The sequence below is a fragment of the Paracoccus sp. SSK6 genome (assembly GCF_039770665.1).
Classification (GTDB): Bacteria; Pseudomonadota; Alphaproteobacteria; order Rhodobacterales; family Rhodobacteraceae; genus Paracoccus.
The window spans coordinates 110,898-224,915 of sequence record NZ_JBDPNJ010000003.1 but is presented as its reverse complement, the minus strand read 5'-3'; the positions used below and the strand labels follow the sequence as shown (position 1 = coordinate 224,915).

General features: G+C 67.3%; 101 protein-coding genes and 1 pseudogene (2 of these 102 running past the window's edge). 48 read left to right on the top strand and 54 right to left on the bottom strand.

Translation table 11 applies throughout. From position 1 onward, the window contains the following. Positions 1–175: the start of a CDP-alcohol phosphatidyltransferase family protein gene (locus AAIL68_RS04185; protein ID WP_347138274.1), read on the bottom strand. It extends 563 nt beyond the left edge of the window; 175 of the gene's 738 nt are visible here — the first part of the coding sequence; it begins with the start codon at positions 173–175; its stop codon lies off the left edge, out of view. A gap of 13 nt (positions 176–188) precedes the next feature. Here AAIL68_RS04185 and AAIL68_RS04180 point away from each other — a divergent pair, with 13 nt between their 5' ends. Together AAIL68_RS04180 and AAIL68_RS04175 are read left to right on the top strand one after the other, a co-directional pair. After that, positions 189–338, top strand: coding sequence for a hypothetical protein (locus AAIL68_RS04180; RefSeq protein ID WP_347138272.1), 150 nt, complete (start codon positions 189–191; stop codon positions 336–338). Positions 339–361: 23 nt separating this feature from the next. Continuing rightward, complete coding sequence (locus AAIL68_RS04175) at positions 362–910, top strand: cytochrome b (RefSeq protein WP_347138271.1); 549 nt, start codon at positions 362–364, stop codon at positions 908–910. A 284-nt stretch (positions 911–1,194) separates the two neighbouring features. On the opposite strand, the gene AAIL68_RS04170 is transcribed toward AAIL68_RS04175, so the two are convergent. Beyond that, the gene (locus AAIL68_RS04170) at positions 1,195–1,932 is read right to left on the bottom strand and encodes a DUF4336 domain-containing protein (RefSeq protein WP_347138269.1); all 738 of its coding nucleotides are present in this window, start codon (positions 1,930–1,932) and stop codon (positions 1,195–1,197) included. Continuing rightward, complete coding sequence (locus AAIL68_RS04165; RefSeq protein ID WP_347138268.1) at positions 1,929–2,909, bottom strand: SDR family oxidoreductase; 981 nt, start codon at positions 2,907–2,909, stop codon at positions 1,929–1,931. Before AAIL68_RS04165 ends, AAIL68_RS04170 begins: the two co-directional genes overlap by 4 nt. 255 nt (positions 2,910–3,164) lie before the next feature. On the opposite strand from AAIL68_RS04165, the gene AAIL68_RS04160 reads away from it, so the two are divergent. Further along, positions 3,165–3,842, top strand: coding sequence for a hypothetical protein (locus AAIL68_RS04160; protein WP_347138267.1), 678 nt, complete (start codon positions 3,165–3,167; stop codon positions 3,840–3,842). A gap of 349 nt (positions 3,843–4,191) precedes the next feature. Here the strand turns inward: AAIL68_RS04160 and AAIL68_RS04155 are convergent, their stop codons facing one another. Continuing rightward, a complete protein-coding gene (locus AAIL68_RS04155; protein ID WP_347138266.1) occupies positions 4,192–4,830 on the bottom strand; it encodes a response regulator transcription factor in 639 nt (212 codons plus the stop codon). Further along, a complete protein-coding gene (locus AAIL68_RS04150) occupies positions 4,827–6,194 on the bottom strand; it encodes a histidine kinase (protein WP_347138265.1) in 1,368 nt (455 codons plus the stop codon). Before AAIL68_RS04150 ends, AAIL68_RS04155 begins: the two co-directional genes overlap by 4 nt. Positions 6,195–6,397: 203 nt before the next feature. Here AAIL68_RS04150 and AAIL68_RS04145 point away from each other — a divergent pair, with 203 nt between their 5' ends. From AAIL68_RS04145 to AAIL68_RS04130, 4 genes are all read left to right on the top strand, one after another. Next, entirely contained in the window at positions 6,398–7,696 is a 1,299-nt protein-coding gene (locus tag AAIL68_RS04145) for a cation:proton antiporter (protein ID WP_347138264.1), read from the top strand. Between the two features lie 232 nt (positions 7,697–7,928). Next, entirely contained in the window at positions 7,929–9,194 is a 1,266-nt protein-coding gene (locus tag AAIL68_RS04140) for a DNA repair exonuclease (RefSeq protein ID WP_347138263.1), read from the top strand. Then, the gene (locus AAIL68_RS04135) at positions 9,194–12,595 is read left to right on the top strand and encodes an AAA family ATPase (protein ID WP_347138261.1); all 3,402 of its coding nucleotides are present in this window, start codon (positions 9,194–9,196) and stop codon (positions 12,593–12,595) included. The genes AAIL68_RS04140 and AAIL68_RS04135 overlap by 1 nt, the downstream gene beginning before the upstream one ends. Positions 12,596–12,606: 11 nt before the next feature. After that, positions 12,607–18,447: a DUF3320 domain-containing protein gene (locus AAIL68_RS04130; protein ID WP_347138260.1), complete on the top strand. Its 5,841-nt coding sequence runs from the start codon at positions 12,607–12,609 to the stop codon at positions 18,445–18,447. A 67-nt stretch (positions 18,448–18,514) separates the two neighbouring features. On the opposite strand, the gene AAIL68_RS04125 is transcribed toward AAIL68_RS04130, so the two are convergent. Further along, positions 18,515–18,727 (bottom strand): hypothetical protein, encoded by a 213-nt coding sequence (locus AAIL68_RS04125; RefSeq protein WP_347138259.1) that lies wholly within the window; start codon positions 18,725–18,727, stop codon positions 18,515–18,517. A gap of 51 nt (positions 18,728–18,778) precedes the next feature. Between AAIL68_RS04125 and AAIL68_RS04120 the strand changes: the two are divergent. From AAIL68_RS04120 to AAIL68_RS04110, 3 genes and pseudogenes are all read left to right on the top strand, one after another. Further along, a pseudogene (locus AAIL68_RS04120) lies at positions 18,779–19,147 on the top strand (FtsX-like permease family protein); the annotation flags it as partial. Between the two features lie 132 nt (positions 19,148–19,279). Beyond that, complete coding sequence (locus tag AAIL68_RS04115) at positions 19,280–20,338, top strand: type III polyketide synthase (protein ID WP_347138258.1); 1,059 nt, start codon at positions 19,280–19,282, stop codon at positions 20,336–20,338. Between the two features lies 1 nt (position 20,339). Beyond that, complete coding sequence (locus tag AAIL68_RS04110; protein WP_347138257.1) at positions 20,340–20,852, top strand: isoprenylcysteine carboxylmethyltransferase family protein; 513 nt, start codon at positions 20,340–20,342, stop codon at positions 20,850–20,852. Positions 20,853–21,066: 214 nt separating this feature from the next. Here the strand turns inward: AAIL68_RS04110 and AAIL68_RS04105 are convergent, their stop codons facing one another. Next, positions 21,067–21,225 carry a hypothetical protein gene (locus AAIL68_RS04105; protein WP_347138255.1) on the bottom strand — a complete coding sequence of 53 codons (159 nt, stop codon included), beginning with the start codon at positions 21,223–21,225 and terminating at the stop codon, positions 21,067–21,069. 282 nt (positions 21,226–21,507) lie between these two features. Here AAIL68_RS04105 and AAIL68_RS04100 point away from each other — a divergent pair, with 282 nt between their 5' ends. The 4 genes from AAIL68_RS04100 to AAIL68_RS04085 all read left to right on the top strand — a co-directional run bounded on the left by AAIL68_RS04100 (position 21,508) and on the right by AAIL68_RS04085 (position 27,584). After that, the gene (locus tag AAIL68_RS04100) at positions 21,508–24,588 is read left to right on the top strand and encodes a response regulator (RefSeq protein ID WP_347138254.1); all 3,081 of its coding nucleotides are present in this window, start codon (positions 21,508–21,510) and stop codon (positions 24,586–24,588) included. After that, entirely contained in the window at positions 24,585–25,445 is an 861-nt protein-coding gene (locus tag AAIL68_RS04095; RefSeq protein ID WP_347138253.1) for a CheR family methyltransferase, read from the top strand. Before AAIL68_RS04100 ends, AAIL68_RS04095 begins: the two co-directional genes overlap by 4 nt. Next, the gene (locus tag AAIL68_RS04090; protein ID WP_347138252.1) at positions 25,438–27,276 is read left to right on the top strand and encodes a response regulator; all 1,839 of its coding nucleotides are present in this window, start codon (positions 25,438–25,440) and stop codon (positions 27,274–27,276) included. Before AAIL68_RS04095 ends, AAIL68_RS04090 begins: the two co-directional genes overlap by 8 nt. Positions 27,277–27,461: 185 nt before the next feature. Next, complete coding sequence (locus tag AAIL68_RS04085; protein ID WP_347138250.1) at positions 27,462–27,584, top strand: hypothetical protein; 123 nt, start codon at positions 27,462–27,464, stop codon at positions 27,582–27,584. A 78-nt stretch (positions 27,585–27,662) separates the two neighbouring features. On the opposite strand, the gene AAIL68_RS04080 is transcribed toward AAIL68_RS04085, so the two are convergent. After that, positions 27,663–28,952, bottom strand: a complete 1,290-nt coding sequence (locus tag AAIL68_RS04080; protein WP_347138248.1) for a sorbosone dehydrogenase family protein — start codon at positions 28,950–28,952, stop codon at positions 27,663–27,665. A 225-nt stretch (positions 28,953–29,177) separates the two neighbouring features. On the opposite strand from AAIL68_RS04080, the gene AAIL68_RS04075 reads away from it, so the two are divergent. After that, complete coding sequence (locus AAIL68_RS04075; protein WP_347138247.1) at positions 29,178–29,480, top strand: cupin domain-containing protein; 303 nt, start codon at positions 29,178–29,180, stop codon at positions 29,478–29,480. A 512-nt stretch (positions 29,481–29,992) separates the two neighbouring features. Here the strand turns inward: AAIL68_RS04075 and AAIL68_RS04070 are convergent. The 7 genes from AAIL68_RS04070 to AAIL68_RS04040 all read right to left on the bottom strand — a co-directional run bounded on the left by AAIL68_RS04070 (position 29,993) and on the right by AAIL68_RS04040 (position 34,670). Next, positions 29,993–30,172, bottom strand: coding sequence for a hypothetical protein (locus tag AAIL68_RS04070; protein WP_347138246.1), 180 nt, complete (start codon positions 30,170–30,172; stop codon positions 29,993–29,995). Between the two features lie 436 nt (positions 30,173–30,608). Continuing rightward, positions 30,609–31,988, bottom strand: coding sequence for a hypotaurine--pyruvate aminotransferase Tpa (gene tpa / locus AAIL68_RS04065; RefSeq protein ID WP_347138245.1), 1,380 nt, complete (start codon positions 31,986–31,988; stop codon positions 30,609–30,611). 123 nt (positions 31,989–32,111) lie between these two features. Continuing rightward, entirely contained in the window at positions 32,112–32,750 is a 639-nt protein-coding gene (locus AAIL68_RS04060) for a phosphoribosyltransferase (RefSeq protein WP_347138244.1), read from the bottom strand. A 1-nt stretch (position 32,751) separates the two neighbouring features. Beyond that, positions 32,752–34,065, bottom strand: a complete 1,314-nt coding sequence (locus AAIL68_RS04055) for an erythromycin esterase family protein (RefSeq protein WP_347138243.1) — start codon at positions 34,063–34,065, stop codon at positions 32,752–32,754. Beyond that, complete coding sequence (locus AAIL68_RS04050; RefSeq protein ID WP_347138242.1) at positions 34,066–34,221, bottom strand: hypothetical protein; 156 nt, start codon at positions 34,219–34,221, stop codon at positions 34,066–34,068. It abuts the gene before it with no gap. 13 nt (positions 34,222–34,234) lie between these two features. Beyond that, positions 34,235–34,432 carry a hypothetical protein gene (locus AAIL68_RS04045; protein ID WP_347138241.1) on the bottom strand — a complete coding sequence of 66 codons (198 nt, stop codon included), beginning with the start codon at positions 34,430–34,432 and terminating at the stop codon, positions 34,235–34,237. Between the two features lie 4 nt (positions 34,433–34,436). Continuing rightward, positions 34,437–34,670, bottom strand: coding sequence for a hypothetical protein (locus AAIL68_RS04040; protein WP_347138240.1), 234 nt, complete (start codon positions 34,668–34,670; stop codon positions 34,437–34,439). Between the two features lie 109 nt (positions 34,671–34,779). On the opposite strand from AAIL68_RS04040, the gene AAIL68_RS04035 reads away from it, so the two are divergent. After that, entirely contained in the window at positions 34,780–35,703 is a 924-nt protein-coding gene (locus AAIL68_RS04035; RefSeq protein ID WP_347138239.1) for a phosphatase PAP2 family protein, read from the top strand. A 24-nt stretch (positions 35,704–35,727) separates the two neighbouring features. Here the strand turns inward: AAIL68_RS04035 and AAIL68_RS04030 are convergent, their stop codons facing one another. Continuing rightward, positions 35,728–35,994, bottom strand: coding sequence for a hypothetical protein (locus AAIL68_RS04030; RefSeq protein WP_347138238.1), 267 nt, complete (start codon positions 35,992–35,994; stop codon positions 35,728–35,730). A gap of 137 nt (positions 35,995–36,131) precedes the next feature. Here AAIL68_RS04030 and AAIL68_RS04025 point away from each other — a divergent pair, with 137 nt between their 5' ends. Genes AAIL68_RS04025 through AAIL68_RS04005 form a run of 5 tightly spaced genes read left to right on the top strand, consistent with a single transcriptional unit; the run spans position 36,132 to position 41,039 of the window. Then, complete coding sequence (locus AAIL68_RS04025) at positions 36,132–36,653, top strand: 2Fe-2S iron-sulfur cluster-binding protein (protein WP_347138237.1); 522 nt, start codon at positions 36,132–36,134, stop codon at positions 36,651–36,653. Further along, a complete protein-coding gene (locus tag AAIL68_RS04020) occupies positions 36,650–37,618 on the top strand; it encodes a xanthine dehydrogenase family protein subunit M (RefSeq protein ID WP_347138236.1) in 969 nt (322 codons plus the stop codon). The genes AAIL68_RS04025 and AAIL68_RS04020 overlap by 4 nt, the downstream gene beginning before the upstream one ends. Continuing rightward, positions 37,615–39,789: a xanthine dehydrogenase family protein molybdopterin-binding subunit gene (locus AAIL68_RS04015; protein ID WP_347138235.1), complete on the top strand. Its 2,175-nt coding sequence runs from the start codon at positions 37,615–37,617 to the stop codon at positions 39,787–39,789. Before AAIL68_RS04020 ends, AAIL68_RS04015 begins: the two co-directional genes overlap by 4 nt. A gap of 14 nt (positions 39,790–39,803) precedes the next feature. Then, on the top strand, positions 39,804–40,715 hold the full coding sequence (locus tag AAIL68_RS04010) for an XdhC family protein (RefSeq protein WP_347138234.1): 912 nt from the start codon (positions 39,804–39,806) through the stop codon (positions 40,713–40,715). A gap of 39 nt (positions 40,716–40,754) precedes the next feature. Beyond that, a complete protein-coding gene (locus AAIL68_RS04005; protein ID WP_347138233.1) occupies positions 40,755–41,039 on the top strand; it encodes a hypothetical protein in 285 nt (94 codons plus the stop codon). A 12-nt stretch (positions 41,040–41,051) separates the two neighbouring features. Here the strand turns inward: AAIL68_RS04005 and AAIL68_RS04000 are convergent, their stop codons facing one another. The 7 genes from AAIL68_RS04000 to AAIL68_RS03970 all read right to left on the bottom strand — a co-directional run bounded on the left by AAIL68_RS04000 (position 41,052) and on the right by AAIL68_RS03970 (position 48,298). Beyond that, complete coding sequence (locus AAIL68_RS04000; RefSeq protein ID WP_347138232.1) at positions 41,052–41,948, bottom strand: ParB/RepB/Spo0J family partition protein; 897 nt, start codon at positions 41,946–41,948, stop codon at positions 41,052–41,054. Continuing rightward, a complete protein-coding gene (locus tag AAIL68_RS03995) occupies positions 41,948–42,733 on the bottom strand; it encodes an AAA family ATPase (RefSeq protein ID WP_347138231.1) in 786 nt (261 codons plus the stop codon). The genes AAIL68_RS04000 and AAIL68_RS03995 overlap by 1 nt, the downstream gene beginning before the upstream one ends. Beyond that, complete coding sequence (rsmG, locus tag AAIL68_RS03990; protein WP_347138230.1) at positions 42,720–43,316, bottom strand: 16S rRNA (guanine(527)-N(7))-methyltransferase RsmG; 597 nt, start codon at positions 43,314–43,316, stop codon at positions 42,720–42,722. Before rsmG ends, AAIL68_RS03995 begins: the two co-directional genes overlap by 14 nt. Then, complete coding sequence (mnmG, locus tag AAIL68_RS03985; protein WP_347138228.1) at positions 43,313–45,169, bottom strand: tRNA uridine-5-carboxymethylaminomethyl(34) synthesis enzyme MnmG; 1,857 nt, start codon at positions 45,167–45,169, stop codon at positions 43,313–43,315. The genes rsmG and mnmG overlap by 4 nt, the downstream gene beginning before the upstream one ends. Before the next feature lie 9 nt (positions 45,170–45,178). Continuing rightward, complete coding sequence (gene mnmE, locus AAIL68_RS03980) at positions 45,179–46,444, bottom strand: tRNA uridine-5-carboxymethylaminomethyl(34) synthesis GTPase MnmE (RefSeq protein WP_347138226.1); 1,266 nt, start codon at positions 46,442–46,444, stop codon at positions 45,179–45,181. 10 nt (positions 46,445–46,454) lie between these two features. Then, positions 46,455–47,726, bottom strand: coding sequence for a transcription termination factor Rho (gene rho, locus AAIL68_RS03975; protein ID WP_347138225.1), 1,272 nt, complete (start codon positions 47,724–47,726; stop codon positions 46,455–46,457). A 128-nt stretch (positions 47,727–47,854) separates the two neighbouring features. Then, the gene (locus tag AAIL68_RS03970) at positions 47,855–48,298 is read right to left on the bottom strand and encodes a CopD family protein (protein WP_347138224.1); all 444 of its coding nucleotides are present in this window, start codon (positions 48,296–48,298) and stop codon (positions 47,855–47,857) included. 455 nt (positions 48,299–48,753) lie between these two features. On the opposite strand from AAIL68_RS03970, the gene AAIL68_RS03965 reads away from it, so the two are divergent. The 4 genes from AAIL68_RS03965 to AAIL68_RS03950 are packed head-to-tail and all read left to right on the top strand — an operon-like array spanning position 48,754 to position 51,833. Then, positions 48,754–49,605 (top strand): shikimate dehydrogenase, encoded by an 852-nt coding sequence (locus AAIL68_RS03965; protein ID WP_347138223.1) that lies wholly within the window; start codon positions 48,754–48,756, stop codon positions 49,603–49,605. Beyond that, on the top strand, positions 49,602–50,189 hold the full coding sequence (gene coaE, locus AAIL68_RS03960; RefSeq protein WP_347138222.1) for a dephospho-CoA kinase: 588 nt from the start codon (positions 49,602–49,604) through the stop codon (positions 50,187–50,189). Before AAIL68_RS03965 ends, coaE begins: the two co-directional genes overlap by 4 nt. Further along, positions 50,182–50,883 carry a DNA polymerase III subunit epsilon gene (gene dnaQ / locus AAIL68_RS03955; protein ID WP_347138221.1) on the top strand — a complete coding sequence of 234 codons (702 nt, stop codon included), beginning with the start codon at positions 50,182–50,184 and terminating at the stop codon, positions 50,881–50,883. The genes coaE and dnaQ overlap by 8 nt, the downstream gene beginning before the upstream one ends. Positions 50,884–50,942: 59 nt before the next feature. Next, positions 50,943–51,833: a YihY/virulence factor BrkB family protein gene (locus tag AAIL68_RS03950; protein WP_347138298.1), complete on the top strand. Its 891-nt coding sequence runs from the start codon at positions 50,943–50,945 to the stop codon at positions 51,831–51,833. Positions 51,834–51,867: 34 nt separating this feature from the next. Here the strand turns inward: AAIL68_RS03950 and AAIL68_RS03945 are convergent, their stop codons facing one another. Continuing rightward, positions 51,868–52,674: a response regulator gene (locus AAIL68_RS03945; protein ID WP_347138220.1), complete on the bottom strand. Its 807-nt coding sequence runs from the start codon at positions 52,672–52,674 to the stop codon at positions 51,868–51,870. 98 nt (positions 52,675–52,772) lie between these two features. Between AAIL68_RS03945 and AAIL68_RS03940 the strand changes: the two genes are divergently transcribed. The 7 genes from AAIL68_RS03940 to AAIL68_RS03910 are packed head-to-tail and all read left to right on the top strand — an operon-like array spanning position 52,773 to position 59,426. Then, positions 52,773–52,919, top strand: coding sequence for a NepR family anti-sigma factor (locus AAIL68_RS03940; RefSeq protein WP_207100806.1), 147 nt, complete (start codon positions 52,773–52,775; stop codon positions 52,917–52,919). Between the two features lie 42 nt (positions 52,920–52,961). After that, the gene (locus tag AAIL68_RS03935; protein WP_347138219.1) at positions 52,962–53,528 is read left to right on the top strand and encodes an RNA polymerase sigma factor; all 567 of its coding nucleotides are present in this window, start codon (positions 52,962–52,964) and stop codon (positions 53,526–53,528) included. 9 nt (positions 53,529–53,537) lie between these two features. Next, positions 53,538–55,322, top strand: a complete 1,785-nt coding sequence (locus AAIL68_RS03930; RefSeq protein ID WP_347138218.1) for a histidine kinase dimerization/phosphoacceptor domain -containing protein — start codon at positions 53,538–53,540, stop codon at positions 55,320–55,322. Positions 55,323–55,374: 52 nt separating this feature from the next. Next, positions 55,375–56,055, top strand: coding sequence for a paraquat-inducible protein A (locus tag AAIL68_RS03925; RefSeq protein ID WP_347138216.1), 681 nt, complete (start codon positions 55,375–55,377; stop codon positions 56,053–56,055). Further along, positions 56,052–56,735 carry a paraquat-inducible protein A gene (locus AAIL68_RS03920; protein WP_347138215.1) on the top strand — a complete coding sequence of 228 codons (684 nt, stop codon included), beginning with the start codon at positions 56,052–56,054 and terminating at the stop codon, positions 56,733–56,735. Before AAIL68_RS03925 ends, AAIL68_RS03920 begins: the two co-directional genes overlap by 4 nt. Positions 56,736–56,742: 7 nt before the next feature. After that, positions 56,743–58,782 (top strand): MlaD family protein, encoded by a 2,040-nt coding sequence (locus AAIL68_RS03915; protein WP_347138214.1) that lies wholly within the window; start codon positions 56,743–56,745, stop codon positions 58,780–58,782. 5 nt (positions 58,783–58,787) lie between these two features. Continuing rightward, positions 58,788–59,426: a PqiC family protein gene (locus AAIL68_RS03910; RefSeq protein WP_347138213.1), complete on the top strand. Its 639-nt coding sequence runs from the start codon at positions 58,788–58,790 to the stop codon at positions 59,424–59,426. A 128-nt stretch (positions 59,427–59,554) separates the two neighbouring features. Here the strand turns inward: AAIL68_RS03910 and AAIL68_RS03905 are convergent, their stop codons facing one another. From AAIL68_RS03905 to AAIL68_RS03890, 4 genes are all read right to left on the bottom strand, one after another. Continuing rightward, positions 59,555–60,016 carry a hypothetical protein gene (locus AAIL68_RS03905; RefSeq protein WP_347138212.1) on the bottom strand — a complete coding sequence of 154 codons (462 nt, stop codon included), beginning with the start codon at positions 60,014–60,016 and terminating at the stop codon, positions 59,555–59,557. Between the two features lie 155 nt (positions 60,017–60,171). Beyond that, positions 60,172–61,941 carry a hypothetical protein gene (locus AAIL68_RS03900; RefSeq protein ID WP_347138211.1) on the bottom strand — a complete coding sequence of 590 codons (1,770 nt, stop codon included), beginning with the start codon at positions 61,939–61,941 and terminating at the stop codon, positions 60,172–60,174. Next, a complete protein-coding gene (locus AAIL68_RS03895; RefSeq protein WP_347138209.1) occupies positions 61,938–62,144 on the bottom strand; it encodes a hypothetical protein in 207 nt (68 codons plus the stop codon). The genes AAIL68_RS03900 and AAIL68_RS03895 overlap by 4 nt, the downstream gene beginning before the upstream one ends. Next, positions 62,135–63,235 (bottom strand): phosphatase PAP2 family protein, encoded by a 1,101-nt coding sequence (locus AAIL68_RS03890; RefSeq protein ID WP_347138208.1) that lies wholly within the window; start codon positions 63,233–63,235, stop codon positions 62,135–62,137. Before AAIL68_RS03890 ends, AAIL68_RS03895 begins: the two co-directional genes overlap by 10 nt. A 121-nt stretch (positions 63,236–63,356) precedes the next feature. Between AAIL68_RS03890 and AAIL68_RS03885 the strand changes: the two genes are divergently transcribed. Continuing rightward, a complete protein-coding gene (locus AAIL68_RS03885; RefSeq protein WP_347138207.1) occupies positions 63,357–64,877 on the top strand; it encodes an SARP family transcriptional regulator in 1,521 nt (506 codons plus the stop codon). Here AAIL68_RS03885 and AAIL68_RS03880 read toward each other — a convergent pair. The 4 genes from AAIL68_RS03880 to AAIL68_RS03865 form a co-directional block, all read right to left on the bottom strand. Further along, positions 64,874–65,941 (bottom strand): endonuclease/exonuclease/phosphatase family protein, encoded by a 1,068-nt coding sequence (locus AAIL68_RS03880; protein WP_347138206.1) that lies wholly within the window; start codon positions 65,939–65,941, stop codon positions 64,874–64,876. The genes AAIL68_RS03885 and AAIL68_RS03880 overlap by 4 nt on opposite strands. Before the next feature lie 38 nt (positions 65,942–65,979). Continuing rightward, on the bottom strand, positions 65,980–66,759 hold the full coding sequence (locus tag AAIL68_RS03875; RefSeq protein WP_347138205.1) for a 3'(2'),5'-bisphosphate nucleotidase CysQ: 780 nt from the start codon (positions 66,757–66,759) through the stop codon (positions 65,980–65,982). Continuing rightward, the gene (locus AAIL68_RS03870) at positions 66,746–68,095 is read right to left on the bottom strand and encodes a TldD/PmbA family protein (protein ID WP_347138204.1); all 1,350 of its coding nucleotides are present in this window, start codon (positions 68,093–68,095) and stop codon (positions 66,746–66,748) included. Before AAIL68_RS03870 ends, AAIL68_RS03875 begins: the two co-directional genes overlap by 14 nt. A gap of 102 nt (positions 68,096–68,197) precedes the next feature. Beyond that, positions 68,198–69,790, bottom strand: a complete 1,593-nt coding sequence (locus tag AAIL68_RS03865) for a DUF2125 domain-containing protein (RefSeq protein ID WP_347138203.1) — start codon at positions 69,788–69,790, stop codon at positions 68,198–68,200. A 256-nt stretch (positions 69,791–70,046) separates the two neighbouring features. On the opposite strand from AAIL68_RS03865, the gene AAIL68_RS03860 reads away from it, so the two are divergent. The 3 genes from AAIL68_RS03860 to AAIL68_RS03850 are packed head-to-tail and all read left to right on the top strand — an operon-like array spanning position 70,047 to position 72,228. Beyond that, positions 70,047–70,808: an amino acid ABC transporter substrate-binding protein gene (locus AAIL68_RS03860; RefSeq protein ID WP_347138202.1), complete on the top strand. Its 762-nt coding sequence runs from the start codon at positions 70,047–70,049 to the stop codon at positions 70,806–70,808. Continuing rightward, positions 70,805–71,479 (top strand): amino acid ABC transporter permease, encoded by a 675-nt coding sequence (locus AAIL68_RS03855; protein ID WP_347138200.1) that lies wholly within the window; start codon positions 70,805–70,807, stop codon positions 71,477–71,479. The genes AAIL68_RS03860 and AAIL68_RS03855 overlap by 4 nt, the downstream gene beginning before the upstream one ends. Continuing rightward, positions 71,476–72,228, top strand: coding sequence for an amino acid ABC transporter ATP-binding protein (locus AAIL68_RS03850; protein ID WP_347138198.1), 753 nt, complete (start codon positions 71,476–71,478; stop codon positions 72,226–72,228). The genes AAIL68_RS03855 and AAIL68_RS03850 overlap by 4 nt, the downstream gene beginning before the upstream one ends. 188 nt (positions 72,229–72,416) lie before the next feature. Here the strand turns inward: AAIL68_RS03850 and AAIL68_RS03845 are convergent, their stop codons facing one another. After that, positions 72,417–72,848, bottom strand: a complete 432-nt coding sequence (locus AAIL68_RS03845; protein ID WP_347138196.1) for a hypothetical protein — start codon at positions 72,846–72,848, stop codon at positions 72,417–72,419. 156 nt (positions 72,849–73,004) lie between these two features. Here AAIL68_RS03845 and AAIL68_RS03840 point away from each other — a divergent pair, with 156 nt between their 5' ends. From AAIL68_RS03840 to AAIL68_RS03815, 6 genes are all read left to right on the top strand, one after another. Further along, complete coding sequence (locus AAIL68_RS03840; RefSeq protein WP_347138195.1) at positions 73,005–73,931, top strand: glucokinase; 927 nt, start codon at positions 73,005–73,007, stop codon at positions 73,929–73,931. A gap of 121 nt (positions 73,932–74,052) precedes the next feature. Beyond that, positions 74,053–75,909 carry an autotransporter assembly complex family protein gene (locus AAIL68_RS03835; RefSeq protein WP_347138193.1) on the top strand — a complete coding sequence of 619 codons (1,857 nt, stop codon included), beginning with the start codon at positions 74,053–74,055 and terminating at the stop codon, positions 75,907–75,909. After that, complete coding sequence (locus AAIL68_RS03830) at positions 75,909–80,423, top strand: translocation/assembly module TamB domain-containing protein (protein ID WP_347138192.1); 4,515 nt, start codon at positions 75,909–75,911, stop codon at positions 80,421–80,423. The genes AAIL68_RS03835 and AAIL68_RS03830 overlap by 1 nt, the downstream gene beginning before the upstream one ends. Before the next feature lie 160 nt (positions 80,424–80,583). Then, a complete protein-coding gene (locus AAIL68_RS03825) occupies positions 80,584–81,843 on the top strand; it encodes a CAP domain-containing protein (protein WP_347138191.1) in 1,260 nt (419 codons plus the stop codon). A 230-nt stretch (positions 81,844–82,073) separates the two neighbouring features. Next, complete coding sequence (locus AAIL68_RS03820; RefSeq protein ID WP_347138190.1) at positions 82,074–82,349, top strand: DUF2218 domain-containing protein; 276 nt, start codon at positions 82,074–82,076, stop codon at positions 82,347–82,349. Positions 82,350–82,353: 4 nt separating this feature from the next. Next, positions 82,354–82,842, top strand: a complete 489-nt coding sequence (locus AAIL68_RS03815) for a gluconokinase (RefSeq protein WP_347138189.1) — start codon at positions 82,354–82,356, stop codon at positions 82,840–82,842. A gap of 112 nt (positions 82,843–82,954) precedes the next feature. On the opposite strand, the gene cysN is transcribed toward AAIL68_RS03815, so the two are convergent. The 3 genes from cysN to AAIL68_RS03800 all read right to left on the bottom strand — a co-directional run bounded on the left by cysN (position 82,955) and on the right by AAIL68_RS03800 (position 87,181). Beyond that, positions 82,955–84,868 carry a sulfate adenylyltransferase subunit CysN gene (cysN, locus tag AAIL68_RS03810; protein ID WP_347138187.1) on the bottom strand — a complete coding sequence of 638 codons (1,914 nt, stop codon included), beginning with the start codon at positions 84,866–84,868 and terminating at the stop codon, positions 82,955–82,957. Further along, positions 84,868–85,797 (bottom strand): sulfate adenylyltransferase subunit CysD, encoded by a 930-nt coding sequence (gene cysD, locus AAIL68_RS03805; RefSeq protein WP_347138186.1) that lies wholly within the window; start codon positions 85,795–85,797, stop codon positions 84,868–84,870. The genes cysN and cysD overlap by 1 nt, the downstream gene beginning before the upstream one ends. 136 nt (positions 85,798–85,933) lie before the next feature. After that, positions 85,934–87,181: an Hsp70 family protein gene (locus AAIL68_RS03800; protein WP_347138185.1), complete on the bottom strand. Its 1,248-nt coding sequence runs from the start codon at positions 87,179–87,181 to the stop codon at positions 85,934–85,936. Between the two features lie 176 nt (positions 87,182–87,357). Here AAIL68_RS03800 and AAIL68_RS03795 point away from each other — a divergent pair, with 176 nt between their 5' ends. Both AAIL68_RS03795 and nhaA read left to right on the top strand, forming a co-directional pair. Continuing rightward, the gene (locus AAIL68_RS03795) at positions 87,358–88,467 is read left to right on the top strand and encodes an AI-2E family transporter (protein WP_347138183.1); all 1,110 of its coding nucleotides are present in this window, start codon (positions 87,358–87,360) and stop codon (positions 88,465–88,467) included. A gap of 106 nt (positions 88,468–88,573) precedes the next feature. Continuing rightward, positions 88,574–89,761 carry a Na+/H+ antiporter NhaA gene (gene nhaA / locus AAIL68_RS03790; RefSeq protein WP_347138182.1) on the top strand — a complete coding sequence of 396 codons (1,188 nt, stop codon included), beginning with the start codon at positions 88,574–88,576 and terminating at the stop codon, positions 89,759–89,761. 263 nt (positions 89,762–90,024) lie between these two features. On the opposite strand, the gene AAIL68_RS03785 is transcribed toward nhaA, so the two are convergent. Further along, positions 90,025–91,800 (bottom strand): SLC13 family permease, encoded by a 1,776-nt coding sequence (locus AAIL68_RS03785; RefSeq protein WP_347138181.1) that lies wholly within the window; start codon positions 91,798–91,800, stop codon positions 90,025–90,027. Positions 91,801–91,928: 128 nt separating this feature from the next. Here AAIL68_RS03785 and AAIL68_RS03780 point away from each other — a divergent pair, with 128 nt between their 5' ends. Continuing rightward, a complete protein-coding gene (locus AAIL68_RS03780; RefSeq protein ID WP_347138179.1) occupies positions 91,929–92,057 on the top strand; it encodes a hypothetical protein in 129 nt (42 codons plus the stop codon). 150 nt (positions 92,058–92,207) lie between these two features. Here the strand turns inward: AAIL68_RS03780 and AAIL68_RS03775 are convergent, their stop codons facing one another. From AAIL68_RS03775 to AAIL68_RS03755, 5 genes are all read right to left on the bottom strand, one after another. After that, positions 92,208–92,696, bottom strand: coding sequence for a hypothetical protein (locus AAIL68_RS03775; protein WP_347138177.1), 489 nt, complete (start codon positions 92,694–92,696; stop codon positions 92,208–92,210). Between the two features lie 156 nt (positions 92,697–92,852). Then, positions 92,853–94,553, bottom strand: a complete 1,701-nt coding sequence (locus AAIL68_RS03770; RefSeq protein ID WP_347138175.1) for an ABC transporter ATP-binding protein — start codon at positions 94,551–94,553, stop codon at positions 92,853–92,855. Between the two features lie 93 nt (positions 94,554–94,646). After that, a complete protein-coding gene (gene glcF, locus AAIL68_RS03765) occupies positions 94,647–95,942 on the bottom strand; it encodes a glycolate oxidase subunit GlcF (protein WP_347138174.1) in 1,296 nt (431 codons plus the stop codon). 1 nt (position 95,943) lies between these two features. Then, positions 95,944–97,038, bottom strand: coding sequence for an FAD-binding protein (locus AAIL68_RS03760; RefSeq protein WP_347138173.1), 1,095 nt, complete (start codon positions 97,036–97,038; stop codon positions 95,944–95,946). Beyond that, a complete protein-coding gene (locus AAIL68_RS03755; RefSeq protein ID WP_347138296.1) occupies positions 97,035–98,477 on the bottom strand; it encodes an FAD-linked oxidase C-terminal domain-containing protein in 1,443 nt (480 codons plus the stop codon). The genes AAIL68_RS03760 and AAIL68_RS03755 overlap by 4 nt, the downstream gene beginning before the upstream one ends. A gap of 97 nt (positions 98,478–98,574) precedes the next feature. Here AAIL68_RS03755 and AAIL68_RS03750 point away from each other — a divergent pair, with 97 nt between their 5' ends. Beyond that, a complete protein-coding gene (locus AAIL68_RS03750) occupies positions 98,575–99,351 on the top strand; it encodes an FCD domain-containing protein (protein ID WP_347138172.1) in 777 nt (258 codons plus the stop codon). Between the two features lie 552 nt (positions 99,352–99,903). Then, complete coding sequence (locus AAIL68_RS03745; protein WP_347138171.1) at positions 99,904–100,575, top strand: Crp/Fnr family transcriptional regulator; 672 nt, start codon at positions 99,904–99,906, stop codon at positions 100,573–100,575. Here AAIL68_RS03745 and AAIL68_RS03740 read toward each other — a convergent pair whose 3' ends face one another. From AAIL68_RS03740 to AAIL68_RS03710, 7 genes are read right to left on the bottom strand one after another with little or no spacing between them, the layout of a single operon-like run. After that, the gene (locus AAIL68_RS03740) at positions 100,576–101,745 is read right to left on the bottom strand and encodes an AMP-binding protein (protein ID WP_347138170.1); all 1,170 of its coding nucleotides are present in this window, start codon (positions 101,743–101,745) and stop codon (positions 100,576–100,578) included. 9 nt (positions 101,746–101,754) lie between these two features. Continuing rightward, positions 101,755–102,543 (bottom strand): ABC transporter ATP-binding protein, encoded by a 789-nt coding sequence (locus AAIL68_RS03735; protein ID WP_347138169.1) that lies wholly within the window; start codon positions 102,541–102,543, stop codon positions 101,755–101,757. A gap of 4 nt (positions 102,544–102,547) precedes the next feature. Then, positions 102,548–103,777 (bottom strand): ABC transporter substrate-binding protein, encoded by a 1,230-nt coding sequence (locus AAIL68_RS03730; protein WP_347138167.1) that lies wholly within the window; start codon positions 103,775–103,777, stop codon positions 102,548–102,550. 37 nt (positions 103,778–103,814) lie between these two features. Next, the gene (locus AAIL68_RS03725) at positions 103,815–104,888 is read right to left on the bottom strand and encodes a branched-chain amino acid ABC transporter permease (RefSeq protein ID WP_347138165.1); all 1,074 of its coding nucleotides are present in this window, start codon (positions 104,886–104,888) and stop codon (positions 103,815–103,817) included. A 4-nt stretch (positions 104,889–104,892) separates the two neighbouring features. After that, entirely contained in the window at positions 104,893–105,771 is an 879-nt protein-coding gene (locus tag AAIL68_RS03720; protein WP_347138163.1) for a branched-chain amino acid ABC transporter permease, read from the bottom strand. Continuing rightward, positions 105,771–107,717 (bottom strand): AMP-binding protein, encoded by a 1,947-nt coding sequence (locus AAIL68_RS03715; RefSeq protein WP_347138162.1) that lies wholly within the window; start codon positions 107,715–107,717, stop codon positions 105,771–105,773. Before AAIL68_RS03715 ends, AAIL68_RS03720 begins: the two co-directional genes overlap by 1 nt. Further along, positions 107,707–108,489 (bottom strand): ABC transporter ATP-binding protein, encoded by a 783-nt coding sequence (locus AAIL68_RS03710; protein WP_347138160.1) that lies wholly within the window; start codon positions 108,487–108,489, stop codon positions 107,707–107,709. The genes AAIL68_RS03715 and AAIL68_RS03710 overlap by 11 nt, the downstream gene beginning before the upstream one ends. A 168-nt stretch (positions 108,490–108,657) precedes the next feature. On the opposite strand from AAIL68_RS03710, the gene AAIL68_RS03705 reads away from it, so the two are divergent. Continuing rightward, positions 108,658–109,554: a LysR family transcriptional regulator gene (locus AAIL68_RS03705; protein ID WP_347138158.1), complete on the top strand. Its 897-nt coding sequence runs from the start codon at positions 108,658–108,660 to the stop codon at positions 109,552–109,554. Here AAIL68_RS03705 and AAIL68_RS03700 read toward each other — a convergent pair. The 5 genes in view from AAIL68_RS03700 to AAIL68_RS03680 are tightly spaced (each overlapping or abutting the next) and all read right to left on the bottom strand, a layout consistent with a single transcriptional unit that may run on beyond the window. After that, on the bottom strand, positions 109,551–110,333 hold the full coding sequence (locus tag AAIL68_RS03700; protein ID WP_347138157.1) for an SDR family oxidoreductase: 783 nt from the start codon (positions 110,331–110,333) through the stop codon (positions 109,551–109,553). The two genes, AAIL68_RS03705 and AAIL68_RS03700, sit on opposite strands and share 4 nt — an antisense overlap. Beyond that, complete coding sequence (locus AAIL68_RS03695; protein WP_347138155.1) at positions 110,330–111,145, bottom strand: DUF296 domain-containing protein; 816 nt, start codon at positions 111,143–111,145, stop codon at positions 110,330–110,332. Before AAIL68_RS03695 ends, AAIL68_RS03700 begins: the two co-directional genes overlap by 4 nt. Beyond that, a complete protein-coding gene (locus tag AAIL68_RS03690; protein ID WP_347138154.1) occupies positions 111,142–112,719 on the bottom strand; it encodes an acyl-CoA synthetase in 1,578 nt (525 codons plus the stop codon). The genes AAIL68_RS03695 and AAIL68_RS03690 overlap by 4 nt, the downstream gene beginning before the upstream one ends. Then, positions 112,716–113,885, bottom strand: coding sequence for an acetyl-CoA acetyltransferase (locus AAIL68_RS03685; RefSeq protein ID WP_347138153.1), 1,170 nt, complete (start codon positions 113,883–113,885; stop codon positions 112,716–112,718). The genes AAIL68_RS03690 and AAIL68_RS03685 overlap by 4 nt, the downstream gene beginning before the upstream one ends. Beyond that, positions 113,882–114,018, bottom strand: the final stretch of a protein-coding gene (locus AAIL68_RS03680; RefSeq protein ID WP_347138152.1) for an IclR family transcriptional regulator. Its footprint extends 658 nt past the window's final position; only the last 137 of its 795 coding nucleotides appear in the window; its start codon lies beyond the right edge, outside the window; its stop codon occupies positions 113,882–113,884. The genes AAIL68_RS03685 and AAIL68_RS03680 overlap by 4 nt, the downstream gene beginning before the upstream one ends.

Below are 114,018 nucleotides of genomic sequence, written 5' to 3'. Positions count from 1 at the left end.
GCAGAAAGACCGCGACCGCGCCCCGCAGTCCCGCCGCCGTCCCGCCAAGCACCGCTTGCAGCGCCACGATCACCACGGTCCCCCCAAGCGCGGCCAAGGCCAGCGGGACCAGGACAGGCCCGGCGCGGTGGGACAGTCGGGTGCGGTCCAAGCTTGCGGATCGGGTGTCGCGCATGGGCCCAAGCCTTATGCCACGCCCGCATTCCGTCAAGCGGCCGCCGCTGCGCGAAACCCACGCCTTCTGTTGCAGCATTTCGGCTGCCGAAATGCTGCAGGCGGCTATTCTTGGGCATTTTCAGACGCAAAACCGGGATCCACTTTTGCTGAAAATGCTTTAGGCTGCCCGGAAAGGAGCCGCGCCATGGCCGACCGCCCGCCGGGCTACCGCCCGCCTGCCCGATTGCTGCACTGGATCACCGCGCTTGCCGTGCTGCTGATGATCCCGGCGGGGATCGTGATGACCCGCGAAGGCATCCCCAGGCCGCTGCAGGACACGCTGTTCCTGTTTCACAAGAACACGGGCGTGCTGCTGGTGCCCGTGATTCTGGCGCGCATCCTGTACCGGCTGGCGCACAGGCCGCCGCCGCTGCCGCTTTCGATGCCCGCGTGGCAGCGGCGCGCGGCAGGGGCCTCTCACGCGATGCTCTATCTGCTGCTGGTCATCATGCCGGTCAGCGGCTTTGTCCGCGTCCGCGCGGGCGGCTTTCCGGTCGAGCTTCTGGACTGGCTGGGCGCCGGGCCCTGGATCGCGAAATCCGAACGGGTGGCGGAAACCGCCCAGGCCATCCATTTCACCGGCGCCCTTGTCCTGATCGCCGTGCTGACGGTCCATGTCGCCGCCGCCTGCCACCATGCCCTGATCCGGCGCGATGGCGTCTGGTCGCGGATGTGGCCGGTCGGGGGCGGATAGGCATTCCGCAAACGGAAGGCAGCGCAGTTCACGCGCCCGAACAGGCGGGACCAGGAAACGCATGCGTTTCCCCCGCCTGCGCGCGACATCGCCATCAGAGACAGTGCCATCCCGCGATCCCTTGAGGGCAGCGCCCGACCCGAGGGGGGCGTGAAGCGCCCGCCTGGGGGCGGGGCGGGCGCTGGCCGGGCCTTTGAGGCCCGGCGGTCGTCGTGGCACCCGTATCGCGTGGCGAAGGCGATGGCCTTCGCCAGATCAAGGGCGCTGCTGAATATCGACCCGCCCTATCCCGCAAGCCATCGCAGCGACCGTTCCAGCCGTTCGGCGCCGTCGCGGTCGAACCACGTCCCATGGGCGAAGATGACCCGTTCGGGGCGCGTGGCGACAAGGCGGCGTCCGGCCTCGCGCGCGGGTGCGCCGCCCAGCCTGACGATGGCGCGCAGATAGGCCGGGGCGCGGCCATGGGGCGCCAGCACGCCCGCCGCAGCCGCCAGGGGGCGCAGCAGGACCGGCAGCTTCGCGCGCTCGAAGTTCTGGACCATGTCGGCCAGGACCAGCGTGCGGCCAGGGCGGTGATGCAGCGCGACCTCGCAAAAGCCGCCTGCCCCGTGGACCGCGATCTGCGCCAGTTCGCCTGGCCAGCCGGGGGCCGAGGCATCGCCCAGGTCATGGTCCAGCCGCAACCCCGCGCGGCGGACCTGCGCGCGCTTGCGCAATCCCGGCGCGGCCCAGGTCGTGGCCTCGGGGAACCGCTGCTGCCAGTCCTTCAGAAAGGTCCAATGCGCGATGTTCGGCGCGACAAGGTGGCGGACCGGCCCGAGCCCGGCGATCTGCCGTTCAAGATCCGGGGTCAGCCGGGACGGCGAATGGACCAGCACCTGGCCCGACGCCAGGCGGATGACCGTTGTCCGCAGCGGGATCGGCACGACGCCCATGGCCTTCATCGGGCCGCTGTCCACCACCCAGATGCCGTCGGTGACGGGCTTCAGGGTATCCAGCGGCGGATAGGTGACATCGGTCATCGCCGCCGCCCCTTCAACGCCACGGCCACCACCCCCAGCGCGGCGAGGCCCAAGGCCACGCCCGTGACCGTCGGCCGCTGCGCGGGCGAGCGGAGGCCCCCGTCGATGCCGCCGGGACTTGCCGGGGGGCGGAACAGGGTGCCGCCGTCGATGGCGGTGCGGGGCGCGCGGCGGAAATAGGATTCCAGGAACAGGGCCGTCGCCCGCGTCGTCAGTTCCGGCGAAACGGCATGGGCCAGCCGGATCAGCGCCGTGGGCGCGCCCAGCATGGTTGTCGGACGCGGCCGCGCCGCCACAGCCACGATGGCATCCGCCACCCGGCGGGCATCCAGCATCGGCGGCGGTGCCGACAGTTCGCGCCCCGTATAGTTCGCCCCATGCGCGATCCCCGGCGTGTCCACGAAGGACGGGTAGATGTCGCAGATATGGATGCCGGGTTCGTGCATAAGCTCTCCCCGCAGCGCCTCGGCAAAGCCGCGCAGGCCGAACTTGCTGGCGCTGTAGGCCGCGGCATAGGGCGCGGCGGCAAAGCCGCCCAGCGAGATCATGTTGATGAAGACGCCCCGGCGCTGGCGCAGGAAGACCGGCAGCACGGCATGGGCGTCGTTCATGTGGCCGATCAGGTTGGTCCTGACCACCTGCTCATGCGCCTCGATGGGGACTTCGTGAAAGGCGCCCACCGCGCCGGTGCCCACGTTGCTGACCCAGATGTCGATGCCGCCCCCGTAATCGGCCGCCTGCTGCACGACCTCGGTGATCGCCATGGCGTCGGTGATGTCGGCGGCGATGGCCAGCGCGTCGGCGCCCAGGTCGCGGCAGTCCTGGGCCACCGCCTCGGTCGCGCCCCCGTCGCGCGCGACAAGGACCAGGCGCGCGCCTTGGCGGGCAAAGGCCTCGGCCGTGGCTTGGCCGATGCCGCTGGAGGCGCCGGTGATGACGACCGTCGCGCCGCGTATCGAGTTCCGATGGGCTTTCATCCCTGCGATTCCCCTGCGGTGGATCCGTCTTCGAACCGCGGATGGCGGACAATGTTCCCCGCCGCAGGGCAGGCCCATCGCGGCCAGCCATGGCAGAAGGCAGCCCCGTCGTTCCGGGATGGCCCGTCAGGGCGCTGCCTGGCCGGACCTTTGCGGCGCGCGGGCTGGACCTTGGTCCGATCCCTTCAAGGGCAAGCCGTGCTTCACTGCAAGGGTGCTTCGATGCCTCAGGGCCAGACAAGAAAGGACATTCCCATGCGTAATCCAGCATCTTCCCTGCATCGCCCGGCGAAATCCCGGCTGCTGCTGGTGCTGCTTGCCGGTGCGGCCATCGCCGCCCCGGTCGCGCCGGACTTCGGCCAGGGCAAGGCCCCGACGCTTTCCGCGGCCTTTGCCCATGCCCGTGGCGGCGATGACGGCGGCGGCGACGACAATGGCGGAGGTCGTGGCGGCGATGGCGGCGGCCATGGTCGCGGCGGTGACGACAACGGCGGCGGCCGCGACAGCGGAGGCCACGGTCGCGGCGGCGATGACGGCAACGGTGATGACAGCGGCGGCCATGGCCGTGGCGGAGACGACAAGGGCGGCGACGACAATGGCGGGCGCGGCCGGGGCGGCGACGACCGGGGCGATGACCACGGACGCGGCCGGGGCGCCGATGACGGTGCCGGAAACGACGATCGTGGCCGGGGACGCGGACGGGACGATGACCGCAAGGCCGGGCGCGATCCCGGCACCATCGGGACGCCCGGCGACCGCACGCCCGCGCGCTTGGAACGCTCGGCCCGAGGGATCGAGGTGACCTATGCCGACGGCTGGCGCGAGGAGCTGGAAAACGGCCGCTACGAGTTGAAGGACGCGCAGAACCGCACCGTGGTCGAGCGTCCCGCCACCCGGCAGGATTATAACCGCCTGGGCGCCCTTGCCCGCTGACCAGACGCGCGGGACGGCACCCCTGGGGCGGACCGGCATTCACCCCTGCGCCGCCCTTGATCTGGCGAAGGCCCTCACCTTCGCCACGCGATGAGATTGCTACCCAAACCGCCGGGCCCCAAAGGCCCGGCCAGCGCCCGCCTTGCTGGGGCTTCGCCCGTTCGTCGCGAAAAAGGTCCACCGGACCTTTTTCCGGGCACTCCTCACCTTCCGGCGGGCGCTTACACGCCCACCGGGTCGGGCGCCAGCCTCTCGTGGGTACGGGATGGCACCGTCTCTGGCGGAACCCGATCACGCGGGCGGGGAAGCGGACTGCACCCCCCTTGTATCTGCTGAATGTCGATCCGCCCTAGCCGTCGCCCCATCGCCTTTGCGCCACAAGCGCGGCTTCGGTGCGGTTGCGCAGATGCAGCTTCTGCAGGATCTGGGTCATGTGATGCTTGACCGTGCGTTCCTGCAGGTCGAGGCGCCGGGCGACCTCCTTGTTGGACAGGCCGGACGACACGAGGCGCAGGATTTCCTCCTCTCGCGCGGTCAGGGATGCCAGGGGATCGGCGGTGGCCTGGGGCCTGCGCATCCGGGTCAGCAGCCGCGCGGCAAGGGCCGGGGCCACATGGCTTTCCCCCGCCATCACGCGTCCGAGGATCGCGACCAGTTCGGCCCCGCCGATGCCTTTCAGAAGATAGCCCCGCGCGCCGCCCTCCAGGGCGGCAAAGACGGCGTCGCTGTCCTCGGACACGGTCAGCATCACCGCCACGGGGGCGGGATCGAGCCGCATGATCCGTTCCAGCGCCCACAGCCCCCCCTGCGGCATGGACAGATCCAGCAGCACCATGTCGGGCGCCAGCCGCGCGGCCTCCTCCACCGCCTCGGCGCCCGAGGCGGCGGTGCCGACCACCAGGAAATGGCCGCTTTCGGCCAGGGTCCGGGCGACCCCTTCGCGAAACAGCGGATGGTCGTCCGCCACCAGAACGCGGTGCATGGTCATGTCGTCACCTCCATCCACAACTCGGTCCGGCCATCCCTGCGATCAAGGCCGAAATGCCCGCCCAGCGCCTCGACCCGGTCGCGCAGGCCGGAAAGGCCAAGGCCCGGCGCGGCCTCAGACGCCGGCCCCGGCCCGGTATCGCGCACCGCCAGGCGCAGGACGGCCGCCGAACAGGACAGGACGACCGCAAGGTCCGATCCGGGAGCGTGGCGGCTGGCATTGTTCAGCCCTTCCTGCGTGAAGCGGAACAGGCAGACCCGCAGGGCGGGCGTCAGCGGCGCCGTGCATTCGCCCTCGACCGCCAGATCCACCGGCTGGCCGCTGCGCGCGCCATGGGCCTCGGCGGCAAGGCGGACGATCTGCGGGGCGGACAGGCCCGCCACCTCGGGCAGGACCAGCCCGCGCGAGATCGCCCGGATTTCCGTCATCGCCCGGTCCAGCGCCTCGCGCAGGTCGGCCAGCTCGCCCGGCGGGTGATCCATCGCCCGGCCCAGCGCATCGACGCGCAGGCTGGCATAGGCCAGGTATTGCGCCGGACCGTCATGCAGATCCGCCCCGATGCGGCGCAGCCCGTGTTCGGTTGACAGGACGGCGCGTCCGGCGGCCTGCTGGACCCGCAGGCGCAGCGCCTCGTTCCGGTCGGACAGGCGCCGCAGGTCCGCCAGGCGGCGGTCCAGGGCGCGGCGCTGCCGTTCGATGGTGCGGCTGCCCCCATAGACGATGGCGTAGAGCAGAGATCCCAGCCCCAGCCCCGCGCCCCCCACGACCGCCAGCGCCATGTTGCGCGAGGCGGTCAGGTCGGCCTTCAGCTTGGGATCGGCCACGTAAACCTCGGCCACGGCGATGATCTCTCCGGTCCAGTCGGCGCGGACCGGGCTGTAGATCTCCAGCAGGGGCACGCCCAGGGCATGTTCGGCCATGTCCTCTTCCTCGGCCTCGTCCTCGAAGGTGGCGGCGATGCGGCCCGACCAGGCTTGGCGCAACTCGTCCGAAGGGGGAAAGATCCGGCCGATCAGTTCCGGGTCCGAGGCCTCGATCACCAGCCCGCCGGGGCGCCAGATCTTGTAGGACAGGACGCGATCCCCCATCGGCGTGCCCGGCAGCACCTCCTGCAGGGCGCGCCGCATCGCGGGCGAGGGCGACTGGCCGCTGACATAGCTTTCGACCACGGGATGAAGGAAGCTGTCCATGTAGAGCGCCGCGGCGGTGGCGGTGTTGCGGACCACGGTCTGCTGGATCCGCTGCGCCGTCAGGCCGCCGACCAGAAGGCCGAAGACCAGAAGGACCAGCCCGCCCGCCAGTCCGAAGCGCGTGGCCAGCGACGCGCCGTTCCATGATGTGCGAACCCGATCCAGCCCCAGCATGGCCCATGATCCCCCGAATGCCCGGAAAGGGATACTGGACTGAAGTCCGAACGGATCAAGCCGGCCCGTTCCGCAATTTCCCTTGGCCTGCGCGATCACCCTTGCCGATGCCGCGACGCCCGCTGGCGGCAGGAAGGCCGCGTGTTCGCGCCGGATGCGGTTGCGACCATGCCACCGGAAGCCCCCCTGCGGCGTTGACGGGCATGACCACGCTGTTCCAGCCTGACCCCTACATCCTTGTCCTGACCGGCGCGGGCGTCCTGATCGCCCTGGTGGCCTGGCTGCCCCTGGCGCTGCGGCGGCTGCCCTTGTCGCTGCCCATCGTCTGCATCGGCCTGGGGGCGGCGATCTTTTCGCTGCCGCAGGCGGGGCTGGCGCCCCTGCCCCTGGCCTATCCCGAGATCACCGAGCGGTTCACCGAATTTGTCATCATCATCGCACTGATGGGGGCGGGACTGAAGCTGGACCGGGTCTTCGGGCTGCGCCGCTGGCAGGTGACCTGGCGGCTGATCCTCGTGACCCTTCCGCTCAGCATCGCGGCGATCACGGCTCTCGCCGGGACATGGATGGGGCTGTCCTGGCCCGTTGCGTTGCTTCTGGGCGCCTCGCTCGCGCCGACCGACCCGGTCCTGGCCTCGGACGTGCAGGTGGGCCCACCCAAGAGCGGAGAGGAGGACGAGGTGCGCTTCGGCCTGACATCCGAGGCGGGCATGAACGACGGCGCGGCCTTTCCCTTTGTCCACCTGGCCATCGCCCTGTCCCTGGCCGCCGCCACGGGCGAGCCCTGGGCCGCCAAATGGCTGGCCTACAACGTGCTGTGGGAAATCGGCGCGGGGGTCGCGGGCGGATACCTGATCGGCCGCGCCTTCGGCTGGATCACCTTCCGCATCCCCGCCGAAACCAAGCTTGCGCAGACCGGCGACGGGCTGATCGCGCTGTCCGCCACCTTCCTGTCCTATGGCCTGACCGAGATCATCCATTCCTATGGCTTCCTGTCGGTCTTCGTCACCGCCCTGACCTTCCGCCATGCCCATCGCAGCCACGATTTCCACCGCGAGATGCACGATGTCACCGAACAGGTCGAACGCCTGGCGATGATGGTGCTTCTGCTGCTGTTCGGCGGCGCGCTGGCCAGGGGGCTGCTGGACGCCCTGGCCTGGACGGATATCGCCGCGGCGCTGGTGATCCTGCTGGTGATCCGGCCCGTGACCGGGCTGATCGGCCTGCGGGGCTTCCGGGCGGCCTGGGGCGAAAAGCTGACGATCGCCTTTTTCGGCATCCGGGGCATGGGCTCGATCTACTACATGGCCTATGGGCTGAACCACATGGAGGTCGCGGGGGCCGAGCGGCTTTGGGCCATCGTCGGCCTGGTGGTGCTGCTGTCCATCCTGATGCACGGGCTGACGGTGACGCCCGTCATGCGCCATCTCGACCGCAGCAGCGGCCGCGATCCCGATGCCGACACGCCCTTCGCGGCATCCTCCGACAGGGCGGGCCGGTGATGTTCCGGCGGACAGAATCGGGTGCCCCTGGAGGCGCCGGGGAAACAGGCAGCGCGCCGGTGGGCGCCATCCGGCCGCCGCGCCTGCCGCCGGAATCCGCGAAAGCGGGCTTCAGGCCCATGGATTCCGGCCTTTCGGGCCGTCCTGGGGGCTTGGAAGCGGCTTAATTGGCTTGCCGCTAGGGTCATCCTGCACGATATTTAGTGGAAAACCCTGCCGCCGGTGCAATCCCTTGAGCTTCCGCTTCGTCCATACCGCCGATCTGCATCTCGACGCCCCCCTGACTGCGATGGCCCTGCGCGATCCCGACCTTGCCCGAGAGGTCGGCATCGCCTCTCGCGCGGCCTTCTCGCGGATCGTGGATCTGTGCATCCATGAGGATGCGGCCTTCCTGCTGATCGCGGGCGACCTGTGGGATGGCGAACACAGCTCGACCAAGACGCCCCGGTTCCTGAAACAGGAACTGCTGCGCCTGAGAGAGGCCGGGATCCGCTGCTTCATCATCCGCGGCAACCACGATGCGCTGGCCCGCCAGACCGGCGAGCTGGACGCGCCCGACAACACGGTGCTGTTTTCCGGCCGCCCCTCCACCTCCGAGATCGAGATCCGGGGCCACCGCGTCGCCATCCACGGGCTCAGCTTCCGCGATCCCCATGCGCCCGAAAGCCTGCTGCCCCGCTATCCCGCGCCCCGGCCCGGCGCCTTCAACATCGGCATGCTGCATACCAGCCTGAACGGCAGTCCGGGCCACGATCCCTATGCGCCCTGCGCCCTGGGCGACCTGGACGGGCACGGCTATCACTATTGGGCGCTTGGCCATGTCCACCGCCGATCCGAACATGTGGGACGCACCACGATCGTCATGCCGGGCATCCCGCAGGGGCGCGACATCGGCGAGGCCGGTCCCACCTCGGTCACGCTTGTCGATGTGGCCGACGACCACGCGGTCACGCTGGACCAGCGCGCAGTGGCCTCGATCCGGTTCGAGCGGGTCGATGTGGACTGTTCGCCCGCCGCCGACTGGCCCGGCCTGCTGGCGCTGCTGGAAGCCGAAATCCGCCGCATCGGCCGGGCGCCGCGCGCGGAAAGCCATCTGGTGATCCGGCCCGTGCTGCGGGGGACCACGCCGCTTGCCTGGCGGCTGGCGCGCGACCACGACCGCCTGACCGAGGAAGCCCGCGCCTTCGCATCCGGCACAGGCGGGCTCTGGATCGACAAGCTGGAACTGCGGCTGGCGGACGGGGCCGATGCCCCCGCCCTGACGGGCCCGGGACTGCCGGGCGAGTTGGCGGCGATGGTGCTGAACGACCTGCCCCGGGATCGGGGCCTGGAAGGCGCGCTGCTCTCCGCCGCGCGCGACCTGCTGCGCGACCTGCCGCCCGAGGCGCGCGACATCCTGGGCCAGGACGAGGCGGGCCTGCCCGGACACTGCCGTGACCTGCTGCTGCAGGGCATTCCGGCGATCCTGTCGCGGCTGGCCGGGGACGAGGCCGCCTGATGCGCCTCGAACGGCTGGATCTGACCCGCTATGGTCGCTTTACCGCGACATCGCTGGCCTTTGCGCAACCGGCGCCGGGCGGGGCCGATCTTCATGTCGTCTATGGGCCGAACGAGGCCGGGAAATCCACGCTGTTCTCGGCCTGGCTGGATCTGCTGTTCGGGATCCCGCTGCGCAGCCGCTATGACTTCCTGCATCCCGGCCCGACCATGCAGATCGGGGCGCGGCTGTCCCATGCCGGGGGCGCGCTGGACCTGCGGCGGCTCAAGCGCAACAATGCCAGCCTGCTGGACGGGCATGATGCGCCGATCCCCGAAACCGTCCTGCAATCGGTCCTGGGCGGGCTGTCGCGCGACAGCTATGCCGCGATGTTCTCGCTGGACGACGACACGCTGGAAAAGGGCGGCGACAGCATCCTGGCCAGCCGGGGCGACCTGGGCGAGATGCTGTTTTCCGCCAGCGCGGGCCTGGCCGACCTTGCCCCCCGGCTGGACGCCATCCGCGCGGATCTGGACGGCTTTCATCGCCCCGGCAAGCGCAGCGGCTGGCTTTACGACGCCAGGAAGCATCTGGCCGACCTGGATGCCCGGCGGCGCGGCATCGAGGTTTCGGCAGGCGCGCTGCAGAAGCTGGTGCGCGAGGCGGAAGCGGCAGAGCAGGCCTGGCGCGAGGCCCGCGCGGCCGAGGACGCGGCACAGGCGGAACTGGACCGGCTTCAGGACATCGCCGCGACCCTGCCGCTGCTGGCCAAGCTTGCCAGGCTTCGGGACCGGCTGCGGCCCCTGGCGCATCTGCCGGACGCGGGCGCGCTTACGCGCGACGAGGCCGACCGGATCGAACGCGACCGGCTGGCGCTGAACACCCGCATCGCCGACCGCGCGCTGCGGCTGCAAGGGCTTGCGGAAAAGCTGGACGCCGTGAATACCGACGCCGCCGCGCTCGCCTGCGCCGAGGACATCGACGCGGCCGAGGCGCTGCGGCCCGAACATGATGCGGCGGTCAAGGATCTGCCCCGCCGCTGGCCCGAGGCCGGCGAAGCTCGGTCGCGGATCGCCGCGCTTGTGGCGGAACTGGGACAGGATGGCGCGCAGGCATCGGATCTTGTGCTGCCCGCCGCCACGCTGGCCCGGCTGCGGTCGCTCTTGTCCGAACGGTCCGGGCTGACGACGGCCCTGGCCAGTGCCACCGCCGAGACGCGCAAGGCCGCGGACCTGCTGGCGCGGGAACGCGACCGGCTGGGCGATCCGGGCCCGGTGGACGACGACGCCGCCCTTGCCGCGCTGCTGGCCCGGCTGCGCGCCCAGGATCCGGCCGACATCTGTCATCGCGCGCGGCGCGACTGCGACGCGGCAGAGGCCAGGCTGTCCGCTGCGGTCGAGGCCCTGGCGCCCTGGACCGGGGAAGCCGCGGGGCTTGCCGCCCTGAGCGTTCCGCCGGGATGGCAGATCCGCGACTGGGAGGCGGGCCGGGAAGCCGCGCGCCAGCGGGAAGGCGACGCGCGCCGCGAGGCCGAGGATCTGCGCGCCGCGCTGGACCGCCTGCAGGCCGGGATGGCGGGGGATGCGCAGGCCCGGTCGGCCACGGGGATCACGCTGGCCGAGGCCGCGAGCGCCCGCAGCAGGCGCGAAGCGCGATGGGCCGCGCATCTGGCCGCGATGGACAGGGCCAGCGCCCGCGATTTCGAACAGGCCCTGCGCGAGGATGACCGGATCTCGGCCCTTCTGGCCGAAGCCATGGCCGAGGCGCGGCGCGAGGCCCTGCAACGGAGCGAGCGGGACCGGCTTGCCGCGCGCCTGGAGGATGCGGGGGCAAGGCTGGAAGCCGCCCTTGGGGAACAGGACGCGATCGGGGCTGCGGTGGGCTCTGCCTGCGCCGGGCTTGGCCTGGACGGGGGATCGCTGGCAGATCTGAAGCATTGGCTTGACTTGCGGCTTGCTGCGCTGGCGGAGCGCCGGACGCTGCAGAATGCCGAAACCGCCCTGCGGCGCGGCGAGGATCTGCTGGACGGTGCATCCCGCGCGCTTGCCGCCGCCCTTGGCCAAGCGGAGGGTGGAACCGGGCGCGATTACGACAGCCTGCTTGCCGCCGCCATCGCACGCCTGGACGCCACCGAGCGCCGCCGCGAGGCCCGCCGCCGCCTGACCGGCCTTGCCGCGGACCTGCGCGACCGCGAGGGGGCCGAAAGGGACGCCCGCGAGGCGCTGGCCTGCTGGCGGCGGCACTGGGCCGAGGCCAGCCAGGGCACCATCCTGGCCGATCATGCCGACGAGGATCCCGGCTTGGGCGTGATCCTCGACCTACTGGACCGGCTTGGCACCGCCGTCCGGGATCGGGCGATGCTGGAAGACCGGATCGCCAAGATGGAGGCGAACCGCGACCGCTTCCAGAACGCGCGGACGGCGATCATGCGGGTGTTGGACCTGCCCGACGCGGCGCCCTGGACCGATGTCCTGTCGCGCCTGCGCCGGGCCCAGGACATGGCGCGGGACCGCGAAGGTCTGGCCCGGCAGCAGGCCGAGGAAATGCGCCAGGACGACGAGGATCGCCGCCTGCTGGAGGCCAGGGAACGGGAAGCCGCCCGCCTTGGCGCGTCGCTTGGCTGGGCGGCGGATCAGGGCGCCCTATCCGATCATGTCGCCTGCTGCCTGGAGGCTGCCCTGCTGCGCCAGGACATCGCCGCCCTTGAGGACGAGTTGCGCGACCGGCCCCGGCCCGCGGATGCAGACGACGCGGACACGATCCGGCAGCGGATCGAGGGGCTGAAGGCCGACGGGCAGATCCTGCGCCACCGGACGGAAACCTGCCTGGCCGCGCATCTGGACGCCAGGCGCCGGATCGAGGCCGTGGGCGGGGACGATGCCCTGGCCCGCATCGCGTCCGAACGCCAGAACCTGCTGCTGGAGATCCGGGAACGGGCCCGCAGCCACCTTGCCGCCCGCTTCGGCCTGATGGCTTTCGAGACGGGAATGCGCCGCTATCGCGACCAGCACCGCAGCGCCATGCTGGCCCGCGCCTCGGACGCCTTCGCCAGGCTGACCGGCGGGGCCTATCGCGGCCTTGCGACCCAGCCCGACGGCCAAGCCGAGGTTCTGGTGGCCTTGCCCGCCGCCGAGGGCGCGAAGCTTGCGGCGGACCTCTCCAAGGGCGCGCGGTTCCAGCTTTACCTGGCGCTGCGCATCGCGGGCTATCACGAACTGGCGCAAAGCCGCCCGTCCGTTCCCTTTGTCGCCGACGACATCATGGAAACCTTTGACGACAACCGGGCAGCCGCGGCCTTCGCGCTGCTGGCGGAGATGTCGCGCGCGGGGCAGGTGATCTATCTGACCCATCACCGCCACCTGTGCGACATCGCCCGCGCCGCCTGCCCGGCGGCCAACGTCATCGATCTGCAATCCCTCTGAAAGACAAGACCATGCAGGATGAAATCCCGCTTATCCCTTTGCCCGCAACATCCGAACCGGCCCCGTCGCTGGCGCTGCATCCGGTCCTGGCGGCCAAGGTGAACTTCGCCACCGCCCAGAACGGCGTGGCCGTCGTCAAGGGGCTGGAGATCGGGAACACGGGAACGGAACCCGTCCGGGACATCCGCCTGACCCTGTCGGCAAGCCCCGCCATCCTGCGCGAAAAGACCTGGGCCGTGGATCGCATCGCGCCCGGCGCGACGGTGCAGCTGACCGATCTGGAAACCCCGCTGGACACCGCGATGCTGGCGGGCCTGGACGAGGCCGAGATCGGCCTTCTTCACTTCCGCCTGTCCGCCGAGGGGCTGGAGGAGGCCGAAACGACGCACCGGATCGAGATGCTGGCGCGGGACGAATGGGGCGGCCTGGCCGAGATGGACAACATCCTGGCGGCCTTCGTCTCGCCCAACCAGCCGGCGGTCGCGCGCATCCTGAAGGAGGCCGCGCGCCTGCTGGAAGCGGCGGGCCATTCGGGCGCCATCGACGGATACCAGGGCAACGATCCCCTGCGGGTCTGGATGCTGGCGGGGGCGATCTGGTCGGCGGCGACGGGCCTTGGCCTGACCTATGCCGTGCCGCCCGCATCCTTCGAACAGGCCGGGCAGAAGATCCGCGATCCCGAACGGATCCTGTCCGAAGGCCTTGCGACCTGCCTGGACAGCACGCTGCTGATGGCAGCGGCCTATGAGGCGGCAGGGCTGAACACGGCGGTGCTGTTCTCTCAGGGCCATGCCTGGGTCGGCGTCTGGCTGGTCCGAAAGGATTTCGGCCGGCTGGTCGAACCCGATGTGGTGGCGGTCAGGAAGGCTGCGGCCGCGCGCGAATTCGTGCCCCTGGAAACCACCCTGCTGACCCGCCGCCCCGCCGTGGGCTTCGAGGAGGCGGTCGCGGCCGGACGCGACCGCCTGTCCGAGGCGCGCGAGGCCGAATTCATCCAGGCGGTGGACATCAACCGCGCCCGCGCCGCGCGGATCCGCCCGCTGGCCAGCCACCGCATTCCCGGCGCCCCGTCGCCCGAGGACGAGGGGGCCGCATCGCCCGCCGCCCTGCCCCGCCCCCTGGATCTGGGACTGCTGCCCGGCGAACTGGCCGAGGAAGCGCCCACCACCGCCATCGGCCGCATCGAACGCTGGCAGCGCAAGCTGCTGGATTTGTCGCTGGCCAACCGGCTTCTGAACTTCCGCGACACGCGAGGCGCGGTGCCGATGGTCTGCACCGACATTTCCGCGACCGAGGACCGCCTTGCCCATGGCGAGGTCTTCCGCCTGCTGGCGCTCAAGGATGAAAACGCCGTTGCGGGCCGCGACATCCCTGCCGACGAGGCCCGCCGGATCGAGCGGGAACTGGCGGCGGACGCCCTGACGCGCGGCCAGTTCGCCGTGCCGCTGACCGCGCGCGAGATGACCGACCGCCTGACCGAGCTTTACCGCAAGGCGCGCAGCGACATGGCCGAGGGCGGCACCAACACGCTGTTCCTGGCCGTGGGCTTCCTGCGCTGGAAACGGACGGAAGGCGACAGCCGGTCCTATCGCGCGCCGCTTCTGCTGGTGCCGGTCAGGCTCGAACGCCGCTCGGCCCAGTCCGAGTTCCGGCTGAGCCAGCTGGAAGACGAGGTGCGCATCAACGCAACCCTTCTGGAAATGCTCAAGCGCGATTTCGAACTGCGTATTCCCGACCTTGAGAGCGAGTTGCCGCGCGACGAAAGCGGCCTCGACATCCCCCGGATCATGGAGATCCTGCGCCAGCGGGTGCGCGACGTGGCGGGCTTCGAGGTGGTCGAGGATTTCGCGCTGTCCACCTTTTCCTTCGCGAAATACCTGATGTGGAAGGATCTGGTGGACCGCACCGACAGCCTGCGCGAAAGCCGGCTGGTGGCCCATCTGGTGGACAACCCGACCGAGGCCTTCGAAGGCGCGGGAACGCCCATGCCCCATCCGTCGGACATCGACCGCAAGCACGCCCCCGGCGACCTGCTGGCGCCGCTGCCCGCCGACAGTTCGCAGCTGTCCGCCGTGCTGGCGGCGGCCGAGGGGCGCGACTTCGTGCTGATCGGCCCGCCCGGCACCGGCAAGAGCCAGACCATCACCAACATCATCGCCGACCAGCTTGGCCGGGGCCGCACGGTCCTGTTCGTGGCGGAAAAATCCGCCGCACTGGATGTGGTGCATCGCCGTTTGGAACGTCAGGGCCTGGGCGACGCGGTGCTGGAACTGCATTCCAGCAAGGCCGACCGCAAGAGCGTGCTGGCCCAGCTTGGCCGGTCCTGGGACCGGGCCGCTGCGGCGCAGGCGCAGGACTGGATCCGCGTATCCGAGGATCTGCGCCTGACGCGCGACCAGTTGAACGCTTATGCCGATGCGCTGCACCGCCCAGACACGCAGGGCTTCAGCGTCTTCCAGGCCATCGGCAGGGTCGCGAGCGGCGCGCCGGGCTTTGCGCTGCGCTTCGACAACAAGGACTGCCATGACGAGGCAAGCTGGCAGCGCCTGCGCGCCCTGGCCGCAGATCTTGGCGCGCGCCACCGGGCCGTCGCGGATCTGGACCCCGCCGGGCCGCTGTCGCTGCTGGACGGGGGCGAGTGGTCCTTCGGCTGGCAGGACCGCTATCTGGACTGCGCCCACGCGCTGCGCCTTGCCCGCGCCGCCGCGCGAGAGGCGCGCGCCGCGCTGGCGCAGCGGCTTGGCCTGCCGCCCGGTGACGCCGACAATCCCGACATCGCGGCGGCCCTTGGCTGGCTGGCCGCCCGGCGGCTGGGCCAGCCCGCAGTCGCGGCCGATGCCCTGCGCGCGTCTGATATGGCCCGCGCGCAGCTTGGCGCCCTGCAGGACGCCCTGGGGCGCGCGGCACGGGCCCGGTCGTCCCTGTCGGCCCGCTACCCGGACGAAGGCCTGGCCGACATGCCGCTGGACGCGCTGGAGCTGCAATGGCGCGAGGCGCAGGGCAAATCCTGGCCCTTCGCGGGCATGGCGCAACGCAAGCTGCGCAAGCTGCTGCAAACCTATGCCGGCGCGGGCCGGGCCGATCCCGCCCGCGACCTTCCGGCGCTGAGGCAGCTTCTGCGGGCAAGGCAGGACATCGCGGCCTCGGATCTGCGCACCCTGCCGGGCTTTGCGGACGAGAACACGGACACGGCCCGCATCGCTGCCGAACTGGACGCGGCATCGGCGTTCCTGGACCTGGAACGGCATCTGCGCGCCGCAGGCCTGCCCGCCGCGCGGCTGGAGGAACACCGGGCAGAACTTTCGGCGGCCTCGGGCGGCGGTTTCGCGCCGCTGCTGCAAGCCCTGCGCGACGCGGAGGGGCAGGCCGAAAAGGCAGCCGCCGCCTTTGCCGATGCGGGCGGCACCCTGCCGCAGGACTGCGACGCGCTGCTGGCCGGGCTGGAGCCGCTGTCGAACCGCTTCGGCGACTGGCTCAAGTGGCGCGGCACCCGTGCCGAGGCCATCGGCGCCGGGCTGGAACCGCTGGTCCTGGCGCTGGAAGGAAGGGCGGAGATCCCCGACACCGTGCGCGCCTTCGAACAGGCCTATATGGCGTGGTGGGTCCGCCCCGCTATGGACGCCGAACCCTGCCTGCGCGGCTTCGCGCATTGGGAACATGACGCCCTGATCCGTCGCTTCCGGGAACTGGACGACGCCTTGGCCGGTCTCGCCTCGGCCGAGGTGATGCGCAGGCTGGGCAACGACCTGCCCGCCCGCGATTCGGTGCCGCGCAATTCGGAACTGGGGGTGCTGCGCCACCAGTTGGGACTGCAGCGCCCCACCCGCGCGATCCGCAGCCTGATCGCCGACATGCCGACAAGCTTCGTGAAGCTGGCGCCCTGCGTGCTGATGTCGCCCTTGTCGGTCGCCCAGTACCTGCCTGCAGGGCAGGCGCAGTTCGACCTGGTGATCTTTGACGAAGCCTCGCAGATCACCACCTGGGACGCCATCGGGGCGATCGCGCGCGGCCGTCAGGCGATCATCGTGGGCGATCCCAGGCAGCTTCCCCCCACCAATTTCTTCGGCCGCAGCGAGGACGGGGCCGAGGAGGACGCCGAGCTTGCCGACCATGAGAAGGACATGCCGTCCATCCTGGACGAGGTCGCGGCGGCAGGCATCCCGACCCACCGCCTGAACTGGCATTACCGCAGCCGGGACGAGTCGCTGATCGCCTTTTCCAACCATTTCTACTACAATGGCGGACTGGTCACCTTCCCCTCGCCCGACGCGTCGGGCCATGCCGTGCGGCTGCACAAGGTCAGGGGAACCTATGGGCGCGGCAAGGGATCGACCAATCCCGAGGAGGCCCGCGCGGTCGCGGCCTTCGTCCGCAGGCGGCTGAGGGAATGGCTGAAGCTGCCCGAAGGCGACCGCCCGACCCTGGGCGTCATCACCTTCAACGCCCAGCAGCAGGGCCTGATCCTCGACCTGCTGGATGCCGAGCGCAAGGCCGACCCCGATCTGGAATGGTTCTTCGCCGACGAGCGGGAGGAGCCGGTGATTGTCAAGAACCTGGAAAACATCCAGGGCGACGAGCGCGACGTGATGCTGTTTTCCATCACCTTCGGGCCGGATGCGGCCGGCAAGTTCACCATGAACTTCGGCGCGATGAACAAGGACGGCGGGGAACGGCGGCTGAACGTCGCGGTGACGCGCGCGCGGGCGGAACTGCATGTCTTCGCCTCGATCGCCGCCGACCAGATCGACACCACCAGGACGCGCGCACGCGGGGTCGCCGATCTCAAGGCCTTCCTGGACTTTGCCGAGCGAGGGCCCGTGGCCCTTGCGGCGCAGGACAGCGGATCGGCCGGACCCGCCGATTCCCCCTTCGAGGAAGCGGTGCGCGATGCCCTGTCCCGCAAGGGATGGGAGGTCCACACGCAGATCGGCGTGTCGGGTTTCCGCATCGACCTGGGCGTGCGGCATCCCGATCATGCGGGCGTCTGGCTGGCGGGCGTGGAGTGCGACGGGGCGCGCTATCATTCCTCGGCCACGGCGCGCGACCGCGACCGGATCCGCCAGGCGGTGCTGGAGGGCCTGGGCTGGACCATCCTGCGGATCTGGTCCACTGACTGGTTCCGCGCCCCTGACGCCACCATCGCGCGCATCGACGCCAGCCTTCGCGCGTCCCTGGAGGCAGACCGGGCGCGCCGCGCCGAGGCAGGGGCGGTCCCGGAGGCGCCCGAGGAGGAGCCGCACCTGCCCGACGCACCGGAGGAGGCGCAGGCCCCCGCCCCCCGCCCGCAGGGCTCCGGCGGGCCGCAGGACGGCGGAACCGCAGGCGAGGCCAGGGTTCTGTTCGCCGGCAATGCGGCATCCCCGGCATCCATGCCCGCAGACATCCGCCCCGATCCCGCGCGGTTCTTCGACGACGACTATCTGGCCGACCTGCGCGGCCTGATGCGGCGGATCGTGGCGCGCGACGGGCCGATGCCCGAAAGCTGCCTTGCCCGCCGGATTTCCCAGCTTCACGGCTGGCAGCGGACCGGCGCCCGCATCCAGGCCCGCCTGGCCGCGCTGCACGATGCCTTCGACATCACGGACGAGGCGGGGGTCAGGTTCCTGTGGGACAGGGGCGGCATCAGGAACCGGGCGCCCTTCCGGGGGATGGGTGATCGCACGTTGCGGGACATCTCGCGCTCCGAAATCGCGGAGCTGATCGACCGCAACGCGGGTCGCGTCGCCGCGGCGGAAGACCCCGAACTTGAGCTTGCCCGGCTGCTGGGCATCGCGCGGCTGAGCAGGGATGCCAGGGAATACCTGCAGGCCTGCAGGAGCTGGCGGGACGAAACGACCCCGAGCCCCCGATAGGCAGGCGGGGGGGCTGCCCCGGCTTGGCCCAACGGGATCGTCCCGCAGGATGGCGCGGTCTGGCCGGTCAGTTCGCGGAGAGTGCGATCCCGTCCAGCCATTCCCCCACCGCCGGTCCCAGCGCCGCGACGATGGCCTGGACGCCGGCGGCGCTTGGATGCAGGCGGTCGTCCTGCAGCAGGTCGTCCAGATCCTTTCCCGCCGCGTATCCGGCGGTGATGGGGGCAAGCAGATCAGGACAAAGCGCCGCCCCATGCGCCTGGGCCAGGCCGGGATACATGGCCTGGAATTCCGCCTGAAGTTCGGGGCCGAAATTTCCCGGCGCGGCCAGGCCACATCGCTGGCCGCGCTGGCGGTGCTGGCGACCGGGTTCGTCGTGCTGATCGGCGCGGCTGCTGCGGGCGAACGCGCCCGCATCTTCGAGGCGGCGGTGCTGAAGACCCTTGGCGCCACGCGCGGGCAGGTGCTGGCCAGCTTCGCCCTGCGTTCGGCACTGATGGGGGCCGCGGCGGGTCTGGTTGCGGGTCTGGCTGCCGGGGCGATCCTGACGCAGGTGATGGAACTGGATTATCGCTTCGCCGCCGGTTCGGCCCTGGCCGTCGTTGCTGGCGGGGTGGGGGCCACGCTGGCGGCGGGGCTGGTCTTTGCGCTGCGGCCGCTGTCCGTCCGCCCCGCCTGCGAGCTGCGCGCATGGGAATAGGGTGGTCTGCAGGCAGGATCCGTGCAGGCATGGAATGCCGGAAACGTGTTGCGCTTTTCCCGCCCGCCGCGCGTTTGCCGCTCACGCATTCCCTGCGGCGATCCGCAGAAGACGCTGACAGCAGGACAGGACATGGTTCACGGCAACCCCGCCCCTTCCCCCCGGCTCTTGTCGATCGCCACGGCGGTCCCGCCCGAGGTGCTGGACCAGGACGCGGTCCTTCGGGAATCCCGCGAGCTGCTGCAAGCGCGGTTCGCCCAGTTCGACCGGCTTGCCCCCGCCTTCCAGAATGCCGGCATCGACACCCGCCATTCGGTCGTGCCGCTGGACTGGTTCCGACAGCCGCATGGATGGACCGACCGGACCGAGGCCTATGCGGCAGGCGCCGCCCAGCTTTTCCAGGACGCCGCAGGCAAGGCGCTGGATCGGGCGGGCCTGCGCGCCCATCAGGTCGATATCGTGGTGACGGTATCGTCAACGGGGATCGTCACGCCGACGCTTGAAGCGGTGGTGGCCAAGGCCATGGGGTTCCGGCCGGACGCCATGCGCGTGCCGGTCTTCGGCCTGGGCTGCGCGGGGGGCGTGTCGGGCCTGTCCATTGCCCGCGACCTGGCCCTGGCCCGGCCGGGCGCCGTTGTCCTGATGGTCGCGGTCGAGGCCTGCACCCTGCTGTTCCGGCTGGACCGGCTGACCAAGGCCGACATCATCGCGACGGCCCTCTTCGGCGACGGCGCGGCGGCCGTCGTGCTTCGGGCCGGGATGGCCGGGGACAACGGCAAGCCTGTCATCGGGCAAGGCCGCCAGCACATGTGGCCCGACACGCTGGGCATCATGGGCTGGACCGTCGAGGAAAGCGGCCTTGGCGTGGTCTTCGACCGCTCGATCCCGGTTTTCGCCGAGGCCGAGTTGCGCAGGGCGATGGATGCCCTGATGCCGGGACGCCACGTGGACCGCTATGTCTGCCATCCGGGCGGCGCCAAGGTCATCACCGCGCTGGAAACATCGCTGGACCTGACCGAAGGAACCCTGGACATCGAGCGGCGGATCCTGGCGCGGAACGGGAACATGTCCGCCCCCACGGTACTTTTCGTCCTGGAGGCGGTCCTGCAATCGGGCCAGCGCGGAGAATTGCTGGCGCTGGCCCTGGGTCCGGGCTTCACCCTGTCGGTTCTTCCCGTAAGGGTTCCGTGACATGGGCGGGCAAGAGGTTTTCCCGGCATCCCTGGCCTTCATCGCCTTCCTGGTCCTGCAGCGGGGGGCCGAACTGGTCCTGGCGCGGCGCAACACGCAGAACCTTCTGGCCCGAGGCGCGGTCGAGCATGGGGCCGCCCATTATCCGCTGATCGTGATCATGCATGCGGCATGGCTGGCGGCGATCTGCGTCTGGGGCTGGGACAGGCCGGTTTCCCCCGGCTGGCTGGCGCTGTTCGCGGCCCTACAGCTGTGCCGTTTCTGGGTACTTGCAAGCCTTGGCCCCCGCTGGACGACAAGGATCATCGTTCTTGACGAGCCGCTGGTCAGGCGCGGCCCCTATCGCTGGATGTCCCACCCGAACTATGCCGTGGTCGTCGCGGAAATCCTTGTCGCGCCGATGGTGCTTGGCCTGTGGCCGGTGGCGGCCGCGTTCACCGTCCTGAACGCCCTGGTGCTGGGCATCCGCATCAAGGCCGAGGGCCGGGCGCTGGCGTCCCTCCGCCGCCGATGACAACAGCACAGCCCTGATCCCGCCAGAACAGCTTGTCCCGGCAGTTGATCGCCGTGCCAGGATCACGTTTCACCTGCGACCTTCTGTTGCACGCCACAGGCGGCCCAAGAAATCAGGCGGCATCTTCGCAAGGCTGCGGAAGCACCCGCCATGCCGTTTGCGGCGCATGATCGGGACGGTCCCGCTGACAGCCGCAAGACCTTCGGCGCCGCGCCTAGCCGCCCCCGATCCCCGTCGTCACCTTGCCTGTCCCGCCGCAGTCGGGGCACTCCTTGCCTTCGACCCGCCCGCTGCCCTCGCATTTGCGGCAGATGTTCTCGCCCGCGCCGGGCGTGCCGGGCGGAACGGCATCGGGGTTCGCCTTTTCACTCATCTCGGCCTCCTGCCTGTCTGTGCCTTGACCCAACACGGAGGGGGTGCGGCCTGTTCCCCTTTGCGAGGACTGACGTGAACGTCACTGCGGAGTCCGGGCACGGGGCCGCTTTTCGGGTTGTGCCGCCGTCCTGGGCCGGGCAGTCATGTGTGACGCTGCGTGGCGATATGGGTGGCCCTTGCAACGGGCGGCGATTTTCCCGACATCCTCCTGGAACCTTGGCCACGGGCCCGGCGTTGGACGCTGGCCGTCTGCGGCCAGACGGCAACACAGGGAAACAGTGTGTCCAAGACGAAAGACCTGGCGATCCTGGCCATGATCGCCATCGTAATAGGTGGCGTATTCATTATCGACCTTTATGTTCCCCTGGGAACGGCGGTCTGGCTTTTATACATCGTGCCGCTTGCGCTCAGCTTCTGGGTCAGGCTGCCCTGGGCGCCGGTCGCTGTCGCGGGCCTTGCCTGCCTGGCGATGGCGGGGGGGTTCTTCCTGGATCTTGGCGCGTCGGGCATCCCCACCCATGTCGCCGCCGTGAACCGCACCCTCGCGGGGCTTGTCTATCTTGCGCTTGGCGCGACGGGCCGGATCCTGATCCGCAACCGCGAGATCCTGACACGCGAGGCCTGGCTGCGCGATGGGGAAGCGGCCCTTTCGCAGGCCGTGCAGGGCGATCCGACGGCGGATCAACTGGGCCAGCGGATCCTGGCGGCCCTGTCCGAACGCCTGGGCGCGCGGGCGGCCATCGCCTATTCCGCCAGCGGCGGCGGGGTCCACCAGCTTGCGGCCTGGGGCGTCGATCAGGCGATGCTGGCGCAGCGCGACGGCCCGGCCGACGGCCACCTGGGCCGCTGCCTGAGCGAAGGCCGGGCGGTGCAGCTGACCCTGGCGCCCGAACAGGCCCTGGGCTGGGCCTCGGGGCTGGGGCGCGGGCGCGCGCCGCATTCCCTGATCGTGCCGCTGCGCGAAGGGCGCCGCATCGACGGCCTTCTGGAATTCGGCTTCGACGCCCCGCCTGCGGGCCGGGTGACGGATCTTCTGGACCGCACATCGGAACGGCTGGCCCTTGCGCTGCGGTCGGTCGAATACCGCCAGCGGCTCCAGGAACTGCTGGAGGAAACCCGTCGCCAGGCCGAGGAGCTGCGCAGCCATACCGAGGAACTGGCCGCCAGCAACGAGGAACTGGAGGAACAAAGCCGCGCGTTGCAGGACAGCCAGCGGCGGCTGGAAGAACAGCAGGCCGAACTGGAACAGCAGAACAGCCAGCTTGAAGGCCAGACGCAGGAGCTTGAGGATCAGCGCGACGCCCTGGCCCGCTCCCGCCGCCAGCTTGAGGCGAAGACGATCGAGCTGGCGCGCGAAAGCCGCTACAAGTCCGAATTCGTCGCCAACATGTCGCACGAATTGCGCACGCCGCTGAACGCGCTGCTGATCATGTCGCGCCTTCTGGCGGAAAACCGCGGCCGCAACCTGTCGGACGAACAGATCCGCTGGGCCGAGACCATCGAAAGCTCGGGCAAGGATCTTCTGGCGCTGATCAACGACATCCTTGACCTGTCCAAGATCGAGGCCGGAAAGCTGGACCTGACGCGCGAAAGCGTCGATCCGCAGTCCCTGGCCGACAAGCTGCTGCGCGCCTTCCACGAACAGGCGCGCGGCAAGGGGCTGCAACTTGTGGCCGAGGTCGCGCCCGGAACTCCGCATGTGACGACCGATCCGGGGCGGCTGGAACAGGTGCTGCGCAACTTCCTGTCCAACGCCCTGAAATTCACCGAACGCGGCCGGGTCACGCTGCGGATCGCGCCCGCAGGCCGCGACATCGCCTTCGCAGTCAGCGACACCGGCATCGGCATCGACGAGGATCAGCAGGGCGCCGTGTTCGAGGCCTTCCGGCAGGCCGATGGCACGATCTCCCGCCGCTTCGGGGGGACGGGGCTGGGCCTGTCGATTTCCCGGCAACTGGCCGACCTGCTGGGCGGGCGGATCACGCTGGACAGCACCAAGGGGCGCGGCAGCACCTTCACGCTGACCCTGCCCGCAGCAGCCGAGGATCAGGCAGCATCCCGCGCGCCCGCCGCCCTTCCCGCGCCGGTGCTGGACAAGGCGGCCGACGATGCCCCCGCGCCCCTGGCCGCGCTTGCCGGCCTGGCGGACGACCGCGACGCGATCCGGCCCGGCGACCGGGTGATGCTGGTGGTCGAGGATGACGCGGTCTTCGCGCGCGTCCTTTACGACCTGGCCCACGAGCTTGGCTTCCGCTGCGTCTGCGTGGACCGGGCCGACGATGCCGTGCGGGCGGCAAAGCGGTTTGTTCCCCATGCCATCGTGCTGGACATCCGCCTGCCCGACCATTCGGGCCTGTCGGCGCTTGACCGGCTGAAACGCGACACCGCCACGCGCCATATCCCCGTCCATGTCATCTCGGCCGAGGATTACACCCGCGAGGCGCTGGCCCAGGGCGCCATCAGCTACATGCTCAAGCCGGTGGCGCGCGACCAGTTGGAAACCACCATCCGCAACCTGGAACAGCGCCTGACCGACCGTTTGCGCCGCGTCCTGATCGTCGAGGACGATCCCGCCCAGATGGAGGGCCTGAAGGCCCTTCTGGCCAGCGACGAGGTGGAAACGCTGGGCGCCGGAACCGCCGCCGAGGCGCTGCGGATCTGCCGCAGCCAGACGGTGGACTGCATCGTTCTGGACATGACGCTGCCCGACGCCTCGGGCTTCGACCTGCTGGAGCAACTGGACGCCGACGGCACCGCCGCCTTCCCGCCGGTCATCGTCTATACCGCCCGCACCTTGGATGAGGCCGAGGAACAGCGCTTGCGCCGCTATTCCAAGTCGATCATCATCAAGGGCGCGAAATCGCCCGAACGGCTCATCAACGAGGTGACGCTGTTCCTGCATCAGGTGGTGTCCGACCTGCCCGCCAGGCAGCGCGAGATGCTGGCGGCGTCGCTGAACCGCGACGCCCAGCTTGAAGGCCGCCGCATCCTGGTGGTCGAGGACGACATCCGCAACGTCTATGCCCTGACCGGCGTCTTCGAGCCCCACGGCGCCACCGTCCAGATCGCGCGGAACGGGCGCGAGGCGCTGGAGGCCCTGGGCCGGATCAACGACGGCGCGGCCCCCAAGGTCGATCTGGTGCTGATGGACGTGATGATGCCGGAAATGGACGGACTGACCGCCACCCGCGAGATCCGCAAGATCGACCGCTGGAAGACGCTGCCCATCATTATGCTGACCGCCAAGGCCATGGCCGAGGACCAGAACCGCTGCATCGAGGCGGGCGCGAACGATTACCTGTCCAAGCCCCTGGACGTGGACAAGCTTCTGTCGCTGACCCGCGTGTGGATGCCGCGATGACCGTCCCGCCCGTCCCCGCCGGTTCCGCCGACGGCATCGAACTGGACCTGTTCCTGGAAGCCCTGCACCGCCGCTGGCATTACGATTTCCGGTCTTATTCCCGCGCCTCCCTGATCCGGCGGACCGACCTGGCGCGCGAAAGGCTGGGCTGCGCCACGCTGTCGGATCTGCAGGGGCGGCTGCTGCGCGACGCCTCGATCCTGCCCGACGTGATCGACGCGATGACGGTGCAGGTCAGCGAATTGTTCCGCGACCCCCCCTATTACCTGGCGCTGCGCCGGGAGGTGATCCCGCATCTGCGAACCTTCCCCTCGCTCAAGGTCTGGGTCGCGGGCTGCGCGGACGGAGAGGAGCTTTACTCTCTGGCGATCCTGTTCCGCGAGGAAGGGCTCTTCGACCGCACGATCTTCTATGCGACGGAAATCAACCGCCGCGCCTTGGCGCGGGCCGAGGCGGGGGTCTATCCCATCGACCGCCTGCCCGCCTTTTCCCAGAATTATCAGCGCGCGGGCGGCACGGGCACGCTGGCCGATCATTACACCGCCGCCTATGGCCGGGTGGCCTTCGACCGCGGGTTGCGCGCCCGCACGGTCTTCACCGAACACAATCTGGCCACCGACCAGGTCTTTTCCGAAGTGCACCTGATTTCCTGCCGCAACGTGCTGATCTATTTCGACAGCCCCCTGCAGGACCGCGCCCTGGGCCTGTTCGCCGAAGCCTTGACACGCGGCGGCTTCCTGGGCCTTGGATCGCATGAAACCCTGCGGTTCTCGTCCCATGCCGGATCCTTTGCCGCCTTTGACGAACCGGGCCGGATCTGGCGACGGATTGCGAGCCAAGAGAATGCCCATGTCTGACCTCATGTCCGACCACCCGATCCGCTTCCTGATCGTCGATGACATCGCCGAGAACATCTTGGCGCTGGATGCCCTGCTGCGCCGCGACGGGCTGATCGTCGATCACGCCCGGTCGGCCTCGGACGCCTTGGAACTGATGCTGGTCCACGATTACGCCCTCGCCTTCCTGGACGTGCACATGCCCGGCACCGACGGCTATGAACTGGCCGAGCTGATGCGATCGACCGAGCGGACGCGCGGGGTGCCGATCATCTTCGTGACGGCGGCGGAACGCGACGAAACCCGCCGCTTCCGGGGATACGAGGCCGGCGCGGTCGATTACATCTTCAAGCCCATCGACCCGGTGGTCCTGAAATCCAAGGCCGAGGTGTTTTTCCGCATCGGCCGCCAGGCCAAGGATCTGCAGCGCCAGCGCGACGAGATGCGGCAGCTTGCCCGCGACCGCGACCGCGCAGCCGACCGGCTTCGCGCCCATACCGACAATTCGCCGCTGGCCTTCGTCACGCTGGACCAGGATCTGACCGTCCAGGACTGGTCGAAGGGATCCGAGCGGATGTTCGGCTTTGCGGCGGCGGATGTGCTGGGACGGTCCGCCACGGCCGGCGGCTGGCTGGACAAGGAAGGCGCGGCCAGCCTGGGCGCCTGGCTGAAACCGGGCGATGGCGCCCCGCCGCGCCAGTCCTGCGAGATGCAGCTTGGCCATGCCAGCCGGGGCACGATTCCCTGCGAGGTTTACGGCTCGATCCTGGCCGAGGGCGGCCGCAGCAGCCTGTCGCTGCAAATCCTCGACATCACGGACCGCAAGCGGGCCGAGCAGGTCCGCTCGCTGCTGGTCGGAGAGCTGAACCACCGCATCAAGAACACCCTTGCCAATGTGCAGGCCATCGCCCGCCAGGGCCTGCGCCGTTCGGACAGCCTTGCCGATTTCGAGGCAAGCTTCGGCGGCCGCCTGCAGGCGCTGTCGCGCGCCCATTCGATCCTGTCCGATTCCACCTGGGCCAGCGCCCCGCTGGACCAGCTGATCGACGACCAGATCCGCGTGGGCACCCTGGACGGCGACCGGCTGCATCGCCGCGGCCACGCCGTCGAACTGGCGCCCGACACCATGCTGCGGATGGCCCTGGCCCTGCATGAACTGGCAACGAACGCCGCCAAATACGGCGCCTTGTCGGTACCGCAGGGAACGGTGCATCTGGACTGGGTGTCCGAAGGCTCCGGCATCCGCCTGACCTGGCGGGAAAGGGGCGGCCCTCCGGTCGCGACGCCTGACAGCGGCGGTTTCGGCTCGGACCTGATCGCGGCCGTCGCGGGGGGCGATGCCGACGCGGTGGCCGTGGAATGGCGCCCGACCGGCGTTGTCTGGACCATCAGGCTGTCGGACGGCGTCAAGGCCCAGGAAGGCGCCGCGCCGGTGGTCGAGATCGCGGCGGACCAGGTGCCCGATGCCGCCGCCGCCCTGGAAGGCCGCAGCATCCTTGTGGTGGAGGACGAACCCCTTGTCGCCCTGGACATCCAGGCCGAACTGGAGGACGCGGGCGCGGGCCCCGTCCAGATCGCCCGGACCGTCGAGACCGCCCTGAAGGCGCTGACCGAAGCCAGCTTCGACCTGGCGCTTCTGGACGGCAACCTCAAGGGGCAGCAGGTGGATGCCGTGGCAGAGCGTCTGCGGCGGGCCCAGATCCCCTTCTGCTTCGTTTCGGGCTATGGCCGGGAACATCTGCCTCGCGGGTTCGAGGACGTGCCCCTGATCCCCAAGCCCTTTGCGCCCGCCGCCCTGCGCCGCATCCTGGCAGAGCTTCTCGACATGCGCCTTGCCCGCGCGGCCGAGTGACGGTCCCGGCGCAGGGCGCAGGGCGGCAGTGCCTTTCCCATCGACAGAAGGCGGTCCATCGGCCCATCTTGGTCAAGCCGCATTCCTGAGACGATAGCAGCGGCCCAGACTTTGGCCCGGTTCACCGGCGCCGGGATGTCACGCCGCAACCCTCGTCAGCCGCGCACGCGAGCGGATTTTGGGTCGTGGATCGGCGTCAGGCTGGCCTCGGCCGCCACGACCTGTCCGGCACGCTGACCCTGATCGTCGGCGGCGCGGAACTGACGCTGGCGCCGGGCGACAGCTTCCAGTTCTCGGAAAAGGACTAGGGCTGGCGCAATGACGGGGATGAGCCCGCAGAGGTCATCTGGATCGTCTCGCCGCCGATCTATTGAGGCAATGCCCCCTCACGCGCCACTGACGCGCCAGACGATGTCGCCCACATCGTCGGCCATCAGCAGCGAGCGTCTGTCGGGACCGATGGCGACGCCGACGGGGCGGCCGAAGGCGTGCCTTTCGTCATCGGACAGGAAGCCCCATAACAGGTCGCGGGGCGGACCCGCCGGACGCCCTGCCGCGAAGGGCACGAAGACCAGCCTGTAGCCGCTCAGGGTCGAGCGGTTCCACGAGCCATGCTGGCCGATGACCATGCCGTCGCCGAAGCCCGGCAGCGTGCCTTCCGGCATCCAGCAAAGCCCCAGCGAGGCCGTGTGCCCGCCAAGCGCGTAATCGGGCGTGATCGCGCGCGCCACCAGATCCGGCTTCTGCGGGACGCGGTCGTCGATCGTCCTGTCCCAATAGCAATAAGGCCAGCCGTAAAAGCCGCCCTCCCGCACCGAGGTCAGGTAGTCGGGCGGGGTTTCGTCGCCCAGGCCGTCGCGTTCGTTCACGACCGTCCACAGCACCTGCGACCCAGGCTCCCAGGCCATGCCCACGGGATTGCGCAGCCCCGAGGCGAAGATGCGGGCCTTTCCCGTGGCAAGCTCCAGCTCCCAGATCGCCGCGCGCCCTTCCTCGGCCTCCATGCCCTTGTCGCCGATATTGCTGAGCGAGCCCACGCCGGCATAAAGCCTGACGCCGTCGGCCGAGGCGAGCAGGCTGCGGGTCCAATGGCCGCCCGGCTTGAAATCGACCAGCCTGCGGCCCGGTCCCACAAGCCGCGTCTGCCCGTCCTGGTAGGGAAAGGCGACAATGCCGTCAGTGTTCCCCACATAAAAAGTACCATCGACCAAGGCCATGCCGAAGGGCTGGTTCTGCCCTTCCACGAACACCTCGCGGATCTCGGCGGCGCCGTCGCCGTCCGCGTCGCGCAGCAAGGTGATGCGGTTGGCACTGGTCCCGATGGCGCGGGCGCGGCGCATGGTCGCCTGCGCGGCCCGGTCCATGAGCGTCCTGGCAGGCCCCGGCTGTTCCTTGGATTCGGCCACCAGCACGTCCCCGTTCGGCAGCACCTCGATCCAGCGGGGGTGATCGAGACCGGACGCGAAGGCATTGACCTTCAGCCCCGGCGCCGCCTTCGGCAGATGTCCGGGCGCCCAACCCCTTGCCGTCGGCATCTTCAGGGTCATGACGCCCTGCCTTCTTGCCTTGGGGATGGCCGGTGCCGTGCCGATGGCCTGTGTCTTCGGCGCCCCGAAGCGCCGCAGCGCCACCATGACGCCGCCAACGACCGCCGTCGCTTTCGCCAGAAAGTCCATTGCTTGTCCCGCGTTGTTCCCCGCCACGCTACAGCAGCGGCATGGGCCGTCAAACCCAAAGCGTCCGCCGCGTGGTATACTGGGCCAAGGATCAGAGGAGAAAATGCCATGGCGGGCAAAGGCCAATGCCGACTCGTCCGGCCGGTCGGGACTTATGGCGGCAAGCAAGGGTTCGACTATCTTGAGGGCCTGTCGGCCCAAAGCGTCGGTGCGCAAGGCATTTGCATGCATCTGCTTGTCATTCCGCCGGGCGGGCGTGCCAAGGCGCATAGACATGATGCGCATGAAACGGCGATCTATGTCCTGAGCGGCGTGTCGGAAATGTGGCACGGCGACCGGCTTCAGCATCACATGCGGGTGGCGGCGGGCGACATGGTCTACATTCCTGCGGGCGAACCCCACCTTCCGTTCAATCCTGGCCCCGACCCCGTGGTGGCGGTGATCGCACGGACCGATCCGAACGAGCAGGAAAGCGTGACCCTGTTGCCCGAACTGGAAGGGCTTGTGCTGCGCCAGGATCCTGACTGAAGAAAGCAGAGCTTCGGCGAGATCCCTGGTCGGCCGGGATCACTTGCCGCCGCAGGGAACAGGCTGCCGGATCCGCCGCAAGGACGGGGAAGCCGGTTCAGATCATACGAGGCGCCAAGGCTGTGAAAAAGGGGGCGGGACTCATCGAAAGCATCCTGCGTGCGCAGGTGGCGAAGCGCCGGATCCCGAAGACAGGATCAGCGTCGGAGATCGTCTGGAGCAGCGACGACATGCGGGATGAAGACATGCCTCATGCCTGGGCTTTGCTTTCTACCATCGTCTGCACTCGCTTGGGGCGACTAGGTGCGTTCCGCCTGAACCAGCTTGGTTAGACGGTAGTTTTCTCTAAAATTTTCTGTCATCATTTCAGTATATTAGACTTAATTATCCGCTTATTATCATTATCTTGCGGTCTACAAGTAGAATAAATGGCTGATTGCAAGGTAAGTTGTAAATCTTCATCTCTTCCACATGCACCTTCAGGCTCGATTCTGGTCTTCCGGGCGCAAACGTCATGCAGCGAAATTGGTCTTCATTGTTTCAGGAACCTTCCAGCCGACCGTTTGCCAAAGTCCAAACCGTCCCAGGTGCTGCAAGACATGCTTCTGATGGCAGGCATTCGCTGCCAGCGTCTCAAAGGGCCGACAAAGGCCCGGCCGCAGTTCGGCGGCCTTCTGCGACAGGCTGTGCATTCATCTGTAAGGAATAGAGCTTGGGACTTACTCTATCGAGCCACGGATGGAATCTTCGGAATGACTATGCGGGAAAGGGAGGGGCGAGGAAGCGTCAGGCGCGTAGGGTTTCATTGCACGCAGCGGAGAGGCTGGGCTGGCTCCGCGCTGCCGGATCAAGCAGTGCTGCGGCTTGCATGATCGGCTGCTTTGCTGGCACGCTGCGGAGGCCATCCCGCAAGACTATCGGATTGCCGTCCGCCGTTCTCGTCGATGAGGCCGGGTATCCCGCGCAGGGATCAATGTCCGGCAGTTTTTCCTGCTGCCCCGGCATGCGGCAGCGCTGCCAAACCATTCACGTTTTCACAAGAATCCTGATCCCGCTTGGCTTTCGCCATTCGGTGACTGAACAATCCTTGCTCTTGGCGGCGCAGGATGCCCGCGCCGCCCGCCTGCCCTATCCCATGACCTTTGTCAGCGCGGCGTCGATGGCCTCGGTGATCCGGTCGATGTCGCTTTCCGTGGCGATCAGCGCGGGCGAGAGGCAGAGCGTGTTGTTCAGCCCCGGCAGGCTGCGGTTGGTGGCGCCGATGATGACGCCCTGAGCCAGGCATTCCGCCACCACGGCCTGCACGCGCTTTTCATCCAGCGGCTCCCTGGTGGCGCGGTCCGCCACCAGTTCGGCCCCGCAGAACAGGCCCTTGCCGCGCACGTCGCCGATGACCGCGTGCTTCTCCATGAGCGCATGGAGGTTCGCCAGCACGCGCGCGCCCATGGCGGTGGTGTTCTCCAGAAGCCCCTCGTCCTCGATGATGCGCATGTTTTCCAGCGCCGCCACCGGACCCGCCGTGCAGCCCCCGAAGGTCGAGATGTCGCGGAAATAGCCCAGGGGATCGCTGGCATCGTCCTTGAACTGCTCGAAGACGGCTTCCGTCGTCACCGTGCAGGAGATCGCCGCATAGCCCGAGGCCACGCCCTTGGCCATGGTCACGATGTCGGGCTCGATCCCGTAATGCTGGTAGCCGAACCAGATGCCGGTGCGCCCCAGCCCGCAGACCACCTCGTCGATGTGCAGCAGCACGTTGTACTTGCGGCAGATCTCCTGCACGCGCGGCCAGTAGCCCTCGGGGGGCGTGATCACGCCGCCGCCTGCGGTGATCGGCTCCAGCACGATGGCGCCCACCGTGTCGGGGCCTTCGCGCAGGATCACCTCCTCGATGGCGTCCGCCGCCCGCTCGCCATAGTTCGCCACGTCCCACTGCGCCCGGTATTCCAGGCAATGGGGCACGCGGATGAAGCCGTCAGGATATGGCCCGTATTGCGCCGCCCGCTGGTCCTGGCCGCTGGTCGCCAGCGTGCCGATGGTGGTGCCGTGATAGTCGCGGTCGCGATAGAGGATCTTCCACTTTTTGCCGCCATGCTGGCGCGCCGCGATCTGGCGGACCATCTTGTAGGCCTTCTCGTTGGCCTCCGAGCCCGAGTTCGAATAGTAGACCCGGGACATGCCCGGCATCTTCTGGATCAGCCGCTCGGCAAACAGCGCCGCCGGCACGTTGCCCGCCGCGCCCGCATAGTAGTTGAGCTTCACCAGCTGGTCGCGCACCGCATCGGCGATGGAAGTCCGCCCATAGCCCACGTTGACCGTCCAGACGCCCCCCGAGACCGCATCCAGGTACTCGCGCCCGTTGGTGTCCCAGAGCCGCATCCCCTTGCCTTCCACGAAGACCCGCGGATCGGCGCTCTCGTACTGCTTGTGCTGGCTCAGGTGGTGCCAGACATGCGCCCGGTCGGCCGCGACAACATGGCTCAGGTCGTTCAGGGGATGGTCAAGGGACATGAGAAGGCTCCGGGAACAAGGATGACGCCTGCGGGCATGGGTTCGCTCCAGAGAAACAGATCCCCCGCGAAACGCAAGAGGAAGCCGTAGAATGGACCCGCCGCGCGGCCTCAAGCCAAGCCATCATCCCGCCAAGGCGGCAATCACCTCGGCATCGCCGACCTGGTCGAAGTCGCGGTAATGCAGGCCGACCGCGCGAAACGGGTGCGGGCATTCGAGGCACAGGATCTGATCCGCGATGCCGCGCAGCCGGTCCAGCGCATCCCGCGCGCCCACAGGCACGGCGACGATGATCCGTGCGGGGTTCTGGCGCGCCAGCCCCTGCAATCCCGCCAGCATGGTCGCCCCCGTGGCCACGCCGTCATCGACAACGATTGCGGTCCTGCCCGCCACCGGCACCGGGGGACGGTCGCCGCGATAGGCCTTCCGGCGGCGGTCGATCTCGGCCAGAAGGCGCGGCACTTCGGTTTCCAGATAGCCTTGGGGGATCCGGTGGGACATGCCCTCGTTCAGCACGACCTGCGGATCGGCGCCATCGACAACGGCGCCGATGGCGAATTCGGGAAAGCCCGGCGCGCCGATCTTGCGCACGAACAGCAGATCCAGCGGCGCCCCTAGCATCCGCGCCACCGGCAGCGCAACCGGCACGCCGCCGCGCGGCAGGGCAAGCACGACGCAATCCTGCCCAAGCCAAGGGGTCAGGCGTTCGGCCAGCTTTCCGCCCGCCTCGGCCCGGTCGGCGAAGAGGATGCGGTTCGCCATGTCACAGCCCGGACGGCCAGGTGTCGGGAACATCGCCATCCTGACCGCCCCCCTGACTGCCCCCTTGGCCGCCCGGTCCGGCCCCGACCAGAGCCCGCGTCCGGTCGAACCACAGCCAGCCGTCATATTGCTGCCCGGCGCGGGCCTGCATGTAATGGCTGGCCCGCTCGGTTTCGGGGCGATAGATCACGCCGATGAAGCGTTGCAGCAGGGGCTGCGACAGCCGTTCGGCCAAGGGCTGTCCGTCCTGCAGATCCAGCAGGAAGCAGCCTGTGCCGGTGTCGTGGCACAGGCGTTCAAGGCTGTCGGGGCGCGATGGCAGGACGGTCTTGACCTCGGCCGGGCCGTCCCAGTCGCTGGCGGCAGTGACGGTGCCGTGGTGGGTGCCCAGGCCGATCAGCGCGACCCCTTCCCCCCAGCGTTCGCGGGCAAGCTGGCCCAGGTTGTGTTCGCCCAGGCGGCTGCCCATCTCGGTCCGGCGGGCATCGCCGATATGCGAATTATGCGCCCAGACCACCGCCTTGGCCCCCGCACCGCCCGCCTGTAGCAGATGGTCCAGCGTGTCGGCCATGTGGCTGTCGCGCAGGTTCCAGGATTCCGCCCCGCCCTGGTACATGACGCGGTAATAGCGTTCGGCCGAGGCGACAAGCCGGGCGTTCTGCGCCGCATCCAGTTGATCCGGCCCTTCCAAGGCTTGGGACAACAGTTCGCGGCATTGCTGGACAACGGCCTGTTCGCATTTGTGATAGCCCGATCCCGCGATCCGGCCATAGGCGGCGGGCTGTTCCGTCCAGGGCTCCAGGCAGCCATAGCGCTGCCGGGCCACGGTCGCCGCCTCGGGGTCGGTGCTGTCCAGGTAATCCAGCACCGCGCGGATCGAGGCGGACAGGTTGTACATGTCCAGGCCATGGAAACCCACCCGATCGGCCGGATCCCTGCCCCGGTTCCAGTCGCGCATCCAGGCGATCAGTCGCGCAATGGGGCCGTTGCGCCACATCCAGCGGGGAAATCTTTGAAAGGGCCGGATTTCGCCATCGCGCGGGGGAAGCCTGCGGATGTGGCGGTCCAGCACGGCGGCATCGGGCCAGTCGGCCTCGACCGCGACGATCCTGAAGCCGTGATGTTCGATCAAGTGGCGGGTGATCGCGGCGCGGGCTTCGTAGAATTCGGCCGTGCCATGCGAGGCCTCGCCCAGCATCAGGACGCGGCGATCCGCCCAGCGGTCGGCCACCGTGCCGAAACCGGCGTCATCCGGCGGCGGCAGGGGGATGCAGCCGCCGGCGATCGCCTGGGCAAGGCCGTCCGTGGCGGGCATCTAGCCCTCGTCCGCCCCGTCCTCGTCCTTCTGCGCCTCGCGCCGGTTCGAGGCCTTCAGGTCCGGGCGCGGGTCGAAATCGGGATCCGCGTTGGTGGTATCCACGCGCTTTTCGATGATGCGCTGCTGCTGGTCCTTGGTCTTCTTGCCGACCATGGTTCGTCCTCCTTCACTTGTTGGTGCGGCCGCGCTGATCGGGATCGATGCCGCCCTGCGGGGTGGTGTCGTTCAGCACGTCGCCTTCAAAGGTATTGTCGCCGCCGATCTGCGGATCGCCGGGATCCGTGCCCTTGGACCGCCCGATGCCCGGATCGTCCTGCAGATCCTTGTCGGAGGGCTGGCCTGACTTGGGGTGCTTGCCGGACATCGCCTCACTCCTTCTCGTCATCGCCGTCGCGGTTGGCGACATGGTCGTGAAGCTGCTCGGTCTCGACATGGCGGGAATCGAGGCCCCGCTGGTCGGAATGGCGCGACTTGTCGCGGTTCGACAGGATCTCGTTGTCGGGCAGCTGGTCGGGCACGTCGGGGGACATGCCGCCGGTGCCGTCGCCCTTGCCTTGGTCCTGCTGGCCTGCGCCGAATTTCTTGCTGCTTGCGTTTGCCATTCTCGATCCTTCCTTTCGTATCGGTGGTGGCGTCGGGCAAAACCGGCTGGCGCGGGGATTGTTCCATGGATGGGCGGGAACCGGGGCCTGCGCGCGCCGTTACCGACGCATGTCCCATGTCCCCGAAAGCGCCCCCGACGATCCCGCCGCCCAGACCGAGGGGTTGGAAAGGATGGACGTGGAGGCCGCAAGGGCCGCGGCAAGGCACCGCCACGACCCGTTGGTCAAGACCCTTGGCACCGTCAGCGAACTGGCCGACCAGCTGCAACTGACCACGCTTTGCGGGGCGGTGATCGCGGGGGGCGCGCTTGGCGGGCGGCCGGACATCGCCCGGATGGGCGTGCGGATGATGGCCGCGCATGTGCTGGCCAATACTGTCAAGCGCCGCATCAAGAACCGGCTGCGCCGCACCCGCCCCCGCAAGATGATCGAGGAACGGGATTACCAGTTCGAACCGGGCGAGGCCGAAGGGAGGCATGAAACCTCGTTCCCGTCGGGTCACACGGCGGGGGCGGTTGCCGTGGCCCGGATCGTGGCCGCCGACCGGCCCGCCCTGGCGCTTCCCGTGACCGGCTTCGCGGCCCTGATCGCGGCGGTGCAGGTGCCGCGCGCCAAGCATTATCCCATCGACGTTGCCGCAGGCGCGGTCCTGGGCCTTGCCGCGGCCTGGGCGGTCGATCGCCTGCTGCCTCCCATTCCCCGCCATTCGCAACGCAAGGAGCATCGAATGTCAGACAATGCCACCACCTCGGTCTCGGCCCTGTTCGAGACGCGCGAAGCCGCCGATTACGCCATCGAGCATCTGGTCCAGCAGCACGGGCTGAACCGCGCCGACATCTTTGCCGAACCCGAAGGGGACCGGAACACGGCGGGCAATCGCATCTCGGGCGGGGACAAGGGCAAGGGGGACGCGGCAGAGGACGCCGCTCTGCGCGGCGCGATCAAGGTGTCGGTCGATGTGGCGCAAGACCGGGTCGAAACCGTGGAGGCCACCTTCCGCGAGATGGGCGGGCAGGACATCACGCGGCGCTGAAGGGCGCGGCGCCCTGCCCCGTCCCTACTTGTCCCCCGACACGAACTTGTTGAAGCGGCTGGTTTTGCCCCCCGCCGTTTCGTCCTGATACAGGAAGCTCAGCCCGTTCTCGTCGAAGATCTCGAAGAACTCCTCCCACGATATCTGCTTCAGCCCTTCCTCGGGCTCGCCGAAGTCGATGCGCAGGATGCCGCCTTCGCCCTTGGTTTCCACCATGGCGGGGTGGCCGTCGCGCGATTCCGCCCATTTGCGGATCGTGTCGTGGTCTTGGGTGGTGTTCGATGTGGACATGGAATCCCTCCGGGGTGCTGTGCCGGTCCAACGCCTGGGCCCCGCAGCCGTTCCTTGGGGAATCGGGTCCGCAGGGAACGCGGCGGCGCGTCAACCGTTGAGGCGTGCCAGCCAGCCATGCCAGCATCGGAAACCTCATGCAGATCACGCTTCACCTGAACGGCACACCCCATCGCCTGGACCTGGATCCGCGCACCACGCTGCTGGACGCGCTGCGCCATCACCTGGGGCTGACCGGCACCAAGAAGGGCTGCGACCACGGCCAATGCGGCGCCTGCACGGTGCTGATGGACGGGCGGCGGGTCAATTCCTGCCTGACGCTGGCCTGCATGGCCGAGGGTCGCGACATCACCACCATCGAGGGGATAGGCACGCCCGGCAACCTGTCGCCCCTCCAGCAGCAGTTCCTGGATCATGACGGCTTTCAATGCGGCTATTGCACACCGGGCCAGATCTGTTCGGCGACGGGGATGCTGGAGGAGATCGCGGCGGGCTGGCCCAGCCATGCCTCCGAGTCCCTGGATGGCCCGTTCGAGCTGACCCATGCCGAGATCGCCGAACGGATGAGCGGCAACCTGTGCCGCTGCGCCGCCTATACCAACATCGTCGCGGCCATCCGGCAGGCCGCGCAGGATAACCGGCGCGAGGACGCGGCATGAGGGAGTTCAGCTTTCACCGCGCCGCTTCGCTGGCGGATCTGCCCAGCGGCGCCACGATCATCGCGGGCGGCACCAACCTGCTGGACCTGATGAAGCACGAGATCATGACCCCCGAGGCCCTGGTGGACATCACCCGGCTGGATCTGGACCGGGTCGAGCCCGAGGGCGAGGGGCTGCGCATCGGCGCGCTTGTGAAGAACAGCGACCTGGCCGCGCATCCGGCGATCCGGCGCGATTATCCCGTGCTGTCGCGTGCGCTGCTGGCGGGGGCCAGCGGTCAGTTGCGCAACATGGCGACGACCGGCGGCAACCTGATGCAGCGGACGCGCTGCCCGTATTTCTACGACCGCCGCATGGCCTGCAACAAGCGCGAGCCCGGCGCGGGCTGTTCGGCCATCGGCGGGGTGACTCGCAACCATGCGATCCTGGGCGCGTCGGACCACTGCATCGCCACCTATCCGGGCGATATGGCCGTGGCCCTGTGCGCGCTTGACGCGGTGGTGGAGATCGACGGCCCCTCGGCCCGCCGCGTCCCGCTGGGGGATTTTCATGTCCTGCCTGGCGATACCCCGCATGTCGAGACCGTCCTGCAGCCGGGCGACATCATCACCGCCGTGATCCTGCCCGCGCCTGTCGGCGGCCAGCATCGTTATCGCAAGGTGCGGGACCGGGCCTCCTATGCCTTTGCGCTTGTCTCGGTCGCGGCAATCATCGGCATGGACGGAGGGCGCATCAGCCACGCGGCTCTGGCCTTTGGGGGGGTCGCGCACAAGCCTTGGCGCGATCCGCAGGTCGAGGCGCTGCTGGTGGGCCGGGAACCCTCGGACGCGCTGTTCAGCGAAGCCGCCGAGATTCTGTTGCGCCCGGCACAGGCTTACGGCGAAAACCAGTTCAAGATCCCGCTTCTGCGCCGCACCCTGATGGCGACCCTGCGCGATGCGACCGGAATGGAGAGCACGGCATGACACGGCATCTGCGGGTCGATGGCCCCGACCACGAAGACCGGCTGGACCACATGGCGCAGGGGGTGATCGGACAGCCCCTGAACCGGCTGGAAGGCCCGCTGAAGGTGTCCGGCCGGGCTACCTATGCCGCCGAGGCGCGGCCCAAGGGGATGGCCTATGGCGTTCTGGTGCAGGCCGCCATCCCTGCGGGCAAGGTGCTGGAGATTGGCGACGCGCCGGGCGCGCTTGCGGTGATCCAGGACAAGCGGATGATCCGCTTTGCCGCGCAGGGCCGGGAAGAAAAGGCCCCGGAAGCCGGTCCCGGCCAGGTCAAGTACATGGGCCAGGCCATCGCCCTGGTCGTGGCCGAGAGTTTCGAGGCAGCAACCCATGCCGCCCAGAACCTGGCCATCCGCTATGCCCCCCAGGATGTGCCGGTGAACCCCGAGGCGGTGACGCCCGAATTGCCGCCCAAGAAGCAGCAGGCCAGCGGCGATCTGGAGGAGGCCATGCGGGACGCGGCCTTCAGTGTCGATGAGGTCTGGCACACGCCCTCGCACATGTCGGCGGCGATGGAGCCCCATGCCGCGATTGCCGAATGGGACGGCGATCATGTCACCATCCGGGCAAGCCTGCAGATGCTGTCCTCGTGCCGGAAGCAGATGGCCGATGCGCTTGGCATCCGGGAAGGCAAACTCCGGCTGCTGGCGCCCTATGTCGGCGGCGGCTTCGGGTCCAAGCTGGGCATCAATGCCGAAGCCGTGGCGGCAGCCATCGCCGCCAAGGAATTGAACCGTCCGGTTCAGGTGTCGATGACCCGGCAGCAGGTCTTCGACCTGGCGCATCGGCGGTCGGAAACCCGCCAGCGGATCCGGTTGGCCTGCGATGCGGGCGGCCAGTTGACCGGCATCGGGCATGATGTTCTGGTGTCGAACCTGCCGGGCAGCCAGTTTTCCGAACCCGTCACGCAGGCCACGCCCTTCACCTATCAGGCGGCGCATCGGCAGATCGTCCATGCCATCGCCCGCATCCATCGCGGCTGCGCCGGTTCCGTCCGCGCGCCGGGCGAGGCCGTGGGCGTCACCGTCTTCGAATGCGCCATGGACGAACTGGCCGAAAAGGCCGGGATCGACCCTGTGGAACTGCGCCTGAAGAACATCCCCGAGGCCGAGCCGGTAACCGACCGCCCCTTTTCCAGCCACAAGCTGGCCGAGGCGCTGCGCGAAGGGGCGCAACGCTTCGGCTGGTCAGACCGGCGCGCACCCCAGGAACGGCGTGACGGCGAATGGCTGATCGGCATGGGCATGGCGGCTGCCGTGCGCGTCAACATGCTGGTGGAATCGCGGGCCAAGGTCACGCTGGTCCAGGACGGCAGCGCCATTGTCGAGACCGACATGACCGATATCGGTACCGGCACCTATACGATCCTGGGCCAGCTTGCCGCCGAGATGCTGGGCCTTCCGACCGACCGGGTCGAGGTCAAGCTGGGCGACACGCAGTTCCCGCCTGCCGCCGGATCGGGCGGATCCTTCGGCGCGGCCTCCAGCGGCAATGCCGTCTATCTCGCCTGCGAGGAGATCCGGCAGCAGATCGCCAGGGCCATGGGCTGCGACGAAGGCGACCTGACCCTGCAGGACGGCATGGCGCGGGCGGGCAATGTCGCAAGGTCGCTGTCGGAACTGGTGGATGGCACGATCACGGGTGAAGGCCACCTGCAGCCCGGCAAGACGGAAAAGACCCACCGCCAGGCCACCTGGGGCAGCCACTGGGCCGAGGTCGCCGTGAACCGCTGGACCGGAGAGGTGCGCGTCCGGCGCATGATGGGCGTCTTCGCCTGCGGACGGGTGCTGAACGAGAAGACCGCGCGGTCGCAATGCCTGGGCGGCATGAGTTTCGGCATCGGCATCGCCCTGACCGAAGCGCTGGAGCATGACCCCCGCGACGGTCATGCCGTCAGCCGCGATCTGGCCGAATACCACATCCCCTGCCATGCCGATGTCCCGCCGCTGGAGGTGCATTTCCTGCCCGAACGCGATCCCTATGTGGGCCCCTTGCAGGCCAAGGGTCTGGGGGAACTGGGCATCTGCGGCGCCGGGGCGGCGGTGCTGAACGCCATCCACAACGCCTGCGGGGTGCGGATCCGGGAACTGCCCGCGACCCTCGACAGGATCATCGCCGGGTTAGACATGTGATGCAGGCGAAAGCTGTGTCCAACCACCCGGCGGCGGGCCTTTCCGATGACCCACTGTCCGCGGCACTGAACTGCACCGATCCGGTCCTGGCGATCATCACCGGCATCACCGGCCCCTCCTATCGCCCCTTGGGCGAGATCATGGCCTTTTGCGGCGACCGCTCTGTCGGTTCGCTCAGTTCGGGCTGCATCGAAACCGATCTTGCCGTCCATGCGCGGCGGTCGTTGCAGGACGGACCGCAGGTGGTCCGCTATGGCGAAGGCTCGCCTTGGTTCGACCTGCAACTGCCTTGCGGCGGCGGCCTGGAAATCACCCTGCTTCCCCGCCCCTGTCCCCTTCTTCTGGCCGAGATTGCCCAAGCCCGCGCGCATCGGCAGCATGTCGGGCTGTGCATCGCTTCTGACAAGGTGCTGCGCCGCTGCGATCCCGGTCCGACCGGACCGACCGAGGACGGTTTTCGCATCCTGCTGGTTCCTCCGCCCCGATTCCTGATCTTCGGCCAAGGCCCAGAAGCCAGCGTCTTCGCGGCCTTGGTCCGTGCCGCAGGCTATCCGCATCTGCTGCTGGCACCCGATCAGGATACCCTCGTCCAAGCCGAGGCCAGAGGCGTTCAGACGCGGCTGCTGCACTGGCCCGCGCTGCCAACGGACCTGGACATCGACGACCGGACCGCCGTGGTGCTGTTCTTCCACGACCACGATTGGGAACCGCCGATCCTCGCCCGTGCCCTGGAATCGCCTGCCTTCTATATCGGCGCTCAAGGATCGCAACGGGCCCGCGACACGCGCCTCGCACGGCTGCGCGCCAGCGGGCTGACCGGAGATCTGGACCGCCTGCGCGGCCCCATCGGCTTGATCCGGTCCACCCGCGATCCACGAATCCTGGCAGTCTCGGTCTTGGCCGAGGTGCTGGAGGCCGCATCGTGACCAGGGCCGTTCTGCTGGCGGCCGGGCAGTCGCGGCGCTTTGGCCCATCTTGCAAGCTGCGATCATTGTTCCGCGGCAAGCCGCTGGTGCGCCATGCCGCGGACGCCATTCTGGCAAGCGGATTTCCGGCGGTTGCCGTGGTGGCGGATCCAGAAGTCGCCAGCCGGCCCTTATTCCGCACTCTTGTTCCCGATGGTTCTTGGCCTGACGGGAGATAAAGGTGCCAGCAAGCTGTTGCAATCCTTGCCGAATCTAAAGCGGATTTCTGTTTCGCAAGAATTTCTTACCGATATCGACTACGCCGCCGATCTGTCCGCCACCTGAAAGCAGCCAGGATCACTGCCCACCCGCCAGAATCTGGCAAAGACGATCCAACTGCTCAAGATCGCGATAGCTGATCGTCATCGTGCCGCCACCATTGTCCAGGTGGTCGATCACGACGGACATCCTCAACTGGGCGGAAAGATCGGACTCCAGGGCACGGGTATCCGCATCCTTGTCCCGGCTGCGTGCCGCTTTCGATGCCGGCCGTTCCGCCGCAGTCTTGCCCTGCTTGCGCACAAGCTCCTCGGTCTCGCGAACGGAAAGGCCGTTGTCCATGATCTTCCGCGCCAAGGCTGCCGGATTTTCAGCCGTGATCAGGGCACGCGCATGGCCGGCCGAGAGCCTGCCGTCCTTGACATAGTCCTGGACCTGATCCGGCAGGTTCAGAAGGCGCAGCAGGTTGGCGATATGGCTGCGGCTCTTGTTCAGCGCCTCGGCCAGTTTTTCCTGCGTGTGGCCGAATCGATCCATCAGTTGCCGGAAAGACGCTGCCTCCTCGATCGCGTTGAGATCGGCCCGCTGGATGTTTTCGATGATGGCGACTTCAAGAACTTCGTTATCCGAAAGATCGCGGATGATGACCGGAAGTTCGTGAAGCTGGGCCATCTGGGCCGCGCGCCAGCGCCGCTCGCCCGCCACGATCTGGTACAGGCCGTCGTCCTGCGGATGCTTGCGCACGATCAGGGGCTGCAAGACCCCCCGCTGCCGCAACGAATCTGCCAGTTCCTGCAAGGCTGCGGGATCAAAGCTGCGGCGTGGCTGATCGGGATTGGCCGTAATCTGCTCGATCGGAACCAGCGTGCGATCCTTGATCGGCTTGGCTTCGGGCGGACCATCCAGGTCCAGATCCGCCATGAGGGCAGAAAGCCCACGGCCCAAACCTCTTTTGGCAAGCTTGCTTTCGGACATCAGGCTTCCTCCCGGACAAGTTTCAGGCGCGCCGCGAATTCGGCAGCGAACTGGCGATAGGCCGCGCTTCCCTTCGATGAAGGATCATAGAGCAACACGGGTTGTGCAAAGGACGGGGCTTCGGATACGCGCACATTCCGGGGAATCACGGTCGGAAACACCAGATCCCCCAAGGTGGCACGGGCATCGGCCTCGACCTGCTGTGACAGGTTGTTGCGATAATCCGACATGGTCAGCAGGACACCGTTGATCCGCAGCGCGGGATTGCCGCTCTGCCGGACATGCTTCACCGTCGTCAGCAACTGCGACAAGCCTTCCAGGGCATAGAATTCCGCCTGAAGCGGCACAAGAACAGCGTCCGCCGCGACCATGGCATTGACCGTCAAAAGACCCAAGGCAGGCGGGCAATCGATAAGAACGATGCTGCCTGCCGGGGCATCTTCAAGCTTTCGGCGCAACAACCGGGTTCGATCCTTGGTCTGTGCCAATTCCATGTCGGCGGAAGACAGATCCGAGGTGGCAGGAACAAGGGAAAGGTTTTCAATCCGGGTCGATACGGCACATTCTGAAAGCGCTTCGGGACCGGCCAGAAGATCATAAATGGTCTTGTGGCGCTGTTCGACGGTGACCCCCAGCCCTGTCGAGGCGTTTCCCTGCGGGTCGAGATCGATCAGGATCGTCCGGTGTCCGGCCATTGCCAAGGCAGCACCCAGATTGATTGCCGTGGTTGTCTTGCCAACTCCGCCCTTCTGATTGGCAATGGCAATGACGCTATGCTGCGCCATGGGTAACTCCGCTTATCTCAAGTATGGCCGCGCCCTCTTGCGTCCGGCTGGGATGGGCTGTCCAGTCGAAGCGCCATTGAGTATTGGCTTCCTCGATCTCTGACTGCCACTGACGGCCTTTCATCAGGAAAGCCGTCCCTTTGGGAGCAAGATGCAGATGAAGATATGCCATGAGCTGCCCCAAAGGGGCAAGGGCGCGTGCGCTGATAAACGCGGCATTCAGCGGGTCCAGGGCCTCGATCCGTTGCGCCTTGACGACAACATTGGTCAAGTTTGTCTCGCGCATGACGGTACGCAAGAAAGCGGCCTTGCGTTGATCGCTTTCCACCAGGACAAAAGAGATCGATGTGTCAGCCTTGGCAATGGCCAGGACAATTCCTGGCAAGCCGCCTCCACTTCCCAGATCTACCCAAACGCCTTCCTTCGCGGGGGCGAGATCTGCCACTTGCAGGCAATCAGCGAGGTGGCGCGTTTCCAGATCGGCAATGGTTGAGGACGAAACAAGGTTGATATGGGAATTCCAGCGGCGAACAAGCTCTGCATAGATGCTCAGCCGATCTGCTGTTTCACGTGAAACAATCATGCTCGCCGCTTTGCAGGCTTGCTGGCAGCGACAAGGAGCGTCAGAGCGGCGGGTGTCATTCCCTCGATCCTTGCAGCTGCTGCCAAGGTGGTTGGACGAAAGGCCGCCAGTTTTCCTGCCAGTTCGTGAGAAAGGCCAGGAAGCTGTCGGTAATCAAGATCTGATGGCAACGCGATAGCCTCATCATTGCGCAGCAACTCGGCATCGCGTCCTTGTCGACCGATATACTGTTGGTACAAGGCATCGTTTTGTATCTGTTGGAGCGTGGCAGGCGCCATTTCCAGAATTTCCGGGAAGACGACCGCCAGATTCTCAATCGAGATATCTGGCTGCCCCAACAATCCAAACGCCGTCCGTGCATGCCCGTCTTGACGCACCGCAATGCCTGCGGCCTGCAATTTGCTTGGGCTATAGCTGGCAGCTTCAAGCCTCTGCCGGGCATCCTCATATCGACCTTGACGATCACTGAAGCTGGTTTTTCTTCTCTCGCCAATGCATCCCAGCTTCAGCCCCAAAGGAGTCAGCCTTTGATCGGCGTTGTCGGCCCGCAGGCTCAACCGGAACTCGGCCCGAGATGTGAACATGCGGTAGGGCTCGGTAACACCGCGCGTCGTCAGATCGTCGATCATGACGCCGATATAGCTGTCCGCCCGGCTGAAAATAACAGGGTCACGATCCTGACTTGCCAAGGCGGCATTCAAACCCGCTACCAAGCCTTGGGCAGCTGCTTCTTCATAGCCGGTAGTGCCGTTGATCTGTCCTGCAAGATACAACCCCGAAACGTCTTTCAGTCGCAGGGAAGCATCCAAAGCGCGCGGATCGACATAGTCGTATTCGACAGCATACCCTGGTTGCAGGATGGTCGCCTGTTCCAAACCCACGATACTGCGTACATAGGCCAGTTGAACATCGGCCGGGAGAGAGGTTGAGATGCCGTTAGGGTAAACGGTGTGATCATCAAGACCTTCCGGCTCCAGGAAGATCTGGTGCGATTCCTTTTCTGCAAACCGCACCACCTTGTCTTCGATCGATGGACAGTATCGCGGTCCCTTTCCAGAAATATGACCGCCATACAATGCCGAGCGCGTTATATTGCGCGTGATAATTTCGTGGGTCTGGGTATTGGTATGGGTGATCCCGCAAGATATCTGACGCGCCTGGACACTGTTGCTGAGATAGGAAAACAGGATAGGTTCGTCATCACCCGGCTGCTTCTGCAACACATCCCAGTCGATGGTCCGACCATCAAGACGGGGGGGCGTTCCCGTCTTCAAACGTCCGAAGGGCAGATCGTAGCGCCTCAACGAATTGGCCAAGCGGTTGGAGGCCTGCCCCGCCCAACGGCCTGCTGGTTTGCTGACATCGCCGATGTGAATGATTCCGTTCAGAAAAGTTCCAGTCGTCAGGACGACAGCCGATGCATTCATCTGTGATCCGTCAGCCATCTCAATGCCTGAGATGACGGTTTCATCCCCTATCAGGGCAGCGACCTCGCCATAAATAAGATCCAGGTTGGCTATATCGGATACTGCTTTGTAGGCTGCTTGGCGATACAGGGCCCGATCCATCTGGGCGCGTGGCCCCTGTACAGCAGGCCCTTTCTTGCGATTGAGCAAGCGGAACTGAATGCCCGACTGATCGGCAATTCTCCCCATCAGCCCGTCCATGGCATCGACTTCCCGGACCAGATGCCCCTTGCCAAGCCCCCCAATTGCCGGGTTGCAGGACAAGGTACCGATATCCTCCTGGCGCATCGTCACCAAGGCGGTTTTCGCGCCCATCCTTGCGGAAGCGGCTGCTGCCTCCAGTCCTGCATGACCTGCGCCAATGACAATGACATCGTAATGTTTCACGTGAAACACCTATTTTCCGATACAGAAAGATGCGAAAATGACATCCAGATACTCTTCGGCAGCGATTCTGCCAAGCAGGCGATCCAAAGAAACTGCTGCCTGCCTGATTGCTTCTGCAATCAGTTCTGGCGAAATGCTCTGCAGGTTTGACAAAGCCGCTTTTGCTTCCAACAGGGCATTGAGCTGCCGTTCATGGCTCACAAGTGCAGCACCCGCTGTTTTCTGGATCAAAGACCCGTGAAGCGTGTCCAGAAGAAGGTCTAAGCCCTCTCCCGTCACGGTGGACACCGCTAACCCCGTTTTCGGACTGCTCAGGTCTGATTTGCTTGCTACAATCAAGTCCCCTGGCTGCCACAAGCTGTCATCACGCGCGCCCTCAGGGGAAAGATGCAATCGCAGATCTGCTGCCGCAGCCCTTTCGCGCGCGCGGTCAATCCCAAGGACTTCGATGCTGTCCTTGGCTTCCCGTAGCCCAGCCGTGTCCAGCAAGGTGACGGCCAAGCCACGCAGGTCCAGGCGCAGTTCGATAATGTCCCGCGTTGTGCCTGCCACATCTGAAACCAGAGCCACCTGTCGACGCGCAATGCGATTCAGAAGACTGGACTTGCCGGCATTGGGCGGGCCGATGATGGCCACTTCAAAACCATTGCGGATGCGTTCCGCCGCAGCATAACCCGAGATTTGGATATCCAATTCCTGCTTGAAGGTTTCAAGAAGACCGAAGACCTCGGGCGGGACATCCTCGGGAACCTCTTCATCGGCGAAATCTATGCTGCTTTCCACCAGGGCACCGGCGCGAATCAGAAGCGATCGCCACATATCCGCCTTGCGCGCCAGTTCCCCATTGCTCATCCGCAAGGCAACAAGACGCTGCGATTCGGTTTCGGCAACAAGCAGGTCGCCCAAGCCTTCCACTTCGGAAAGATCCATCTTGCCGTTCAGGAAGGCTCGACGGGTAAACTCCCCTGCTTCTGCCAGACGCAGGCCCTGTGAGGTCAGAAGTTGACTCAGGCGCCGGACGATGACCGGGGCGCCATGCAGATGGATTTCCACGACCTCTTCGCCGGTGAAGCTGCGGCCTGCCTCGAACCACATGATCAGGGCACGATCCAGTATCTCTATGCCGTCACGGATTTCGCGCAGATAGGCGTGGCGCGGCTTGGCCAGCGGTCCTGCCAGCCGTTCGGCGGTTGCTCGTGCGCCTTCTCCGCTGATGCGAATAACAGAAACGCCACCCCGTCCAGACGGGGTGGCTTCGGCAAAGATCAGGTTCATGACAGCCTCGTCAGGCGTTCATCGAATCGAAGAATTCCGAATTCGACTTGGTCTGCTTCAGTTTCGAGATCAGGAACTCGATGGCATCGGTCGTGCCCATCGGGTTCAGGATGCGGCGCAGCAGATAGGTCTTTTGCAGATCCTTCTGCTCGACCAGCAGTTCTTCCTTCCGCGTCCCGGACTTGAGGATGTCCATCGCCGGGAAGACGCGCTTGTCGGCCACCTTGCGGTCCAGCACGATCTCGCTGTTGCCGGTGCCCTTGAATTCCTCGAAGATCACCTCGTCCATGCGCGATCCGGTGTCGATCAGCGCCGTGGCGATGATGGTCAGCGACCCGCCTTCCTCGATATTCCGGGCCGCGCCGAAGAACCGCTTGGGACGCTGCAAGGCATTCGCATCGACGCCGCCGGTCAGAACCTTCCCGGAACTCGGCACGACAGTGTTGAATGCCCTACCAAGTCTTGTAATCGAATCCAGAAGAATCACAACATCTCGTTTATGCTCGACCAGACGCTTGGCCTTTTCAATGACCATCTCGGACACGGCCACATGGCGGCTGGCCGGTTCGTCGAAGGTCGAGGACACGACCTCCCCCTTCACTGACCGCTGCATGTCGGTCACCTCCTCGGGGCGTTCGTCGATCAGCAGCACGATCAGATAGCATTCCGGGTGGTTGCGTTCGATCGAATGGGCGATGTTCTGCAGCAGCACGGTTTTACCGGTGCGCGGCGGGGCAACGATCAGCGACCGCTGGCCCTTGCCGATGGGCGCCACCAGGTCGATGATCCGGGCCGAGCGGTCCTTGATGGTCGGATCCTCGACCTCCATCTTCAGCCGCTCGTTCGGGTAAAGCGGCGTCAGGTTGTCGAAGGCGACCTTGTGGCGGGCCTTGTCGGGATCCTCGAAATTGATCCGCTCGACCTTGGTCAGGGCGAAATAACGCTCGTTCTCCCCCGGCGCGCGGATCACGCCCTCGACCGTGTCGCCGGTCCGCAGGGAGTGCTGGCGGATCATGTCGGGGCTGACATAGATGTCGTCGGGACCGGGCAGATAGTTCGCCGCGGTGGACCGCAGGAAGCCGAAGCCGTCCTGGACGACCTCAAGCACGCCGTCGCCGCCGATCTCCACGCCTTCCTCGGCATGTTCCTTCAGCAGCTGGAACATCATCTCGCCCTTGCGCATGGTCGAGGCGTTCTCGATCTCCCACTCCTCGGCCATGGAGAGCAGGTCGGCCGGGCTCTTGGCCTTGAGTTCGGACAGGTTGAGGCGTTCTTCGGTCATGATGTCACCGCAGGTTCCGCATGGTCTTCCCATGCGGCAGGTCAGATATGAGACGGGGATCCCCGTGCCGGACGGCCGGGCTTGGCAGGGACATAGTCAGCAATGCCCCGCGAGTCAACGACCCGCTGTCAGAACTTGACGATCACCGACAGCACGATGCCCATCATCAGCAGCGTCGGCACCTCGTTCATCAGGCGATAGCGGCGCCCCGGATGGCCCTGCCCGGCCCCCAGCAGGCGCCGCTGGCGGGCGCACCACATGTGGAACCAGCTCATCGCCAGGACGCAGGCAGCCTTGGTCCAGGGCCAGGCCAGCGACCAGTCCACAATGCCGGGCGTCAGCACCAGGCACAGCCCGCTGGCCCAGGTGGCGATCATGGCCGGGTTCATGATCAGCCGCAGAAGCTTGTCTTCCATGATGGCGAAACTGCCCGAGGGTTCGGGCGCCTGCCCCCGTTCGGCGTGATAGACGAACAGCCTGGGCAGGTAGAACAGCCCGGCCATCCAGGAAATCACCGCCATGACGTGGAAAGCCTTGGCATAGGGATAGATCGCGGCAAGCCAGTCCGTCATCGGCGTCCTTCTTAAATAGAAAGAGAAGAATAAAGGAAGATGTTGCTGTAGGGGCTGTGGATAAAAGGATAAAGAGGAAATCCCCGCATCCGCCCACAGATCTGCCCCTTGTGGATAAGATCGGGATTACACGCGTGAATGGAAATATTTGCAAATATAATCATATCTGTAGCGTGTGGATAACTATGGGGATCGTCGGCCTGCGGCAAGCCTGCCCACAGATCCGCCGTTCCAAGCCTGTTTGTTATCCACTTGTGGGGCGAACGTCACCGTTCGAGGGAAGTTCCGGGACCGTTTTCACGCGTCGATTTCATGTGGCTTTCCGCCCCCATGATTCGACCCGATTCCCCCCGGATCTTATCCACAGCCGCGCGGACCCTGCTTAATTGCCGCAAAAGGCTGCTTTTTTTCCTCGTCCCGCCGTCCTAGTCTGCTGCCAAGGACAAGGACGCATCATGACCGACGACCAGCCAAGCCGCCCCGCCACTGTGCCCCTTGCAGGAGTCATTGGCATGCCGATCGCGCATTCCCGCTCGCCGCGCCTGCATGGCCACTGGCTGCGCCGTTACGGCATCGCAGGCCATTACATTCCCATGCCCGTGATGCCCGAACACTTGGCCGAAGTGCTGCGCGCCCTGCCCCGGCTGGGCTTCGTCGGCATCAACGTCACCATCCCGCACAAGGAAGCCGTGCTGACGCTGGCCGATGCCGTGACCGACCGGGCGGCGCTGATCGGGGCCGCGAACACGCTGATCTTCCGCCCCGACGGCAAGATCCATGCCGACAATACCGACGGCTACGGCTTCATCGCCAATCTGCGGCAGAACGCGCCTGACTGGCGACCCGAATCCGGTCCAGCCGCGGTGATCGGCGCGGGGGGGGCCGCGCGGGCGGTTGTCGCCTCGCTTCTGGACAGCGGGGTCAAGGAATTGCGCATCACCAACCGCACCCGCCTCCGGTCCGAACAGATCAAGGCCGAGTTCGGCGCCCGCGTGATCGTCTATGACTGGGCGCAGGCGGGCAACATGCTGGAGGGCGCTGCCACCGTCGTGAACGCGACCGCCCTGGGGATGGAGGGGAAGCAGCCCCTGCGCCTGCCGCTGGGCGCGCTGTCGCCCGACGCGCTTGTCACCGATCTGGTCTATACGCCGCTGATGACGCCCTTCCTGCTGGATGCGCAGGCGCGGGGCTGCCGCGTGGTCGATGGCCTGGGGATGCTGCTGCACCAGGCGGCGCCGGGCTTTGAACGCTGGTTCGGCCGCCGCCCCGAGGTGGACGACGATCTGCGCCGGGCCGTCCTGGAATGAGCTTCCGCCTGGGCCTGACCGGCAGCATCGGCATGGGCAAGACCACCACCGCGCAGATGTTCCGTGATGCGGGCTATCCGGTCTGGGACGCCGACGCGGCCGTGCATCGCCTCTACGCGCCGGGCGGTGCCGCCGTGGCGCCCGTGGCGGCTGCCTTTCCCTTGGCGCTGCGCGACGGCGGCATCGACCGCGATGCGCTGAAGGCCGCCATTGCCGGCGATCCTGCGGCGCTGGACCGTCTGTCGGCCATCGTCCACCCCATCGTCGCCGCCGACCGAGAGGCTTTCGTGGCCCGTCATAGGGACGCGCTTCTGGTCGTTCTGGATATTCCGTTGCTGTACGAAAACGGCTATCAGGCGCTGATGGATGGCGTGGCGGTCGTGTCGGCCGATGCGGACACGCAGCGGCGGCGGGTTCTGGCGCGGCCGGGCATGACGGATGACCTGCTGGCCCTGATCCTGTCGCGCCAGATGCCGGATGCCGAAAAGCGGGCGCGGGCCGACTGGATCATCCCGACGGACGACTTAGATACCGCCCGTCAGTCCGTGGACCGGATCGTGAAGGAGATTGCCCAGCGTGCGTGAGATCGTGATGGATACCGAAACCACCGGGTTTGACGCGGACAAGGACGACCGCATCGTCGAGATCGGCGGGATCGAACTGGTGAACCACCTGCCCACGGGCCGGACCTATCACGTCTATATCAACCCCGAGCGCCCCATGCCCAAGGAGGCCTTCGAGGTCCACGGACTGGGCGACGACTTCCTGCGCGACAAGCCGAAATTCGCGGAAATCGTGCAGGGCTTCGTCGACTTCATCGGCGACGACGCCCGGCTGGTGATCCACAATGCCAGCTTCGACATGAAGTTCCTGAACGCCGAGTTGCGCCGCGCGGGCCGTCCGACCCTGCCCTGGTCGCGCGCGCTGGATACCCTGGCCTTGGCGCGGGAAAAGTTTCCCGGCTCTCCTGCCACGCTGGATGCGCTGTGCCGCAGGTTCGGCGTGGACAACTCGAACCGGCAGCTGCACGGGGCGCTTCTGGACAGCGAGCTTCTGGCCGAGGTCTATCTGGAACTGATCGGCGGCCGGCAGCCCGACCTGGTTCTGGACCAGCCCGGACGCGGCGCCGCCGCCGGGGTGCAAAGCGCCAATACCGGCCCCCGCGCCCCGCGTCCGCAGCCCCTGGCCCCGCGCCTGACCGATGCCGAGGCCGCGGCCCATGCCGAATTCGTGGCCAGGCTTGGCGAAACGGCGGTCTGGGCGCGCTATGGCGGTTGACAGCCGCCCCCGTGGGTGACGCCATGAGGGCAGCCCGACCACAAGGATGACAGGTGCCGATGCTGACCCTGCTGCGCGAGTTCTGGTCCTTCTGGGCGGCCGTCTTCGAACGCATGGACAAGATCCACATGAGCCTGATCGCCGCGGGCGTGGCCTTCTACGCCATGTTCGCGGTCTTTCCGGGCCTTGCCGCGATCCTGGCTTTGTGGAGCCTGTGGTTCGACCCGAAGGTCGTCACGACCTATCTGGACGTGGCGCATGAATTCCTGCCTGCGGATGCGGCGGCGCTGATCGACGGACAGGTGGAAACGCTGACCTCCTCGGGGCGGACCTCGGTCGGCTGGGCGTCCTTCGTGTCCTTCATGGTGGCCACCATCGCCGCCCGCGCCGGGGTCGAGGCGATCGTGGGCGGATTGAACGCGGCTTATGGCGTCCGTTCGCACTCCACGATCTTCGGTTTCGTGCTGGCCTATGCGCTGACGCTGGCGATTGTCGGCATCTCGCTGGCGGGGCTTGCGACCATCGTGATCGTGCCGATCCTGCTGAACTTCGCGGTCTTCGAACAGGTCCGCGCCTGGGCGGTGGCGGGCCTGCCCTGGGGGGCGATGTTTTTGCTGGTGATCCTGGGGATCGGCATCCTCTACCGCTATGGCCCCAACGTGAAGACGCCGCGCACGCCGGTCTTTACCTGGGGGGCCTTCTTCGCGGCCTTCCTCTGGGCCGTGGCCTCGGTCGCCTTTTCCGCCTATCTCAGCAGCTTCAACAGCTACAACCGCATCTACGGATCCATCGGCACGGTGGTGGCGCTGCTGATGTGGTTCTATCTGGCGGGCTTTTCCGTCCTGCTGGGGGCGCTGATCAATGTCGAACTGGCCCGCCGCCGCCGCGTCCGCGCCGCGCGCGAGGCCCGCGCATCGGTGGTGGCCGATATAAAAAAGGCGGCGGAATGACCCGCCGCCCTGTTCCGTTACGCTGGCACGGGCCTCAGGCCGCGTCCAGTCCCTCGGTCGAGGCGAAGAACATCGCCTGGCTGACGGCGGACCGCACCTGTTCCTCGTTGTAGGGCTTCGAGATCAGGAAGGCCGGTTCGGGCCGTTCCCCGGTCAGCAGCCGTTCGGGGAAGGCGGTGATGAAGATCACCGGGATGTCGCCCAGGTCGCGCAGCAATTCGTTCACCGCGTCGATGCCCGACGATCCGTCGGCCAGCTGGATGTCGGCCAGGATCAGGTCCGGGCGCGACTGGCCCGCCAGTTCGATGGCCGCCGAATGGGTGCGGGCCACGCCCGTTACCTCGTGGCCCATGGCCTGGACGATGCCCTTCAGGTCCATGGCGATGATCATCTCGTCCTCGATCACCATGACCTTGCCGCGCATCGACGCGCTCATCTCGGCCAGGGCGATGCCCACCAGCTCCTCGGCCTCGGCCTCGTCGATCTGCATCACGCGGGCGATCTGGTCGAAGCGCAGCTCCTCGATCGTGCGCAGCAGCAGGGCTTCGCGAGAATTGGCGGTCAGGTTGCGCAGGTGGTCCTGGGCGCGCATCTCGCGCGCGGTGCGGTCGGTTTCATCGACCGGCTGGCCCGAGCTTTGCCAGATCGCGTGAAAGGTGCGGAACAGCCCGATGCGGGTGTCGTCTTCTTCCAGCAGGATCGAGCGGTCCGACAAGATCGCCTCCAGCGTGGCGGCGGCGTAATTGTCACCGGCGCGCTGGCTGCCGGTCAGCGCACGCGCATAGCGCCGCAGATAGGGCAGCTCGCGCCCGATGGACTGGGCTAGATCGGCTGACGACATATCTTCACATCCTTCGAATTTCGCATATTGCGCGGAACCTGTCATAACCCCTACAGGTTGGTGGTCGTGCGCACAAGATTTCCGGGACTAACAAAGTAATGACATCGAAGCGAGATGATCGCCGCAAGGCGGCAGTCGAGAAGCAGATCGACGAGAATCTGCGGCGCGTTTACGAACAGGACGTGACCGAGCAGATCCCCGATCGTTTTCTGGCCCTTCTTGAACAACTGCGCGAGCAGAAGTGACTTCCTTGCAAACGCGACGACGCGACGGTGGACGGTGACAGAATGAAGAAATCCGCGACAACGGATCCGCGCGACCAGTTGGTGGATCACCTGCCTGCGCTGCGGGCCTTTGCCTTGTCGCTGACGCGCGAAGGGGCGGCGGCGGACGATCTGGTCCAGGACACGATCGTCAAGGCCTGGACCAACATGGACAAGTTCCAGGCAGGCACCAACCTGCGCGCCTGGCTGTTCACGATCCTGCGCAACACCTTCTATTCGGCCCGCCGCAAGACCAAGCGCGAGGTCAGCGACAGCGACGGCATCCATGCCGCGCGCCAGGCGACGCGGCCCGAACATGACGGGCGCCTCGCACTCAAGGATTTCCGGGTGGCCTTCGCGCAATTGCCCGACGAGCAGCGCGAGGCGCTGATCCTGGTGGGGGCGTCCGGCTTTTCCTACGAGGAAGCGGCCGACATGACGGGCGTGGCCATCGGCACCGTCAAGTCGCGGGCCAATCGTGGGCGGCGCAAGCTGGCGGAACTGCTGCATCTGGAAAGCGGTGAGGAACTGGACATGACCGATCAGGCGACCCTGGCGGTGATGGCGTCCAGCCACACCATCGCCCGCTAGGAACCGCCGGTGTTCCGGCGGATCATCGACCGGCTGGACTTTACCCGCAGGCTGGGCTTCCGGCTTGGCGCCCTGTTGTCTGTCGCCATCCTGCCCCTGGGCCTGATCTCGCTGATCCAGAACTTCAACCTCGTGGCCGAGGCCGAACGCGGCGTCCAGATTGCCCTGCTGGGCCGCACGGCCTCGACCGCGGCGGGGGAACGGGCGCTCTTGCAAAGCGCCCTGGGCTCCGCCGATGCGCTTGGCCCCGCCGTGCTGGAATCGATGGACCGCCCGCAGGCCTGTTCGGACCTGATGCGCAACTTCATCGAACGCAGCGCGACCTATGTCTTCGCGGGCTTCGTGCCCGTGGACGGCATCAGCAACTGCAATTCCGCAAGTGGCGGGGAACCGCTGGATCTCAGCCGGTCCGAAGGCTTCGTGACCTTCATGGACCAGCCCGGCACCCAGATCACCGCGATCGAGATGGGCACGGTCAGCGGCCGCCCCGTGGTCCTGGTCATGCAGCCCTTGTACCGCGACAGCCAGATGCTGGGCTATATCGGGCTGTCGCTGACCAACGAACTGCTGCGGTCCACCCACAACATCAGCTTCGGAAGCGACAGCGCCCGCATCGTCACCTTCAACCAGAAGGGAGAGATCCTGACCTCGGACACCGATGCGCAGACCGGCATCGGGGACATCCTGCCCCAGAACATCGAACTGGTCAGCCTGTTGTCGCGGACCGAGACGACCTTCCGGGCGCGCACCGGCAATGGCCAGACCCGCCTGTTCACCGTGGTGCCCGCCGTGCCGGGGCTGGTTTACGCGCTTGGCAGCTGGTCGCCCCGCACGGCGGGCGTGGGGCTGTTCCAGATTTCCCGCCTGGGGGCGGTGACGATCCCGATGGCCTTGTGGCTGGTGTCGCTGGCGGTGGCCTATTTCGCGGTCTTCCGCATGGTCCTGCGCCACATCACCGTGCTGCGCAGCCAGATGCGCCGCTTCGCCATCGGCAACCGCACGGAACCGCCCCCCGTCCTGACCGACGCGCCGACCGAGATCTGCGATGTCAGCCAGACCTTCCACAACATGGCGCGCATCCTGATCCGCGACGAGGAAGCGATGGAAAGCGCGGTCGCCGAAAAGACCGTTCTGCTGAAAGAGGTCCACCACCGCGTCAAGAACAACCTGCAACTGATCGCGTCCATCATCAACATGCAAAGCCGGGTGATCGACGATCCCGACGCGAAACGCGTGCTGCGGTCTGTCCAGGACCGGGTGGCCGCGCTGGCGACGATCTATCGCAACCTCTACCAGGCCGAGCATCTGGACGCGGTCGAGGCCGGGCGGCTGATCTGCGACATCATCAACCAGATGGTCAATGCCTCGGTGGAACCGGGCAGCAGCCTGCGGATCGAAACCAATATCGAAACGCTGACCCTGCTGCCCGACCAGGCGGTGCCCTTGTCGCTGCTGACGACCGAAGCCTTTACCAATGCGCTGAAATATGCCGGCACCTCGCCGGGCGAGGATGCGCCCTGGGTCCGGGTTGACCTGGCCGCCATCGCGCCCGGCATGGCGGTGCTGGAGGTCGCCAATTCCATCGGCAAGGACGCGGGCCAGTCCCAGGGGACCGGCCTTGGCAGCCAGCTGATCGAGGCCTTCACCACCCAGCTTGAAGGACAGGCCACCGCCGAAATCGAGGGCCACAGCTTCGTCCTGCGCCTGCAATTCGCCATCGACAAGGACAGCACCCTTGCCGACACGCGCTCCGTCGTCCTGACCTCGGCCGCGCGGCCCGGGGCGCAGCATTAAGGGCGGCACGATGCCGCTTGCGCGGCCCCGCCGGAACATTATCCTGCAAGCCATGGACGCGCCCGATACCTTCGACCTGACCACCGGCAAGGGGCTGATCGCCTGCCCGCGCTGCGATGCCCTGCATGTCGAGGAGGAACTGGAGCCCGGCGAAACGGCGCGCTGCATCCGCTGCGGCGGGGTTCTGGCGAAACCGCGCGGGGGCGCCTTCACGCAGCTGATCGCCCTGTCCTTCACCACGGTCGTTCTGATGATGGGGGCGATTTTCTTTCCGTTCCTGGAAATTTCGCGCATGGGCTTCGGCAATGCGACATCGCTGTTCGGCGTGGCTATGGCCTTTGCCGATGGCGTGCTGCTGCCCCTGGTGCTGGCGGTGATGGCGATGATCGTGGGCCTGCCGGTGCTGCGCTCCTTCCTGCTGGTCTATACCCTGACCCCGCTGGCCCAGGGCCGCGCGCCCTATCGCCACGCGGCGACGGCCTTCCGCTGGTCCGAGGAATTGCGCCCCTGGTCCATGGCCGAGATCTTCGTGATCGGCACGGCGGTCGCCCTGGTCAAGGTGGCGGGACTTGCGACGGTCCATCTGGGCCCGGCCTTCTGGGCCTTCTGCGCGCTGATCCTAGTCAATCTCGCCTCGCGCGGGTTCATGTGCCAGACCACCATCTGGGACGCGATCGAGGATGCCGGCCTGCGCACCGACGGGCGCGAGATGATGGGGGGCCGCGCCCCATGACCCAGGACGCGATCCATGGTGTGACGCATGACGGGCCGGTGATGACCGCGCATCGCGCGGGGCTGATCGGCTGCCGGTCCTGCGGACGCGTCTGGCCCGAGGGACAGGCCACCTGCGACCGTTGCGGCGCGGGTCTGGTGCCGCCCGACCGGCGCGGGCTGCAGAAGGTCTGGGCCTGGTGGCTTGCGGGCCTGATCATGTACATCCCCGCCAACCTGTTCCCGATGATGCGCACCCAGACCTTCGCCGGATTGCAGGGCAGCACCGAGGCCACGATCCTGGAAGGCGTGGTCGAGCTGATCCATTACGGCAACTATGACATCGCCATCATCGTCTTTGTCGCATCCGTCATCGTGCCGATCGCCAAGTTCCTGTCGATCGCCTGGCTGGCGATGGTCGCGGGCCAGCCCGCCACGGTCGAACAGGCCCATACCCGGCTGAAGATCTATGAGGTGGTCGAATTCATCGGCCGCTGGTCGATGATCGACGTCTTCGTGGTGGCGATCCTGTCGGCCCTGGTGCAGCTGGGCTTTGTCGCCTCCATCCATCCCGGCCCTGCTGCCGTGTCCTTTGCGCTGTCTGTTGCCTTCACCATGCTTTCCGCGCAAAGCTTTGACCCAAGACTGATCTGGCGCGGTTTGCCGCTGCGAAGCCGGACGGACGACAAGGGGCAGGACTAGAGACACGATGACCGATCAGCCGCCGCTGAAACCGGCAAGCCCCGCGCGCAAGCGGGCTGCACGCGCCGCCCAGGCCGGAATCAACGTCATCTGGCTGGTGCCGATCCTGGCGCTGATTGTGACCTTGGCCATCGCCTGGAACGCCTATGCCGACCGCGGGGAGATCATACGGGTCGAATTCGCCGACGCGACGGGCGTGACGCCGGGCGAAACCGCCCTGCGCTTTCGCGAGATCACCGTGGGACAGGTGAAGTCGGTCAGCTTCACGTCGGATCTGTCGCGCGTCGTCGTGGAAATCCGCGTGGACAAGGACGTGGCCCCCTATATCGACAGCGACGCGGCCTTCTGGATCGTCCGTCCGCAGGTCACGGCCCAGGGGGTGACGCGGCTGGACACCGTGCTGACCGGATCCTTCATCGAAGGCTATTGGGACGCCAGCGTCAGCGCCCCGCAGGACCGTTTCGTGGGCCTGGACCGCGCCCCCCTGGTGCGCGAGGACACGCCGGGCACCTGGGTCACGCTGGCGATGGACAGCGCCGACGGCATCAGCGAAGGCGCCCCTGTCCTTTATCGCGGCGTCCAGGTGGGCCGCATGGAAAACCTGCGCCTGGCCGAGACCGAGGACCAGGTCATCGCCGACGCCTTCATCGAGGCGCCCCATGACAAGCGCCTGACCACCGCCACGGTGTTCTGGGACACCTCGGGCTTTTCGCTGTCGCTGGGTGCCTCGGGCGTGTCGCTGAACGTGAACTCGCTGTCCTCGGTCCTGCAGGGGGGCGTGGCCTTCGACACCCTGGTCAGCGGCGGCCAGCCGGTCAAGCCGGGCCATGTCTTCGCCCTGCAACCGGACGAGGACACGGCCCGCAACGACATCCTGGCCAGCGACAATGCCGAACCGCTGCGCATCGCCATGCTGATCGACGATTCCCTGCGCGGCCTGGAAAAGGGCGCCGACGTGCAGTTTCAGGGCCTGCGCGTGGGCCAGGTCACGGATCTGGCGGTCACCGTGGACGAGGAGAGCGACAAGATCCGCCAGGTCGTGACCATGGCGATCTCTCCCTATCGGCTGGGACTGGCTTCCGATGCCACGCCCGCCGATGCCTTGGCCTTCCTGCAGGACGCCGTGGCCGAAGGCTTGCGCGCGCGGGTCGCAAGCGCCGGTTTCCTGGGCACGTCCTTGATGGTCGAGCTTGTCGATATTCCCGACGCCGCGCCCGCCGCCATCGACACAGGCGCCCAGCCGAACCCGGTCATTCCGTCCGTCGCGGGCGATCTGGGGGATTTCACGGCAAGCGCCCAGGGCTTCCTGTCGCGCATCGGCAACCTGCCGCTGGAGGAGGTGCTGCGCTCCGCGACCGACATGATGAACAGCATCACCGCCATCGCCAGTTCCGAGGATACGCGCGCCATTCCCGGTTCCCTGCGCGAAACGCTGGACCAGGCCAAGGGTGCCGCGACCGACATCGGCGGCATGGCCCGCGAGTTGCGCGAAGGCGACACCGCCGCGAACTTGGCCCGGCTGGTCGATGAAGCCGCGGCCGCCGCCGAGGCGGTCAAGCTGGCCGCGGCCGACGCGCCCGAGATGATCGACAGCATCGACGCCGCCGCCGCCGCGGTCGAGGAGTTCAACTTTTCCGAGATCAGCGCCCAGGCCGAAGGGATCCTGGCCGATCTGCGCGCCATGCTGGGCAGCGAGGATGCCGAACAACTGCCCCGCAACCTGTCCGACACGCTGGAAGCGGCGTCCGGCCTGCTGAACGACCTGCGCGACGGCAATGCCGCAGGCAGCCTGAACAATGCCTTGGACAGCGCCAGCAACGCTGCCGACCAGGTGGCCCAGTCCGTGCAGCGCCTGCCGGACCTGATCGGACGGCTGGAGGCGACCGCCGCGCGGGCGGATTCGGTCCTGGCCGCCTATGGCGAGCGGTCGGCCTTCAACACCGAGGCCGTCAACATGCTGCGCCAGTTGCGCCGCGCGACCGAGGCCTTCGGGTCGCTGGCCCGGCTGATCGAACGCAACCCCCGTGCCTTCATCCTGGGACGATAACCGCCATGACCCTGCCCCTCCGCCTGCCCGCCGCGATTGCCTGCCTTGGCCTTCTGGGGCTGGCGGGCTGTTCCAACCCGGAAAAGACCGCGCGCTTCCTGATCGACCCTCCGGCCACGGGCGAACAGGTGCCGAACCGACTGGGCAGCGCCGAACTGAAGGACGTGTCCCTGCCCGAATACGCGTCCAGCCAGGAGGTCGCCTTCCAGACCGCCGACGGGGCGGTGCGGTCGAACCCGAAGAACCTGTGGGCCGACAATCCCGAACGCGCCTTCACCCTGTCGTTGGCCCGCGCGATTTCCGACGCCTCGGGCGCGACCGTGATCGGCGAGCCCTGGCCCCTGGCCGAACCCCCGCAGCGCGTGCTGGAGGTGCGGGTCGAAAAGGCCTTGGCGCAGGCCAATGGCACCTATCGCCTGTCGGGACGGTATTTCGTCTCGGACGAGGGCAGCGGCGGCGCGAACCACGCCCGCAGCTTCGACATCTCTGTTCCGATGGGCGGCACGGGGCCGGGGGCGTCTGCCACGGCGGCGTCCCAGGCCATCGCGATCCTCGCCCGGCAGATCGCCACCCTGTCGGGGCCGGGCCGCACCATCGCCACCACCGCGCCTGCCGATCCCTTCGCGCTTGATCCCCTGTTCTAGGCGCGGATCGACATTACCACTGCGCCGCCCTTGTATCGGCTGAATGTCGATCCGCCCTGGGCGCAAAAGGATTTGGCGGATGGCAAGGCCATCCGCCAAACACCCGCAGGAACAGGGAACTGGTTACGCTAGGAAACGGGCGGGTTGTCCCGGTCCCGGCAAGGGCCGGGGCGGGAAACCGGATCGCCGCGCCCGTCGGCACGCCCCATCACGCGGACGATGACCGGCAGGACAAACTGATCGAAGCAGGCGCGGTCGGGCGCGAAGGCACCGGGATGCCCGATGCCTCCGCAGTCTTCGCAATCCTCGATGCTGCCCCAGCAATTTGGGCAGGCACCCAGGGCGCAGGCCAGCATCTCGACATGATCGACAAGAAGCCGGTTTTCCTGCTCGAGCCGGCGGAACGCGGCCCAGGTCGGACGGTCGTGGTCAGCGAGAGGAGCACCATCCCCCGACCGCCCGGATATTGCCGCCGTCAGATCCTGCTGGATGTCATGGACCGGCACATTCGATGCACCCCCCGGTCCACTGCCCAGAAGCTGAAGCGCGGCAATCACGTTGTTGAAATTGGGAATTTTGTCGCCCGGCATGTCCGTCTTCCCCCTTGCTGCCTTGAAGTAGCCGTCCATCCCAGGCGACCGATGATCGCGTTCAATGGAATCACTATGGGCCCTTGCCGTGAAACGGGCGTGAATCCCCGGACCGGGCCTATGTGAAAAAGGCCGGGGTTGCAGGGGATTTCCGGTCAGAATTCGGGAAAGCGCGCGGGGAACTGGATGACAGGCGGATCTGCGGGCGGATTCGCCTGGTCGCCGAACTGCTGCTGCGCCAGGGCGCGAATCGCCTGACGGTCATCCGGCGCCAGCCCGTCCGCCAACTGGATGGCCAGCCAGCGGGCCAGTTGCGGCGCCGCCAGCGAGGTGCCGAGCGATCGCGTGAAGCTGCCGCTGTTGCGCCCGCGCACGATCATCCAGGGCGTGGCGGCGCTGTGATCGACCGGGGCCAGGCAATCGCCCGGCTGCCCGTCATCCAGAAGCGAGGTGTAGATCGTCACCCGTTTCGTTCCGCGATATGACGCGCCCGCGCGCAGCGTCCCCCTGCCCGTCGCATAGCTGTTGATCGTCCCCGTGCGGATGATCCTTGGCGCGCCGCCATTCGCCGCGTCCTCGGCAATGGGACGGCCCGCCTCGTCCTCGCCGCGATAGGCGGGATCGTGGAACCAGCTTTGCCGCGCCCCGCGCCGGAATCCGCGGATCACCTCGTCCCGTTGCGCGGACAGGTCGTAGATCCCGCCGGGTGCATCGGATGAAATCCCCACCTGCCAGGCGCCGGGCGGGGTGAAGCTTTCCCCCAGGCGTTCGGGGCAGGTGGGCGAGGCGATCACGACAATGCCGTCGCGCCATCTGCCATCGGGCATCTGGTTCGGGGTGTAATAGGCCTCTGCCAGGCGCCTGCCATCCGGTCCGGTCAGGACGGAAGCCTGGAACGGGGCCGTGAAGGCGGTCGTCGCGGGGGCAAGGCCCGGCACCGTCAGGGTGACTTGCAGATCGGCCTGGGGCGGATGGGCATGGGGCGGACCCCAGATCTCGATGGCATTGATGGTCATGTCGTCGGCGGGCAGGCGCCATTCGATCTGCTGGCCCGGTTGCAGCCGGGCGCGCAGCCGCCCTTGCCGGTGGTTTCCCGACGGCAGCACGATATGGACCCGGCCCAGGTCGGACGGTTCGGAGGCGACAACCGCATCCATGAACCGTTCCAGCGGGCTTTGCCCGTCCCGCGGCCCGGCCGTCAGCCCCAGGCTGAGATTGAGGACCACGGGTAGCCGGACCGATCCGGGTTTCAGGTTTTCCCGCGCCTCGATGAACCGGCACAGGCGGCGGGCGCGCTTGATGATGAACACGATGCCCGCCATGATCGGGACCGGGGCCAGCACCCCCATCGAATCGGCAGTGATCCGGGGGGGCAGGCAGACCGCGATCAGCGGATGGTTCCGGGCCTGCGGATCGAAGGGGTCGAACCCCGCAGCCAGGGGCGCCACGGCCGCGCCATGGCCGGTCTCATAGGCGCCGGACGGGGGCGCCGGGCGCGTCAGATCGACCGCCCCGGTCCGGCGATAGATCGCATCCTCGTCGGGGATCGCGCCGTTCGCCAAGTCGTCCAGAAGGCCGGAGAGTTCGGCCCCCCGCCATTCGGCGCCGGTCGGCAGGTCCACCCCCATGCCGGGCCGGAAGCGCGCGTCCTGCAGCCAGACCGAGGCGACGCGGCTGAGATTGCCCGGCAGCGTGAAGCGTTGATGCGCAAAGGGAATCGCGTCGTCGATCACCCCGATGATGCAGCCTTTCCGCGGATCGGGCAGGGCACCTGGGGACAGATAGGCAAGCGCGGGATCTTCCAGATCCTTGTTTCCGAAACCCTTGCGGTCGAAGTTCCTGGCATCCTCGGACAGGATCCCGGCGGGATCGTCCAGAAAGTCGTCGAAGGCGGACAGGATTTCGCGGGCAATAGCCATCATCATTCGAAGGCTTCCCGGATCAGCTGCTCAAGCGCCCTGCCCCAGTCGAAGGAGGCGCGCCCGTCTTCCGGCTGGATCGGGCTGCGGGACCGGCGCCGTTCCTCGTAGTAGTGAAGATAGGGTGACGGGTCGAAGCGGGTGTCCGTGAACACCACTTTCGGGTCCGACCATCGGGGCCGGGCAGGGGGTTCGGGTTTCAACTCCATCGGCTGTTCCATTCCTCTTTCGCACGGCGGCAGAGCGTCTGCCAGAAGGGCGCGGGACGGACCGCAGAGGCATCGGCGGGAAAACTGGTCGAGGGATCGGCATCCGTCACCATCTCGTGCAAAACGCTGTAATGGAAATCGCGCGGCTGGTTCCCGTTGCGGAATCCGGTGCCATCGAAGCGGGCCGAGCCCACCGTTCCCCCCGAGTCCGCCCCCCGCGCCATCAGATAGCGGCCAAGCTGGATCCCCAGGACCGCGCCCGCCGCGCTGTCCGCCGGGAAATGCAGGCCCGCCACCGTCCGGTTGATCGCGATGCGGCAGGCCAGGCGGTAAAGCTGGCTGTCGCTGACCACGTCCGATCCCGGATCCATCAACCGCGACAGCATGGTGGCCAGCGTGAACAGCTGCGTGGAATGGCCGCTGGGCAGGGTCGGATGCGCGGGTTCCGCGATCATCGGCTGGATGCGGTCGCTGAACTGCGTGGGCCGGGGGCAGCCAAGCGCGATCTTCACCCGCATCACCACCGGCGTGACGATGGCAAGGCCGGTTTCCAGCATCTCGACCACGGCGGGGGCGCGAAGCGGGCCGATGGGCAGGATGCTTGCGACAAAGGGAAGCAGATTTTCCTTCTGGACCAGGATTTCGGCCAGGCGGTCGGGGCGCAGTTCCGCATAGGCGGCGACCAGCGGCGCGGCTTGGCTGAAATGCTCGACCTCGGGGCGGATGATCCTTGCCAGCGGGGTGTATTCCGCCGTGGCCGCATCGCCGCCCGCCCTGCGGCGCAGCACCGTCACGGCGCGCGCGGTATGGCGGGGGGTGTCGTAATCCTCGATCCGGTAGGCGATGTCTTCCAGCAGTTCCGACATCAGCACGGCAAGGCGGAATTCACCCTCCATCCGGCGCAACCGCTCACCCGGCGGAAGCGAGGAGTCAGCGAAAGCCCCCGAGGCCACCGTTTCCGTGCCGACAATGGCATCGCGGGTCCGCATCAGGGCGGCGGCCATCAATTCGTCAGCGCCCGATCCGCCCGCCGCGCCTCCACCCTGGCCGTGCTGGCCATGTTGTCCATGCTGGCCGTGCTGCAAAGACATGGCTCGACCTCATTAACCAAGGTGAATCGAAAACACTGTATCTTTGACTTTGGGGAAAGCGTAACAACGGTAAAGGATTTCGCCTACAGCTTTTCTTGCCATGCAATCGCTGACGCTTAGATTGATGGGGCCCGTTGACCTGATCGGTCAGGGGAACCTGCGCCTGACGCCACGCGGGATGCGGGCCCGTGGCGCGCTGGCGGTCATGGGCAGCGCTGTGGCCATGCGGGTGCTGCGCGCGCGGCTGCAGGATCTGCTGTTCAGCACGCGCGAACCCGAACAGGCCAATGCCAGCCTGCGCCAGGTCCTGCGCGAAATCCGCATCAGCCTGGGGGATGACCGGGATGCCCTGGTCGGCGGGCCGGGATGGGTGGGCCTGGACAGCGGCATGGTCCGGCTGGACATGACCGCGCGGCCGGGCCCGGACGGGCAGATGCCCGAATTCGCCGCCGACCTGGACATCCCCGATCCCGAATTCGAGAATTGGCTGCGCGACGCCCGGATACATGCCGAACAGGCCCTGACGCCCCCCGTGGCCGAGCCTTCGGTCCTGCCGGTGCTGCTGACGGCCGATCCGGTGGCAAGCGACGTGGAGACCGGCGTGATCGCGGCCATGGTCATGGGCGAAGCCGCAGGCCGGGTCTGCGACCTGGTGCCGATGGTCGCCATGCCCGACCGCGCCGATCCGGGGCAATCGGCCATCGTGCTGTCGGCCGTGGCCAACCGCCTGAACGGGGAAATCCATCTGCTGGTCAAGCTGAGCCACCGGCCCAGCAGCCGGCTGTTCTGGTCGCACAAGTTCGTGCTGGACGCGGGCAACTTGACGGGCGCCATGAACGACTGCACGGCGCAGGTCTGCGTGGGCGTGATGCGCGTGCTGGAGGCCGTGCGCACCGTCGATGCGGCGCTTGGTGTGTCCTTCGCGGATGTGTTCAGCTTCAACCAGGCCCGGCTGCATCGCGCCGAACAGGCCCTGGCCCGGATGGACGACGGGATCAACGCCTCGCTGACCATGGCGCTGCGGGCCTGGGTGCGCACCACGCAGGTCTTCGAACGCCTGGCGCCCGATCCCCAAGGCAGCATCCGGGAAGCGCAGGACTTCGCCACCAGGGCGCGCGAGGCCGATCCCTACAGCGCCACCGCCCTGGCCGTGGGATCGGTGGTCGAGGGTTATCTGAACCACGGCCAGGTCAGCTACTGGCTGGCGCAGCAGGCGGTGCAGATGGATGCGCGCAATCCCCTGGCGCGCTATGCCTATTCGCAGGCCCTAACCGATCTGGGCCGCCACAAGGAGGCCCACCGCGAGGCGCAGGCAGGCCTGGCCGAGGCGCTGTCGGTGCTGAACCCCGCCACCTGGCAGATGCGCATGGGCATCGCCCTGACCCGCCTTGGCCGCTTTGACGAGGCCGAGCAGCGCTTCGACGCCGTCCAGCAGTTCGCCCCGGAAAACCGCCCCTCGCTGCGCTTCTTGGCGGCGCTGCGATACCGGCGCCGGGACGAGGCGGGCGCCCTGTCGGCCCTGCAGGCGCTGAAGAAGGTCGAGCCGGGCTTTTCCCTGGACCTGATGGGCAGCGACAGCTATCCGGTCGCCACCCTGCGCCAAGGGGGTCTGCTGGGGATCACCCGGTCGGGGTTGATCTAGGCCAGGGGCCCGTTTTCCAGGATCTTCTCGGCCTCCTCGATCATCGGGTTCCAGTCGAAGCGGGCCACGATGATGCCGTGGTCGTTGAAGCCGAGGCGCTTGCGTTCCGCATCGGTCGCGGTCAGGTGGTCGTTCAGCACGCGCATGTCCCGAAACGACCATCGGCGGATCGCCGAATGATCGTAAAAGGAATCCGACACCATGATGTGGTCCAGGGACTCCATCTGGTTCTGGTGGATATAGGTGTAATAGACGTGCCGGAAGGACCGCAGCTGCTGCAGCTTTTCCACCGTGTAGAGCCCCAGGTCCGACTTGTGGCCCGCCGTGCTTTTGGCAAAGAAGCGATAGCCAGGATTTCCCGTCAGCAGTTCCGTTGAAACCGACGTGGTGGCGTCGTTCAGATCACCCAGGACCACGACCGGATCGTCGTTCCCGCGCATCCTGTCGTTCAGGATGGCGCGCAGGGCCCCGGCCTCGACCATGCGGCGGACATGGGACACCACGGTCTGCGCGATCAGCCTGTGGCGGCGCAGCACCGGATTGCCGCCGTCGTCCCGCAGCGATGTCGGCCCCTTGGATTTCAGATGGGCCACATGAACGGTGATGTCGGGCGTGCCGTCCGCCTTGTTCACCACCGCGCGCAGCAGCGGGCGAGAGAACTTGCGGATCGTGACGCTGACCGATTCCGCCGCGTCGCGGGCTTCCTGCAGGTCGATGAAACGCGCGTCGTCGGGCAGATCCTCGATCCATTCGGGATCGTCCTGCAGCATCCCCTTGCGGACGGCCAGGGCGACCTGGATGCCGGGCGGGTCGGTGGTGCGGGCGACCAGGTCATAGCGGCCGCGCAAGGCGGGACGGTCGAAGATCTCGGCCAGAGCCTCGGCATCCCAGCATTCCTGAAAGCCGATGATGTCGGCACCAATGTCGTCAAGGACGAGTTCGGAAAAGGCGATCTTGGCGTCGTATTGATCCTGACTCCAGCCGTCGTCGTCATAGATCGGCTGGCCGGGCAGGTTGAGGTTCAGCAGGTTGAAATTGGCGATGCTGATGTCTTTGCGTGCCATCGGGATGCCCTCGGGGGATGGCCCGATCATACCACGGATCACGCCATGCCGGCCCGCATTTCCCCATGCAGCCTCGGCCCCGCGACGATCATGCCGTCCACGGTGGCGCGCGGGCTGTTGAAGCGCATCGGCTGGCCGTGCCGGTCGGTGGCGATGGCGCCCGCGCATTGCGCGATCAGGCTGCCCGCGGCGATGTCCCATTCCCAGACATGGCGGACCGACAGCGCGGCGTCGAACCGGCCCTCGGCCACAAGGCACAGCCGCCAGGCCAGCGACGGGCGGAATTCCCGGCGGAAGGGCGGGGTGCGGCCATCCTTCCAATGCTCGGGCTCGGTCGCGGATTTGTAGGTCAGCACGCGCGCGCCCGCCAGGCCGTGGTCGCTGGGCCGGATCGGCTGGCCGTTCAGCAGCGCGGGGCCACCGGCGAAGGCGGTGAAGGTCAGGTCCATCGCGGGCAGATGCACCACGGCGGCGATGATCCGGTCGCCTTCCGCCACGGCCAGCGAATGGGCAAATCCCTGCTGGCCCGCGATGAAGGCGCGGGTGCCGTCGATGGGGTCGATGATGAAGCAGCGCCGCGCGTCCAGGCGGGATGCATCGGCCTCGCTTTCCTCGGACAGCCAGCCGTAATCGGGACGCGCGCCCGTCAGCATCGTCTGCAGCGCGTCGTTGACGGCCAGATCGGCCTCGGTCACGGGGCCTGCGTCGTCGGGCTTGTCCCAGGCCTTGGGCTGGGCGCGCCAGAAGGACAGGGCGATCGGCCCGGCGGCCTGGGCCGCGCGGACCAGCAGGGCCAGATCCTCCTCAGGCCCCGGCAACGGTCATCCCCCGGACCAGAAGGCTGGGCACCTCGGCCCCGCGCCAGGGCAGGGCGTCGTTCGCGGCCTCCAGCGTCATCAGCATGTCGCGCAGGTTGCCCGCGATGGTGCATTCGTTGACGGGATAGCTGATCCTGCCGCCTTCGACCCAGAAGCCCGCCGCGCCGCGCGAATAATCCCCGGTCGTGCCGTTGATGGATGCGCCCAGCATGGACGTGACCACCAGCCCCGTTCCCATCCGCGCGATCAGGTCGTCCTGCGTGGCGGAGCCCGGCGTCAGGATCACGTTGCTGTTCGTGGGCGAGGGGGCCGAGGACATGCCGCGGGCGGCGGATGCGGTGCTGTCCATCCCCAGCTTGCGCGCGGTCGCCAGATCCAGCGTCCAGCCTTGCAGCACGCCGTTCTCGACGATCTTGCGCGCCCTTGTCGGCAGCCCCTCGGCATCGAAGGGGCGGGACGATGGGTATCGCGGGCGCAGCGGATCCTCGGTCAGGTCGAACCCTTCGGGCAGGACTGGCTGGCCCAGATCCTTGCGCAGCCAGCTTGCGCCGCGCGCGACGGCAGCGCCGTTGACCGCCGAGAGCAGATGCCCGATCAGGGATGATGCGACGCGCCGGTCATAGAGGATCGGAAAGGCCCCCGTGGGCGGCTTCCGCGACCCGGCGCGGGCCAGCGTCCGTTCGGCGGCAAGGCGGCCGATCTCCTCGGGCGCGGGCAGATCCTCGGCCCAGACGCGCGATTCCCCGGCATAGTCGCGCTCCATCCCCAGCCCCTCGCCGGTGATGGCGACGGTGGAGATCGCATGGGTCGTGCGCCCGTAACCCCCCGAAAACCCGTTCGAGGCAGCAAGCCACAGGAAGCGGCGGCTGAACCCGGCATTGGCGGATTCCACCTGGGAAATGCCCGGCACGTCGCGCGCCGCGGCCTCGGCCCGCAGGGCCATGTCCTGCAGGTGATCGGGCGAGGGATCGGGCCGGTCGTCTGCGATCTGCAACCCGTCCGCGTCGCGCTGGCGGGCAAGCTGGTCGGGATCGGCCAGGCCCAGCATGTCATCGACCGGCGCCTCGCGCGCCATCGCCACCGCCCGTTCGGCCATTTCGACAATCGTCGCCGGACTGTGGTCGGATGCCGAGACGCTGGCCTGCCGTCCGCCGATCAGCACGCGCAGCCCGATCTCCACCCCCTCGGCCCGGTCGGCATGTTCCAGGACGCCGCCGCGCATGTCGATGCTGGTGGATTGACCGCGAGAGGCCAGGGCGTCGGCCTGGTCCGCCCCCGCCCGCCGCGCCGCATCGACCAGCGATTCGGCCAAGGCCTGCAAATCCACGGATGACATGGCTTCTCCTTCAACTCGTCAGCCTGTTTTGCGGCGCATCGCGGCGGGCCGCAAACGAAAAGGCCGGGACGCCTGCCCCGGCCCGTGCCTTTCGGGGTTGGCTTACTTGACCTGCTGGCCGTTCGCGAAGATCGACCCGCCTTCGCGGAACTCGATCTCGGAGGTCAGGCGGTCGGGATTGCCCGCGTCCGGCTTGGCGAACATCGCCAGCATCATCCGCATCCCCATCATCTGTTCCTGCGGGACCAGGCCCATGGCGACCAGCTTGTCCATCAGCCCGTTCACGCCTTCGAACGTGCCGTTCAGCGTGCCCACGGGCTCGTTCGGGTTGTCGCCGAAGTCCAGGGCGCCGCTGATGTCGGCCTTGGCGCCGACCGCGTCCAGGGCGATCTTGTTGATCGTCAGGGTCTTGGGCGTGAAGGGCGCATCGGTGGGGGCGGCGGCATCGGCTTCGGCCATGGCCGGGTCGAACAGATCCCTTGTCACCATCGCATCGCCCGACAGGTCGATGGCCAGGCTGGCCGGATCGCGGGACAGTTGCTTGTTCGGGTCGAACAGATCCCAGATGCCATCGGCGAAGGTCAGCCCTTCCAGGGCATAGGCGAACCTGAAGGGCTGCGCCGCATCCGCCTTGCTGACCGGGATCAGCAGGTCGAAGCCCGTGCGGTCCGCGCCATAGCTGACCGGGAAGGGCAGGCTGCTGACCGTCACCTCGACCCTGGTGTCCGCGACATTCCCCTTGTAGCCGATGCCCTGGGCCGACATCTGGATCGCCACGTCCGTCGCGCCGTTCTGCACGGTGCCCTTGCCGGTCTGGTCCTGCCCGTTCTCGTCCTTGCCCGCGACATCGAAGCTGACATTCATCGCCTCGAAGGCAAGGGTGGTCTGCAGGTCGAAGCCCGCCGCCAGGGCCTTGGCCATGTCCGCGCCAGGATCCACCGCCTCGGCCGGGGTCTTGACCGAACCCGTGCTGGACAGCCCGGTCATCCTGGCCTGGATGTTCACGCTGCCGGGGCCATCATTGCCTTCCGGCATGGTGCCCGCGACCTGCATCGTCGCCTCGGACGCCTTCACGTCGAAGGTCGTCCGGGTTCCATCGCCCGTGACGCTGCGCTGGGTGCCGGTGACATCGCTCAGCGTGCCGGACAGGGGCAGGGTCGTGCCCTGGGCCGGATCGGCCGGCATGGCGATGTCGAAGGCCAGCGACGGATAGCTGTATTCGTAAAGCATGTCCTCCGGCGTGCCGGAAACAAGCGTTTCGTTGCCCGGCGCCTTGAGGGTGCCGGTCATGGTCGCCTCGACCGTTTCGGGCTGGGCGGGATCAGGCTGGGTGGAGGGCTCGGTCCCCTCGGCGGGGGCGTCCTCGTCCGCGTCAGACGGCGCGGGGACGGTGAAGCGGCTTTCCAGGGCCACGTCGCTGTCGATGACTATGCGGACCTTGGCATCGCCGGTTTCCTGGAAGGTCAGCCGGGGAATGGTGATCGTCGTGCCGCCATTTTCGGCGGTTGCGGTGAAGACGGCATCGGTGACGGTCAGCGTGCCGCCCGCATCCTCGGCCTTGCCCGTGACCTGATAGCCATAGCCGGCATAGGTCTTTTGCAGGTTTTCCCAGACCTCGGCCGGGGTGACATCGGCCAGGACGGGGGCGGCGCCAAGGGTCAGCGCCAGGACCGAGGTGGCAGCGGAACGGAACATGCCAGGAACCTTTCGGAAATTCGTTGCTTGCGGGATTTGTGGCACAGTGCCCCGCGCTCGCCAAGGGAGCAATCGCGTGATCCGGGTCCGCGACGGGCGGGCCGGGGAACATTGTTCCGCCCTTGCCCGTTTCCCGGCACCTGTTGTCCCGTTTGCCCGCCGCCACCGCAAGGCCGGTTCTTTTCCCCGCCAGGCCGCTTGCGCGGCCCGCCCGCCCGGCGCATCTGAAGGTAATGAAGATCAAGGAGTTTTCGCCATGCGCAGCACCATCCTGTCCGCCATCCTGGCCCTGACGACCGCCCTGCCCGCCGCCGCGGACACGATCCGCGTCGGCATGTCGGGCGGATACTTCCCCTTCACCTTCACCCGCGCCAATGAATTGCAGGGCTTCGAGGTGGACCTGATGAACGCCGTGGGCGAGATCACCGGCGACGACATCGAATTCGTCACCATGTCCTTTTCCGGCCTGATCGGCGCGCTGGAATCGGGCCGCATCGACACGGTCGCCAACCAGATCACCATCACGCCCGAGCGAGAGGCGAAGTTCGCCTTTACCCAGCCCTACGTCTATGACGGGGCGCAGGTGGTGGTGAAGAAGGGCAACGAGGGCACGATCACCGGCCCCGAAAGCCTGAAGGGCAAGTCGGTCGCCGTGAACCTGGGATCGAACTACGAGGAACTGCTGCGCGCCCTGCCCTATGCGTCGGAAATCGACATCCGCACCTATGAATCGAACATCGAGCAGGACACCGCCTTGGGCCGGGTCGATGCCTTCGTGATGGACCGCGTGTCATCCGCCCAGGTCATCAAGGAAAGCCCCCTGCCCCTGGCCCTGGCGGGCCAGCCCTTCAGCGAGATTCAAAACGCCCTGCCCTTCCGCAAGGACGAGGCAGGCCAGGCGATGCGCGACAAGGTGGATGCCGCCATCACGCAGTTGAAGGAAAACGGCAAGCTGGCCGAAATCTCGCAGAAATGGCTTGATGCGGATGTGACGAAGCCCCTGGCCGCCGCCGAATGAGGGGGCTGGATACCGCCTATATGGGGGATCTGGTGCCGGTCATCCTCGGCTATGTTCCCCTGACACTGGGCATGGCGCTGGTCGCGATGGCGGCGGCGCTGTGCCTTTCGGCGGTCCTGGCCATCGTGCGCGTGCTGCATGTGCCGGTCGCTGACAGCGTGGTGGCGGTGTTCATCAGCTTCTTCCGGGGCACGCCGCTCTTGGTGCAGCTGTTCCTGTTCTACTACGGCCTGCCGCAACTGTTCCCGGCGATGACCAGCATCGACGGGATCACGGCGGCGGTGATCGGCCTGACGCTGCATTTTTCCGCCTATATGGCGGAAAGCATCCGGGGCGCGATCCTGGGGGTGGACCGCAGCCAGTGGGAGGCGGCGCAAAGCATCGGCATGACGCAGGGCCAGCTTCTGCGCCGCATCGTGCTGCCGCAGGCCTCCCGCGTGGCGGCGCCCACGCTGATGAACTATTTCATCGACCTGATCAAAAGCACTTCGCTGGCCTTCACCTTGGGCGTGACCGAGATGATGGGGGCGGCTCAGAAGGAGGCGGCGGGCAGCTTCCTGTATCTGGAGGCCTTCCTGGTCGTCGCGGTGATCTACTGGATCATGGTCGAGGTTCTGTCCGTGGGCCAGCGCTGGATGGAACGCCGTCTTGGAAAGGCCACCGCACGATGAGCCGCACGATGAAATGCGAAATCGACATCGCCGGGCTGGTCAAGAGGTTCGGGACCACGACGGTCCTGAACGGCATCGACCTGTGCCTGAAACCGGGTGAGCGGGTGGCGATCATCGGTCCCTCGGGCACCGGCAAATCGACGCTGCTGCGCTGCCTCAACTGGCTGGACCGCCCCGATGCCGGGCGCATCACGGTGGGCGACCTGTCGGTCGATGCGGCCCGCGCGACGCGGGCGCAGATCCTGGCGCTGCGGCGGCGGACGGGGTTCGTGTTCCAGAACTATGCGCTGTTCGCCAACAAGACCGCGCGGCAGAACATCATGGAAGGCCTGACCACCGTGCGCGGCTGGTCCAAGCCCAAGGCCATGGGGCGCGCCGATGAAATCCTGGCCCAGATCGGGCTGGCAGACCGCGGCGACAGCTATCCCGCAGCCCTGTCCGGCGGCCAGCAGCAGCGCGTGGGAATCGGCCGCGCCATGGCGCTGGATGCCGACCTGCTGCTGTTCGACGAGCCGACGAGCGCCCTTGATCCCGAATGGGTGGGCGAGGTTCTGGATCTGATCCGCAGCATCGCCGATGGCCGCCAGACCATGCTGATCGTCACGCATGAGATGCAATTCGCGCGCGAGATCGCCGACCGGATCGTCTTCATGGAAGGCGGGCGGATCGTGGAACAGGGCCCTCCCGCGCAGATCTTCGGCGATGCGCAGGATGACAGGACACGGGCGTTCCTGCGGCGGGTGGGTTGAACCACAGAGACTGGCAAAGGCCACCGCCTTCGCCCTGCGCTTCACGCCCACCGGCGTCGGGCGCTGGCCTATCGTGGGCTTAGGTGGCAATGTCTCTGATGGAGCCGGATCACGCGGGCGGGGAAACGCAGTGCGTTTCCTTCTCCCGCCCCTTCACGGAAGCGGACTATACCGCTTCTATCTTGCCCCTACCGCAGCCCCGCCGTCTGGTAATACACATCCACATCGCGCGCGGTGTCATAGCCGATGCCGGAGGCGATGATGCAGCTTGTGTCGTCCTTGCGGGGTGCGACCAGCGTCCAGGTGCCCATCTGCTGGGATGCCCAAAGCTCGGTCGCGGCATGGCCGTCGCCGGGGACGGGGGCTTCGTTGAAGTCGTGCTTCAGGGTCTGGTGAATCTCGGCATCATCGGCGCAATAGGGCTGGTCGCCCACCGCCATGTTGGACGTGGGCAGATCCTGGGTCTGTTCCAGCAGCGTGGCGGTTTCGACGCCGGCCATGGCGGACCAGGCTTGCACGGGCTGGTCTGGGCGCGTCGCTGAAACGGCAGGCATGGCCATCAGAGCCACGACGCTGCCGGCCATTCCCAGGCTGGCGATGCGGTTGGCGATGCGGGTCATGGTTTCGGCCTTTCATCCAGTGTTTGCTGGGGGAAAAACGTGTGGACACCGGATCGGGTTCCGACAGGGCCCATGACGCGGCGTTGCGCCGCCCATGGAAACCGGGCAATTCTGTCGCGAGTTGAAGGGCCAAGGCGGCAGGAGAGGCGGATAAGAATGGCGATACTTCTGGGCGATGTGGGGGGCACGAATGCCCGGCTGGCGATCGCGCGCAACGGCATCATCGACAGGCAGACCGTGACGCGCTTCCGGGGCGACGATTATGCCAGCTTCGACGATGTCGTCCGCCAGTTCCTGCAGGAACAGGACCAGCCGCGCATCAGCGCCGTCTGCGTGGCCGTGGCGGGCCCGGTCAGCGGCGGGCGGGCAAGCCTGACCAACCGCGACTGGGACTTCGACGAGGACCGGCTGGCGCGGCTGACCGATGCCGATCACGTTCGCCTCATCAACGATCTGACCGCGATGGGCTATGCCACCCCCGTCCTGTCCGGCGATGGCCTTGCCACCCTGCGAGTTGCGCCCGCCAGCCGGGCGCGCAACGGCCAGGGCCTTGTCGTGAACCTGGGCACCGGCTTCAACGTCTGCGCCGTGCGCAGTCTGCCCGGCGGCGCCATTGCCGCCCTGGAGGCCGAGGAAGGCCATACCAGCCTGCCCGCCAACATCTATCTGCGCCTGCTGGACGCGGTGGGCCCCGAGGCCGTCAAGGGCTTCATCTCGACCGAGGAAGCCTTTGCCGGCCGGGGGCTGTCGCGGCTGCACGCGGCCCTGACCGGCACCGATCCGGTGCGCAGCGAACAGATCGACGCCGCAGCCGACGCGGGCGATCCGGCGGCCAACGCCACCTATGACCTGTTCACCGATCTGGTGGGGCTTCTGTGCCGCGAACTGGCGCTGCGCTTCATGCCCCTGGACGGGCTGTTCCTGGCGGGCAGCGTGGGCCGCAGCATCGCCGACCGCATGGACCGCTTCGAGGCGTCCTTCCTGGCCGAGCCCTATATGCGCCACATTCCTGAAAATACGCCGGTCTTCCTGATCCGCGACGACATGGCGGCGCTGCATGGCTGCCTTGCCGCGCTGTCCTGAGGGCAACAGCTCACGGAAAGCTGAACGCTGGCCGTTTTTTTGCCCATGAATCGCTGGATCCGCCGGGTCGATCCTGTTCAAATGGCCCCAAAGCAAGAACACACATACACGGGCAGGAACAATGCGGGCATATCTGCGGGCGGTGCTGGTGGCCGTCGCCACGGCGGGCTTGGGGGGCGCGGTCTGGGCGCAGTCATCCAACCCCTTCTCGGGGCTGTTCGGCGGCCGGGATGAGAGCGAAGGCCCGGTATCGCTGCGCTTCCAGGTGCAAGGCGCGGATGATCTGGACCAGACGCTGCGCAACGCCTCGCTGATCTCGGGCGCCTTGTCGGAAGGCCGCACCACCGGCCAGGACGTGCTGGCGGCGGCACGGGCCGATTACGCCCGCATCCTGGGCAATCTTTACGACCAGGGCTATTATTCCGCGATCATCAACATCACGCTGGATGGGATCGAGGCGGCCGAGATCGCGCCCCTGGATGCCCCCGCCACCGTCCGCCAGGTGGTGGTCGCCGTCCAGACCGGCCCGCGCTTCCGCTTTTCCCGCGCGGCCATCGCGCCGCTGGCCCCCCGGACCGAACTGCCCGCCGAATACCGCCAGGGCGGCATCGCGGGCACCGGCACCATCCGCAGCGCCGCCCGCGCGGGGGTCGAGGGCTGGCGCAATGTGGGCCATGCCAAGGCCGACGTGGCGGGCCAGGAAATCACCGCCGATCACAACAACAACGTGGTGGACAGCCGGGTCGGTCTTGCCCCCGGCCCCGCCGTCCGCTTCGGCCGCCTGAACATGCGCGGATACGACCGCATGAACCCGCGCCGGCTGCACAAGATCGCGGGCCTGCCCGAAGGCGAGCGGTTCGACCCCAAGGAGATCGAGGATGTCAGGAAGCGCCTGCGCCGGTCGGGCGTCTTTTCCGCCATCACGCTGGAGGAGGCCGAGACGCTCAACCCCGATGGCAGCATGGACATCAACCTGACCGTGGTCGAACAGAAGCCCCGCCGCATCGGCGCGGGGTTCGAGATATCAAGCACCGACGGGGCCATGGTGTCGGCCTACTGGATGCACCGCAACCTTCTGGGCGGCGGCGAGCGCCTGCGGATCGAGGGCGAGGTCAAGGACATCGGGTCCGACACCAGCGGCCGGGACGAACGCGTCACGCTGCGCATCGACCGCCCCGCCACGGTCACGCCCGATACCACCGCCTATGTCCTGACCAGCCTGACCCGGATGCGCGAGGAGGATTACGACGAGGATACCGGCCTGATCGGCCTGGGCTTCAACCACGTCTTCAGCGACCGCTTCACCTTCGACACAAGCGTGCAGTACCAGTTCTCGCGCGTTTATGACGACCTGGGCGAGACGGATTTCAAGGTGCTGGCCTTTCCGACATCCGTGATGTGGGACGCGCGGGACACAGAAAACAACGCCAAGCGCGGCTATTACCTGCAGGGCGACGCCACGCCCTTCAAGGGCTTCGACGGCACCGACACCGGCGTGCGCGTGCTGGGGGAAGGCCGCGCCTTCTATTCGCTTGGACCCGAGGACCGCTTCACCCTGGCGGGCCGCGCCCGCATCGGCAGCGTCCTGGGCAGCGAAATCCAGAACACCCCGCGCAACTACCTGTTCTTCTCGGGCGGGGGCGGCACCGTGCGGGGCCAGCCCTATCAGTCGCTGGGGGTCGAGGAGATCCGAGGTCCGAACGGCCCGATCAAGACCGGCGGCATGAGCGTGGCGAACCTGTCGGCCGAGGTCCGCTGGCAGGTGCGCGAAAAGATCGGCGTCGTGGCCTTCGCCGATTACGGCGAGGTCTGGGCGGAAGACGGCTGGAACGGCGGCAGCGAATGGCACTCGGGGGCGGGGATCGGCGTTCGGTACAACACGCCCATCGGGCCGCTGCGTTTCGACGTGGCCGGACCGACCGGGGGAAACACCGGCGAGGGCGTGCAACTGTATCTGGGACTGGGGCAGGCGTTCTGATGAAGACCGGGCTGATGAAGACGGGGCTGATGCGCAAACTCTGGCTGATCCTTTTCGCGGTCCTGTTTCCGCTGTCGGTGATGGCGCAGACCGCCGCCGAGATTTCCCGGCAGGAAAGCGACGACCGGGGCTTTCTGACCCGGCTTCTGGAACGCAACCTGTCGAGCGCGGGCCGCGAGGTCGTGATCGAGGGTTTCGAGGGCGCGCTGTCGTCCCGCGCGACCTTCCGCCGCATCACCATCGCGGACGGGGACGGCGTCTGGCTGACGCTGAACGACGGCGCGATCCAGTGGACGCGGTCCGCCCTGCTGCGCGGCCGGATCGAGATCGCGGAAATGTCGGCCCGCGAGATCCTGCTGCCGCGCCTGCCCGTCAGCGAAGCCAAGGCTCCCACCGCCGAGGCGCGTGAGTTCGAATTCGCCCTGCCCGACCTGCCCGTCGCGCTCAACATCAACCAGATCAAGGCCGACCGGGTGGAACTGGGCGAGCCCGTGATCGGCCTTGCCGCCGCCATTTCCATGCAGGGCGGCATGAGCCTGGAAGGCGGCGAGGGGCAGGCCAAGCTGGCGATCCAGCGGCTGGACGGCCCGCGCGGCAGCTTCAACCTGGATACCGGCTTTTCCAACGCCACGCAGATCCTGCGCATGAACCTGACCTTGGACGAGGCCGAGGACGGGTTGCTGGTCAACCTGATCGACCTTTACGACAAGCCTTCGGTCGTGGCGGAAATCAGCGGCGAAGGCCAGATCAAGGATTTCGGCGTCGATATCAAGCTGGCGACCGACGGGCTGCCGCGCGTGACCGGCCGGGTTTCCGCAGCGGGCGGTCCCGACCAGCAGGGCAATCCCGGCACCAATTTCCGCCTGCAACTGGGCGGCGACGTGGCCTCGCTTCTGGCGCCGGAAAACCGCAGCTTCTTCGGCAATCAGGTGCAGCTTCTGGCCGAAGGCTGGCGCGGCGACGACGGGCGGCTGGCGGTCCCCACCCTGAACCTCGCGACCGAGGCGCTGACGCTGGACGGCAACCTGGCCGTGAACGCCCAGGGCGCGCCGCAGAACGCCAACCTGCTGATTACCCTTGGATCGGATGCGGGCGCGGCGCAGGTGCCGGTTCCCCTGCCCTTCGCGGGCGAAGATGCGACCGTCGAATCTGGACGGCTGGAGTTGCAGTATGACGCGGCCCAGGGCCAGGGCTGGACCCTGAACGGCCGTGTCGGCGCCCTGGATCTGGGCGATCTGCGTCTGGGGGATCTGCGGCTGGACGGGTCGGGCGCTGTGGTTCTGGACGGCGGCAGCCTGCAATCGGTGAACGGTGGCATCCGCTTCGGATCGCGGCAGATGGTCTTTACCGATGCGGGCCTGGCCCAAGCCATCGGGCCGGAAATCACCGGCAGCACCCGCTTCGACTTCACCCCCGGCAACGCGGTCGAATTCACCGACCTGTCGGTCAACGGCAGCGATTATGGCCTGGACGGCTTCCTGCTGCTGTCGGGTCTTGGCAGCGGCTTCGTGGCCTCGGCCGATCTTGATGCGCGCTACGAGGATCTGGCGCGCCTTTCGACCCTGGCGGGGCGGGACGTGAAGGGCCGGGCGGATGCCAGTGTCACCGGCTATTACAGTTTCCTGACGCGCGGCTTCGACGTGGATGCCACCGTCACCGGCAGCGACATCGCCGTGGACCAGCCGCAACTGGACCGGCTGCTGGAAGGGCAATCCACCATCACCCTGGACGCCCGCCGCGACGCGACCGGAATCGAGATCGGGCGGCTGGCCGTCAACGCGCAGCGTCTGACCGCGCAGGCGCAGGGCTATGTGAACAGCCTGTCCAGCGACGTGACCGCGACCATCTCCATGCCGTCCCTGCAGGACGCCGACCCGGATTTCTCGGGCGCGCTCCAGGCGGATGCGAAGCTCTCGGGCGCCAGCGGCGCGCGGCAACTGACCGTCAGCGGCGAGGCCGCCGATCTGCGCATCGGCATCGAGGCCTTGGACAATGCCTTGACCGGCACAACGACGCTGACCGTCCTGGCCGCCGAAAAGCCCCAAGGCTTCGAGGTCGAGGTGTTCCGCCTTGCCAACCCGCAACTGCGGGCCGAAGGGCGCGGCAGCTTTGCCGAAGGCGCGCTTGACGCCAGCGTCGATCTGTCGGTCCCCGACTTGGCGGCCATTCGCCAGGGCTGGACCGGCGGCTTCGACGCCATGGCGCGGCTGTCCGAACGGGAGGGCACGCGCTTCATCGACCTGACCGGATCGGGCCGGAACCTGTCCTTCGGCGTCCAGAACGCAGACGCCGCCCTGACCGGCACCACCCGCCTGCGCGTCCAGGCCGAGGAAAAGGACGGCACCGTCACCCTGCGCGATGTGGAACTGGTCAACGACCAGATCAATGCCAAGGCGCAGGGGGTCTATGGCCCCGGCGTCACGGACATTTCCGCCGATGCGACGGTCCGGTCGCTGGCGCCCTTCGGCCCCGGCTGGCGCGGCGCGCTGGATCTGACCAGCAGCTTTGCCGAGGCGGGCGACGGCATCCGGCGGCTGGAAGTCAACGGCACCGGGCGCGACCTGTCCTTCGGCCAGGCGCAGGTGGACGGCGCGCTTGCGGGGGAAACCCGGCTGGCCGTCACCGGAACCGAACGGGACGGGGTCTTCACCATCGAACAGGCGCGGATCGACAACCCCCGGCTGGGCGTGACCGCCACGGGCACCATCGGCGGCGACCAGACGGATGTGAAGGCGCGGGTCGAGGCGCAGGATCTGCGCTTCCTGGGCAACGGCATCAGCGGCGCCCTGCGCGGCGATGCGCAACTGGTCCAGCAGGGGACCACCCGCCGGATCAGCGCCACGGGCACGGCCAACGGCCTTTCCTTGGGCCAGCCGCGCGTCGACCCGCTGCTGGCGGGCCAGACCAGCTTCGATGTCGCGGCCACGCAGGGCCAGGCGGGCCTGTCCTTCCAGCGGCTGAACGTCCAGAACCCGCAACTGCGCATCCAGGCCAATGGCGACACCGCCAGCGGCATGACCGTCGAAGCCCGCCTGACCGATCTGGGCCTGCTGCAGCCCGAGTTCCCCGGCCCGGTCGAGGCGCGCGGCAGCATCCGCGAGGAGGGCGCGAATTTCGTGCTGGACCTGAACGCCACCGCGCCGGGCAATACCCGGATGCAGGTGGCGGGAAGTGCTGCGCGCAGCTTCCAGACCGTGGATCTGCGCATCAACGGCACCAGCGACGCCTCCATCGCCAATACCTTCATCCGCACCCGCAGCATCGAGGGCCCGCTGTCCTTCGACCTGGCCATCGACGGCGCGCCGTCATTGCAGGCCGTCAGCGGCCAGGTGCGGCTGACGGACGGCCATATCTCGGACCCCGGCGTCGGCATCCGGCTGGAGGGGGTGAACGTCACCGCCGATCTGGCGGGCGGGCGCATCGGCGTGAATGCCGAGGCCGCCGTTGCCAGCGGCGGGCGGGTGCAGGTCAGCGGGCCGGTCGATCTGCAAGGCGGCACGCTGGATCTGGCAATCGTGCTGGACCGGGTGATCGCGCGCGACCCGAACCTGTACCAGACCGAGATCAACGGCCGGTTGCGCATGTCGGGCCGCAATGCCGATGGCCCGCTGATCTCTGGGACCATTGACCTGGGCGAGACCGAGATCCGCATCCCCTCGACCGGGATGGGGGGCGCCAAGGCGATCCCCGACATCAACCATGTGGGCGACACGCGCCCGGTCCGGTCCACCCGCGCCAAGGCCGGGCTGGAACCCTATCCCAGCGTTGCGTCCCGCGAGGCAGGATTGGCGGGTCCGCCCTCGACCCCGCCCGCCGCGCCGCCGCGGCTGGATCTGCTCATCAACGCCCCGAACCAGGTCTTCGTGCGCGGGCGCGGGGTGGACGCGGAACTGGGCGGATCGCTGCAGGTGCAGGGCACCACGCGCAACGCCATTCCCATCGGCCATCTGGAACTGATCCGGGGCCGGGTGGACCTGCTGGGCAAACGCTTCGACCTGACCGAGGGTCTGGTGGAACTGCAAGGCAGCCTGATCCCGGTGATCCGCCTTGTGGCCGAAACCGAACAGGACGGCATCACCACCCGCATCATCATCGACGGAGAGGTGCGCGACCCCGACATCACCTTCGAATCCTCGCCCGAACTGCCCGAGGAGGAGGTGCTGTCCCACCTGCTGTTCTCCCGCGGGCTTGAAAACATCAGCCCGCTGCAGGCCGCCCAGCTTGCCAATGCCATCGCAACGCTCGCCGGGCGCGGGGGCGAGGGGATCATCGGCAACCTGCGCAACCAGGTTGGCCTGGACGACCTGGACCTGGCCACCGACGACGACGGCAATGTCCAGGTCCGCGCGGGCAAGTACCTGTCCGAGAACCTGTACACCGATGTCTCGGTCGGGGCGGACGGCAAAAGCTCGATCAACCTGAACCTTGACGTGACGGATTCGCTGACCGCGCGGGGCTCGGTCGGCAGCGATGGCGACAGCACGCTGGGGATCTATTTCGAACGGGATTACTGACCATGGGCGGGGCAGGGGCAGCGGATGCCCCTGCCCTGTCGGTCAGGCCCGCAAAAGGCAGGCATCGGCAATATCTTGCATTCTCATTATTTGGCGGCATCCTTTTGGGAATTTTCGCGTTAGGGTTGCATGATCCTGCCCGATTCCGCGAAGGCCGCTCATGTCCCATGCCAATGCAAACGAACGCTATTTCGCCAGCCTGATCAACCAGGACCGCCGCGCCGAAGGGCTGGCATCCCTGTCCCTGGAAAAGCGCCTGAACGATTCGGCCGATGCCCATAGCCGCTGGATGCTGGACGCGGATGTGTTTTCCCATGCCGGGCAAGGCGGATCCACGGCCCGCCAGCGGATCGAGGGCGCGGGCTTCGATCTGTCCGGGTCGTGGATGACCGCCGAAAACATCGCCTATGTCAGCATCCAGGGGGAAAGCGATCTGAGGGACGAGATCCGGCAACTGCACCAGAACCTGATGAACAGTCCCGGCCATCACGCCAACATCATGGGCGATGCGGCTTATCTGGGGATCGGGTTGCAGGTTGGATACCTGAAGGTCGGGGCGCGCGACTACAAGGTGCTGATGGCGGTGCAGAACTTTGCCGACACGGATGGCCAGGTGCGGATCGACACGGGCGGCTTCACGCGTGTCGCGCCTTTGAAGAACAGCGCCGTCCTGCCGACCTATGACGATTGGCGGGAAACATTCGATGGGCAGGTATTCAAGGCGGCGACGGCCGGAACGTCGCGCAATGACGAATACCGGCTGACCTCGCGCAGCGACCTTGTGCAGGCCGGGGGCGGCGACGACTGGGTGTCCGGCGGCGCGGGCAATGATACCCTGCGCGGCAGTTCGGGAAACGACCGGCTGATCGGCGGCGACGGCGCCGACCAGCTGGATGGCGGGACGGGGCATGACAGCCTGCAGGGCGGCAACGGGAACGACCGCCTGACGGGCAGCGATGGCAACGACAAGCTGTGGGGCAACGCGGGGAACGATTCGCTTTCCGGCGGCAACGGGTCGGACCGGATGCTTGGCGGATCGGGGAACGATACCCTGTCCGGCCATGCCGGAGCCGACTGGCTGATGGGCGAGGCGGGTGCAGACACGCTGTCGGGCGGCGATGGCAACGATACCCTGAACGGCGGGCAGGGGAACGACCTGTTGAGCGGCGGTGCCGGGATCGACAGCTTTGTCTTCGAGGCCGGCGGCGGGTCGGACACGATCCAGTCCTATCAGCATGGGATCGACCGCCTGCTGATCGATGCCGATCTGCTGGAGGGCGGTCCCACCGCCTTCATGCGCGATCATATGACAAGGACCTCGGCCGGCGTGGTCATTGACCTGGGCGAGGGCGACCGGCTGTTTGTTGCGGGCTCCAGCCTTACGGTTGCGGGTATCGCCGATGACATCTTCGCATTCTGACAAGGGGGGCTGACATGCGAAAATGCCCGCCAAAAATTGGCGGGCGAACTCGTTAAGTTATTGCTGTCAGGCAATTTTACTACGTGTCATTAACGTGGCGCGTCCAAGGCTGGTTCCAGAAGATCCGCGGGTTGACGAAACGTCAACAGCCGCCTGTCAGGCTGGTGATTGACAACCCTGTCTCTTGGACGCCTTCATCGGGCCCGTATCCGGCAGCGCAAGGACATCCGATGACCAGCGAAACTCCAGGCGCCGGCCCTGCCCATCGCTCCATGACCTGGCCTTGCGAGCATTTCGACCACCGTATCCCCGCCACGATCAAGGGGAACGAAGGCGCCGTCACCCCCGGTGCCGCGCGGCTGGTTGCCTCGGGCGCCAGTCTGGACTGCAGGGTTGCCCGCACCGGCGCGGTGGCGGTTCGACGCCTGCAGGGTATCATCGACCGCCATCTGGCGCGCTTCGCCTGCGGCGGGATCGAGCGCATGGACTGGCAAGATGCGTCCTGAGGCGATGCAGCGCCCCATCCTGGTCATGGGCCCCAGCGGGGTCGGCAAGTCCAGCATCGCCGGGGCGATGGCCCGCCATCTGGACGCCGCCTTCATCGAGGGCGACGATTATCACCCGCCGGAAAACCGCGCCGCCATGGCGGCGGGCCAGCCGCTGGACGATGCGATGCGGCGCCCCTGGCTGCTGGCCCTGGCGGATGCGGTGCGCCAATCGGCGCGGACGCGGCGGACGGTCTTTGCCTGCTCGGCCCTCAAGCGCAGCTATCGCGACCTGCTGCGCGACCGGATCGGGCCGCTGGTGCTGGTCTATCCCCATGCTCCCGCCGAAGTGATCCTGGCGCGGATGAAGGCGCGCGACCATTTCATGCCGCCCTCGCTGCTGCAATCGCAACTGGAAACGCTGGAGGAACCGGGCCCGGACGAGGGGGCCATCCGGCTGGACACGAGGCGGCCCCTGGACGAGACGGTGGCCGAGGCCCTTCGGCAGCTCTAGAAACGGCCTGCAAAGGCGGTCGCTGGTTTGCACGGCCCATCCGGTTCCTGCGACGAAAGACAGCATCCGTCGGGTTGCCTGCCGGATGCCGGTCTGGACGCAGGGCCGTGGTTCACCCTTGCGACAGGATCGCCTCGATCACGCGGTCGGCCGCATCCTCGGCCGAGAGGGTGACGGTGTTGACCACCAGTTCGGCCTGTTCGGGCGCCTCATAGGGGCTGTCGATGCCGGTGAAGTTCTTCAACTGGCCCGACCGCGCCTTTTTATAAAGGCCCTTCACGTCGCGCGCCTCGGCCACCTCCAGCGGCGTGTCCACATAGACCTCGATGAACTCGCCTGCGGGCATCATGTCGCGCACCATCCGCCGTTCCGACCGGAAGGGAGAGATGAAGGCCGTCAGCACGATCAGACCCGCATCCGCCATCAGCCTGGCGACCTCGCCCACGCGGCGGACGTTTTCCACGCGGTCGGCATCGGTGAAGCCCAGGTCGCGGTTCAGCCCGTGGCGCACGTTGTCGCCGTCCAGCAGGAAGGTGTGCTTGCCCATCGCGTGCAGCTTGCGTTCGACGATATTGGCGATGGTGGACTTGCCCGACCCCGACAGCCCGGTGAACCAGACCACGCGGGCCCGCTGGTTCTTCTGCGCGGCGTGCGCCTCGCGGTTCACGTCTGTCGCCTGCCAGTGGATGTTCTGCGACCGGCGCAGCGCGAAATGCAGCATCCCGGCGGCGATGGTGGCGTTCGTCATCCGGTCGATCAGGATGAAGCCGCCCAGGTCGGGGTTGTCGCCGTAAGCCTCGAACGGGATGGGCCGGTCGGTCGAGATGTTGACCACGCCGATGGCGTTCAGGCCCAGCGTCTTGGAGGCCAGATGCTCCAGCGTGTTGACGTTCACCTCGTATTTCGGCTCGGTGATGGTGGCGCTGACGGTCTGGGTGCCGATCTTGAGCAGATAGGGGCGGCCCGGCAGCATCTCGGCCTCGGACATCCAGACCAGCGTCGCCTCGAACTGGTCGGCTGTCTCGCAAGGGGCGTCGGCCTGCACGATCACGTCGCCGCGCGAACAGTCGATCTCATCCGCGAAGGTCAGGGTCACGGACTGGCCCGCGACGGCCTGGTCCAGGTCGCCGTCGAAGGTCGGGATCGCCTTGACGGTCGTGGTCTTGCCCGAGGGCAGGACGCGGATCGCATCGCCCGGACGCACGCTGCCCGCGCTGATCTGGCCCGCGAAGCCGCGGAAATCCAGATGCGGGCGGTTCACCCATTGCACCGCCATGCGGAAGGGGCGGTCCTGCATCCGTGCATCGTTGACCGGCGCTTCCTCCAAGTGGCCAAGCAGGGCCGGACCCTGGTACCAGGGCATCTCGGGGCTTTTCGTGACGATGTTGTCGCCCTTCAGCCCGGAAATCGGGATCGGCAGGAAGCTGTCCATCCCGATCTGCTTGGCGAAATGCGAATAGTCGCTGACGATCTCGTAGAACCGTTCTGCCGAATAATCGACCAGGTCCATCTTGTTGACCGCCAGAACGACGTTGCGGATCCCCAGCAGGTTCACCAGATAGCTGTGGCGCCGCGTCTGCGTCAGCACGCCCTGGCGCGCGTCGATCAGGATCACCGCCAGGTCGGCGGTGGACGCGCCCGTGACCATGTTGCGCGTGTACTGTTCATGCCCCGGCGTGTCGGCCACGATGAACTTGCGCTTGTCGGTGGCGAAAAAGCGATAGGCCACGTCGATGGTGATGCCCTGTTCGCGTTCGGCCGCCAGGCCATCGACTAGCAGGGCAAAGTCGATCTCGCCCCCCTGCGTCCCCGAGACCTTGCTGTCGGCCTCCAGCGAGGCCAGCTGATCCTCGAAGATCATCTTGCTGTCATACAGCAGGCGGCCGATCAGGGTGGACTTGCCGTCATCGACCGACCCGCAGGTGATGAAGCGCAGCATGGTCTTGTGCTGGTGCTTCAGCAGATAGGCGTCGATGTCCTGGGCGATCAGGCTGTCCGCGACATAGACGGGATCCTGGGCGGTCATCAGAAATACCCCTCTTGCTTCTTCTTCTCCATCGACGCAGCCTGGTCCTTGTCGATGGCGCGTCCCTGGCGTTCGGATGTGGTGGTCAGCAGCATTTCCTGGATGACCTCGGGCAGGGTGCGGGCATTGGATTCCACCGCCCCGGTCAGGGGATAGCAGCCCAGCGTGCGGAACCGGACCGACCGCATCTGCGGCTGTTCGCCATCCTTCAGCGGGAAACGGCCGTCATCGACCATGATGAGCAAGCCGTCGCGTTCCACCACCGGACGCGGTTCGCTGAAATAGAGCGGCACGATCTCGATGTTTTCCAGGTGGATGTATTGCCAGATGTCGAGTTCGGTCCAGTTCGACAGCGGGAAGACCCGGATCGATTCGTCCCTGGCCTTGCGGGTGTTATACAGCTTCCACAACTCGGGCCGCTGGTTCTTCGGATCCCAGCGGTGGTTCGCGGACCGGAAGGAAAAGATCCGTTCCTTGGCGCGGGACTTTTCCTCGTCGCGCCGCGCGCCGCCGAAGGCCACGTCAAAATTGTACTGCGTCAGCGCCTGCTTCAGCCCCTCGGTCTTCCACATGTCGGTGTGGAGGCTGCCGTGGTCGAAGGGGTTGATGCCCTGCGCCATCGCCTCGGGGTTGTGGTGGACGATCAGGTCCATGCCTGCCGCCTTGGCCGCCCGGTCGCGCAGTTCATACATCGCCCGGAACTTCCAGGTCGTGTCCACATGCAGCAGCGGAAAGGGCGGGGGCGCCGGATAGAAGGCCTTGCGCGCCAGATGCAGCATGCAGGCCGAATCCTTGCCCACCGAATACAGCATCACCGGGTTTTCGGCATTCGCCACCACCTCGCGCATGATGTGGATGCTTTCGGCCTCAAGCCGCTGCAGATGGGTCAGCGTCGCCGGGGTGATCGGGGGGGCGGCATGGCTGTTCATGGCGTCAACTCTTGCTTTCGTCACGGCTGGCATGGTCGGGCAGGGATGGCCCGCTATCCCTTAGCACAGGGCAAGATGCAAGTTTTGAATGGCTGAAAAACCTTTGTTTCCTGCGGATGCGGGCTGCCTTGGAATGCTATTCTTCCCCTGTCGCCAAAGCCAGACCATCGACCACGGCGGTAAAGGCGTCCGACCGGTGCAGACGCGCCGATGGCATCATCCGCGCCGCCAGATCCGTCACCAGGCCCATCAGGCTGGACCCGCCCACCAGCACCACGCTGCCGATCCCCTCCGCTGCCACGCCCGCGCGCGACAGGGTTTCCGCAACTGCTTCTTCCAGGTCGCGGCCATGGCCCTGCAGCGCGTCCCGCAAGGACGGCCCGCTGATCGGTGCGGCCAGGCGCGGTTCGATGAAGCCCATGGCGATGTTGTCGCCCGTCCCGCCATTGGCCGCGATCTTTCCGCGTTCGACCGCAAAGGCCAGGTCATGGCCCAGTTCGTCGGTCAGCACTGTGACCAATCGCTCCAGAGGCGCCGGTTCCACCGCCAGCCGGGCCATCTGCCGGGCCAGCCTGCGGTTTTCCGGGGTATAGACAAAGGGGATATGCGCCCATGTCGCCAGATCGGCATAGATGGCGTTCGGCACCGGCAAGAGGCCCGGCCCCATCTCGCGCCGCAATTGCCCCCCATGGCCCAGCAGCGGCATGGCATGGGTCAGCGACAGGGCCGCGTCGAAATCCGTCCCGCCCAGACGGATGCCGTGGCTGGCCAGAATCCGCACCCGTCCGCCCTCGGTCCGATAGACCGAAAAGTCCGAGGTGCCGCCGCCGATATCCAGGATCAGCCCGGTTTCCCCGGCCCCGCCCATTCCGTGGCAGGCCAGTGCCGCGGCCTCGGGTTCCGGCATGAAGGCCACCTCCGTGAAGCCCGCCGCGTGATAGCAGGCGCGCAGGTCGGCCTCGGACTGGGCATCGCGGGCGGGATCGGAATGGAAATGCACCGGCCTGCCCGACAGGACGCGCGTGAAGCCGTGGCCGACCGCCACCTCGGCCCGCCGGCGCAATTCGGCCAGAAAGCCCGCGATCACATCCGCAAGCGTCCGCCGCCTGCCGGCGATCAGGCGCGATTCGTGCATCAGGGGCGTGCCCAGCACGCTTTTCAGCGCGCGCATGTAGCGGCCTTCCTCGGCCCCGGTCAGGGCGCGGGCGGCGACCTCTCCCATGCGCATCGCGCCGCCGCGTGCGGGAAAGAAGACGGCGGTGGGCAGGGTGTCCGACCCGGCCTCGACCGGGATGCGGTGGACGGTGCCGCCCTCCATGATCGCGGCGGCGGTGTTCGAGGTTCCGAAGTCGATCGCAAGGACGGGGGCAAGGGTGGGGGACATGGACCGGCCTTTCCTGCAAAGCCCCGGCGGCTATCCGGTCGGGCCGCCGTCCGCAAGCCTTGGCCGGAGAATTCCCCGCAAGACGGGTTGACGCGGCGATCAACAATGCAACAGTCAGGGAAACAGGCGGAACACCGAAAGGCAGGCGCGACGGCATGATCGACCCACAGCACGCAATGCCACGACGTGACGCGCCCGAACAGGACGATCCGGCGACCCCCTTTCCGCTGATCAGCGACATATCCGCCGCGCGCTGGCTTCTGGTCTTCATCATCGCCGCCGCCGCCTATTTCTTCCACGGCTTCCTGGTGCCGGTGCTGGCGGCGACGATCATCGCCTTCGCAAGCTGGCCCCTGTCGCGCAGCGTGCAGCGGGGCCTGGGGATCGACCGCACCGCCACCGCCGCGCTGTTCGTCCTGGTGATCGTGCTGTTCCTGGTCGTGCCGATCGCCATGGCGCTGCTTTATGCCTTCCGCGAATTGCAGCAATGGATTTCCTGGGTCTTCGCCGTGAATGCCTATGGCGCCCCCGCGCCCGTCTGGATGACCGAACTGCCGCAGATCGGCGACTGGATCGACGAACAATGGGCGCGCCATGTGGGCCGTCCCGGCGCCATCGCCGAACTGGTGCAGCTGACCAGCGGCAGCACCATCGCGTCCATCTATCGCAGCGTGCTGGCGGCGGGGAACGTGGCCTTCCATCTGGCGCTGAACTTGCTGTTCATGCTGATCGCGCTGTTCGTGTTCTATCGCGATGGCGACAGGATCGCGGGCCAGATCGACGTGGTGGGCGCGCGGATCCTGCCCCGCCGCTGGGAACGGCTGTCGCGCGTGGTGCCGCTGACCATCAGCGCCACCGTCACCGGCATGGCCCTGATCGCCATGGGCGAGGGGGTGATCCTGGGCATCGCCTACTGGATCGCGGGGGTGCCGTCCCCGGTCACGCTTGGGGTCATCACCGGCATCATGGCCCTGGTGCCGGGGGGCGCGCCGCTGTGCTTCACGCTGGTGTCGATCTATCTGGTGGCCAGCGGATCCACCCTGGCCGGGGTGGCCCTGTTCCTGTGGGGCTCGATCGAGCTGTTCGTGGTGGACAAGACCATCCGCCCCGTGCTGGTCGGCGGTCCGGTCAAGATGCCCTTCCTGCCCACGTTCTTCGGGCTGGTGGGGGGCGTCAAGACCATGGGCATCGTCGGGCTGTTCGTGGGCCCCGTGCTGATGGCCCTGCTGGTCGCCATCTGGCGCGAATGGCTGCGGGAAATCAGGACGCATCCCCAAAACCCTTGATCCCCGGTCCGTGCTGAATATTATCCCGTTCATGGCGTGTGCTGCGTGCGCCCAGGGACGACCCTGATTACGGAGACTGGTTGCAACCGTTTCTGAAAGGGGCCCCATGGCAGGACGAATCCAGAACACCATCCGCAAGTTTCTCGACAGCGGCTCGGCCGGGGGGATGCTGCTGATCGCGGCGGCGGTCCTGGCGCTGATCGTCGCCAATTCGCCGCTGTCGGATGGCTATTTCGAGGCGCTTCACACTTATATCGGGCCCTTGTCGCTGGGCCACTGGATCAACGACGCGCTGATGGCGCTGTTCTTCCTGATGGTGGGGCTGGAAATCAAGCGAGAGATGGTGGACGGCCATCTGTCGTCCTGGCCGCGCCGCATCCTGCCCGGCGTGGCGGCGGCGGCGGGCATGGCGGTGCCTGCGCTGATCTATCTGTTCTTCACCGCGGGTACCGGGGCCACGCATGGCTGGGCCATCCCCTCGGCCACCGACATCGCCTTTGCGCTCGGGGTGATCTCGCTTCTGGGGTCGCGGGTGCCGACCTCGCTCAAGGTTTTTCTGGCGGCACTGGCGATCCTGGACGACCTGGGGGCGGTGGTCGTGATCGGGCTGTTCTACACGACGGGGCTGTCGCCGGTCGATCTGGGACTGGCCGGGATGGTCCTGGCGGTCCTGGTCGGCATGAACCGGGCAGGCGTCCTGCGCTTGTGGCCTTATCTGGTGCTTGGCGCGGTCCTGTGGTTCTTCGTCTGGCGGTCGGGCATCCATGCGACCATCGCGGGCGTGCTGCTGGCCCTGACCGTGCCGCTGAAACGCACCCCCGCCACGCCCGAGGCGCGCCCCTCCGAAAGCCCGCTGCACCGGCTGGAACATCTGCTGATGGTGCCGGTGTCGTTCTTCATCATCCCCATCTTCGGCTTTGCCAATGCGGGCGTCAGCTTCGCGGGCGTGGGGTCTGACGCGCTGCTGGCGCCGGTGACGATGGGGGTGGCCGCAGGCCTGGCCCTAGGCAAGGTGGTCGGAATCTTCGGCGCGGTGGCGATCCTGGTGCGGCTGGACTGGGCCGACCTGCCCGCAGGCGCAAGCTGGCTGCAGATGTTCGGCACCGCCCTTCTGTGCGGTATCGGCTTTACCATGAGCCTGTTCATCTCGCTTCTGGCCTTTGCCGAGCCCCTTCTGCAGGACGAGGCCAAGATCGGCATCCTGATGGGATCGCTGGTGTCCGGCGTCGCGGGCTATGCCGTGCTGCGCTTCGCCAAGCGCGAGGCTCCGCGCCGGGTGCAGTCCGCCCGCTAGGGGCGGATGGGGATCTCCATTTCAAGAGAAGCCTCGGCACGGGCGGAAAAAGGAAACGCATGCGTTTCCCCGCCCGCGTGATCGGGTGCCCCTAGAGACGTTGCCGCGCCGCGACCCTGGCAGGCCGGCGCCCGACCCGGCGGGCGCTGGCCAGGCCTTTGAGGCCCGGCGGTTCAGGTGGTGATCGCATCACGTGGCGAAGGCGATGGCCTTCGCCAGTCAAGGGCGGACGCCGGATGAATATCTGCTGAAGCCAGCGTGCCCTACACCGGCCAGACCGCCAGGATCAGCGGCACCCCGGTCAGCACCACCAGCACCGACAGGGGCAGGCCCAGCCGGGGATAGTCGCTGAAGCGGTATCCCCCCGGCCCCATCACCAGCGTGTTGCACTGATGCCCGATGGGAGTCAGGAAATCGCAGCCCGCGCCCACGGCCACCGCCATCAGGAAGGCCTCGGGGGCATAGCCCAGGGTGCCCGCGAAGGTCACGGCGATGGGCGCCATCACCAGCACGGTCGCGGCGTTGTTCAGGAAGGGCGTCACCGCCATGGCCGCGACCATGATCAGCGCGACCGCCCCCCAGACCGGCAGGCCCGTCGCCACCTGCGACAGCCAGGCGCCGATCAGGTCGGTGCCGCCGGTGGTCTGCAAGGCCTCGCTGACGGGGATCAGCGCGCCCAGCATGATCAGCAGCGGCCATTCCACGGCCTCGTAGGCGCGCTCAGCGCTGATGGCGCCGGTGACGATCATCAGCACCGCCGCGCCGAAAAAGGCGATGGCCACAGGCAGGAGGCCCGCCGCCGTCAGGCCCATGGCCCCGCCCAGGATCAGGATCGGCATCAGGTCCTTCCTGACACTGCCGATGCCGAGGCTGCGTTCCGCCAAGGGCAGCAGCCCAAGCGCGCGGATGCGTTCGGGCAGCAGGTCCACCGGACCCTGCAGCAGCAGCACGTCGCCCGCCTGCAGCCGGGTCTTGGACAGCCGTTCCGTCATCCGGTGCCCCGACCGCGACACGGCCAGCAGCGCCACCCCCTGTTCGTCGAACAGCCGGATGCTGCCCACGCTCTTGCCGATCAGGGATGATGTGACGGTGGTCACGGCCTCGATCACGCCGATCTTGCTGGCGGGCAGGTCCAGCCGGGACGCCGTGTCATGCCCGGTCAGTTCCAGCCCGCCCTGAGCGACCGCGCGTTCCAGCCCGTCAGGCTCGCCCCGCAGCAGCAGGATGTCGCCCGCCTCGATCACGGTGTCGAACAGCACCACCTTGCGGCGTTCTCCGCCCCGGATCAGGCCGGTTACGGTGATCTCGCCATCCGCAAGGCCGATCAGCCCGCCGATGGTCATGCCCACTGCGGCCGATCCCTCGGGCACCGCGGCCTCGGTGTTGTAGTCGCTGATCTTCACCGCCTCGCCCAGGGATGCCGTGGCCCGGCGGTCCGAGGGCAGCAGGCGCCAGGCGAACATCAGGAACAGGACGCCCACCGCCGACAGGCCCAGGCCCACGGGGGCGAAGTCGAACATGCGGAACGGCTGGCCGGTCATTTCCTTGCGCACGCCCGACACGATGATGTTGGGCGATGTGCCCACCAGCGTGATCAGCCCGCCCAGAAGCGATCCGAAGGACATGGGCATCAGGTACAAGGACGGCGACTGCCCGGATTTCCGCGCCATCTTCAGCGCGGCGGGCATCATCATCGCCAGCGCGCCGATGTTCTTGACCAGCGACGACAGCAGCGTCACCGACCCGACAAGCACCAGAAGCTGGACCTGCATCGTCTTCAGGCGGCGCACCAGCCAGCGCAGGATCGCCTCGATCAGGCCGGAGCGGGACACGGCGGCGCTGACCACAAGGGCGCTGCCCACGATGATGACGATGTCGTCGGAAAAGCCGGTGAAGGCGTGGTCGGGCGTGACCGTTCCCGCCAGGAGCGAGGCCAGCAGCGCCAGCATCGCCACCACGTCATAGCGGAGCCTGCCCCAGATGAACAACACCATCATCACGCCGACGATGGCAAAGGCAAGCATCTGCTGTGTTGTCATGGAAAGCCCTTCGATGCGTCCCCGGAGAAGGGGAAGACATGCGCAAAACCGATGCGGCGGGGAATTGGTTTCCCGGCCGCAGGGGAGGGACGGCAAGAATTTTTCTGATCCCTGCGGCGGCGCGGGGAATGGCGCGCAAGGCCGGCTTCGGCTGCGAGGACGCGAAGATGGCCGACCTTGCCGTGCTGCGGGAACGGCCCCTGTTCGCGCCCTGCGTCGCGGCCTTGGGTCCGCTGGCCGCCGATCCGCGCGTGTGACGCGCGGCGACGATCTGATGGCCGGAACGGGGGAACAGGCGCGTCAGGCCCGCCAGCACCTGCTGGCGCGGGGAATGGACCGCATGGATTTCAGGGCCGCAGCCCGCCGGGGCTGACGGCGGCGGAGATCGCCCCCGCCCGCGCGTTCGTTCAGGCGTTCCGGCGCCGCGCCGCCAGACCCGGGGCACCGATGGCTGCCGCCAGCAGCGGCAGGGTCGCGGGCAGGGGCACGGGGGCAGGCTGGTCGTCGATGCGCACAAGGCTCATCCTGGCGTTGCCCGCCGAAAGAAGACCGGCCGCGAAATCGATGCCGGCGTTCAGGAAGCCAAGGTTGATCGAGGTTCCGTTGAAGGCGCTGACATCGATGCCCGCTTCCAGGGTTTCCTCAAGCTCGTCCAGGCCGCCATCCACTTCGGCAAAGATATAGGCGGCAAATCCCAGATAGTTCGGGGCACCGGGGATCAGGCCCATGCCCGAGAAGTCGAGCGTGTAATTGCCCGCCTGCTCGATCTCGTAGATGATGCCGCCGAATTCCAGAAAGGAAAGGTCCACGCTTCTGACCGTGGCGGCTTCGGAAACCGATCCCATGCCAAGCGTGGTCAGGAAGGCCATGGCGGTGGCCTGCAGGGCTGCTTTCATCGTAACCTCCATACGAAACACTTCAACAATGCCTCCTGCCGCAAGCAGGAGGTTGCCCCAATATGCCGGAAGATTAACGATTTCCTAAGGACTGATTCATGCTGCGGGCAGTATTTTCGCAGGGCGCAGGCGCGGGCCGAAATGGCGGGCGCTGCGTCAGGCTGCAAGCCGGGCATAGATGCCGCCCTTGGCGATCAGGTCGGCATGGCTGCCGATTTCGGCGATCCGGCCCGCCTGCATCACCACGATCCGGTCCGCGTTGCGGATCGTGCCCAGCCGGTGGGCGATGACCAGCGTGGTGCGGCCCACGGCCAGGGCATCAAGCGCCTGCTGGATTTCCCGTTCCGTCTGGCTGTCCAAGGCGCTTGTCGCCTCGTCCAGGATCAGGATCGGCGGGTTCTTCAGGAAGGCGCGGGCGATCGCCACACGCTGCTTCTGCCCGCCCGACAGCATCACGCCACGTTCGCCGACCACCGTGTCCAGCCCGTCGGGCAGGCTGTCGATCATCTGGGCCAATTGCGCCTGCGCGGCGGCTTGGCGAATCTCCTCATCCGTGGCGCCTAGGCGGCCATAGCCGATGTTTTCCCGCAGGGTGCCGCCGAACAGGAACACGTCCTGGCTGACCAGACCGATCTGGCGGCGCAGGCTGTTGAGCCGCATGTCGGACAGCGCCAGCCCGTCCACGGTGATCCGGCCCCGCGTCGGTTCATAAAAGCGCGGCAACAGCGCCAGCAGCGTCGTCTTGCCCGCCCCCGACGGGCCGACAAAGGCCACGGTCTCGCCTGCGCGGATGGTCAGGTCGATGTCGTCCAGGATGGTGCGGCTTTCCTCATAGGCGAAGCTGACATTCTCAAAGACGATGTCGCCACGCAGGGCCGGGGCCTCGATGGCGTCGGGGGCGTCGGTGATCTCAGGCTCGGTCGCCAGCAGTTCCTGATAGCGGCGAAAGCCCGCGATGCCGCGCGGATAGGTCTCGATCACGGCGGCGATCTTTTCCAGCGGGCGATAGAAGACGCCGACCAGCAGCAGAAAGCCCACGAAGCCGCCGGTGGTCAGATCGCCCGACAGCACGAAGCCCGCGCCCACCACCATCACGATCACCTGCACCAGCCGCAGGCCCATGTATTGCAGGGCGTTCGACGCCGCCATCACGCGATAGGCGTCCAGCTTGGCCTGGCGATAGCGGGCGTTGTCGGCGGCGAACAGGTGGTTCTCATGCGCCTCGTTCCCGAAGGCCTGGACCACGCGGACCCCGCCCAGGGTTTCCTCCAGCCGGACGTTGAAATCGCCCACGCGGGAATAGATGGCCCGCCAGGTCTGCGTCATCCGTCCGCCATAGACGATCACGATGGCCAGCATCGCGGGCACGATCAGCGCCACGATCACCGCAAGCTGCGGGTTGACCCAGAACATCAGCGCGAAGGCGCCGACAAAGGTCATGATCGCGATGAAGGCGTCCTCGGGGCCGTGATGGGCGACCTCTCCGATCTCCTCAAGATCGCGGGTCACGCGGGCGGTCAGCTTGCCGGTGCGCGCGCGGTCATACCACCGCCAGGACAGCCGCGTCAGGTGATCGAAGGCGCGGGCGCGCATTTCCGTCTCGATATTGATGCCCAGCTTGTGGCCCCAATAGATCACCACCGTCAGCAGGCCCGCGTTGATCGCGTAAAGCGCCAGCAGCCCTGCGGCGGCGGCGACGGTCAGCGTCCAGTTGCCCTGCGGCAGCAGGTGGTCGATGAAGGCGGTGATCGCCAGCGGAAAGGCCAGTTCCAGCAGGCCCGACAGCACCGCGCAGCCGAAATCCAGCCAGAACAGCCCCATGAAGGGGCGGTAATAGGAAAAGAACTGGCGCAGCATCGGGTTTTCCTTCGGGACCGGCGCGGCTTGCCATGCGCCGCCACCGCGATCCGCGTCATGCCACAAGAGGCCACCCGGCGCCAGAAGCCCGTGCTAGGCCAGGTCTTGCAGCGCGCGCGGCCTTGGTCCTCCGGTGGCCCAGTCCAGCAGTTCGGCGGTATGGACGACCGGCACACCGGTGCCCGACCCGATCTGCATCATGCAGCCGATATTGCCGGCGCTGATGACCTGGGGCTTCGTGGCCTCCAGCGTGGCGACCTTGCGGGCCTTCAGCTCGGCGGAAATCGCGGGCTGCATCAGGTTGTAGGTTCCGGCCGATCCGCAGCAGATATGGCTGTCCTTCGGCTCCAGCACCGTGAAGCCCGCATCCGCCAGCAATTCCCTGGGCATGGACTTGATTTGTTGGCCGTGCTGCAAGGAACAGGCGGCGTGATAGCCGACGCGCAGGGGGGCGGCATGGGTCGCGTCCCGCAGGCCCAGGTCGGACATCACCTCGGTGATGTCCTTCGCCAAGGCCGCCACGCGGGCCGCGTCCCCTTCCAGCGGATCGCCCGCGAACATGTGGCCGTAGTCCTTGACGGTCGTGCCGCAGCCCGAGGTGTTGATGACCAGGGCGTCCAGGCCCTCGCCGTCGATTTCCGCCGTTAACGCGCGGATATTGGCGGCGGCGAAGGCATGGCTTTCGTCCGTACGGCCCATGTGATGGGTCAGCGCGCCGCAGCAGCCAAGCCCGCGCGGGATCACCACCTCTGCGCCATGGCGGCGCAGCAGGCGGATGGTGGCGTCGTTGATATCGGTGTTCAGCGCCCGCTGCGCGCAGCCCGTCAGCAGCGCCACCCGCTTGCGGCGGGTGCCTTCGGCCGGGAAGACCTGCGGGCGGTCGTTCAGGCTGGGCGGCGGGATGTCGCGGGGCGCCATGTCCAGCATGGCGCGCAGCCGCGCGTCGGGCATCAGGCGGCGGAAGGGGCGGCCCAGCTTCGCGCCCAGCAGCGCCAGCCGGAAGCGGCCCGGATAGGGCAGGATCCTGGCCAGCATCCAGCGCAGCAGGCGGTCGGACAGGGGCCGGCGATAGTTGGTTTCGATATATTCGCGGGCGTGATCGACCAGATGCATGTAATGCACGCCGGACGGGCAGGTCGTCATGCAGGACAAACAGGACAGGCAGCGGTCGATATGCTGGACAGTCTTGGCGTCCGGCACGCGGCTGTTTTCCAGCATGTCCTTGATGAGATAGATCCGCCCGCGCGGGCTGTCCAGCTCGTCCCCCAGAACCTTGTAGGTCGGGCAGGTGGCCGTGCAGAAGCCGCAATGGACGCAGGTGCGCAGGATTTCGTTGCTGCGCGCGGTCAGCGGATCGGCCAGTTGTTCGGCGGTAAAGGTAGTTTGCATCTTACGCGTCCATCAGGCCGGGGTTGAGGATGCCCGCCGGATCGAAGGCCCGCCGCAGCCCGTCCTGCAGGCGCGCGACGGCAGGGGCAAGCGGCGGGAAGGCCGGGCCGGTCGCGCCGCCCCTGCGGACCAGCGTGGCATGGGGGGCAAGGGCGCGCGGATTGCCGGGACCGCGATACCAGATCAGCCCCCCGCTCCAATCCAGCGAACAATCCCCGCCAAGCGCCCGCAGGCTCGCGCTGATGCCCGGCGCATCGGTCGGCTTGCACAGGATCCGCCACAGCGGATCGGTTCCCGCGAAATGCGTCCCGTCGCGGATCGCGGCCCAGGGGGCGTCGTCCCGCACTTCGGGGCGGTGGCCCGACAGCAGCGCCAGCAGCCGGTCGCGGCGATAGGCAAGCTGGCCCTCCAACCCCTCGATCCGCAGGTATGCGGTGCCATCGACATGGGCCGCGCCTGACACTTCGTAAGGCGTGGACAGCGCGGTGGTAAAAATGCGCAGGGCTGTGGCCTCATCGATGCCGGGAAAGGCCAGCGTGGTGCGGGCGGGCAGCAGGGGCAGGGTCTTCAGCACCACCTCGGTCAGCACGGCCAGCGTGCCATGCGACCCGGCCAGCAGCTTGGACAGGTCAAGGCCGGTCACGTTCTTCATCACCCGCCCCCCGTTCTTCAGCACGCGGCCCCGGCCATCTACAAAGCGCACCCCCAGCAGGTGATCGCGGCAGGCGCCCGCCAGAAACCGGCGCGGGCCGGAGGCATTGGCGGCGACCATCCCGCCCAATGTCGGCGTGCCGTTGCTGCCCAAGGTGGCGCGCATGTCGGGCGGCTCGAAGGCCAGGGCCTGGCCCTCGGCTTCCAGCATGGACTGGATCTCGGGTAGGGGGGTACCAGGGCGCGCGATCAGCGTCATCTCGCCCGGCGAATAGGTCACGACGCCGGACAGGCGGGACAGGGACAGGATTTCGCCAGGGGCGCTGTTTTCCACCCGCGTGCCGCCGCCCGCGATGCGCAGCGGCGTGCGGCGGGCGTGGCAGTCGGCCAGGATTTCCGCAAGATTGGCTTCGGAAGCGGGGGCAAGGTCCAGGGCCAAGGTCATTCGGCGGCCCTCGCCCGATGCGCGGCGCTGGCGTCCAGCGGAAAGACCTTGGCGGGGTTCAGCAGCCAGCCGGGGTCGAACACGTCCTTCACCTGCATCTGGATCGCCAGATCGCCGGGGGCATACTGATCGCCCATCAGGTCGCGCTTTTCCACGCCCACGCCATGTTCGCCGGTCAGGCAGCCGCCGACCTCGACACAGAGGCGCAGGATGTCGGCCCCAAAAGCCTCGGCGCGGGCCAGATCGCCCGGCTTGTTGGCGTTGAACAGGATCAGCGGATGCATGTTGCCGTCGCCCGCGTGAAAGACATTGGCGACCTCCAGCCCGTGCTGGCGCGAGAGTTCCCCGATCCGGCGCAGGGTATAGGGCAGTTGCCCCACCGGCACCGTGCCGTCCAGGCAGATGTAATCGCCCAGCCGCCCCATGGCGCCAAAGGCCGACTTGCGGCCCTTCCAGATCGCCAGCGCCTCGTCGGCATTGCGGCTTTCGCGGAACTCGACGGGGTTCAGGGCATCCGCAATGGCGCGGATGCGGGCGATCTGGTCGTCGATCTCGGCCTTCGATCCCTCAACCTCGACGATCAGGACGGCGGGGCAGTCGGGGTATCCGGCCTTGGCAAAGGCCTCGACCGCGCGCAGGCAGGGTTCGTCCATGTATTCGATGGCGACCGGCAGCACGCCGGATCGGATGATGTTGGCCACGCATTCGCCCGCCGTTTCCGCCGAATCAAAGCCGATCAGCACGGGCCGCGCGCCTTCGGGACGGGGCAGGATGCGCAGCGTGGCCTCGGTCACGACGCCAAGCTGGCCCTCGGATCCGCAAAGGATGCCCAGCAGGTCCAGCCCCGCCGGTCCCAGTTCCGGCCCGCCCAGTTCCACGACCTCTCCGCTGGTCAGCACCACGGTCGCGCCCAGCAGGTTGTTGGTCGTCACCCCGTATTTCAGGCAATGCGCCCCGCCCGAATTCATCGCGATATTGCCCGCGATGGTGCAGGCCAATTGCGAGGACGGGTCGGGCGCATAGAAGAAGCCGTATGGTTCAAGCTCGGCGCTGACCGACAGGTTGGTGACGCCCGTCTGGACGCGGATAAAGCGATTGGCGGTATCGATCTCCAGCACCTCGCGCAGGCGCATGGTGCCCAGGATCACGCAATCCGCCGTGGGCAGCGCGCCACCCGCAAGCGACGTGCCCGCCCCGCGCGGCACCACCGGCACGCCCATCTCGCCGCAGATGCGCATGACCGCCGCGACCTCGGCCGTTGAGCGCGGCAGCACCACGGCCAGCGGCGGGCAGCGGTATGCCGTCAGCGCGTCGCATTCATAGGCGCGGGTTTCCTGGCGGTCGTCGATCACCGCGTCCGGGGGCAGCACCGCCCGCAGCGCCGCGACGATCCGGGGCGCCGCTGCGATGACACGCGCATCGGGCGCCGGCATGGCGATGGTCATGGCTCTGCCCTCCCTGGTTCCGGGATTTGGTAAAATAAATTGACCAAGCCTGTCAATTGCGTTGAGATGGGGCGATGACAAGGGCCCTGCCATGACCAACTTTTCCATCCGCCCCGAACGCGCGGCCGAGGCCGTGGCCCGCCATATCGAGACGCTGATCCTGGAAGGCTCGCTTTTCCCCGGCGAAGGGCTGCTGCCGGAACGCGACCTGGCGGCGCGGCTGAACGTCTCGCGCCCCACCCTGCGCGACGGGCTGAAGCTGTTGCAGGATCGCGGGCTGCTGGTGGGCGAAAGGGGGCGCGGCCTGCGGGTGGCGGCCCTGGGCCGGGCGGCGATCACCGATCCGCTTCTGGCGCTTCTGGCCGAACGGCCCGAGGTCGAGGACGACTATCTGGATTTCCGCGATGTCGTGGAAAGCCACGCGGCGGGCTTGGCTGCCGCCCGCGCGACGGATGTGGACCGCGACCGCATCGGTGCCGCGCTTGACGGGATCGAGGCCGCGCATGGCGCCGCCATTCCCGAAGACGAGGCCGAGGCCGACGCCGCCCTGCACCAGGCCATCTACGAGGCCAGCCACAACCTGGTCCTGCTGCAGATCATGCGGGCCTTGTCGGGCAACCTGCGCAGCAACGTGGCGGCGAACCGGGCGCGGATGTTCACCCTGCCGCAGGTCCGCGAGAAGCTGCGCGGCCAGCATCGGGCCATCGGGGCGGCGATCCTGGCCGGCGATGCGGAGGGCGCCCGCGCGGCCGCCCATGCGCATCTGGCCTATCTCCGCCAGGCCGCCCGCGACCTGGCGCGGGCCGAGGCCCATGGCGAAACCGCGCGGCGGCGCCAGTCGAGCGGGGGCCTGGGCCAGCGGCGCTGATTCCGCTGCGGATGCCGATCGGCTGGCAGGTCCGGGCAGGGCCGGTTTGCGGTGGTGATTCTCTTGCGCAGGGGACTGACGGTAAGCCGCCGCCTGAAGGAATCGGTGGGCGAATGCCGACACGGCCCGGCGCTGCCTTCGCACCGGAGGGCAGCCGAACCGCAGAGGGTGACTGGCTGAGGCATCGGCCAAGCCCCTGTCTTCAAGCGGCTTTCCGCGCAGGCCCGAACAGACCCTGCATTCCTTCATGCTTCTTAAAATACAGGCAAATTTTTACGCGGTTCTTGTTTGACCGATCAGAAAAAAATTTCGGCCTTTTTACGCGGCGGAATGTCGCCTGCCTGACACTTCGCTTGCGACAAAAGGTCTATCCCTCATCTTGCGCAGTCGTGGTGCGTAGACATTCCGGGTTCGAGTGCGAGTTCAGGCTATCCCGTCGCATCAGCCGATGCGGTGCCCTTTCGGGCCGGGATAGCCATTTTCGCTGTTTCATCTGCCTTCGCTCTTGGGTTTACTGACAGCCAGCCCAGCTGTTGATGGACCGATTTCGCAATGATCGACCCTTCGGATTACGCCCATCTGTTGGACTCACCGATCCTGTCCGGCCTGTCGCAGGATCAGAAACATGCGCTGCTGGCATCCTGCACGGCGCGCGTCCTGAAGACCCCCACCTATATCCTGCGCCAGGGGGAACCCACGACCGGCAGCTATTTCATCGCCTCGGGCCGGGTCGAGGTGGGCTATGTCGATGCCTCGGGCAACCAGGTGATCGTCCACACCGCCATCGCCGGAGAGATGCTGGGCGAGGTCGAGGCCCTGTCGGGCCGCCCCTGCGCCTGCAGTTGCCGGACGCTGCCCGACACCACCGTGCTGTTCTGCCCGGCCAAGGCGCTTTACGCCCATGTGCCCTCGCAGATCCTGATCCCGAACCTGTGCACCATCCTGCATGACCGGCTGATGCGGGAAAACCGCAACCGGACCGCCGATCATTACTACAACGCCCAGCAGCGAATCCGGCTGTACCTGCGCCAGCTGACCAGCGACGCGGACGATTCGGTGCGCATCAGCCAGTCGCAGCTTGGCGTGGTCATCGGCTGTTCGCGCCAGACGGTGAACCGGATGCTGGGCGAATTGCGCGACGAAGGCATCATCGAACTGGGGCGCAACGCCGTGCGCGTGCTGGACCGCCAGCGGCTGGCCGACGGCGCCCCGGCGGTCGAATGATCAGCGCAGATCGGCGATGACGCGGCCATCATTGGGCAGGCTGCCCGGCGCCACGACTTCGACCGTGCCTTTCAGGCGGGTGATTTCCGCCAGCCTGTCGGCCAGGGCGGCGGCGGCATTGCTGTCCTCATGCTCGACCAGCAGGTGCATCCGGTCCTGTTCGCCCGCGCGGCTGATTTCCAGGCGCAGCCGCTGGCAGCCGGGGACCGCGCGGCCGATGGCGGCGATCTGTTCGGGGCGCACGAACATGCCCTTGACCTTGGTGGCCTGGTCGGCGCGGCCCATCCAGCCCTTGATGCGCCCTTGCCCGTCGGTCGCCGACATGTCGCCCGTGGCGAATCGCAGCAACGGGTAATCCGCATCCAGCCGGGTCACGACGATCTCGCCCACCTCTCCGTTGGGGACCGGATCGCCGGTGCCGGGGCGCACGATTTCCACGATCACCCCGTCGTTCAGCACCATGCCCGGCCCGCCGTCCTCATAAGCCACGATGCCCAGGTCGGCGGTGCCGTAGCATTGGCGGACCGCCACGCCCCGACCTGCCAGTTCCGCGCGCAGGCTGTCGGGCAGGGCCGCGCCCGTGACCATGCCGACTTCCAGACAGGTGCGGTCCAGACCCGCTTCGTCGGCCTTGTCCAGGATGATCTTCAGGAAATCCGGCACGCCCACATAGACTCGCGGGCGATATTGCCGGATCGCCACCAGCTGGTCGGCGGTATTGCCCGGCCCGGCGGGGATGACCGGGCAGCCCAGGGCCTCGGCCCCCGCCTCGAAGATGAAGGCGGCGGGGGTCAGGTGATAGGAAAAGGTGTTGAGGATCACGTCGCCCGGTTGGACGCCTGCCGCCCGCAGGGCCGCCGCCGAGCCCCACCAGTCGGCCCCGCGCCCCTCGGGGTCGAAGATCGGGCCGGGCGAGATGAACAGCCGCCGCAGCCCCGCGACCGCCCCCCCGGTCAACCCGCCGAAGGGCGCGTTCCTGGCCTGCATCTCCACCAGATCCGACTTGCGCAGCACCGGCAGCGCGGCCAGATCGGCCAGGCTGTTCAGCGGCGTCGCCGGCAGATCCGCCCAATGGGCTTGGGTTTCGCGCATCCGCGCCAGTTGCGCATTCAGGCGGGCAAGCGGGCTCCCCTCGCGGGTGTCGCGGTCAAGGTCGGGATCGGCGGTCATGGGCTTTCCTCAGGCCAGCCAGCGCTTGCGCCGGCGATAGTGTTTGACGTTGCGGTAGTCGGTATGCTCCGCCCCGCCCAGATAGAAGTCCTGCACGTCGGGGTTCGACTTCAGCACCTCGGCCGAACCGGACATGACGACCTGTCCCTGTTCGATCAGATAGGCGCGGCTGACGATGTCCAGCGTTGCCGCCGCGTTCTGTTCGACCAGCAGGACCGACAGCCCCTCGCGGGCGTTGATCTCGCCGATGATGCCGAAGATTTCCTGCACCAGCAGCGGCGACAGGCCCAGGGAGGGTTCGTCCAGCATGATGAGCTTCGGCTCCGTCATCAGCGCCCGGCCGATGGCCAGCATCTGCTGTTCGCCCCCCGACAGGTAGCCCGCCTTGGACTTGATCCGCTCCTTGAGGCGCGGGAAATAGGCATAGACCTGTTCGCGCAGTTCGTTGAACCGGCTGATGCTGCGCCCGCGATAGGCCGCGACCAGGTTTTCGTCCGGCGTCAGGTGGCCGAAGATGCGCCGGCCTTCCAGCACATGGACCAGCCCCCCCGCCACCCGTTCGGGCGCCCCCAGGTTCAGGATGGAGCGGTCGCCAAAGCGGATCTCTCCGCGCGTGACTAGCCCGCGCTCGGGGCCAAGCAGCCCCGAGATGGATTTCAGCGTCGTCGATTTGCCCGCGCCGTTCGATCCCAGAAGGGCGACCATCTCTCCCTCGCCCACCTCCAGCGAGACGCCCTTGATGGCCAGGAAGACCTTGTCATAGATCACCTCGACGTTTTCCAGGATCAGCGCGGGCATGGCGTCAGTGCCCCGCCTTGTAGTCGGCGGCCGATTTCTCGATCACGCTGCGGACCAGGTCGGGATAGGCCGCGTGCCAGTCGGAAACCGGCACCCATTTCTCGCCATCCCATTCCGACACCCGGCCCGCGCCGCCGCCCTGGTGGTCTTCGGCGGTATAGGTGACGGGGGGCATCAGCCCTTCGGCGTCAAAGCCCGCGATCTTCTCGAAGCCCGCCTTCAGCGAATCTCCGGTCAGCGGCTGGCCGCCCTCCATGCCCAGGCGCGCGGCCTCGACCGCGACGGCCATGGTGGCGACGCCCAGGTTGTAATAGCTGTTGCCGACATTGGCTTCCTCGCCCGAGCCCTTGCCCGCCGCGATCACCTTTTCCTGGATCCGCTGAATGATCGGGTGGTCGGTGCCCGATGCCGTGGCCTCGAAGCGCTTCACTCCCTTCATGGCCGGGCCGACATTGGCGGCGTCGGTTTCGGCCAGCCAGATCACCGAATGGATCTGTTCGGGGCGGATGCCGTTCTGGATGGCGGTCTTGACCGACACGGCCTGCCCGCCGCCCGCGCCCCAGATCAGGACGTAATCGGGGCGATAGCGCCGCACCTCGGACCAGGCCGCCGACTGTTCGTTGCCGGGCGACGCATAGGGGAAGGCCTGGAACTCGAACTTTTCCTGTTCGGACAGCGCCTGCAGGATCGGGCCGGGCTCGCGCCCGAAGGGGCTGTCGATATGGACGATGGCGATCTTCTTGCCCTCAAGCCCGCCATTGTTCTTCATATGCTCGATCAGGTTGGCGGCCTGCGCCCAATAGGTCGCGAACATCGGGAAGACGTAAGGAAAGACCGTGCCGTCGGATGCGTCGCCCCGGCCATGGGCGGGGGTGATGACGATGTTCTTGTCGGCCTGCGCCTGGTCCAGGATCGCGGCGGAAACCGGCGTGGACAGGAAGTCGAACAGGATCGCGCCTTCCTCCTTGGCGCGGTTATAGGCCTCGATCCCGCGCTGCGGCTGGTTGCCGGTGTCGCGGACGATGGCGGTGACGGTATTGCTCTCGCCCAGGGTGCCCTCGGCGTTCACAAGGGCCAGATAGTCCTGCTGGCCCTGGTTATACTGCCCGGTCACGAAGGTATAAACCGCCGTGAAATCCTGCAGCAGCCCGAACTTGACATCCTCGGCCGCCACGGGGGCCGACAGCCCGGCCACCAGGGCGGTCGTCAGCGCCAGCTTGCGCAGAAAGGTCATGTGTCTTCCTCCCATTATTGCCCCCTCCCCAGGGGTTTCAGCTTCTGGCGTGGCGGAACGGCCAGACCAGGAAATACTTGCGGATGTTGTCATAGATCTTGGCCAGCCCCAGCGGCTCCAGCAGCAGGAAGCCGATGATCATCGCGCCGTAGATCATCAGGGGCAGGTGCGACAAAAAGTTCTGGCTGACCGGCACCCAGCCGCTTGCTGCCAGCGACGACACGAGATTCGTCAGGAAGATCGGCGCCAGCAGCACGAAGCCTGCGCCCAGCCAGGATCCGATCACCGATCCCAGGCCCCCCACCAGCACCATGGCGACAAGCTGGATGGACACGTTAAAGCCGAACTGTTCCGGCGTCACCGCGCGATAGAAGCAGAAGGCTAGGATCGCGCCCGTCACCCCGCCCATGAAGGACGATGTGAAGAAGGCCATCAGCTTGGTGCGGAACGGATCGACCCCGATCACGGCGGCGGCGAAGTCCTTGTCGCGGATGGCGACCAGGGCGCGGCCGAAGGAGGTGCGCTTGACGTTCATGAAGAACACCGTCAGCAGCACCGCCCAGGCCAGTGCCAGCCAGTAACGGGATGCGAGGCTTTCGATGGGGAAGAACAGGAAGCTGACCGCAGGCGTCCGCAGCGTGGCGTGTGCCCCGCCCGAAATGGCGGGCACGTTCACCACGACCCAATCGACCAGATACTGCATCGCCAGCGTGGCCATGACCAGGTAAAGCCCCTTCACCCGCAGCGCCGCACCCCCGAAGACCGCGCCGATCACGGCGGCGATCAGGCCCGACAGCAGCAGCGCCAGTTCGAACGGCACGCCCGCCCGGACCAGGTGGATCGAGGCATAGGCCCCGATCGCCATCACGGCGGCAAAGCCGAAATGCAACTGCCCCGCCAGCCCCATCAGCAGCGTCAGCGACAGCGCCGCCGCCGACCAGATCACCCAAGGCAGCACATAGCTGCCGAGATAGAGCGGCGAGACATAGAGCGGCGCCAGAGCCGCCAGGACCAGCAGCGCGATCACCAGCCAGCGGTCCGTAGGGATCTTCCACAGCTTGCGGTCGGCCTGGTAGCTGGTGTGATAGGTGCCCGAGAGGCGATAGAACATGGCGTCAGATCCTCTCGATGTCTTCCCGGCCGAAGATGCCGAAGGGGCGGACCATGATGGTCAGCAGGATGATCAGGGACGTGACCACATCGCGCGTCGATCCGCCCGCGATGCTGTCGAGGTATCCGGGGATGACGGTGCCCAGCACGCCCACCAGGATGCCGCCCACGACGACGCCGGGAACGCTGTCCACGCCCCCTAGGATCACCACGGCGACGGCGGGGAACAGCAGCGTGGATAAGGTCCAGTCCACCCCCTGCGACGATCCCCAGAGCGCCCCCGCGACCACGGCGGCGATGCCCGCCAGACCCCAGGAGATGCCGATGGCGCGCTCGACCGAGATGCCGACCGCCCAGCTTGAGACATGGTCGTCCGACACCGCGCGCAGCTTGGTCCCCAGCCTCGTGCGGAAGAACAGCAGCGATGCGCCGACCAGCAGCAGTGCGACGATGCCGCCGTAAAGCGAGGTGCGGTTGATGAACACGTCGCCGATGATGATGGGGGCAAAGTCGATGCCCAGGTCGATGGGCTTCGGCGTCGATCCCAGGATGCCCGGCACCAGCCCGCGCAGCAGGATCTCCAGCCCCAGGGTCAGCATGACGACCATGATGACCGGCTGTCCGACCATGCGGCGCAGCAGCAGGCGTTCCACGACCAGGCCGAAGCCGAACATGATCGCGGCGGCGACGGGGATGGCGATCCAGACGTTCAGGCCCCAGGACATGACCAGCCAGACGGCGTAACCGGCGGTCATCACCAGGGCGCCCTGGGCCAGGTTCGGCACGCCCGCCGACTTGTAGATCAGCACGAAGCCAAGCGCGACCAGCGAATACATCAGCCCGGTCAGCGCGCCGCTGATGAGCAGTTCCAGGAAATATGCCATCACGCAGCCTCCACGTCGGACAGCCGCAGAACCCGGTCCAGCGATCCGGTCTGGCCGTTTTCATAGGTGATCCGGGCCTTGAAGTCGATTTCGCCTGCCCCCGCGTTCAGCGCCTCGATGATCGGGCCGTATCGGTCGTCGATCACGTTGCGCTTGAGTTTCCGGGTGCGCGTGACCTCTCCGTCGTCGGGGTCGAATTCCTTGTGCAGGTTGACGAAGCGCGCGACCGACAGCCCGTGCGGCAGATGCGCGTTCACATCGGCGATCTGGCCCGCGATCAGGTCATAGATGCGCGGCTGCTGCGACAGTTCGGCATAGGAGGTATAGGACACGCCATGTTCCTGCGCCCATTGCCCGACCGCCTGGAAGTCGATGCAGACGATTGCCACCAGCATGTCGCGGCCCTGGCCGATCACCGCCGCGTCCTTGATGTAGGGGCTGAATTTCAGCCGGTTCTCGATATAGGTCGGAATGAAGCGGGTGCCGTCGCGCTTTTCCACCACCTCGGACACGCGGCCCAGCACGACAAGCTGGCCGTCCGGTTCGATCTGGCCGGCGTCGCCCGTGTGCAGCCAGCCGTCCTGCAAGGCCTCGGCCGATGCCTTGGGGTTCTGGAAATAGCCGTCGAAGATGTTATCCCCGCGCAGCAGGATCTCTCCATGCTCGTCGATCTTCATCTCGACGCCGGGGAAGGGGCGGCCCACGGTGGTCAGCGAGATATCCTCGGGCTTCTGGGCCACGGCCAGGGCGCAGTTTTCCGTCTGGCCATAGAACTGGCGAAGGTTCAACCCGATGGCGCGGAACCACAGGAACACGTCCTCGCCGATCGCCTCGCCCGCGGTATAGGCGCGCTTCACGCGGCCCAGGCCCAACTGGTCGCGGATGGGCCCATAGATCAGCCATTCCCCCAGGAACCGCGTCAGCCCGCCGCCGACCGGCTTGCCGTCCAGCCGGGCGCGTTCCGCCTCCATCGCGCGGGGCATGAACCAGTCGTAAAGCCTGCGCTTCAACCCGGTGGTTTCCGCGATCCCCACCTGCACCCGCGTCAGCATCGCCGACCACGCGCGGGGCGAGGCGAAATAGAGCGTCGGCGCCATTTCCCGCAGGTCGTGCAAGGCGGTCTCGTTCGCCTCGGGGATGTTGACGGTGAAGCGCAACTCCATCGCCGCGCCGACCGAGAAGATGAAATCGCCCACCCAGGCCATGGGCAGATAGGCCATGTGGACCTCGCCCTGCTGGAAATATCCGGCGGCGGCGGCGTTGCGGACGCCCGACAGGACATGACCGTGCTTCAGGGGAATGCCCTTGGGCGCGCCGGTGGTGCCGGACGAATGCATCAGGACCACGGTGTCGTGGATGGTGGACCGCTGGATCAGGGCCTGCGCCAGACCCGGATCGGCCTTGAGCCGCGCGGCACCTTCGGCCCGGATCGCGTCGAACCCCGCCACGCCCGCAGGTTCGCGCCCCGCCAGACCGCGCGGATCGTCATAGATCACCAGATCCAGATGCTGCCAGCGGCCTTTGGCCTCCAGCATCTTGTCCACCTGCTCCTGATCCTCGGCCACGGCCACGCGGATATCCTCGCGCTCCATCTGCGCGGCCAGTTCCTCGGTCGGGGCATCGGCATAGGCGGGCGAGGGGATGGCGCGCAGGCAGACCGCGCCCAGCATCGCGAAATACAGGTTCGGGCGGTTGTCGCCGATGACCATCACCACGTCGCCGGGCTTCACGCCGCGCGCTTCCAGCCCGGCGGCGAATTCCACCACGGCGCGCAGGTAATCGGCCCAGCTATATTCCTGCCAGATCCCCCGGTCGCGTTCGCGAAGGGCGACCTGGTCCGGCACCTCGGCCGCGTTCTGCGCCAGACGCGCCAGGATCGTGTCCTCGTCGCGCCAGTTCGGATGCAGGGCCCTGGCCTGCGCCATCATCGCGGGATCATGCTGCATGGCGGGGCTTTCCGATATAGGCCTCGACCACGCGGGGATCGGCGATGGTCTCGCGCGACGGGCCCTGGGCGATTTCCTGGCCGTTGTTCAGCACCAGCACCCGGTCGCACAGCGCGGTCACGACATCCATGTGGTGTTCGATGATCAGCACCGTCAGGCCCAAGGCGTCCTGTGCGTCCAGGATGAAGCGGACCATGTATTCCTTTTCCTCCTGGTTCATGCCCGCCATCGGCTCGTCCAGGACCAGCAGCTTGGGTTCGGCGCACAAGGCGCGGGCCAGTTCCACCCGCTTTTGCAGGCCCAGGGGAATCACATCGACATGTTCGTCGCGCGCGGGCGCCAGTTGCAGAAGGTCGATCACCTCCTCGACATGGCGCCGATGCGCGACCTCCTCCTTCTGCGCCCACCAGGGATAGAAGAAGGACGCCAAGGGGTTCGGCTTCATGAAGATGTGCCGCCCCATCAGGATGTTGTCCAGGACCGACATCCCGTGGAACAGCGCGACGTTCTGGAAGGTGCGCGCCACCCCCATTCCGGCGATGCGAAACGGCTTCAGCCCGTTGATCTGCCGCCCGTCCAGCGTGATGCGGCCTTCCTGCGGCGGATAAAATCCGGTGATGGCGTTGACCAGCGTGGTCTTGCCAGACCCGTTCGGCCCGACTAGGCCAAAGATCTCGCCCCGGTTCACGGCGACCGAGACGTTCTTCAGCGCGACGACACCGCCAAAGCGGCGGACGACATTGTCGCAGACAAGGACATGATCGCCGTTCATGCGGGCCAAGGCCCGTTCAGTCCGCGCATAGCCTGTCCTCCCAAACAGTCCTGCCCAAACGCTGCCCCGGACCGGCTCCTCCTCCGGTCCCGAACAAGGAAAGGCTAGCATCGGATCCGTTTTTCGGTAAACCGAAAAGAATGGCAAAACCCTTTCGGGATTTTTGAAATGCATCCGAACCTGGTCGATCATCTGCGCGCCTTCTGCGCCATCGCCGACACGGGCAGCCTGACCGCGGCGGCCAGAGAATTGCGTCGCCCGATCTCATCCGTCAGCTATTCGCTGGCGCAACTGGAAAGCCAATGCGGCTTTCCCCTGCTGGGGCGCGGGTCCAACCGGGCGGAGCTGACCGAGCGCGGCCGCGTCCTGCTGGCCGAGGCGCGCAGCGTCGTCGAACGCGCCCGCAGCTTTGCCACCCATGCCCAATCGCTGGAAAAGGGCGAGGAAACGCGCCTGCGCGTGCTGGTCGATGTGCTGTTCCCGCGCGCCGACCTGAACCGGGCGCTGCGAGCCTTTGCCGCCGATCACCCCCATGCGCGCTTCCAGTTCTTCAACTCGTCCCTGGCGACGCTGTGGGACGACCTGCGCGCAGGCAACTTCGACTTCGCCCTGACGCTGGCCGCCGCCATCCCGTCGGACATCGCCGCCCGCCACCTGGGGTCCGAGACGCTGGGCCCGGTCTGCGCCGCAAGCCACCGGCTGGCCGGGTTGCCGCAGCCGCTGGCCATGCGCGCCTTCGACCGGGAACGCCAGATCTATTACGTCGGATCGCCGCAGATCGACATGGAACGGGTGGGGCGGCTGTTTTCAACCGATGTCTGGACGGTGAACGATGTCGAATCCATCAAGTCGATGGTCGCGGCGGGCCTTGGCTGGTGCTTTTCCGCATCCCGCACCTTCGAGGCCGAGATCGCGCGGGGCGAGGTCAGGCGCCTTGTCTGCGAGGACATGCAGTTCCACCCGGTCCGCACCGTGGTGGTGGCCTGGCCCGCGCATCGCCGCCCCGGCCCGCTGGGACAGGCGATGATCGAGGCGTTGACGGGCGCGATGCGGCCCTTGCCCTAGACCTCCCGCGCGGTCCCGTCCTCGCGCCGCAGGGCAGGCAGGCCCACGCCGGTCGCGTCAAACCCGCCATCCACGGCAAGCGTCTGGCCCGACACGAAGCTGGCCTTGTCGGAACACAGGAAGACGATGGCCTCGGCGATCTCGCGCGCCTCGCCGTATCGGTTCAGCGGGATCGCGTCGTAATAGGCGCTGATGATTTCCGGCGCGTGGACGGCCATGGCCAGCTTGGTCTTGACCGGGCCGGGGGCCACGCAGTTGACGCGGATGCCCTGTTCGCCCAGTTCGGCGGCGAACTGCTTGGTCAGGTGGATCACGGCGGCCTTGGACGTGCCATAGGCCACCCGCAGCGTCGAGGCCCTGAGGCCGGAAATCGAGGCGATGTTGACGATGGCGCCCTTAGTCTTGGCCAGTTCCGGGATCGCCGCCTGGGTGCAGAGGAACACGCCGTCCAGGTTCGTGGCCATCACCTCTCGCCATTGCTCGAAGCTGGTCTGGTTCGCGCGGGAAAACAGCGCCACGCCCGCGTTGTTGACCAGGGCATCGACGCGGCCCCACTGGCCCACGACCGTGCGGATCACGCCATCGACGCTTTGCGGGTCGGAAATGTCGGCTTCGACGGGCAGGACGTTTTCCATGGGGTCGCAGGCGCGGTGCAATTCCTCGGTATCGCGGTCCACCACGGCGACGCGCCAGCCCTGTTCCAGGAAGATTTCGGTCGCGGCAAGGCCGATGCCCCGGCAGCCCCCGGTCACGATGGCGACTTTGGCGTCCTGCGTCATGTGTCTGTCCTTTCGATCAGCAGTTCCAGCGTCACGCCGACCGGGTTCGTCCCGCGTTCCAGCGTGCCGCGCATGATGGTGCCCGCGATGTCCACGACCTCGATCGGGACGGTGGCACGGCCTTGGGTCAGGGTGGCGCCGTCCAGCCGCAATTCGGTGGCGTGGCAGCCCATCCGGCTGCCGTCCGTGAAGCGGATATGGTCGATGCTGCCGACGCCGTGCAGGCGGGCATTGGCGATGCCGTGGCGGGCGGCAAGCGCTTCGATGGCCGTGATCACATCCTCGCCGGGCAGGATGCGGGCCAGCAGGCTTGTGCCGGTGCCGGTGCCTTGCGGAGTGAACAGGGTGAAGGCGGTTTCCGCGTCCGGCAGCGCCTCGAACCAGGCATCCGGGGCGCCGATGCCATGGACGCGGGCATCCGACGCCAGAACGCTGTCGAAGGGCAGCAGGTGCCCCATCGTTCCCGCCCATGTCCCATGGCAATGCAGGAACGGCGCGCCGTCTTTCCAGCCGACCGTGGCCGTCGCGCGCCCGATGGTGACCGGCCCGTCCGGCGCATGGGTGCCGGAATACCAGGCCGCATGGATGCCGTCGGTCGAAGGCGCGGGCAGGACATAGCGCATCGGATCGCAGGTCACGCCGTCCAGCCAGACCACGCCGCCCTTGCAGCCGTTCTGCGCGAACAGGTCGCCGACCCCTGCCATGACCGTCTGCCCCGCTTGCAGAACCCCGGAAATGGGCCGCAGATCGGCGCGCACCGCCGTCGCCCGTTCCACCGCGCGCGGGCCGGGATGGATCATCCGCTGCATCATGCGATCATGCCGCGGGCTTCCAGTTCCTCGCGGATCATCTTCTTGGTGATCTTGCCATAGGCCGATTTCGGCAGGCTGTCCCAGAACAGGAACCGCTTGGGCATCTTGTAGCGCGACAGCTTCCCGTCCAGGAAGGCGGACAACTCCTCCTCGGCCACGGGTCCGTTCGCCACGCAGACCGCCCAGCCGATCTCGCCCCACAGGGGGTCGGGGATGCCCAGCACCGCGACCTCGTTGATGGCGGGGTGGGTGAGGATCTTTTCCTCGATCTCTCGCGGATAGACGTTGGACCCGCCCGAGATGAACATGTCCGACTGCCGCCCGGTGATATAGACGAAGCCCTGTTCGTCCATGTGCCCCAGATCGCCGGTGCGGAACCAGCCGTCGCGGAAGGACTTCGCGTTCGCCTCGGGGTTCCGGTAATAGCCCGCGAAGACGGCGGGGCCGATGCAGCAGATCTCGCCCGTCTCGCCCGGCGCGACCTCATGGCCGTTGTCGTCCTGGATCTGGATCTCGATCCCCGTGCGGGCGTAACCACAGGTGCCGATGCGGGCCTGGGGGCCGTCCTCGGCCTGGTGCAGATGGGCGGGCAGCACGGTGATGTTGCCGGTCACCTCGCCCAGGCCGAAATACTGGACCAGCACGGGGCCAAGGGTCTGCAACGCCTTCTGCTGGTCCACCCGGTACATCGGCGCACCGGCATAGATGACATAGCGCAGCGACGACGTATCCGCCTCGGCGGTCGAGGGATGTTCGACCAGCAGCTTCAGGATCGTCGGCACCGTGAACATGGTGGAGACGCGCCAGTCGCGGACCAGATCCCAGACCTGCGCCACGTCGAAGCGTTCGGTCGGCAGCAGGATCGTCTTCACCCCCCGCGCCACCTGGGTCAGCTGATGCACCCCCGCGCCATGCGAGAGCGGCGCCACCACCAGCGAGGCATCGTTCGCCGTCAGCCCCGGCATCAGGTCGGCCAAGTGGTTCGTCACCACGAAGGCCATCTGGCCGTGGGTCAGGACCGACGCCTTGGGCCGGCCCGTGGTGCCCGAGGTGAAGAAGAACCAGCAGGGATCGTCGCGGTCCACCACTGCTGTCTGCGGGCGTTCCCCCATGTGGTCGGCGGTGACCGCGGTCACGTCCGGCCCGAAATCCGCCGTTCCAAAAGCCAGCGTCGTCACGCCGCAGGCCGCCGCGTGGTCGGGGAAACTGGCGTTGCAGAACATCAGCGTGGCACCCGAGGCCTGCGTCAGATAGGCCACCTCCTCGGGCGTCTGGCGGAAATTGGCGGGCACCCAGACCCCGCCCGCGCGCCAGACCGCGAACATCGCCTGCATCATCTCCATGCAGTTCTGCGACTGGCACATCACCCGGTCGCCCTTCTGCAAGCCGAAGCGGGTCTGCAGGGCATAGGCCAAGGCATCGGTGCGGGCGTTCCACTGGCCCCAAGTCCAGCGGGCATCGCCCATGACCAGGGCGATGCCGTCCGGGTCGCGCCGGGCGGCCTGCGCCAGGAAAGTGGCAAGGTTCATCACGCGGGTGGACACCGGGGCCAGCCCGCCAACGGGATCGGTCATTTCTCGCGTTCCAGGATCGAGCAGTAGTTGGCGACGGCGGTGCCGCCCATGTTGAAGACACCCGCCAGCGTGGCGCCGGGCACCTGCATCGCGCCCGCATCTCCGGTCAGCTGCATCGCGGCCATCACATGCTGGCTGACGCCCGTCGCACCGATGGGATGGCCGCGCGACTTCAGCCCGCCCGAGGGGTTCACGGGCAGCTTGCCATCCATGCGCGTCACACCGTCGCGGATCACGCGCCAGCCCTGGCCGCGCGGGGCAAGGCCCATGGCCTCGTATTCGATCATCTCGGCGGTGGTGAAGCAGTCGTGGGTTTCGACCAGCGACAGGTCGGTGATCGCCAGCCCCGCCTGGTCCAGCGCGGACCGCCAGACGCGATGCGCGCCTGCGAACTCGGTCGGGTCGCGGCGCGACAGGGCCAGCATGTCGCCCGCCTGCGCGCGGGCGCGGAAGCGGATGGCGCGGGTCAGGGTTTCCGCCACCTCGGGCGCGGCCAGGACGATGGCCGCCGCGCCATCGGAGACCAGCGAGCAATCGGTGCGCCGCAGCGGCCCCGCGACCAGCGGGTTCTTGTCGGACGGCGTGTTGCAGAAGGCCAGGTCAAAGGCCTTCTGCATATGGGCATAGGGATTGCGGGTGCCGTTGTCATGGTTCTTGGCGGCGATCATCGCCAGTTCCTCGGACCGATCACCGTTCTGCTGGAAATAGCTGTCGGTGATGCGCCCGAAGACGCCCGCGAAGCCGCCGGGGGTGTCGCCCTCCTCGGCGACATAGCTTGCCGTCAGCAGGATGCCGCCCACATCGGCGATGGGGGTGGCGGTCATCTTCTCGGCCCCGATCACCAGGGCCACCTTGCCGCGGCCCGAGGCGATGAAATCGGCCGCCGCATAAAGCGCCGCCGATCCCGTGGCGCAGGCGTTTTCCGTGCGCATGAAGGGCACGCCCGCCAGTTCCGGGCTGCCCATGGCGACAAGCGCGCCCTGGAAATCCTGGCGCTGGAAGCCGTTGTTGTAGACGCCGGTGAAGATGCCATCGACGGCATCGGCGGTCAGCCCCGCGTGTTCCAGCGCGGGCAGCGCGACCTCGGCCATCAGGGCCAGGGTGTCGGGCGCCTCGGCCTTGCCGAATTTCGTATGCGCCCATCCGACGATCAGGGGATCGGTCATGCCTTCCTCCGTTGCGGGTCAAGTTCGGCAAGGCGTTGGGCGATCAGCCCGGCCTCGCGGTGAAGCGCGGCAACCAGGTCGGCCTGCCGCGCCGGGGTCATGCGGTTTTCGATGGCGGCGATGGAAAGCGCGC

Bases quoted from the DNA above. Each gene is read 5' to 3' on its own strand.
- AAIL68_RS04160 (WP_347138267.1), top strand. From the start codon at position 3,165: ATGCGTAATCCAGCATCTTCCCTGCATCGCCCGGCGAAATCCCGGCTG.
- AAIL68_RS03720 (WP_347138163.1), bottom strand. From the start codon at position 105,771: ATGGCATATTTCCTGGAACTGCTCATCAGCGGCGCGCTGACCGGGCTG.
- AAIL68_RS04000 (WP_347138232.1), bottom strand. From the start codon at position 41,948: ATGTCCGAAAGCAAGCTTGCCAAAAGAGGTTTGGGCCGTGGGCTTTCT.
- AAIL68_RS04050 (WP_347138242.1), bottom strand. From the start codon at position 34,221: ATGGTCGGCAAGAAGACCAAGGACCAGCAGCAGCGCATCATCGAAAAG.
- AAIL68_RS03825 (WP_347138191.1), top strand. From the start codon at position 80,584: ATGTCCCATGCCAATGCAAACGAACGCTATTTCGCCAGCCTGATCAAC.
- AAIL68_RS03925 (WP_347138216.1), top strand. From the start codon at position 55,375: ATGGACGCGCCCGATACCTTCGACCTGACCACCGGCAAGGGGCTGATC.
- AAIL68_RS04155 (WP_347138266.1), bottom strand. From the start codon at position 4,830: ATGACCATGCACCGCGTTCTGGTGGCGGACGACCATCCGCTGTTTCGC.
- cysD (WP_347138186.1), bottom strand. From the start codon at position 85,797: ATGAACAGCCATGCCGCCCCCCCGATCACCCCGGCGACGCTGACCCAT.
- AAIL68_RS04105 (WP_347138255.1), bottom strand. From the start codon at position 21,225: ATGAGTGAAAAGGCGAACCCCGATGCCGTTCCGCCCGGCACGCCCGGC.
- AAIL68_RS04055 (WP_347138243.1), bottom strand. From the start codon at position 34,065: ATGCCCGCCACGGACGGCCTTGCCCAGGCGATCGCCGGCGGCTGCATC.
- coaE (WP_347138222.1), top strand. From the start codon at position 49,602: ATGAGCTTCCGCCTGGGCCTGACCGGCAGCATCGGCATGGGCAAGACC.
- AAIL68_RS04020 (WP_347138236.1), top strand. From the start codon at position 36,650: ATGAGGGAGTTCAGCTTTCACCGCGCCGCTTCGCTGGCGGATCTGCCC.
- AAIL68_RS03845 (WP_347138196.1), bottom strand. From the start codon at position 72,848: ATGACCCGCATCGCCAACCGCATCGCCAGCCTGGGAATGGCCGGCAGC.
- AAIL68_RS04030 (WP_347138238.1), bottom strand. From the start codon at position 35,994: ATGTCCACATCGAACACCACCCAAGACCACGACACGATCCGCAAATGG.
- nhaA (WP_347138182.1), top strand. From the start codon at position 88,574: ATGGCAGGACGAATCCAGAACACCATCCGCAAGTTTCTCGACAGCGGC.
- AAIL68_RS03740 (WP_347138170.1), bottom strand. From the start codon at position 101,745: ATGACCGCCGATCCCGACCTTGACCGCGACACCCGCGAGGGGAGCCCG.
- AAIL68_RS04150 (WP_347138265.1), bottom strand. From the start codon at position 6,194: ATGCTGGGGCTGGATCGGGTTCGCACATCATGGAACGGCGCGTCGCTG.
- AAIL68_RS03945 (WP_347138220.1), bottom strand. From the start codon at position 52,674: ATGTCGTCAGCCGATCTAGCCCAGTCCATCGGGCGCGAGCTGCCCTAT.
- AAIL68_RS04135 (WP_347138261.1), top strand. From the start codon at position 9,194: ATGCGCCTCGAACGGCTGGATCTGACCCGCTATGGTCGCTTTACCGCG.
- AAIL68_RS04145 (WP_347138264.1), top strand. From the start codon at position 6,398: ATGACCACGCTGTTCCAGCCTGACCCCTACATCCTTGTCCTGACCGGC.
- AAIL68_RS04035 (WP_347138239.1), top strand. From the start codon at position 34,780: ATGTCCCATGTCCCCGAAAGCGCCCCCGACGATCCCGCCGCCCAGACC.
- AAIL68_RS03735 (WP_347138169.1), bottom strand. From the start codon at position 102,543: ATGCCCGCGCTGATCCTGGAAAACGTCGAGGTGATCTATGACAAGGTC.
- AAIL68_RS04045 (WP_347138241.1), bottom strand. From the start codon at position 34,432: ATGTCCGGCAAGCACCCCAAGTCAGGCCAGCCCTCCGACAAGGATCTG.
- AAIL68_RS03950 (WP_347138298.1), top strand. From the start codon at position 50,943: ATGCTGACCCTGCTGCGCGAGTTCTGGTCCTTCTGGGCGGCCGTCTTC.
- AAIL68_RS04025 (WP_347138237.1), top strand. From the start codon at position 36,132: ATGCAGATCACGCTTCACCTGAACGGCACACCCCATCGCCTGGACCTG.
- AAIL68_RS03970 (WP_347138224.1), bottom strand. From the start codon at position 48,298: ATGACGGACTGGCTTGCCGCGATCTATCCCTATGCCAAGGCTTTCCAC.
- AAIL68_RS03710 (WP_347138160.1), bottom strand. From the start codon at position 108,489: ATGAACGGCGATCATGTCCTTGTCTGCGACAATGTCGTCCGCCGCTTT.
- AAIL68_RS03905 (WP_347138212.1), bottom strand. From the start codon at position 60,016: ATGCCGGGCGACAAAATTCCCAATTTCAACAACGTGATTGCCGCGCTT.
- AAIL68_RS03850 (WP_347138198.1), top strand. From the start codon at position 71,476: ATGAGCCGCACGATGAAATGCGAAATCGACATCGCCGGGCTGGTCAAG.
- AAIL68_RS03910 (WP_347138213.1), top strand. From the start codon at position 58,788: ATGACCCTGCCCCTCCGCCTGCCCGCCGCGATTGCCTGCCTTGGCCTT.
- AAIL68_RS03690 (WP_347138154.1), bottom strand. From the start codon at position 112,719: ATGACCGATCCCGTTGGCGGGCTGGCCCCGGTGTCCACCCGCGTGATG.
- rho (WP_347138225.1), bottom strand. From the start codon at position 47,726: ATGACCGAAGAACGCCTCAACCTGTCCGAACTCAAGGCCAAGAGCCCG.
- AAIL68_RS03715 (WP_347138162.1), bottom strand. From the start codon at position 107,717: ATGCAGCATGATCCCGCGATGATGGCGCAGGCCAGGGCCCTGCATCCG.
- AAIL68_RS03780 (WP_347138179.1), top strand. From the start codon at position 91,929: ATGGCGCGCAAGGCCGGCTTCGGCTGCGAGGACGCGAAGATGGCCGAC.
- AAIL68_RS03695 (WP_347138155.1), bottom strand. From the start codon at position 111,145: ATGATGCAGCGGATGATCCATCCCGGCCCGCGCGCGGTGGAACGGGCG.
- mnmE (WP_347138226.1), bottom strand. From the start codon at position 46,444: ATGAACCTGATCTTTGCCGAAGCCACCCCGTCTGGACGGGGTGGCGTT.
- AAIL68_RS04090 (WP_347138252.1), top strand. From the start codon at position 25,438: ATGTCTGACCTCATGTCCGACCACCCGATCCGCTTCCTGATCGTCGAT.
- AAIL68_RS03730 (WP_347138167.1), bottom strand. From the start codon at position 103,777: ATGACCTTTCTGCGCAAGCTGGCGCTGACGACCGCCCTGGTGGCCGGG.
- cysN (WP_347138187.1), bottom strand. From the start codon at position 84,868: ATGACCGCCCAGGATCCCGTCTATGTCGCGGACAGCCTGATCGCCCAG.
- AAIL68_RS03750 (WP_347138172.1), top strand. From the start codon at position 98,575: ATGACCAACTTTTCCATCCGCCCCGAACGCGCGGCCGAGGCCGTGGCC.
- AAIL68_RS04040 (WP_347138240.1), bottom strand. From the start codon at position 34,670: ATGGCAAACGCAAGCAGCAAGAAATTCGGCGCAGGCCAGCAGGACCAA.
- AAIL68_RS03880 (WP_347138206.1), bottom strand. From the start codon at position 65,941: ATGGCACGCAAAGACATCAGCATCGCCAATTTCAACCTGCTGAACCTC.
- AAIL68_RS03830 (WP_347138192.1), top strand. From the start codon at position 75,909: ATGAAGACCGGGCTGATGAAGACGGGGCTGATGCGCAAACTCTGGCTG.
- AAIL68_RS03935 (WP_347138219.1), top strand. From the start codon at position 52,962: ATGAAGAAATCCGCGACAACGGATCCGCGCGACCAGTTGGTGGATCAC.
- AAIL68_RS03745 (WP_347138171.1), top strand. From the start codon at position 99,904: ATGATCGACCCTTCGGATTACGCCCATCTGTTGGACTCACCGATCCTG.
- AAIL68_RS03760 (WP_347138173.1), bottom strand. From the start codon at position 97,038: ATGACCTTGGCCCTGGACCTTGCCCCCGCTTCCGAAGCCAATCTTGCG.
- AAIL68_RS03855 (WP_347138200.1), top strand. From the start codon at position 70,805: ATGAGGGGGCTGGATACCGCCTATATGGGGGATCTGGTGCCGGTCATC.
- AAIL68_RS04175 (WP_347138271.1), top strand. From the start codon at position 362: ATGGCCGACCGCCCGCCGGGCTACCGCCCGCCTGCCCGATTGCTGCAC.
- AAIL68_RS03700 (WP_347138157.1), bottom strand. From the start codon at position 110,333: ATGACGCAGGACGCCAAAGTCGCCATCGTGACCGGGGGCTGCCGGGGC.
- AAIL68_RS03775 (WP_347138177.1), bottom strand. From the start codon at position 92,696: ATGAAAGCAGCCCTGCAGGCCACCGCCATGGCCTTCCTGACCACGCTT.
- AAIL68_RS03800 (WP_347138185.1), bottom strand. From the start codon at position 87,181: ATGTCCCCCACCCTTGCCCCCGTCCTTGCGATCGACTTCGGAACCTCG.
- AAIL68_RS04115 (WP_347138258.1), top strand. From the start codon at position 19,280: ATGGTTCACGGCAACCCCGCCCCTTCCCCCCGGCTCTTGTCGATCGCC.
- AAIL68_RS03770 (WP_347138175.1), bottom strand. From the start codon at position 94,553: ATGCTGCGCCAGTTCTTTTCCTATTACCGCCCCTTCATGGGGCTGTTC.
- AAIL68_RS03870 (WP_347138204.1), bottom strand. From the start codon at position 68,095: ATGTCATCCGTGGATTTGCAGGCCTTGGCCGAATCGCTGGTCGATGCG.
- rsmG (WP_347138230.1), bottom strand. From the start codon at position 43,316: ATGATTGTTTCACGTGAAACAGCAGATCGGCTGAGCATCTATGCAGAG.
- AAIL68_RS03920 (WP_347138215.1), top strand. From the start codon at position 56,052: ATGACCCAGGACGCGATCCATGGTGTGACGCATGACGGGCCGGTGATG.
- AAIL68_RS04060 (WP_347138244.1), bottom strand. From the start codon at position 32,750: ATGGCGAACCGCATCCTCTTCGCCGACCGGGCCGAGGCGGGCGGAAAG.
- glcF (WP_347138174.1), bottom strand. From the start codon at position 95,942: ATGCAAACTACCTTTACCGCCGAACAACTGGCCGATCCGCTGACCGCG.
- AAIL68_RS04080 (WP_347138248.1), bottom strand. From the start codon at position 28,952: ATGGACTTTCTGGCGAAAGCGACGGCGGTCGTTGGCGGCGTCATGGTG.
- AAIL68_RS04015 (WP_347138235.1), top strand. From the start codon at position 37,615: ATGACACGGCATCTGCGGGTCGATGGCCCCGACCACGAAGACCGGCTG.
- AAIL68_RS03965 (WP_347138223.1), top strand. From the start codon at position 48,754: ATGACCGACGACCAGCCAAGCCGCCCCGCCACTGTGCCCCTTGCAGGA.
- AAIL68_RS04125 (WP_347138259.1), bottom strand. From the start codon at position 18,727: ATGTATCCCGGCCTGGCCCAGGCGCATGGGGCGGCGCTTTGTCCTGAT.
- AAIL68_RS03785 (WP_347138181.1), bottom strand. From the start codon at position 91,800: ATGACAACACAGCAGATGCTTGCCTTTGCCATCGTCGGCGTGATGATG.
- AAIL68_RS03915 (WP_347138214.1), top strand. From the start codon at position 56,743: ATGACCGATCAGCCGCCGCTGAAACCGGCAAGCCCCGCGCGCAAGCGG.
- AAIL68_RS03995 (WP_347138231.1), bottom strand. From the start codon at position 42,733: ATGGCGCAGCATAGCGTCATTGCCATTGCCAATCAGAAGGGCGGAGTT.
- AAIL68_RS04180 (WP_347138272.1), top strand. From the start codon at position 189: ATGCCACGCCCGCATTCCGTCAAGCGGCCGCCGCTGCGCGAAACCCAC.
- AAIL68_RS03865 (WP_347138203.1), bottom strand. From the start codon at position 69,790: ATGTTCCGTTCCGCTGCCACCTCGGTCCTGGCGCTGACCCTTGGCGCC.
- AAIL68_RS03940 (WP_207100806.1), top strand. From the start codon at position 52,773: ATGACATCGAAGCGAGATGATCGCCGCAAGGCGGCAGTCGAGAAGCAG.
- AAIL68_RS04070 (WP_347138246.1), bottom strand. From the start codon at position 30,172: ATGCACAGCCTGTCGCAGAAGGCCGCCGAACTGCGGCCGGGCCTTTGT.
- AAIL68_RS04075 (WP_347138247.1), top strand. From the start codon at position 29,178: ATGCATCTGCTTGTCATTCCGCCGGGCGGGCGTGCCAAGGCGCATAGA.
- AAIL68_RS03705 (WP_347138158.1), top strand. From the start codon at position 108,658: ATGCATCCGAACCTGGTCGATCATCTGCGCGCCTTCTGCGCCATCGCC.
- AAIL68_RS04130 (WP_347138260.1), top strand. From the start codon at position 12,607: ATGCAGGATGAAATCCCGCTTATCCCTTTGCCCGCAACATCCGAACCG.
- AAIL68_RS03860 (WP_347138202.1), top strand. From the start codon at position 70,047: ATGCGCAGCACCATCCTGTCCGCCATCCTGGCCCTGACGACCGCCCTG.
- AAIL68_RS03795 (WP_347138183.1), top strand. From the start codon at position 87,358: ATGCCACGACGTGACGCGCCCGAACAGGACGATCCGGCGACCCCCTTT.
- AAIL68_RS04170 (WP_347138269.1), bottom strand. From the start codon at position 1,932: ATGACCGATGTCACCTATCCGCCGCTGGATACCCTGAAGCCCGTCACC.
- AAIL68_RS04165 (WP_347138268.1), bottom strand. From the start codon at position 2,909: ATGAAAGCCCATCGGAACTCGATACGCGGCGCGACGGTCGTCATCACC.
- AAIL68_RS03835 (WP_347138193.1), top strand. From the start codon at position 74,053: ATGCGGGCATATCTGCGGGCGGTGCTGGTGGCCGTCGCCACGGCGGGC.
- AAIL68_RS03900 (WP_347138211.1), bottom strand. From the start codon at position 61,941: ATGATGATGGCTATTGCCCGCGAAATCCTGTCCGCCTTCGACGACTTT.
- AAIL68_RS03725 (WP_347138165.1), bottom strand. From the start codon at position 104,888: ATGTTCTATCGCCTCTCGGGCACCTATCACACCAGCTACCAGGCCGAC.
- AAIL68_RS03815 (WP_347138189.1), top strand. From the start codon at position 82,354: ATGCAGCGCCCCATCCTGGTCATGGGCCCCAGCGGGGTCGGCAAGTCC.
- AAIL68_RS03820 (WP_347138190.1), top strand. From the start codon at position 82,074: ATGACCAGCGAAACTCCAGGCGCCGGCCCTGCCCATCGCTCCATGACC.
- AAIL68_RS04110 (WP_347138257.1), top strand. From the start codon at position 20,340: ATGGGCGGGCAAGAGGTTTTCCCGGCATCCCTGGCCTTCATCGCCTTC.
- AAIL68_RS03840 (WP_347138195.1), top strand. From the start codon at position 73,005: ATGGCGATACTTCTGGGCGATGTGGGGGGCACGAATGCCCGGCTGGCG.
- AAIL68_RS04095 (WP_347138253.1), top strand. From the start codon at position 24,585: ATGACCGTCCCGCCCGTCCCCGCCGGTTCCGCCGACGGCATCGAACTG.
- AAIL68_RS03685 (WP_347138153.1), bottom strand. From the start codon at position 113,885: ATGACCGATCCCCTGATCGTCGGATGGGCGCATACGAAATTCGGCAAG.
- AAIL68_RS03895 (WP_347138209.1), bottom strand. From the start codon at position 62,144: ATGGAGTTGAAACCCGAACCCCCTGCCCGGCCCCGATGGTCGGACCCG.
- AAIL68_RS03890 (WP_347138208.1), bottom strand. From the start codon at position 63,235: ATGTCTTTGCAGCACGGCCAGCATGGACAACATGGCCAGCACGGCCAG.
- tpa (WP_347138245.1), bottom strand. From the start codon at position 31,988: ATGTCCCTTGACCATCCCCTGAACGACCTGAGCCATGTTGTCGCGGCC.